Origin of the sequence: Myxococcus sp. XM-1-1-1 (assembly GCF_020037095.1) — a bacterium.
Classification (GTDB): Bacteria; Myxococcota; Myxococcia; order Myxococcales; family Myxococcaceae; genus Myxococcus; species Myxococcus fulvus.
Map to the genome: position 1 here is coordinate 513,001 of NZ_JAIQDH010000003.1, position 114,210 is coordinate 627,210.

The 114,210-nt window shown below is 70.6% G+C and carries 97 protein-coding genes (2 of these 97 cut by a window edge); 52 read left to right on the plus strand and 45 right to left on the minus strand.

Annotation, left to right across the window (positions count from 1 at the left end; all coding sequences use genetic code 11):
• The 8 genes from K8640_RS09835 to K8640_RS09870 all read left to right on the plus strand — a co-directional run.
• On the plus strand, positions 1 to 145 hold the 3' portion of the coding sequence (locus K8640_RS09835; protein ID WP_223746809.1) for a folylpolyglutamate synthase/dihydrofolate synthase family protein. 1,139 nt of this gene lie to the left of the window's left edge; only the last 145 of its 1,284 coding nucleotides appear in the window; its start codon lies off the left edge, out of view; its stop codon occupies positions 143 to 145.
• A gap of 174 nt (positions 146 to 319) precedes the next feature.
• Positions 320 to 1,594, plus strand: a complete 1,275-nt coding sequence (locus K8640_RS09840; protein ID WP_141329830.1) for an alpha/beta hydrolase — start codon at positions 320 to 322, stop codon at positions 1,592 to 1,594.
• Between the two features lie 90 nt (positions 1,595 to 1,684).
• Positions 1,685 to 3,046: an AMIN domain-containing protein gene (locus tag K8640_RS09845; protein WP_223746810.1), complete on the plus strand. Its 1,362-nt coding sequence runs from the start codon at positions 1,685 to 1,687 to the stop codon at positions 3,044 to 3,046.
• 46 nt (positions 3,047 to 3,092) lie between these two features.
• Positions 3,093 to 5,750 (plus strand): LPS-assembly protein LptD, encoded by a 2,658-nt coding sequence (locus K8640_RS09850; protein ID WP_223746811.1) that lies wholly within the window; start codon positions 3,093 to 3,095, stop codon positions 5,748 to 5,750.
• 58 nt (positions 5,751 to 5,808) lie between these two features.
• The gene (locus K8640_RS09855) at positions 5,809 to 6,159 is read left to right on the plus strand and encodes a helix-turn-helix domain-containing protein (RefSeq protein ID WP_141329836.1); all 351 of its coding nucleotides are present in this window, start codon (positions 5,809 to 5,811) and stop codon (positions 6,157 to 6,159) included.
• A gap of 245 nt (positions 6,160 to 6,404) precedes the next feature.
• Positions 6,405 to 7,856, plus strand: coding sequence for a hypothetical protein (locus K8640_RS09860; RefSeq protein ID WP_223746812.1), 1,452 nt, complete (start codon positions 6,405 to 6,407; stop codon positions 7,854 to 7,856).
• Positions 7,857 to 7,964: 108 nt separating this feature from the next.
• Positions 7,965 to 8,678: a TetR/AcrR family transcriptional regulator gene (locus tag K8640_RS09865; protein WP_223746813.1), complete on the plus strand. Its 714-nt coding sequence runs from the start codon at positions 7,965 to 7,967 to the stop codon at positions 8,676 to 8,678.
• Positions 8,615 to 9,409 carry an enoyl-CoA hydratase/isomerase family protein gene (locus K8640_RS09870; RefSeq protein ID WP_141329842.1) on the plus strand — a complete coding sequence of 265 codons (795 nt, stop codon included), beginning with the start codon at positions 8,615 to 8,617 and terminating at the stop codon, positions 9,407 to 9,409. Before K8640_RS09865 ends, K8640_RS09870 begins: the two co-directional genes overlap by 64 nt.
• A 10-nt stretch (positions 9,410 to 9,419) precedes the next feature.
• On the opposite strand, the gene K8640_RS09875 is transcribed toward K8640_RS09870, so the two are convergent.
• Positions 9,420 to 10,409: a M23 family metallopeptidase gene (locus tag K8640_RS09875; protein WP_223746814.1), complete on the minus strand. Its 990-nt coding sequence runs from the start codon at positions 10,407 to 10,409 to the stop codon at positions 9,420 to 9,422.
• Between the two features lie 306 nt (positions 10,410 to 10,715).
• Here K8640_RS09875 and K8640_RS09880 point away from each other — a divergent pair, with 306 nt between their 5' ends.
• From K8640_RS09880 to K8640_RS09915, 8 genes are all read left to right on the plus strand, one after another.
• The gene (locus tag K8640_RS09880) at positions 10,716 to 11,261 is read left to right on the plus strand and encodes a hypothetical protein (RefSeq protein ID WP_141326261.1); all 546 of its coding nucleotides are present in this window, start codon (positions 10,716 to 10,718) and stop codon (positions 11,259 to 11,261) included.
• A gap of 10 nt (positions 11,262 to 11,271) precedes the next feature.
• The gene (locus K8640_RS09885; RefSeq protein ID WP_223746815.1) at positions 11,272 to 12,039 is read left to right on the plus strand and encodes an endonuclease/exonuclease/phosphatase family protein; all 768 of its coding nucleotides are present in this window, start codon (positions 11,272 to 11,274) and stop codon (positions 12,037 to 12,039) included.
• Between the two features lie 140 nt (positions 12,040 to 12,179).
• Positions 12,180 to 12,641 carry a phage holin family protein gene (locus K8640_RS09890; RefSeq protein WP_223746816.1) on the plus strand — a complete coding sequence of 154 codons (462 nt, stop codon included), beginning with the start codon at positions 12,180 to 12,182 and terminating at the stop codon, positions 12,639 to 12,641.
• Positions 12,631 to 12,852: a DUF3618 domain-containing protein gene (locus K8640_RS09895; RefSeq protein ID WP_046712963.1), complete on the plus strand. Its 222-nt coding sequence runs from the start codon at positions 12,631 to 12,633 to the stop codon at positions 12,850 to 12,852. Before K8640_RS09890 ends, K8640_RS09895 begins: the two co-directional genes overlap by 11 nt.
• A gap of 62 nt (positions 12,853 to 12,914) precedes the next feature.
• Complete coding sequence (locus K8640_RS09900) at positions 12,915 to 13,115, plus strand: hypothetical protein (protein WP_223746817.1); 201 nt, start codon at positions 12,915 to 12,917, stop codon at positions 13,113 to 13,115.
• A 35-nt stretch (positions 13,116 to 13,150) separates the two neighbouring features.
• A complete protein-coding gene (locus K8640_RS09905; protein ID WP_223746818.1) occupies positions 13,151 to 13,603 on the plus strand; it encodes a hypothetical protein in 453 nt (150 codons plus the stop codon).
• A 45-nt stretch (positions 13,604 to 13,648) separates the two neighbouring features.
• Positions 13,649 to 13,942, plus strand: a complete 294-nt coding sequence (locus tag K8640_RS09910; RefSeq protein WP_223746819.1) for a YtxH domain-containing protein — start codon at positions 13,649 to 13,651, stop codon at positions 13,940 to 13,942.
• Positions 13,943 to 14,089: 147 nt separating this feature from the next.
• Positions 14,090 to 14,983 carry a hypothetical protein gene (locus K8640_RS09915; protein WP_141326256.1) on the plus strand — a complete coding sequence of 298 codons (894 nt, stop codon included), beginning with the start codon at positions 14,090 to 14,092 and terminating at the stop codon, positions 14,981 to 14,983.
• A 7-nt stretch (positions 14,984 to 14,990) separates the two neighbouring features.
• Here K8640_RS09915 and K8640_RS09920 read toward each other — a convergent pair whose 3' ends face one another.
• Positions 14,991 to 15,860: a hypothetical protein gene (locus K8640_RS09920; protein ID WP_223746820.1), complete on the minus strand. Its 870-nt coding sequence runs from the start codon at positions 15,858 to 15,860 to the stop codon at positions 14,991 to 14,993.
• A 167-nt stretch (positions 15,861 to 16,027) separates the two neighbouring features.
• Here K8640_RS09920 and K8640_RS09925 point away from each other — a divergent pair, with 167 nt between their 5' ends.
• Positions 16,028 to 18,565, plus strand: a complete 2,538-nt coding sequence (locus tag K8640_RS09925; protein WP_223746919.1) for an adenylate/guanylate cyclase domain-containing protein — start codon at positions 16,028 to 16,030, stop codon at positions 18,563 to 18,565.
• Between the two features lie 15 nt (positions 18,566 to 18,580).
• Here K8640_RS09925 and K8640_RS09930 read toward each other — a convergent pair whose 3' ends face one another.
• The 7 genes from K8640_RS09930 to K8640_RS09960 all read right to left on the minus strand — a co-directional run bounded on the left by K8640_RS09930 (position 18,581) and on the right by K8640_RS09960 (position 26,516).
• Positions 18,581 to 18,949 (minus strand): ferredoxin, encoded by a 369-nt coding sequence (locus K8640_RS09930; RefSeq protein WP_223746821.1) that lies wholly within the window; start codon positions 18,947 to 18,949, stop codon positions 18,581 to 18,583.
• A gap of 249 nt (positions 18,950 to 19,198) precedes the next feature.
• Positions 19,199 to 19,975, minus strand: a complete 777-nt coding sequence (locus K8640_RS09935; RefSeq protein ID WP_223746822.1) for an NADH-quinone oxidoreductase subunit I — start codon at positions 19,973 to 19,975, stop codon at positions 19,199 to 19,201.
• Positions 19,976 to 20,004: 29 nt separating this feature from the next.
• Positions 20,005 to 21,429, minus strand: a complete 1,425-nt coding sequence (locus K8640_RS09940; protein WP_223746823.1) for a complex I subunit 1 family protein — start codon at positions 21,427 to 21,429, stop codon at positions 20,005 to 20,007.
• 2 nt (positions 21,430 to 21,431) lie between these two features.
• Positions 21,432 to 23,318, minus strand: coding sequence for a 2Fe-2S iron-sulfur cluster-binding protein (locus tag K8640_RS09945; protein ID WP_223746824.1), 1,887 nt, complete (start codon positions 23,316 to 23,318; stop codon positions 21,432 to 21,434).
• On the minus strand, positions 23,315 to 24,574 hold the full coding sequence (gene nuoD, locus K8640_RS09950; RefSeq protein WP_223746825.1) for an NADH dehydrogenase (quinone) subunit D: 1,260 nt from the start codon (positions 24,572 to 24,574) through the stop codon (positions 23,315 to 23,317). Before nuoD ends, K8640_RS09945 begins: the two co-directional genes overlap by 4 nt.
• 10 nt (positions 24,575 to 24,584) lie before the next feature.
• Positions 24,585 to 25,103 carry an NADH-quinone oxidoreductase subunit C gene (locus tag K8640_RS09955; RefSeq protein WP_223746920.1) on the minus strand — a complete coding sequence of 173 codons (519 nt, stop codon included), beginning with the start codon at positions 25,101 to 25,103 and terminating at the stop codon, positions 24,585 to 24,587.
• Positions 25,104 to 25,283: 180 nt separating this feature from the next.
• Positions 25,284 to 26,516 carry an adenylate/guanylate cyclase domain-containing protein gene (locus K8640_RS09960; RefSeq protein WP_370640332.1) on the minus strand — a complete coding sequence of 411 codons (1,233 nt, stop codon included), beginning with the start codon at positions 26,514 to 26,516 and terminating at the stop codon, positions 25,284 to 25,286.
• A gap of 124 nt (positions 26,517 to 26,640) precedes the next feature.
• Between K8640_RS09960 and K8640_RS09965 the strand changes: the two genes are divergently transcribed.
• Both K8640_RS09965 and K8640_RS09970 read left to right on the plus strand, forming a co-directional pair.
• Positions 26,641 to 28,779 (plus strand): sulfatase-like hydrolase/transferase, encoded by a 2,139-nt coding sequence (locus tag K8640_RS09965; RefSeq protein WP_223746827.1) that lies wholly within the window; start codon positions 26,641 to 26,643, stop codon positions 28,777 to 28,779.
• The gene (locus tag K8640_RS09970) at positions 28,661 to 29,137 is read left to right on the plus strand and encodes a PaaI family thioesterase (RefSeq protein ID WP_141326249.1); all 477 of its coding nucleotides are present in this window, start codon (positions 28,661 to 28,663) and stop codon (positions 29,135 to 29,137) included. Before K8640_RS09965 ends, K8640_RS09970 begins: the two co-directional genes overlap by 119 nt.
• A gap of 83 nt (positions 29,138 to 29,220) precedes the next feature.
• On the opposite strand, the gene K8640_RS09975 is transcribed toward K8640_RS09970, so the two are convergent.
• Positions 29,221 to 29,784, minus strand: coding sequence for an NADH-quinone oxidoreductase subunit B (locus K8640_RS09975; RefSeq protein WP_046712975.1), 564 nt, complete (start codon positions 29,782 to 29,784; stop codon positions 29,221 to 29,223).
• 6 nt (positions 29,785 to 29,790) lie between these two features.
• Positions 29,791 to 30,162: an NADH-quinone oxidoreductase subunit A gene (locus K8640_RS09980; RefSeq protein ID WP_046712976.1), complete on the minus strand. Its 372-nt coding sequence runs from the start codon at positions 30,160 to 30,162 to the stop codon at positions 29,791 to 29,793.
• A gap of 248 nt (positions 30,163 to 30,410) precedes the next feature.
• Between K8640_RS09980 and K8640_RS09985 the strand changes: the two genes are divergently transcribed.
• Positions 30,411 to 31,976 carry a methyl-accepting chemotaxis protein gene (locus tag K8640_RS09985; protein ID WP_223746828.1) on the plus strand — a complete coding sequence of 522 codons (1,566 nt, stop codon included), beginning with the start codon at positions 30,411 to 30,413 and terminating at the stop codon, positions 31,974 to 31,976.
• A 3-nt stretch (positions 31,977 to 31,979) separates the two neighbouring features.
• Here the strand turns inward: K8640_RS09985 and K8640_RS09990 are convergent, their stop codons facing one another.
• The 3 genes from K8640_RS09990 to K8640_RS10000 all read right to left on the minus strand — a co-directional run bounded on the left by K8640_RS09990 (position 31,980) and on the right by K8640_RS10000 (position 34,952).
• The gene (locus K8640_RS09990; protein ID WP_046712978.1) at positions 31,980 to 32,204 is read right to left on the minus strand and encodes an amphi-Trp domain-containing protein; all 225 of its coding nucleotides are present in this window, start codon (positions 32,202 to 32,204) and stop codon (positions 31,980 to 31,982) included.
• A 122-nt stretch (positions 32,205 to 32,326) separates the two neighbouring features.
• Positions 32,327 to 34,000: an arylsulfatase gene (locus K8640_RS09995; protein WP_141326247.1), complete on the minus strand. Its 1,674-nt coding sequence runs from the start codon at positions 33,998 to 34,000 to the stop codon at positions 32,327 to 32,329.
• Between the two features lie 133 nt (positions 34,001 to 34,133).
• The gene (locus K8640_RS10000) at positions 34,134 to 34,952 is read right to left on the minus strand and encodes a PHP domain-containing protein (RefSeq protein ID WP_046712980.1); all 819 of its coding nucleotides are present in this window, start codon (positions 34,950 to 34,952) and stop codon (positions 34,134 to 34,136) included.
• Between the two features lie 82 nt (positions 34,953 to 35,034).
• Between K8640_RS10000 and K8640_RS10005 the strand changes: the two genes are divergently transcribed.
• The 4 genes from K8640_RS10005 to K8640_RS10020 all read left to right on the plus strand — a co-directional run bounded on the left by K8640_RS10005 (position 35,035) and on the right by K8640_RS10020 (position 36,946).
• Entirely contained in the window at positions 35,035 to 35,505 is a 471-nt protein-coding gene (locus tag K8640_RS10005; protein ID WP_223746829.1) for an Rrf2 family transcriptional regulator, read from the plus strand.
• A 12-nt stretch (positions 35,506 to 35,517) separates the two neighbouring features.
• A complete protein-coding gene (locus K8640_RS10010; protein ID WP_223746830.1) occupies positions 35,518 to 35,787 on the plus strand; it encodes a hypothetical protein in 270 nt (89 codons plus the stop codon).
• A 91-nt stretch (positions 35,788 to 35,878) separates the two neighbouring features.
• Complete coding sequence (locus K8640_RS10015; RefSeq protein ID WP_223746831.1) at positions 35,879 to 36,313, plus strand: OsmC family protein; 435 nt, start codon at positions 35,879 to 35,881, stop codon at positions 36,311 to 36,313.
• A 105-nt stretch (positions 36,314 to 36,418) separates the two neighbouring features.
• Positions 36,419 to 36,946: a hypothetical protein gene (locus tag K8640_RS10020; protein WP_223746832.1), complete on the plus strand. Its 528-nt coding sequence runs from the start codon at positions 36,419 to 36,421 to the stop codon at positions 36,944 to 36,946.
• 78 nt (positions 36,947 to 37,024) lie between these two features.
• Here K8640_RS10020 and speA read toward each other — a convergent pair whose 3' ends face one another.
• On the minus strand, positions 37,025 to 39,031 hold the full coding sequence (gene speA / locus K8640_RS10025) for a biosynthetic arginine decarboxylase (RefSeq protein WP_046712985.1): 2,007 nt from the start codon (positions 39,029 to 39,031) through the stop codon (positions 37,025 to 37,027).
• A 227-nt stretch (positions 39,032 to 39,258) separates the two neighbouring features.
• Here speA and clpX point away from each other — a divergent pair, with 227 nt between their 5' ends.
• A complete protein-coding gene (clpX, locus tag K8640_RS10030; RefSeq protein WP_046712986.1) occupies positions 39,259 to 40,335 on the plus strand; it encodes an ATP-dependent Clp protease ATP-binding subunit ClpX in 1,077 nt (358 codons plus the stop codon).
• Here the strand turns inward: clpX and K8640_RS10035 are convergent.
• The 3 genes from K8640_RS10035 to dnaK form a co-directional block, all read right to left on the minus strand.
• The gene (locus K8640_RS10035) at positions 40,325 to 41,092 is read right to left on the minus strand and encodes a CvpA family protein (RefSeq protein ID WP_223746833.1); all 768 of its coding nucleotides are present in this window, start codon (positions 41,090 to 41,092) and stop codon (positions 40,325 to 40,327) included. The genes clpX and K8640_RS10035 overlap by 11 nt on opposite strands.
• A gap of 21 nt (positions 41,093 to 41,113) precedes the next feature.
• Positions 41,114 to 41,875 (minus strand): J domain-containing protein, encoded by a 762-nt coding sequence (locus tag K8640_RS10040; RefSeq protein ID WP_223746834.1) that lies wholly within the window; start codon positions 41,873 to 41,875, stop codon positions 41,114 to 41,116.
• Positions 41,876 to 43,399: 1,524 nt separating this feature from the next.
• Complete coding sequence (gene dnaK / locus K8640_RS10045) at positions 43,400 to 45,007, minus strand: molecular chaperone DnaK (protein WP_046712988.1); 1,608 nt, start codon at positions 45,005 to 45,007, stop codon at positions 43,400 to 43,402.
• 200 nt (positions 45,008 to 45,207) lie between these two features.
• On the opposite strand from dnaK, the gene K8640_RS10050 reads away from it, so the two are divergent.
• The 8 genes from K8640_RS10050 (at position 45,208) to K8640_RS10085 (ending at position 50,450) form a co-directional block, all read left to right on the plus strand.
• Complete coding sequence (locus K8640_RS10050) at positions 45,208 to 46,044, plus strand: class II glutamine amidotransferase (protein ID WP_223746835.1); 837 nt, start codon at positions 45,208 to 45,210, stop codon at positions 46,042 to 46,044.
• A 320-nt stretch (positions 46,045 to 46,364) separates the two neighbouring features.
• A complete protein-coding gene (locus K8640_RS10055; RefSeq protein ID WP_223746836.1) occupies positions 46,365 to 46,775 on the plus strand; it encodes an ATP-binding protein in 411 nt (136 codons plus the stop codon).
• Complete coding sequence (locus K8640_RS10060; protein WP_223746921.1) at positions 46,772 to 47,461, plus strand: ATP-binding protein; 690 nt, start codon at positions 46,772 to 46,774, stop codon at positions 47,459 to 47,461. Before K8640_RS10055 ends, K8640_RS10060 begins: the two co-directional genes overlap by 4 nt.
• The gene (locus K8640_RS10065) at positions 47,452 to 48,027 is read left to right on the plus strand and encodes a SpoIIE family protein phosphatase (RefSeq protein WP_223746837.1); all 576 of its coding nucleotides are present in this window, start codon (positions 47,452 to 47,454) and stop codon (positions 48,025 to 48,027) included. Before K8640_RS10060 ends, K8640_RS10065 begins: the two co-directional genes overlap by 10 nt.
• Positions 48,024 to 48,512 (plus strand): STAS domain-containing protein, encoded by a 489-nt coding sequence (locus K8640_RS10070; protein ID WP_223746838.1) that lies wholly within the window; start codon positions 48,024 to 48,026, stop codon positions 48,510 to 48,512. The genes K8640_RS10065 and K8640_RS10070 overlap by 4 nt, the downstream gene beginning before the upstream one ends.
• 21 nt (positions 48,513 to 48,533) lie before the next feature.
• Entirely contained in the window at positions 48,534 to 49,205 is a 672-nt protein-coding gene (locus K8640_RS10075) for an STAS domain-containing protein (protein WP_223746839.1), read from the plus strand.
• 30 nt (positions 49,206 to 49,235) lie between these two features.
• Complete coding sequence (locus K8640_RS10080; RefSeq protein ID WP_223746840.1) at positions 49,236 to 49,658, plus strand: hypothetical protein; 423 nt, start codon at positions 49,236 to 49,238, stop codon at positions 49,656 to 49,658.
• Positions 49,659 to 49,814: 156 nt separating this feature from the next.
• The gene (locus K8640_RS10085; RefSeq protein WP_223746841.1) at positions 49,815 to 50,450 is read left to right on the plus strand and encodes a hypothetical protein; all 636 of its coding nucleotides are present in this window, start codon (positions 49,815 to 49,817) and stop codon (positions 50,448 to 50,450) included.
• Between the two features lie 56 nt (positions 50,451 to 50,506).
• Here K8640_RS10085 and K8640_RS10090 read toward each other — a convergent pair whose 3' ends face one another.
• Both K8640_RS10090 and K8640_RS10095 read right to left on the minus strand, forming a co-directional pair.
• Positions 50,507 to 58,426 carry an Ig-like domain-containing protein gene (locus K8640_RS10090; protein WP_223746842.1) on the minus strand — a complete coding sequence of 2,640 codons (7,920 nt, stop codon included), beginning with the start codon at positions 58,424 to 58,426 and terminating at the stop codon, positions 50,507 to 50,509.
• Positions 58,423 to 59,811 carry an OmpA family protein gene (locus tag K8640_RS10095; protein ID WP_223746843.1) on the minus strand — a complete coding sequence of 463 codons (1,389 nt, stop codon included), beginning with the start codon at positions 59,809 to 59,811 and terminating at the stop codon, positions 58,423 to 58,425. Before K8640_RS10095 ends, K8640_RS10090 begins: the two co-directional genes overlap by 4 nt.
• A gap of 286 nt (positions 59,812 to 60,097) precedes the next feature.
• On the opposite strand from K8640_RS10095, the gene K8640_RS10100 reads away from it, so the two are divergent.
• Together K8640_RS10100 and K8640_RS10105 are read left to right on the plus strand one after the other, a co-directional pair.
• Positions 60,098 to 62,032 (plus strand): hypothetical protein, encoded by a 1,935-nt coding sequence (locus tag K8640_RS10100; protein WP_223746844.1) that lies wholly within the window; start codon positions 60,098 to 60,100, stop codon positions 62,030 to 62,032.
• A 46-nt stretch (positions 62,033 to 62,078) separates the two neighbouring features.
• Positions 62,079 to 63,686: a hypothetical protein gene (locus tag K8640_RS10105; protein ID WP_223746845.1), complete on the plus strand. Its 1,608-nt coding sequence runs from the start codon at positions 62,079 to 62,081 to the stop codon at positions 63,684 to 63,686.
• Positions 63,687 to 63,733: 47 nt separating this feature from the next.
• Here the strand turns inward: K8640_RS10105 and K8640_RS10110 are convergent, their stop codons facing one another.
• From K8640_RS10110 to K8640_RS42835, 17 genes are all read right to left on the minus strand, one after another.
• Complete coding sequence (locus K8640_RS10110; RefSeq protein WP_223746846.1) at positions 63,734 to 64,987, minus strand: hypothetical protein; 1,254 nt, start codon at positions 64,985 to 64,987, stop codon at positions 63,734 to 63,736.
• A 102-nt stretch (positions 64,988 to 65,089) separates the two neighbouring features.
• Entirely contained in the window at positions 65,090 to 65,611 is a 522-nt protein-coding gene (locus K8640_RS10115; RefSeq protein WP_046712999.1) for a hypothetical protein, read from the minus strand.
• Positions 65,608 to 69,483 carry a type VI secretion IcmF C-terminal domain-containing protein gene (locus K8640_RS10120; protein WP_223746847.1) on the minus strand — a complete coding sequence of 1,292 codons (3,876 nt, stop codon included), beginning with the start codon at positions 69,481 to 69,483 and terminating at the stop codon, positions 65,608 to 65,610. Before K8640_RS10120 ends, K8640_RS10115 begins: the two co-directional genes overlap by 4 nt.
• Positions 69,484 to 69,487: 4 nt before the next feature.
• Entirely contained in the window at positions 69,488 to 69,796 is a 309-nt protein-coding gene (locus tag K8640_RS10125) for a hypothetical protein (protein WP_223746848.1), read from the minus strand.
• Between the two features lie 7 nt (positions 69,797 to 69,803).
• Positions 69,804 to 70,436: a DotU family type IV/VI secretion system protein gene (locus K8640_RS10130; RefSeq protein ID WP_223746849.1), complete on the minus strand. Its 633-nt coding sequence runs from the start codon at positions 70,434 to 70,436 to the stop codon at positions 69,804 to 69,806.
• 5 nt (positions 70,437 to 70,441) lie between these two features.
• The gene (locus K8640_RS10135; protein ID WP_223746850.1) at positions 70,442 to 72,088 is read right to left on the minus strand and encodes a type VI secretion system baseplate subunit TssF; all 1,647 of its coding nucleotides are present in this window, start codon (positions 72,086 to 72,088) and stop codon (positions 70,442 to 70,444) included.
• A gap of 13 nt (positions 72,089 to 72,101) precedes the next feature.
• A complete protein-coding gene (locus K8640_RS10140; RefSeq protein WP_223746851.1) occupies positions 72,102 to 72,704 on the minus strand; it encodes a hypothetical protein in 603 nt (200 codons plus the stop codon).
• A gap of 24 nt (positions 72,705 to 72,728) precedes the next feature.
• Complete coding sequence (locus tag K8640_RS10145; RefSeq protein ID WP_223746852.1) at positions 72,729 to 74,378, minus strand: hypothetical protein; 1,650 nt, start codon at positions 74,376 to 74,378, stop codon at positions 72,729 to 72,731.
• Entirely contained in the window at positions 74,375 to 74,776 is a 402-nt protein-coding gene (gene tssE, locus K8640_RS10150; RefSeq protein ID WP_141325439.1) for a type VI secretion system baseplate subunit TssE, read from the minus strand. The genes K8640_RS10145 and tssE overlap by 4 nt, the downstream gene beginning before the upstream one ends.
• A 1-nt stretch (position 74,777) precedes the next feature.
• Positions 74,778 to 76,028, minus strand: coding sequence for a type VI secretion system baseplate subunit TssK (gene tssK / locus K8640_RS10155; protein ID WP_223746853.1), 1,251 nt, complete (start codon positions 76,026 to 76,028; stop codon positions 74,778 to 74,780).
• Between the two features lie 23 nt (positions 76,029 to 76,051).
• Positions 76,052 to 76,630 carry a hypothetical protein gene (locus tag K8640_RS10160; RefSeq protein ID WP_223746854.1) on the minus strand — a complete coding sequence of 193 codons (579 nt, stop codon included), beginning with the start codon at positions 76,628 to 76,630 and terminating at the stop codon, positions 76,052 to 76,054.
• Positions 76,631 to 76,682: 52 nt separating this feature from the next.
• Complete coding sequence (tssC, locus tag K8640_RS10165) at positions 76,683 to 78,173, minus strand: type VI secretion system contractile sheath large subunit (RefSeq protein WP_223746855.1); 1,491 nt, start codon at positions 78,171 to 78,173, stop codon at positions 76,683 to 76,685.
• A 46-nt stretch (positions 78,174 to 78,219) separates the two neighbouring features.
• Positions 78,220 to 78,810, minus strand: a complete 591-nt coding sequence (gene tssB, locus K8640_RS10170; protein ID WP_141325432.1) for a type VI secretion system contractile sheath small subunit — start codon at positions 78,808 to 78,810, stop codon at positions 78,220 to 78,222.
• A gap of 63 nt (positions 78,811 to 78,873) precedes the next feature.
• Positions 78,874 to 79,767: a hypothetical protein gene (locus tag K8640_RS10175; RefSeq protein WP_223746856.1), complete on the minus strand. Its 894-nt coding sequence runs from the start codon at positions 79,765 to 79,767 to the stop codon at positions 78,874 to 78,876.
• Between the two features lie 4 nt (positions 79,768 to 79,771).
• Positions 79,772 to 80,821 (minus strand): type VI secretion system protein IglI family protein, encoded by a 1,050-nt coding sequence (locus K8640_RS10180; protein WP_223746857.1) that lies wholly within the window; start codon positions 80,819 to 80,821, stop codon positions 79,772 to 79,774.
• A complete protein-coding gene (locus K8640_RS10185) occupies positions 80,814 to 81,200 on the minus strand; it encodes a DUF4280 domain-containing protein (protein WP_223746858.1) in 387 nt (128 codons plus the stop codon). Before K8640_RS10185 ends, K8640_RS10180 begins: the two co-directional genes overlap by 8 nt.
• A gap of 183 nt (positions 81,201 to 81,383) precedes the next feature.
• A complete protein-coding gene (locus tag K8640_RS42835) occupies positions 81,384 to 83,105 on the minus strand; it encodes an AMP-binding protein (protein ID WP_305070645.1) in 1,722 nt (573 codons plus the stop codon).
• 265 nt (positions 83,106 to 83,370) lie between these two features.
• Between K8640_RS42835 and K8640_RS10195 the strand changes: the two genes are divergently transcribed.
• The 7 genes from K8640_RS10195 to K8640_RS10225 all read left to right on the plus strand — a co-directional run bounded on the left by K8640_RS10195 (position 83,371) and on the right by K8640_RS10225 (position 90,324).
• A complete protein-coding gene (locus tag K8640_RS10195; RefSeq protein WP_223746922.1) occupies positions 83,371 to 84,510 on the plus strand; it encodes a Re/Si-specific NAD(P)(+) transhydrogenase subunit alpha in 1,140 nt (379 codons plus the stop codon).
• Between the two features lies 1 nt (position 84,511).
• A complete protein-coding gene (locus K8640_RS10200) occupies positions 84,512 to 84,805 on the plus strand; it encodes an NAD(P) transhydrogenase subunit alpha (protein WP_046713014.1) in 294 nt (97 codons plus the stop codon).
• Positions 84,802 to 86,223, plus strand: a complete 1,422-nt coding sequence (locus K8640_RS10205; RefSeq protein ID WP_223746859.1) for an NAD(P)(+) transhydrogenase (Re/Si-specific) subunit beta — start codon at positions 84,802 to 84,804, stop codon at positions 86,221 to 86,223. The genes K8640_RS10200 and K8640_RS10205 overlap by 4 nt, the downstream gene beginning before the upstream one ends.
• Positions 86,224 to 86,236: 13 nt before the next feature.
• On the plus strand, positions 86,237 to 86,497 hold the full coding sequence (locus K8640_RS10210) for a hypothetical protein (RefSeq protein WP_223746860.1): 261 nt from the start codon (positions 86,237 to 86,239) through the stop codon (positions 86,495 to 86,497).
• Between the two features lie 212 nt (positions 86,498 to 86,709).
• Entirely contained in the window at positions 86,710 to 88,458 is a 1,749-nt protein-coding gene (locus tag K8640_RS10215; RefSeq protein ID WP_223746861.1) for a GYF domain-containing protein, read from the plus strand.
• 24 nt (positions 88,459 to 88,482) lie between these two features.
• Positions 88,483 to 88,821 (plus strand): DUF1330 domain-containing protein, encoded by a 339-nt coding sequence (locus K8640_RS10220; RefSeq protein ID WP_223746862.1) that lies wholly within the window; start codon positions 88,483 to 88,485, stop codon positions 88,819 to 88,821.
• Between the two features lie 93 nt (positions 88,822 to 88,914).
• Positions 88,915 to 90,324 carry a S28 family serine protease gene (locus tag K8640_RS10225; RefSeq protein WP_223746863.1) on the plus strand — a complete coding sequence of 470 codons (1,410 nt, stop codon included), beginning with the start codon at positions 88,915 to 88,917 and terminating at the stop codon, positions 90,322 to 90,324.
• Here K8640_RS10225 and K8640_RS10230 read toward each other — a convergent pair.
• The 4 genes from K8640_RS10230 to polX form a co-directional block, all read right to left on the minus strand.
• The gene (locus tag K8640_RS10230) at positions 90,321 to 92,417 is read right to left on the minus strand and encodes a M4 family metallopeptidase (protein ID WP_223746864.1); all 2,097 of its coding nucleotides are present in this window, start codon (positions 92,415 to 92,417) and stop codon (positions 90,321 to 90,323) included. The two genes, K8640_RS10225 and K8640_RS10230, sit on opposite strands and share 4 nt — an antisense overlap.
• Before the next feature lie 288 nt (positions 92,418 to 92,705).
• Positions 92,706 to 93,434 carry a myxosortase MrtX gene (mrtX, locus tag K8640_RS10235; protein WP_223746865.1) on the minus strand — a complete coding sequence of 243 codons (729 nt, stop codon included), beginning with the start codon at positions 93,432 to 93,434 and terminating at the stop codon, positions 92,706 to 92,708.
• On the minus strand, positions 93,431 to 94,054 hold the full coding sequence (locus tag K8640_RS10240) for a serine protease (protein WP_223746866.1): 624 nt from the start codon (positions 94,052 to 94,054) through the stop codon (positions 93,431 to 93,433). The genes mrtX and K8640_RS10240 overlap by 4 nt, the downstream gene beginning before the upstream one ends.
• A gap of 19 nt (positions 94,055 to 94,073) precedes the next feature.
• Complete coding sequence (polX, locus tag K8640_RS10245; protein WP_223746867.1) at positions 94,074 to 95,816, minus strand: DNA polymerase/3'-5' exonuclease PolX; 1,743 nt, start codon at positions 95,814 to 95,816, stop codon at positions 94,074 to 94,076.
• Positions 95,817 to 95,894: 78 nt separating this feature from the next.
• Here polX and K8640_RS10250 point away from each other — a divergent pair, with 78 nt between their 5' ends.
• The 7 genes from K8640_RS10250 to K8640_RS10275 all read left to right on the plus strand — a co-directional run bounded on the left by K8640_RS10250 (position 95,895) and on the right by K8640_RS10275 (position 103,685).
• Entirely contained in the window at positions 95,895 to 96,212 is a 318-nt protein-coding gene (locus K8640_RS10250) for a Rieske 2Fe-2S domain-containing protein (protein WP_141329915.1), read from the plus strand.
• A 144-nt stretch (positions 96,213 to 96,356) separates the two neighbouring features.
• Complete coding sequence (locus tag K8640_RS42840; RefSeq protein WP_305070646.1) at positions 96,357 to 96,785, plus strand: hypothetical protein; 429 nt, start codon at positions 96,357 to 96,359, stop codon at positions 96,783 to 96,785.
• Complete coding sequence (locus K8640_RS10255; protein WP_223746923.1) at positions 96,761 to 97,228, plus strand: molybdenum cofactor biosynthesis protein B; 468 nt, start codon at positions 96,761 to 96,763, stop codon at positions 97,226 to 97,228. The genes K8640_RS42840 and K8640_RS10255 overlap by 25 nt, the downstream gene beginning before the upstream one ends.
• A gap of 177 nt (positions 97,229 to 97,405) precedes the next feature.
• A complete protein-coding gene (locus tag K8640_RS10260) occupies positions 97,406 to 99,436 on the plus strand; it encodes a M20/M25/M40 family metallo-hydrolase (protein WP_223746868.1) in 2,031 nt (676 codons plus the stop codon).
• A gap of 130 nt (positions 99,437 to 99,566) precedes the next feature.
• Complete coding sequence (locus tag K8640_RS10265; protein ID WP_223746869.1) at positions 99,567 to 100,547, plus strand: TIGR02757 family protein; 981 nt, start codon at positions 99,567 to 99,569, stop codon at positions 100,545 to 100,547.
• 94 nt (positions 100,548 to 100,641) lie between these two features.
• The gene (locus K8640_RS10270; RefSeq protein WP_223746870.1) at positions 100,642 to 102,534 is read left to right on the plus strand and encodes a hybrid sensor histidine kinase/response regulator; all 1,893 of its coding nucleotides are present in this window, start codon (positions 100,642 to 100,644) and stop codon (positions 102,532 to 102,534) included.
• Complete coding sequence (locus K8640_RS10275; RefSeq protein WP_223746871.1) at positions 102,531 to 103,685, plus strand: hypothetical protein; 1,155 nt, start codon at positions 102,531 to 102,533, stop codon at positions 103,683 to 103,685. The genes K8640_RS10270 and K8640_RS10275 overlap by 4 nt, the downstream gene beginning before the upstream one ends.
• A gap of 9 nt (positions 103,686 to 103,694) precedes the next feature.
• Here K8640_RS10275 and K8640_RS10280 read toward each other — a convergent pair whose 3' ends face one another.
• Entirely contained in the window at positions 103,695 to 105,182 is a 1,488-nt protein-coding gene (locus tag K8640_RS10280) for an NAD(P)/FAD-dependent oxidoreductase (RefSeq protein ID WP_223746872.1), read from the minus strand.
• A gap of 220 nt (positions 105,183 to 105,402) precedes the next feature.
• Between K8640_RS10280 and K8640_RS10285 the strand changes: the two genes are divergently transcribed.
• The gene (locus K8640_RS10285; RefSeq protein ID WP_223746873.1) at positions 105,403 to 106,521 is read left to right on the plus strand and encodes a tetratricopeptide repeat protein; all 1,119 of its coding nucleotides are present in this window, start codon (positions 105,403 to 105,405) and stop codon (positions 106,519 to 106,521) included.
• A gap of 15 nt (positions 106,522 to 106,536) precedes the next feature.
• Here K8640_RS10285 and K8640_RS10290 read toward each other — a convergent pair whose 3' ends face one another.
• The 3 genes from K8640_RS10290 to K8640_RS10300 all read right to left on the minus strand — a co-directional run bounded on the left by K8640_RS10290 (position 106,537) and on the right by K8640_RS10300 (position 110,001).
• A complete protein-coding gene (locus K8640_RS10290) occupies positions 106,537 to 107,292 on the minus strand; it encodes an energy transducer TonB (protein WP_223746874.1) in 756 nt (251 codons plus the stop codon).
• 166 nt (positions 107,293 to 107,458) lie between these two features.
• Positions 107,459 to 108,175 carry a response regulator transcription factor gene (locus tag K8640_RS10295; protein WP_223746875.1) on the minus strand — a complete coding sequence of 239 codons (717 nt, stop codon included), beginning with the start codon at positions 108,173 to 108,175 and terminating at the stop codon, positions 107,459 to 107,461.
• On the minus strand, positions 108,172 to 110,001 hold the full coding sequence (locus tag K8640_RS10300) for a HAMP domain-containing sensor histidine kinase (protein ID WP_223746876.1): 1,830 nt from the start codon (positions 109,999 to 110,001) through the stop codon (positions 108,172 to 108,174). The genes K8640_RS10295 and K8640_RS10300 overlap by 4 nt, the downstream gene beginning before the upstream one ends.
• A gap of 230 nt (positions 110,002 to 110,231) precedes the next feature.
• On the opposite strand from K8640_RS10300, the gene K8640_RS10305 reads away from it, so the two are divergent.
• Both K8640_RS10305 and K8640_RS10310 read left to right on the plus strand, forming a co-directional pair.
• A complete protein-coding gene (locus K8640_RS10305) occupies positions 110,232 to 110,972 on the plus strand; it encodes a pyridoxal-phosphate dependent enzyme (RefSeq protein WP_223746877.1) in 741 nt (246 codons plus the stop codon).
• Between the two features lie 228 nt (positions 110,973 to 111,200).
• Positions 111,201 to 114,210, plus strand: partial view of a myxosortase-dependent M36 family metallopeptidase gene (locus K8640_RS10310; RefSeq protein ID WP_223746878.1) — the 5' portion only. 1,913 nt of this gene lie beyond the right edge of the window; only the first 3,010 of its 4,923 coding nucleotides appear in the window; it begins with the start codon at positions 111,201 to 111,203; the stop codon falls past the right edge of the window.

The following is a 114,210-nucleotide window of genomic DNA, read 5'->3' on the forward strand; positions in this document are numbered from 1 at the left end:
CCTGGTGCCGGACGTCACCGCCTGGCCGGACGTGGACGCGGCGCTCGCGGAGGCCCGGCGGCGCGCGGGCCCGGAGGGACTGGTGCTGTGCACCGGCTCGCTGTTCCTGGTGGGCATGGTGCGGGCGCGACTGGGGACTCCCTGAGGGGTCGGCTCGCGCCACCTTCCCGACAGGGACCTGGGGCAGCGGGGCAGGGCGCGCCGAGGCCCGCCTGCAGCGGGTGACCTTCCAGGATGGGCCTTGCGTCCAGGACGGGCAAGACACACGGGCCGAGGGGGAATCCTTGGCGCGTTGCATCAGCCGCCGTAGATTCAAGGCATGCGCCTGCCGGACTGGAGAGCCGCGACCACCACGGGACCCGCCATCCCGTCCATCGACGAAGTCGACTTCCGGGCGCTTTACACGAAGACGAAGTACGTGGTGGAGACGGCGGACGGCTGGTCGCTGGTCATCACGCGCTACCGTCCGGTGAAGCAACCGTTCGCCCAGCCGCTGTTCGGCGAGCCGCTGCTGCTGGTGCATGGCTTCTCGCAGAACCGTCACACGTGGACGAGCGGCCAGTTCGTCAAGAACCTGCTCTTCTTCGGCGTGGACATCCACATCCTGGAGCTGCGCGGCCACGGCAAGAGCTCCATCGCCTTCCAGAAGGAGCGCGCCGAGCGCTTCAAGCGCCCGCTGCCGCCGGACCTGGACTACGGCTGGGACCTGGACAGCTATTTCCTCTACGACCTGCCGGCCGCCGTGTCGGGCGTCAAGCGCATCACCCGCCGCGAGCGCATCTTCTACTGCGGCCACTCCATGGGCGGGATGCTGGGCTACGGCTACACGGGCATCCACGACGACTTCGAGGGCCTCATCACCATCGGCTCGCCCGCGGACCTGGGGCGGGGCTTCATGGCGCTGCGCATGCTCGCGCACGGCGCGCCCATGCTCGCGGGGATGATCGACATGACGCTCGCGGGGGTGAACCTGGGCGGGGACGTCAACGGCCTGGGCAAGAAGCTCCTGTCGCGCGGCGTGGGCGCGTTCAACGCGAAGCTGGGCCGCAAGCTGGTGCCGGAGGAGCGCCGCAAGCTGCGCTTCGACGCGGTGCCCGTGGACCTCATCCTCAAGTTCGTCGAGCGGCAGATTGGCAAGGCGGAGGACTCGCCGCTGTATCAACAGCTCACCACGCGGCTCAACCGGCTCATCAACCCGGAGCGCGTGGGCGCCGACGACATCCGGTGGCTCCTGCGCGAGGGTGGCGAGCGCGAGCCTCGCAAGGTCATCGAGCAGTTCGCCCGCTGGATCCGCCGCGGGGAGATGGTCTGCTACCGCACCGGCTACGACTTCAAGCGCGGCTTCGAGAAGATCCACATCCCCATGGCCATCATCTTCGGGGACATGGATCCGCTCGCCTCGGTGGAGTCCACCCGGAGCGTGTATCGCGCGGCCAAGAGCGAGTACCTGCTCTGGCGGCCGGTCAAGGGCAACAGCCACATCGAGCTGACGATGGGGCACGACATCCGGCAGATCTGCTACGACATCAAGAACCTCATCGAGTACGCGCGCACGCACCGCAACCGCGCGCCGTCCCTGCCTCGCCTGCGCTAGCCCTTCGCGCGGCGGTGTGGCTGGAAAGTTGGAGGGTGATGGGCGCGTGCTAGCATCCGAGCCCACTGTCAACGTGAAGGGGAGTGGTCGATGAAGGCCTCAGCGGTGTGGCTGCTCGGTGTGGTGCTCGTGCCTTGCATGGCGCTCGCGCAGGCTCCGGCGGCGAACCTGAACACCATCACCAGCGTGCAGGTGAATGGCGGGACGGTGACCATCTCCGGCTCGAAGAAGGCGAACTTCACCACCTTCACGATGACCGACCCGCCCCGGCTCGTCATCGACATCGCGGAGGCCGTCTTCAACGGCGTCCCCGAGGAGACGCAGGTGGGCAATGGCACGGTGACGGGCATCCGCACCGCCAGCTACGGCTCGGATGACTCCGCCATCGCCCGCGTGCTCATCGGCTTCGAGCGCGAGGTGGAGACCGACATCCAGGCCACCGACAGCCAGCTCGTCATCAAGGTCGTCGGAGGCGCGGGTCAGGCCGTGGCCCAGGCCGCGCCCACCCAGCCCGCCACGGATGGCTCCGCCGCCGAGGCCGCCGCTCGCGCCGAGGCCGAGCGCCAGGCCCAGGAGAAGGCCGCCGCCGAGGCCTCCGCTCGCGCCGAGGCCGAGCGCCAGGCCCAGGAGAAGGCCGCCGCCGAGGCCACGGCCCGCGCCCAGCAGGACGCCGACGCCGAGCGCCAGCGCCAGCAGGAGGCCGAGGCCCGCGCCGCGGCCCAGCGCGAGGAGGAGCAGCGCGCCGCCCAGGCCGCCGCCGACGACAGGAAGCGCCAGGAGGCCGAGGCCCAGGCCTCCGCGAAGGCCGCCGCCGACGACAGGAAGCGCCAGGAGGAGGAGGCCCGTGCCGCCGCCGAGGCCGCCGCCGATGAGCGCCGCGCCACCGCCCAGGCCGCCGCCGACGAGAAGAAGCGTCAACAAGAGGACGCTCGCGCCGCAGCGAAGACGGCCGCCGAGGAGAAGCGCGCCGCCGCCCAGGCCGCCAAGGAGGAGGCCGCCGAGGCCCGCCGTCAGCGCGAGGAGGAGGCCCGCGCCGAGCGTGAGCGCCGCCAGCAGGAGCGCGTCGCCATGGCCCAGCCCCGGGAGCGCCGCGAGGTGTCGAGCGGCGGTTCGGCCGAGGTGTCCTCGCGTCGCAAGACGATGACGCTGGTGGGCTTCCAGCAGCAGGGTGGGGTGTCGCGCGTCTTCATCCGGACCAACGAGCCGGTGCGCTACAGCGTGAGCGAGACGGGCAACGCGGTGGTGCTGGAGCTGGAGAACAGCCGCATCGACCTGAGCAACAACACCCGGCCGCTGGACACGTCCTACTTCAACTCGCCCGTCACCCGGGTGGACGCGGACGCGGAAGGCCGCAACGTGCGCGTCACCGTGCAGCTGCGGCAGCAGGCCCCGGTGCAGGCTCAGCAGGACGGGAACGTCATTTCGTTGGATTTTCAGCGCACCGCTCGGTGATAAGGGCCCCCGCGCGGCCGTGGCGCGGCATACCTTGCACCCCTGAATGAGCCTCCTCGTTCCGCTCGCCGCCGCGCTGCTGGTCTCCTCGGCGCAGATTCCGCTCGCCACCCAGGTCCAGCTCCCCTCCGGCGAGACGGTGGAGCTGGCCGCCGACTTCCTCACCTACGAGGCCGACAAGCAGGTCCTCACCGCGCGCGGCCACTGCGAGCTGCGCACCGGCGAGATGCTGCTGCGCTCGGACGAGGTGACCTACGACGAGGCGAACCAGGTGGCCACCGCCACCGGCAACGTCATGTTCGTGGGCCCCGGCGGCATGGCGGCCGTCGCGGATGACGTCAGGGTGGACATCCGCTCCTTCGAGGCCACGCTCCAGGGCGGCCTCTTCATGCAGAAGAAGGGCGTCACCCAGGAGGCGATGCTCGCGGCGAAGACGCCCGAGGAGCTGCGCTCCATGGGCGAGACGCCCATCATCCTCAGCGGCACCCGCATCCGCCGTACCGGGCCCAACGCCTTCACCGTGGACGACCTGGCCTTCACCCCGTGCGAGTGCGGCCCGGGGGAGCCCACCTGGCGCATGGAGGCCCGGTCCGCCAACGTCATCCTCGGCGAGCGCGCCACCCTGTCGTGGCCCGTGGTGTACGTGGAGTCCGTCCCCATCTTCGCGCTGCCCTGGGTGTACCTGCCCCTGGCCGAGCGCCGCACGGGCTTCCTCATCCCCAACCCGAACTTCTCGGGGCAGAGCGGCTTCAGCCTCGAGCAGCCGTTCTTCCTCACGTTGGGGCGCAGCTACGACATGACCTTCACCCCGGGCTACTTCTTCGGCTCGTCGGACCAGACGGTGCTGCGGGGGCCGGAGGGCGCCAGGTTCGAAACCAAGGAGCCTCGGCTGTTTGGCGTGAAGGGCCCGCGGTTGCGCACGGAGTTCCGTTATGTGCCCAGCGAGACGGCCCGAGGCCGGGTGTCGCTCGGCGTGCTGCACGACTCCCGCCCTCTGCGAGACCCTCGGACTGGTGACTTCTACCTGTACCCAGAAGGAGCGCCCGACGCCTATACCTACGTCGACGTGCCCCGGGGCTGGCGCGGCGAGGCGTCCTGGCAGCACTTCCAGGACCTGGGCTCCGGTTGGTACGACCGGGTGGACGCGTCGTTCGTGTCGGACGGCAACTACACGCGCGACCTCACCGCCGACGTCATCCTCCAGGGCCTCGACTACCTGCGCAGCACCGCCACCGTGTTCCGCCGCCAGGAGGACTCGTACGCGGGTCTGGATGTGTCCCTGCGCCAGGACATCCGCTGGCCCTATCGCTTCTTCCAGGACAACCGCGTGCCGTCCCAGGTGGACCCGCTGCGGCCGGACCTGCCCTCGCCGGTGACCTTCCAGCGCCTGCCCGGCGTCGTCTACGCGCTGCCGGAGCGCCCCCTGTTCGGCGGCATCGTCGGAGGGCTGCGCGCCGAGTTCACCCGCCTGGCCCCCATGACGGGCGGGTTCGGGGACGAGGGCGTCGACGGCATCTTCCGCCGCGATGGCATCTACCTCCCGCTGGGCTACCACTACACGGACCCGACGTACCCGGTGGACCCGGGGCAGGGCAACGGCCTCTTCGACACACGAGACCGCGAGGCGAGAGATCGCATCGACCTCACCTCCCGGCTCGCCACGTCCATCCCCCTGGGCGACGTGGCGCGGGTGACGCCGTCGCTGGGCGTGCGCCAGGACGTCTGGGCCGGCGAGTACTCGGGCAGGACGTGGCAGCGCGGCTACCCCATCGCGGGCCTGCTCGTGGACACCCAGCTCACGCGCACGTGGGACGGGGAGAAGAACCGCTACCGGCACTCCTTCGCGCCCTCGCTGGAGCTGCGCTACGTGCCGGGCGGCTGGGGCCACGTGCCGTCCGCGGGCGCGCAGCGGGGGCCTGGGTTCGCCCAGCCCTACGACGAGGTCGACGCCGCCGTGCCCCTGGACCTGGATGGCCGCACGCGGGGCTTCCTCCAGGGCGTCTTCGCCGTGGACCAGACGCTGCGCGTCAAGGTGGGCAACGCTTACCGCGAGCCGCTGCGGCTGCGCATCGGCCAGGGGTTCGACCTGACGCGTTACGCACCCGCCGCGAACAAGCTCGGAGATCCCGAGCCGGTCCTCCGTGACACCTTCGCGCGCCTGACGACGAGCCTGGGAATGCTCACCGCCGGTGGGATGGTTCGCTTCGACCCCAACTCGGGGCGCGTCACCCAGATCACCGGCGACTTCAACATCGACAACGGCAAGGGCCAGGCGCTCTACGCGCGCTACGACGACATCCTCACCACCGCCCAGGCGGCCATCGACCGGGGTGAAATCCCCAACGCCCTGGGCCCGGATTCCATCCGCCGCCCCCTGGATGCCCTGGTAGGCAGCGTATCCCGAGAAACGCCCGGCCTCCCCACGGCCGAGCGGGCCCAGGCTCTCATCGCGGGTACGCGTTTGACGCTCGGATTTGGCCTCGGGGTGCGGTACGAAGCCCTGGTGCAGCCCCTCTACCAGGATCCAACAAACCAAGAGGCGTTGAAGCCCTTCGCCCAGCAGACACTGGGCGTGTCATATGGGCCAGCGTGTAATTGCTGGCGCATTGAAGGGGTGGTGACCCTCAGACGTGATATCGGACTGGAATTTTCCGGTGTGAATTTCAGCGTCACTGGGTTGGGATCGTTCGGTTCGGGCGGCTAGGAATCACCGAAGGTGAATGGTGGTTCCACAACCCCCAAGCAGCCAGGAGAAGTATTTCGTGTCGGACCTCGGAAAACGAATCGGCCAGCGCATCCGCGAGCTTCGTACGCAGAGGCCGGAGCGGTGGACGCAGGAAGAGCTCGCGGAGCGGGCTCAGATCAGCGTCTCCTTCCTTTCCATGATCGAACGCGGCGAGCGTGTCCCTCATGTGGAGACCCTCGCCGCCCTGGCCAACGCCCTTGGCGTCAGCCTGGGAGAGTTGTTCACGGGAACGGAGCAGACCCTTGCCCAGACGGAGGACCTGCTGCGTCCCCTGTCTGACTTCGCGCGCGCCCGGGGCCTCACCGCACGGGACGTGGACCGCCTGCTCGGGGTCGCCCGGGTGATGTTCAGCGGCACCATCGCCTGAATCCCACCCCTCGGGGTCCCTGGCCGGACGCAAGGGGCCCCTCGGTCCTCCTGTCCTGTCCTTGACTGGACGGTAGGTAGACCGGGAAGATGGCGGAAATGCGCTGTGCGCCGCGTGCGCACAGCGTGCTTCCTTCTTCGTCCAAGGAGTCTTCGCTGATGCGTCCGGGTCTTGCCTCGTGGATGGCCCTCACGAGCATGGTGTTGTTGGCGTGTTCCTCGCCAGCTCCCGCCACGCTTGAATTCGTGGATCAGAATCCGGCCAGGCCGCGTCTGGGTGAGATCACCACCCTGCGTTTCCGGGCGGTGGACTCGCGTGGCATGCCGCAGGCCGGCACGCAGGTGCGGTTCTCACTGCAGTCCGAGGTGCCGGGGGTCCAACTGTCGCCGGCCGAGGGGACGACCAACCCCGGGGACGGCATCGTGTCCATGCAGGTGACGGCCACGGGAGGCCGTGTCACCTCCGTGGTGGTGGTCGCCTCGGCGGGTGAGGGAGCGGAGGCCAAGTCGGTCATCTCTCCGGTCATCAGCTTCGCCGGCACCAACTCGAGCTCCCGCCAGCTCACCTTCCAGTGTGGTTCGTGGTCCGGTGAGGCCTCCGGTCTGCACCACGCCATCGGCGCGTGGGACGAGGCCCGCTCGCTCATCGCCGGCGTGAAGGTGAACTGCATCGCCCACGTGGGTGATCGCAACGGCGACGGCATCGAGGGCGCCCAGGTGTCCTTCCTGACGGAGGCCGGCACCATCGGCCCCACCGCCACCTCCCTGACGGACGTCGTGGGCAACGCGCAGGTGCTCTACAAGACCTCGCTGCCCCTGCCGCAGGACGTGGACCCGGGTGAGTTCACCTGGAACCCCACCAACGACGCCACCCACACGGGTGAGTACCTGGCGCCGCTGTGGATGCAGCCCTTCCTGTGGGAGCAGAACCCGCTGGCCGCGCACGGCACCCCGGCGCAGCCGCAGTCGAACCGGCCGGAGCCCCAGCGCGCCGACCCCATCCGCCCCAACAAGATCAACAACCCGCGCGACAACCTGGTCTCGCTCATCGCGGTCACCTCCGGTGAGGAGGCCTTCAGCGACGACAACAACAACGGCCAGTGGGACACGGGCGAGGCCTTCGTGGACCTGACCGAGCCCTTCGTCGACAACAACGACAACGGCACCTGGGACGCGGGCGAGCGCTTCGTCGACACCAACGGCAACGGCCGCTGGGATGGCAAGAACGGCGTCCACGACACCAGCACGCTCATCTGGGTGCAGGAGCGCATCCTCTGGACGGGCGTGCCGCACACGCTGGACCGCCCGGACACGGTGCGTCAGATCTCCCCGCCGCCTCCGGCCACCAACGTCGCCATCGACCACTTCGGCTCGGCCAGCGCCACGTTCCTGGTCGCGGACCCGTGGTTCAACATGATCGCCCAGAACTCGCAGGGCGACGGCTGCAACTCCGGCGCGGAGGGCCCGATTGAAATCGAGCCGGCCATCACCGGCGCCATCCCGCTGACGTACCCGTCGTACGCCGTCGTGCGCTACCTCATCAAGGACAAGCACGACGTCTCCCAGGAGCCGCCGCCGCCGCCCTTCAGCCAGCCCATCCCCTGGAAGTCGGACGCGGTCTGCACGTACACGGCCGCCCAGTTGGACGGCCACAAGGTCCAGGTCGTCGCCCCCACGGTGACGGGCACGGTGCTCTAGGACGCGGTTGACGCGGGCTCCCGGTGAAGTACCCATTGACCCCGGGAGCCCACGTCCGTAGGGTCCACCTCGGCTGATTGAAGAATCAACCGGCCGGTGGAGGACGTCGTGGGCCAGAGCAAGTCGGCGGCGGACAACGGCAACCGCGAGAGCGAACGCCGCCGGACCATCCTGCGGGCGGCCATCGATGTGTTCGCCCGCAAGGGCTATCACGGGTGCCGCATCGCGGACGTGGCCAAGGAGGCCGGCGTCGCCTACGGCCTCGTGTACCACTACTTCAAGAACAAGGATGAGCTGCTGGAGACCGTGTTCGACACGGGCTGGAGCGGCTTCGTCACGCGCGTGCGCGCGGTGGTGGAGGGCGAGGGGGCGCTGGCGCAGAAGGTGCGCGGCGTGGTGGACGTGGCCTTCGAGGCGTACCGGGTGGACCCGCGCGCGGTGAAGGTCCTCATCCTGGAGATTGCCCGCAGCCCCGCGGGCTCCCGCATCAACCGGCAGACGGCCTTCGTGGACGCCATCCGCCTGTCCTCGGAGCTGTTCACCCGGGCGAAGGAGGCGGGGGAGCTGCGCTCGGACACGGACCCGCTGCTGTCGTCCGCGCTGCTCTTCGGCGCCATCGAGATGGGGCTGACGGCCTTCGTCACGGGGCTGGCCGACGCGCGCGACACCCAGGCTTTGGAGCGCGCGAAGGCGCAGATCGCCGAAACCTTCCTTCACGGCGTCCTGGCCGACGCGTCGCCAGGCGCGGAGTCCCCTGCATGGAAGCCGGAGAAGTCGTCGGAGAAGTCCGCTACGAAGTCCAAGGTCCCCAAGCGCACCTGACCATCGACCGGCCCCGGGCGCGCAATGCCCTGTCGCCCACGGTGGTGAAGGCGCTGATGGACGGACTGGACCGCGCGGACGCGGATCCCGCCGTGCGCGTGGTGGTGCTCACCGGCGCGGGCGAGAAGGTCTTCTGCGCGGGCGGGGATCTGGGGCAGATGGCCGGCGACGGCGGCTTCCTTGCCACGCACGATGGCCGCCGCTCCTACGGGAAGCTGCTGGCCCGGTTCCAGGAGGCGCGCAAGCCCACCGTGGCGCGCGTCAACGGGCACGCGCTGGCGGGCGGCCTGGGGCTGGTGCTCGCGTGTGACCTCGCCGTGGCGGTGGAGGGCGCGGACTTCGGCACGCCCGAGATCGACGTGGGCCTGTTCCCGATGATGATGATGGCGCTCCTGCAGCGTCACGTGGGCCGCAAGCGCGCGCTGGAGCTGGTGCTGACGGGGGACAAGCTGCCCGCGCGCGAGGCGCTCGCGCTGGGGCTGGTCAACCGCGTGGTGCCCGCCGCGGAGCTGGACGGCGCGGTGGCGGCGCTGGCGGGGAAGCTCGCCGGTAAGAGCCAGGCGGTGCTCGCGCTGGGGCGCCGGGCCTTCTTCACCGCGGAGGACCTGCCGCTGCCGGCCGCGCTGGAGTTCCTCGCGTCCCAGCTGTCGCTCAACGTGCTCGCGGACGACGCGGGCGAGGGCGTCTCCGCCTTCCTGGAGAAGCGCCCGCCGAAGTGGAACGACCGCTAGCCGCGCGCCGTCAGGGCGTGCCCAGACGCGTCTCCCCGCTGGCGACGGCGGGGAGGGCGGGCGGGAAGAAGTCCAGGCGCAGCAGCGACTCGCCGTCCACCCAGATGCCGTCCACCTTCACGCCCCAGTGGAGGTGGGGGCCGGTGACGCGGCCGGTGCTGCCCACCAGGCCCAGCTGCTGACCCTGCTGGAGCTTGTCGCCCTGCTTCACCTGGATGCGCGACAGGTGGAAGTACGCGGTGAAGAGGTCTCCGCCGTGGTGCACCAGCACCGTCTTGCCGGCGGAGTAGTTGTCGCGCGCCATCACCACGGTGCCCTCGTTGCTGGCCAGCACGGGCGCGCCCGGGTCTCCGTCGATGTCCACGCCGAAGTGCTGGCTGGACAGCTTGCCGTTGAACGTGCGCCGGTCGCCGAAGGGCGCGGTGATGCGGTCCTGCCGGGGCCACGCGAAGTTCTGGGCGAAGTGGGGCGCGCTGAACGGCTGCGCGAAGGCGGCGGCGAAGGCGCGTCGGTCCGCGGCCATGCGCGCCTTCACGGAGGCAGGCGGCGCCACGTACTTGCCCGACACCTTCAGCTCGCGCGAGGGGTAGCCCGGCTCGACGATGTCCAGCGTGCCCGTGAGCTCCAGCGGCGCGCCCTCGGCCGAGCCGGGGCCCACCACGAGCACGGGAGCGGTGCCCGGCGTCAGCTCCACCGGCAGGCCCGTCACCGCGAGGAAGCCGTCTCCCCACGCGAAGAAGCGCAGCGGACGTCCCGCGAGCGTGCCCGTGGGCATCCCCGCCATGCCCCGCACCGTCACGATGACGGGGTCTCCCGGACGCGCCGAGCCGGGCTGGAGCGACAGCAGCGGCTGGACCTGGGCCGTCGTCGACGCGGAGGAGGAGAGGGCCGCGGACGTGGGCGTCGGCTCGGAGGCCTGGGCCTTCGCACCGAGGGCGAGCAGCACGAGCAGCAGGTGGGATGGCGCGGAATGAAACCAGCGGGCGGGGTGCGGAGCCATGGGCGTTCTTTACACCACGGATGGCCGGACTCTTCCCAGGGTGAGAAATCCGCGCGTCGGATGCCTGCTTCTCTGCCCGGGAGCGCCCGGCGGGTCGCCTGCTGAACACTGCCTCGTCGGCTGCTCACCGGGCCAGCGGGACGCGCCTGGATTTGTCGGCACTTGAGCGACGCAGGGGCGCGGAATCGCGGCCCGACGGGCTGGAGGGCAGGCAGCCGGCTGCACGTCGTGGCGTCAAGCCGTACCGGCGCGCCTCCAGGCTTCCTAGCTTCTGCTCGGACCCAATTACTTTTCGGAGATTCGCGGATGCCTCGTCCCTATAGCTTCGACCATTTCCAGGTTCCGAAGACGCTGCCGAAGCAGAGCCGCAGCCTGCGTCGACGGGACAAGGCGCACCTGGCGCAGTCCCGTGCGCAGCCAGAGGAACTGGCGGCGCGCGAGGGAGTGCACTACGGCAAGTCCTTCGCGGAGACGGAGGACCTCTACAACGCCCGACAGATGGAGGCGCAGCTCCAGGAGCTGGCCCGCCTGGAGCCGGACGGGAAGTTCTCCCACGGCACCTCGGCGCCCGCGCAGCGCGCGACGAAGCGCGCCTCGCGTGAGAAGGCGCAGCAGCGCAAGGCGGCGGAGGAGCCCGTCATCCGGAGCACCACGCCCATCGGCGCGCTGCCGCCCACGCGCGAGCAGCCTCCTCGTGGCCGGCTCCCGGACCTGCTCGACGAGGCGGGCCGGCAGCTCCAGACGCTCAAGGGCGGACTGGGGGACGCGGCGAAGGCCGTGGCCCGGCTGGCGGCGCTGCCGCTGGAGGTGGTGCGGCTGGCGGCGCGGCGCCTCAATCCCCTCCACGGCTGAGCCCGCGCGCGTGGAGCTGACGCTCGTCTCGTACAACATCCACAGCGGCATCGGGACGGACGGCCGGTTCGACCTGGGCCGCGTGGGTGAGGTGCTGCGCGAGGTGGGCGCGGACATCGTCGCCCTGCAGGAGGTGGGCGACTTCCGCGGCCGCACCTCGCGCGATGACCAGCCCGAGCACCTGGCGGACATGCTCGGCATGCACATGGCCTTCGGCCCCAACGTCGTGCGCAACGGCCGCCGCTACGGCAACGCCATCCTCACCCGGCTGCCCATCCTCCACTCGAAGAACTACGACTTGAGCGTGAGGCGGCGCGAGCCCCGGGGCGCGCTGCGGTGCGACCTGGACATCGGCGCGGGTCAGCAGCTCCACGTGTTCTCGCTCCATCTGGGCCTGCGGGTGTCGGAGCGGCGACGGCAGGAGGCGCTGCTGCTCGGCTCGGACATCCTGAGGGACGCCGTGCGCAAGGACCCGGCCGTGGTGTGCGGGGACTTCAACTACTGGGGCAACGGCGCGGTGCCCTCGCTGGTGCGCAAGGCCATCCACGACGCCGCGCTGGAGCTGGGCACGCCCGCGCGCACCTATCCCACGCGGTGGCCCATGCTGAGGCTGGACCGCATCTACGTGGACGCGGGCGTCCGGCCGCTTCGGATCTTTCCGCACCGCACCGAACTCAGCCGGGTGGCCTCGGACCACCTTCCCCTCGTCTTGCGCTTCCAGGCGCCCATTCTCTCGACGCGCACGTCCGACTCTCATCCGGTGCAGCTCATCGGTTAGCGTGCGGGAGCCGGCGTCACGTTGAGTGGCTGACGCTTGTGAACGCCGGACAGAAACGCCTCGGGGAGGTTGTCCCAAAGGGCAGGGGTGCCTAGGTTGGCGCCACTTCTGTGAGGACGCGAGCGCCGGCCGGAGAGTGAATGCACGTGGGGAGCGAACAGACGGAGCGTGGGCTCACCGCGCTCGTCGGCCGCATGGCGGACAGCTTCAGTCGGCTGGTGACCCAGCACCTGCAGCTGGCGCGCCTGGAGCTCGAGGAGGACCTGAAGTCCGCGAGCATGAACGTGGCGATGATCGCCGCCTTCGTGCCCTTCATCCTGGTGGGCTATGCCTTCGCGTGCGCGGCGCTCGCGGCGGTGCTGGTCCCCTGGCTGGGGTGGGCGGGAGCGTTCGGCGTGGTGGCGCTGCTCAACCTGGTGGCGGGTGGTGGCGGCGTGGCCTGGGCGCTGCACAAGCTGAAGACACGACGGATGATGGACGACACCACGGACGAGCTGTCGCGCAGCATGGCGGCGCTCACCGCGCCGGCCCCCGTGGCCCTGGGCAACGCGCTCCAGGGCGGGGACGGTCAACTCTTCAAGGAGCCCCCGCATGGGCGCTAGCAATGGACATCCCAAGCCGATGGGGCCTCGCACGAGCGCGATGCTCCGTCAGGACATCGAGCGGACGCGCGCGGAGCTGGCCACGTCGGTGAGCGCGCTGCGCGAGGAGGTGGCGGTCGCCGCCGACTGGCGCGAGTGGGTGCGCCGTCATCCCTACGCGTGCGTGGGGGCGGCGTTCGCGGTGGGGATGCTGCTGGGCTCGCGTCGCTGAAGGCGCGCGTGGGCCCCCCGGACTTTCGCAGTTCCACTTTTCGAATCGAGGAGAGCACGTTCATGGACATGAATCCGAAGCAGGTGGCCGACCGGGCCCGGCAGCTCCAGGACCAGGTGTTGCCGCAGCTCGACGAGGCCCGGCAGAACCTGGTGGACATGAACCACCGCGTGGTGAGCTTCATCCGCGCCAACCCCGGCACGTGTCTGTTGGGCGCGGTGGCCGTGGGCTTCCTGGTCGGCCGCATCGCTTCCCGCCGCTGAAGCCGTCCTGGGACGGCAGACGAGAGAGGACACTCATGACGAACTATCCAGGGGCTTCAGGCAATGGCAACCCTTCGTCGCGGCCCTCGGGCACGGACGCGGGGTTCGGCCAGCGGGTGGACCAGATTGGCTCGGAGGCGCAGCAGCTCTGGAGTGATGCCAGGGGCGCTGTCGATGACCTGGGCCAGTCGCTGGACCTGCGCGGGCGCGTGGAGCGCAACCCGTACGGGATGATCGCCGCCGCGCTGGGCGTGGGCTACGTGCTGGGCGGGGGTCTGTTCACGCCGCTGACGGCGCGCATGCTCCGGTTGGGCGTGCGGCTGGCGGCGCTGCCCTTCGTGAAGGACGAGCTCTTGGGCATGGCCGAGACGGCGTTCCAGGGCTACCAGGCGGGTCGCGGCGCGGTGAACTCCGCCGTGTCGCGGGAGCCCGGCGCTGCGTCCGCGGATGCGTCGGTTGCGGGCACGCCCCGTCCTCCGTCCTACTAGGGTTGTCTTCGTTCCCCGCCGTTTCACCTTCCATTGGAGTCGCGCATGAACCTGAACGCCCTGAAGAAGATGGACAAGGACGACCTGCTCAACCTCATCGGCCTGGAGAGCCGTCGCAGCGCGGCGGAGGACGTGCTGCCGGTGATCGGCGCCTTCGCGGCCGGCCTGCTGGTGGGCGCGGGCCTGGGGCTGCTGCTGGCCCCCAAGCCGGGCACCCAGCTGCGGGACGACCTGCGCCAGAAGCTGCAGACCGGCCAGGAGTACCTGACCAACCAGCTGAACCGCGGCGAGAGCGCTCCGGCGCAGGGCACCCAGTCGTCCGTGTCTCGCACGGCGTGAGCCCGTGTCCCGTGGCTTCGCGCCACGTGGACGGTGTGCTCGACGAGAGGGCCCTCATCCGCGAAGGCGGATGGGGGCCTTCGTCGTTGCAGGGCGGCGGCCGAGCGACGGCGGGGCGGGCGTGAAGCGGGTGTAGACTCCGCCCTCGTGAGTGACCTGGCAAAGGGTGACGGGGCGGTGGGACCGGAGGCGGCGCTGGCGCGGCTGCGCGCGTTGGAGACGCTCGAGTCCGGATACGAAGCGTGGTTGGAGCTGAAGCTGGAGCACGCCGCGTCCATCGCGCGGTTCCGCGAGGAGCGCGAGCGGCTGACGCAACAAGGCTCGTTCCTCCTGGGTGCGGTGCGCGCCGCGGGGCTCGAACCCTCGGCCTCGTCGGAGCCGGGACTCGCGCCCGCGTCCGCGGGGGACTTCCTGCGCGACGCGGAGGAGAAGCTCGCGAGGACGCGCGAGGCCCTGTCCGCACGCGAGGCAGAGACGGAGGCGGGCTATGCGTCCGCCTTCGCGGAGATCCGCGCGACGCTGAAGGACCGGGCCTTGCGTCACCTGTCGGTCCATCGCCCGCGGCTGACGTTGCTCCTGCGTCGCGTGGGCGCGGAGCGCTCCATCCTCCACCTGGAGCGCGTGTCCGGCGACACACCCGTGCTGCTGTGCATGCTCTTCACCGGCCGGATTCCGTCGCGGTACGGCTTCCTGCTCGACGACTCGACGGAGGACGTGGCGCTGCCGCCCGCGCCGCTCTATCCCGAGGAGGGCGTGGCCCCGGGCGACGTGCGGCCCGACGCGGCGGCCCTGGTGTCACGGGTCCGCGCGGGCGAGGAGGTCCTCCCGCTCAAGGGGATGCTGCCGCTGTCCATCCCCCGACCCGGTGGCGACGAGGACTTCTTCCGGCTCCTCCAGCGGGGCGCGGTGCTGGAGGTCGAGGTGGCGGACGGCGCGAGCTTCCGCAACGTGCTCTCGCGAGAGGAGTCGGAGCGCTTCGCCGGCCACCTGCTGCGCCTCAAGCTGTCGGGGCGCATCGAGCTGGACATCGAAGCGGGCTGAAGCGCGTTCAGTTCGTCCGGACTACGCCCACGTCGGCGGTGCCCGCGAGCAGGGCGCTGCCGATGAACAGGTTGTCGGACTCGGCGCCGCCCAGGCGCACGGCCTGGAAGATGACCAGGTACGTCTTGTTGGACTGCGGGAAGGCCGAGCCCGGAATCGTCACCTGGGCCTCGCGGTACGAGCCCGGCACCGCGACCAACTGGAGGAACTCCACTGGCGTGGTGGGCACGTTGGAGTACGTGGGCTCGCCCTTGGAGCCGTCCGAGCCCAGGGGCACCACGGTGACGAAGCCCAGCGTGCGCTCCTTGCCGCCCGAGACGGCGGCGCGCTCGAAGCTGAGCGCCGTGCCGGACGTGTGGCGCACGAAGCCCTCGGGCGGATGGAACCGGGTGATGGCCTCCTGCACGGGCGCGTCGTCCACCTGGCCCACGTAGCGCGTGCCGTTGCGCGCGGCGATGAACTGGTAGGTGGCGCCGGAGGCGTACGTCAGCCCCGAGTCACTCCCGCCCACGTTGGTGCGGCTGTAGCTGCCCGAGCCGTCCTCGTTCAGCACCGTCGCCTGCCCACCCTGGGGCTGGAGCGTCGCGGTGGCGCCCGTCACGCCCGAGGGCTGCGAGTTCTCTCCGGAGCGCGTGCCGAAGAACACGAGCGCGGCCGTCTGGGCCGGAATCACGATGTTGTCGCCCCCATCCGGGACGAAGACCCCACCGTCGACGCCGGCGAGCGCCAGGGCCGAGACCTCCACCTCGGGCGTGGCCAGCAGGGTGCCCACCATGACGTGCTCGGCGGTGAGCTGGGCCCCCGTCTTCTCCAGGTCGCACGCCAGGGGAGCGAGGAAGAGGGCGGTGACGGCGGCGGACATGAGGATGCGTTTCATCAGGAGTCTTCCTGGGGTGTGTGACGGGGGCGGCGAGCATAGCAGGGGCTCGTGACAGACCCCGCGCGCTGGGGAATCTCGGGGTATCCTCCCGCGCACCCGTGCAAGCACACCGCGTACACTTCGCGAGCTGGCGTTTCTTCAAGCGGCTCGGCTTCTCACTGGCGATGGCCGTCTTCTTCGGCTGCGTGCTGGGCATCCTCGTGTACCTGCGGGCGCCCCAGCCGGCGGCGCCGCGCGAGGACTCGCCCACGTGGGTTCCCTCGGGCGCGGTGGAGGCGGCGCAGGGCTGGCTGGAGGGGCTGGAGCGCCGCACCTACGACTGGCGCGTGCTGGAGCTCGGCGCGCGCTCGGAGCGGCCGGACGAGGCCGTGGTGGTGGCCATCGACGACGAGACGCTCGCCGAGGCCCGTCAGGACGACCGTCCCGGTGTCGCCACGCAGCCCTGGCCCCGGCAGCTCGTCGGCGCCATGGCCCACCGGCTGGTGGAGGAGGGGGCCCTGCTGGTGCTGTTGGACCTGCCCTTCCCGGAGCTGAGTCCCAACGCCTGCGTCAACCCGAAGCTGTCGCTCGGCGCCACGTCGAGCGATGACGCGTCCTTCCGCGAGTTCCTCGAGCGCGACCCGGGCAAGGCGCTGCTGTCGTTCTCCTGGGAGAGCCAGGGCGCGCGCGTGCTGCCGCCGGCCAGCCGCCTGTGGCCGTACCGGGTGAAGGTGGGCACGTTCCCCGGCATCAGTGAGGCCCGCGAGCGGACGCAGACGGTGCTCGCGGTGCAGCGGCCCGCCTTCGTCATCCCCGCGGGCAACCAGGTGGAGGTCTGGGGCGGCGCCACGGACGAGGCGGACGCGAAGTCGCTGGGCTCGCGGCTGGGCGCTCCCGGGGCCGTCATCGCCGAGCGGCGCGCGTCGGACGACACGTTCCGCGTGGGCCCCACGGACCTGTTCGTCTCGTTGGCGGAGGTCCAGGTCGACGGGCTGGACACGTCGAAGCTCCTGGAGGTGCGCCAGCTCCAGCACCCGGTGGCGCCACTGTTGGGTGGAGGTGCGGGGTACGGCGCCGTCACGCTGACGGCGGACCCGGATGGAGTGGTGCGCGGCATCCCGCACCTGGTGGTCTACACGGCGAGGGATGGTCGCCACGTGCTGCCATCGCTGCCGCTCGCCGCCGCGATGCGCCTGGCCAACACGCGCACGCTCCGCTACGCGAACGGGCGGCTGCACGTGGGGGACGAGTACTCGGTGCCCATGGATGACTCGGGTTTCAGCCTGATGCGCTGGGATGCGCCGACGGCGGGGCGGGGCTCACGCGGCTCGTTGTCCCGCTCCATCCGCGCGTGGAACGTGCTGCTCAACGTGTTCGACGTCGCGGACGAGCGCCCCGCGCGGTTCGACAACGATTTGGAGGGGCGCACCGTCGTCCTCACGCGGACGGCGGGCGAGTCCGGGCACATGCGGGCCACGCCCATCGGTCCGGAGACGCCGGGCGGCGCCATCCTGGGACAGGCGCTGGCGAACATCCTGCGCTCCGAGGGCATCTCCCGCGCCCCGGCGGACCACGACCTGGCGCTCACCATGGGGCTGGCCTTCCTGGGGGCCTTCCTCGCGCTGTCGCTGAGCTTCCTGCTGCGCTCGCTGCGGGGCGCGTTGCTCTACGTGAGCGGACTGGGGCTCGCGGGGGCGGGCTACACGGCGGCGGCCTGCTACGTGTTCATCGAGCAGCGGCTGTGGGTGGCCATGGCGGGGCCGCTGCTGGCCATGGTGGGCGCGTTCGCCGTCACCACCGTCTACGCCTTCCGCAACGAGCAGCAGATCCGCGACTTCGTGCAGGCGGCGCTCGGCCGGTACGTGAGCCCGGAGGTGGCGCGGCTGGTGACGCGTGACCTGAGCCTGATGCGCCCGGAGCGCCGGCGGATGTCGGTGTACATCTGCGACATCGAGGGCTTCACGCGGCTGTCGGAGGGCATGACGCCCGAGCAGCTGGTGGGGCTCTTCAACGAGTACCTGCTGGAGATGGCGGCGGTGGTGCGCTCCACGGCGGGGCAGATGGACAAGTACATCGGCGACTCGGTGATGGCGTTCTGGGGCGCGCCGGTGCGCACCGAGCGCCATGCGCACCTGGCCTGTGAGGCCGCGCTCAAGATGCGCGAGGTGCTCGCGGCGCGGCAGGACGCCTGGGAGAAGAAGTACGGGCGCCGCCTGAGCTTCCGCGCCGGCGTGGACACGGGCGAAGTCGTGGTGGGCGACATGGGCAGCGAGCTGAAGTCCAACTACACCGTGCTGGGTGACGCGGTGGGCCTGGCCGCGCGGCTGGAGTCGCTCAACAAGGTGTACGGCACCTACGTGCTCGTGGGCGACGGCACGGTGACCCTCGCGGGGGACAACTACGTGTTCCGAGTGGTGGACCGGGTGCGCCTCAAGGGCCGCGCGGAGCCGCTGCGTGTGCACGAGCTGGTGGGGCGCAAGGGTGAAATCACCACGCCCCAGCAGGAGCAGCTCGCCGTCTACGAGCGCGCGCTGACGGCGTACCACCAGCGCCGCTTCCCGGAGGCGCATGCGCTGTTCGAGCGCTCCGCCACCGACTTCAAGGACTCCGTCTCCGCCGTGTACGCGGCCCGCTGCGCGCGCTTCCTCGTCACGCCGCCGCCCGCGGAGTGGGACGGCGTGCACGGCCTGGAGGAAGGGGACGCGCCGGCCATCGCCGCCTGAGCCCGCGCGGGCCGCTCAGCCGTCGTCTGGCGCCGGCGTGTCCGGTTGGCCGAACAGCTCCACGACGGGCGCGTCCTTCGCGATGTGCTCGCTCACCACGCGGCGCATCTTCTCGGGCGTCATCTCGGAGTAGTACACCTCTCCGTCCCACCCCATGAGCTGGTAGTCCTCGGGAGACAGCGGGTCCCTGCGTCGGCCGGTGTCCTCGCGGACCACCACGTTGGGCCCCATGTGGCAGAAGCCGTAGCAGCCGCCCCGGTACAGCTCGCAGCGTGGCACCAGTCCCTGGGCGCCCAGCTCCGCGCGGGCCGTCGCGTACACGTCATCCGCGCCGCCGGCCTTGCAGGTCGACCCCTTGCACACCGACAAGCGGTAGCGCTTCATCGCCAAGACAGCACCCACCCTACGCAGGCCCCACGTCGGGCGATAGCCACCAGCCCCCGCCTCTGTGCGCCTGAACGCACTCCACGCCGCCCCACGGGACGGCCGCCCGGACGCCAGACGCCAGGTCCACTGAAGAGCTGCAACGTCATCACCCGCGCCCCGAAATGACACCGGCCCGCCTGCCGCTCGAGGAGCGGGAGGCGGGCCGTGCTTGCTACCAGTCCCTACGCGCGGGACGTCTGGATGGATCTACTTCAGGAACTTCGTCACCTGGATGGGACCCTGCTGCGTCACCACCGTCTGCCCGTGCGCCACCGCGCCCTTGCCGTGCGGCGCGTGGTGGTCATGCGCGCCCAGGTGGTGCGGCGTCTTGAGCTGCACCAGGCCCTCGCCGATGCGCGTGTGGGCCTCCTTGTGCACGTGGTGCGGCTCCTCGGAGCCGTCGCGCTTGTTCCACGGGTCCGAGGGGTGCGACACCGCCGGGCCCTTCAAGAGCTTCGGGATGTCGTAGACGAAGTTCTGCCGCGTGTACTCGGAGGGCGTGTGCATGTACGTGTCCATGCGGATGGCGTCCTTCGGGCACGCGTCCACGCACAGGCCACACACGATGCAGCGCAGCTCGTCGATGACGAACTGGGTCGGGTACTTCTCGATGACGCGCGACTCGCCGTCCGCGTCCGACTCCTCGTACTCGCCCGCCTCGATGTAGATGCACTGCGCCGGGCAGATGGTCGCGCACATGTAGCAGGCCACGCAGCGCGGCTTGCCGTCCTCGCGCGGAACCAGCCGGTGCAGACCGCGGTAGCCCTCCGGGTAGATGGGCTTCTCCTCGGGGTACTCGACCGTCGTCATCAGGCTGGTGCCCGTGCGGTCCTGCACCTGCGTGTTCGTGTCACGCGTGCCGAAGAGGTTGCGGAAGAAGTGCTTCGTGGTGATGGCCAACCCGTGCAGCAGCCCCGGGATGTACATCCGCTCGCGGATGTCCGTCCGGGGGTCCTGGGTGACCTTCGTAACCTTGATGGCCATGATGGTGTCTACCTTGGTCGGGCCGGGAGCTAGTGCGAGGACGCCGCGCTGGCGTGGGACGGCAGCCCATGCGCGTCGTGCCCGTGGTCATGGCCGTGGGCGCCGTGCGCTCCGTGCGCACCACCCTCCGCCGCGTCTGCCTTCTTCGTCATCGTCAGCACCACGAACACGCCAATCTCCAGCATGCCGAAGATGGCCAGCGCCCGCAGGGACGGATCCCACAGCACCAGCGCGCCCGTGATGAACACGTTGGCCAGCGCCAGCGGCAGGAGGATCTTCCAGCCCAGCGTCTGGATCTGGTCGTAGCGGAAGCGGGGGAACGTCCAGCGGATGACCAGCTGGATCCAGATGAGGAAGACCACCTTCACCCAGAACACCGTGCCCAGGATGGTGCCGTACAGCCACCCGTGCTCCTGCATCAGCGGCTGGCTCGCCAGCCACTCGTTGCCGAAGGGCAGGTGGTGGCCGCCGAAGAACAGCGCCGTCGTCACGCCGGCCAGCACCACGACCTCCACGAACTCGGAGATCATGAACAGGCCGAACTTCATGCCGGAGTACTCCACGAAGTAGCCGATGATCTCCGACTCGCCTTCCGGCACGTCGAACGGGGCGCGCTTGGTCTCCGCGAAGGACGCGGCGAAGAAGCCGATGAACCCGATGGGCTGCAAGAGGAAGCCCCACGCCGGGATGCCCAGGTCGAACCCGCCCTCGGTGCGCCACAGGTACTGCGCCTGGCCCGTGGCCTGCGCGCCGTCCAGCCCCAGCGTGCCGACCAGCGTCGGCAGCTGCAGCGAGGAGAACGCCATGAACAGGCCGACCAGCGACAGGCCCAGCGCGACCTCGTAGGAGATCATCTGGGAGGAGGCGCGGACGCCGCCCAAGAGCGCGAACTTGTTGTTGGAGGCCCAGCCGGCGAGCGCCGTGCCGTAGACGGCCAGCGACGCGATGGCCAGCAGGTACAGCACGCCGAAGTCCGGCGTCGCCACCACCATGTCCACGTTGTGGCCGAACACATTGACGGAGGGGCCGGCGGGCACCACCGCGAACAGCGCGAACACCGGCGCGAACGCGAGGATGGGGCCCAGCTTGAACATGAACGTGTTCGCCGTGCCCGGGATGAAGTCCTCCTTGGTCAGCATCTTCAGCACGTCCGTGAGGATGTGCGGGAGACCGGCCAGGGAGCGGTTGCGGATGCCGGGCAGGTTGATGCGCGCGCGGTTGGGGCCCACGCGGTCCTGCATGAGCGCGCTCCACTTGCGCTCGGCGATGGTGAGCAGCGTCGCGATGATCATCACGAAGACGAGCATCAGGAACAGGATGTTCGACAGGCGGCTGGCGCCCGCGAACCAATACTTCTCGGCCAGGCCTCCGACCGCATAGGCCGCCGCCGAGACTCCCGCGAGCGTCGCGACGATGAAGCCCATCGCGAAGAGGACAGTCAGAACGCGCTTCATCGCTAGATACCCCTCACCCGGGGAGCACCGAACTCACGGTAGCCCGGAGGACGCCCGTCGGCGCCCGTCGGCAGCGGATTGATACCCGGCTTCTCCCGGTCCGGCGGAGACGCCTTGTCCCAGTTGAACTCCGCGAACTCGGCCACCTTGCCGGACAGCTCGCGCCACACGTCCCGCGCGCTGCTCCAGGTCGGCGCCTCGCCGCCCAGCTCGCGCGTCAGCTCCGCGGCCCACTTCCAGCCGGGGATGACGTCGCCCTTGGGCGGGTACGCCTTGCGGAAGCGCTGGGTCATCCCGTCCATCTGCGTGAACGAGCCCTCGTCCTCCACGTGGATGGACGCGGGCAGGAGCACCGTGGCCTGCGCCGTGATGGGCGACTCGTTCTTCTCCTGGACCACGAAGACGTCCAGTGAGGCCACCGCGCTGGCGAAGGCCTCCACGTCACCCGGCACCTCGGTGCCGATGGCGTACAGCCCCTTCACCTGGCCCTTGGAGAGCGCCTGGGTGAGCGACTCGTAGGTCTCCACCTTCAGGCCCAGGCCCTTGGCGATCCACTCCAGGCCCTTGCGGTTGGGGTTCTTGTCCGCCGTCTTCAGGAAGTGGTCCGCCTTGCCCGCCGGACGACCCCCCACGTAGACGGTGGTGAGGCCCAAGGTCGCCTTGGCGAACGTGAGGCCCGCCAGGAGCTCCTCGTTGGAGGACACCGGCGAGGCGAGCACCGCGAGCTTGCCCGAGCCCACCAGCGGCTTGAGCGCCTTGGCGGCGGCCTGAGCGGCCTCCTTGCGCGTCACCACCGGCACGGCCTCGGAGCCGGACTGGCCCGTCGCGCGGCCCACCCTCGCCTGGAGCACGCGGCCCAGGTTGAAGGACTTGTACATGAGCCGGCCCTGGTCACACATCCAGCTCTTGTTGATCTCCTCGTTCTCGCGAGGACGGATGCGGTAGGTGTCCTGCGACATCCAGTCCACGTACGTGTTGCAGCCCTTCGCGCAGCCGGTGCAGATGGACGGCGTGGCGGACAGGAACCACGCGCGCGCCTTGAAGCGGAAGTCGCGGCTGAGCAGCGCGCCCACCGGGCAGACGTCCACGGTGTTCATGGAGTAGTCGCTGTCCAGCTCGTTGCCCGGGAACACGTCGATGCGCTCGTGGCTGCCGCGGCCGAACACGCCCAGCTGCGGCTCCTTGGCGATCTCGTTCATCACGCGCACGCAGCGGGTGCACATGATGCAGCGCTCCTGGTCCAGCACCACGCGGGGCCCCAGGACCTTGCGCTTGTTCTTCAGCGTCTTGCCGCCCTCGAGCCGCGAGGGGCGGTAGTCGTACTTCATGTAGTAGTCCTGCAGCTTGCACTCACCGGCCTGGTCGCAGATGGAGCAGTCGACCGGGTGGTTGAGCAGCAGGAACTCCATCACCGCGCGCTGCTGCTCCTTCACCTTGGGCGTCGTCGTCTTGACGGCCACGCCCTCGGCCAGCGGCGTCTGGCACGCGGGCACCAGCTTCGGCGCGTTGGACGCCTCGATGAGGCAGATGCGGCAGTTGGCCGCGATGGAGAGGCGCGGGTGGTAGCAGTAGTAGGGGATGTCCGAGCCGACCGTCTTGGCCGCCTCGATCATGTTCGTCCCCGGCTTCACCACGACTTCCTTGCCGTCGATGGTGCAGGTGACGAAGCCCGGGTTCTTCGGCGCGGGCTTGGGCGGCGGGCCCGCGGGCGCCGCGGCCTTGGGGGGCGGCGTGACGCTGCTGGCCGCCGCGGGGGGCGTGTCCATCTTCGGACCGGCCGGAGGGTTGGAGGGCTCGGGACCGATCTTCGCCGCGGGGGTGTCCGTGGGCGCGCCCTTGGGGGGCGGCTGCGCGTCACCGGTCGGCTTCTTCGTGTCGTTGTCGCTCACTGCTCGACCTCGCCGCCAATCATGTTGATGGTGTCAAACGTGGGGATGAGGTCCGCCAGCATCTTCCCCTCGATGATGTGGGGCACCGCCGCGAGCACCGGGAAGCCCGGCGCGCGCACGTGCACCTTGTACGGGCGACCGCGCCCGTCGCTCACCAGGTACCAGCCCAGCTCGCCGTTCGAGGCCTCCGTCGCGTCATAGGCCTCGCCGGGGGGCACCTGGATGCCCTCCATGACGAGCTTGAAGTGCGCCATCACGCCCTCGATGGTTCCGTACACCTCGGGCTTGGGCGGCAGCGCGATGCGCCAGTCATCCACGATGATGGGACCCGCCGGGATGGTGTCGAGCGCCTGGCGCAGGATGCGGATGGACTGACGCATCTCCTCCATGCGGACGAGGTAGCGGTCGTAGTTGTCGCCGTGCTCGCCCACCGGGATGTCGAAGTCGAAGCGGTCGTAGACCCAGTACGGCTTCGCCTTGCGCAGGTCGTGGTCCACGCCGCAGGCGCGCAGGGCGGGGCCCGTCCAGCCGTAGTCGATGGCGTCGTCGGCGCTGATGATGCCGGTGCCCTTGGTGCGGTCGACGAAGATGCGGTTGCGCGTGAGCAACCCGTCCATCTCCACCAGCAGCTCCTCCGTGCGGGTGAGCGTCTTGCGGACCTTGTCCGCCCAGCCGTCCGGCAGGTCGCGGTTGATGCCACCCACGCGGCCGAAGCTGGTGGTGAGGCGCGCGCCGGTCAGCTCCGTGACGCGGTCCTGGATGAGCTCGCGGGCCTCCATGCCGTAGAGGAACGGCGCGAAGCCGCCCATCTCCAGGCCGGTGGCGCCCACGCACGTCAGGTGGTCCGTCAGCCGGTGCAGCTCGCTGCCGATGACGCGGATGTACTGGGCGCGCTCCGGAATCTCCAGGCCGATGAGCTTCTCGACGGCGTTGAGGAACCCGAAGTTGTTCATCATCGCGGACAGGTAGTTGAGCCGGTCCGTGTACGGCAGGCACTGCGTCCAGGTGACGTTCTCGCAGCTCTTCTGGAAGCCGCGGTGGAGGAAGCCGATCTCCGGGTCGATCTTGACGATGGTCTCGCCGTCCAGCTCCACCTTCAGCCGCACGGTGCCGTGCGTGGCGGGGTGGGACGGGCCCATGTTGATGACCATGTGCTTGGCCTGGAGGTGCGCCTCCAGCTCCGAGCCCTCGGGCGGCAGCGAGCCGTCCGTGTCCGGATTGTGGCCCTTCACTTCAACGTTGTGGCTGTCGGCCATGGTGTCGTCCTCAGGAGTGCCCGCTGGTGCCGGGACCGCGGAAGATGTCCTTGATGGGGCGCTCCGGGATGAGCGGCTGGCGGTCCCTCAGCGCGTAGTCCTTGCGCAGCGGGTGGCCCTGGAACTCCTCGTACAGGAGGATGCGGCGCAGGTCCGGGTGCCCGTCGAAGCGGATGCCGTAGAAGTCCCAGACCAGGCGCTCCCACCAGTTGGCGCCGCGGTAGAGCGGGACCAGCGAGGGCAGCACGGCCTGGTGCTCGCTCACGCGCACCTTGAGCCGCACGTGCTCGTGACGCTTGAGGGAGTAGAGGAAGTAGACGACCTCGAAGCGCGGGTCGTTCTCCGCCAGGTGCAACCGGTCCACGGCGTCGACGGAGCCGAACAGCTTGAACTGCAGCTCCTCGTCGTTCTTCAGGAACGCGGCGACCTTCGGCAGTGAGTCGGCATGGATCACGGCCCAGGCGCCACCGGCCCGGTCCACGTAGCGCTCCACCACCGCCTCGGGGAAGTGGGCGGAGACCCTGTCCAACGCGAAAGTGCTCAAGGGGGACCCAATGACTGAGGGAGAAGAATCCGCGGCTTTATAAGGAGCCCAGAAGGGGGGCGTCAACGTAAACCCTCAACCATGTAGGCCACTTAGGAAGCCCAGAAGCCAGCGTTGCGCACGCGGCGTCCGGGGAGGCTCACGGATCGTCCGCCGGGGCGGAAATCAGGCCGCCGAGCCCGGTCCCCGGGCCAGCGAGGGGCCCGCCGCCAGGGGGACGAAGGTGGCCACCGGCTGGCTCTTGCCGGCCACCAGGGCCTGTCCCACCGGCTCCCAGCCGAACCGGGCTCCCGCCTGCTCCCGGGTCGCCTGGGACACGAGGACGGGCACCCCGGCCTTCTTGGTGAGCCCCTCGATGCGGCTGGCCAGGTTCACCGTGTCGCCGATGGCGGTGTAGTCCAGGCGCCGGGCCGTGGAGCCGATGTTCCCCAGCACCACGGGGCCCGTGTGGATGCCCACCCCCATGCGCAGGGCCGGGACGCCCTGGAGGGCCCGCTCCGCGTTGAACCCCTCCAGCTCGCTCACCATGTCCAGCGCGCACCGCACCGCCCGGGAGGCGTGCTCCGCGTCGGCCAGGGGCGCGCCGAAGTACACCATGAGTGCGTCCCCGATGAACTTGTCCAGCGTTCCGCCGTGGCGGAACACCACCTCCACCATGCGGCCGTAGTAGGCGTTGAGGAGCTTCACCACTTCGCCCGGGGGCAGGTGCTCGCTCATGGCGGTGAAGTCGCGGATGTCGGCGAAGAGGACGGTGACCTCGCGCAGCTCGGGCTCGGGGGAGGCGAGGCGCTGGAGGCGCTCGGCGACGGCGGGGGCGAAGTAGCGGCCCAGGCGGGCGCGCTTGAGCTCCTCCTCGGAGACTGCGGCGGACAGGGCGCGGATGCGGTTGAGCAGGTGGCGGGCGCCGGCGGCGGCCACGGAGAGCATGACGACGGCGGCCAGCTGCGCGCCCACGCCGATGCCGGCCTGGTGCTGGAGGGCCGCCTCGGCGACGGCGGCGAAGGCGGTGACGACGAGCGTCACCGTATTGCGCAGGGACAGGGCGGCCAGCAGCACCAGCACCGCGTAGATGCCGAGCGTGAAGCCGGCGACGCCCCCGGGGGAGGGGGACACGGGGATGGCGTGGCTCTGGAGCCAGTACACCGCGGGCACGTCGATGAAGGCCACGGACAGGCCCGCCCAGCGCACGGCCCGGGGCGAGCGGGCCACCGCGACGAGCACGCCCGCGGTGCACAGCCAGTACACGCTCAGGGGGGCCAGGTACTCGGCCCAGTCGGCCTTGCCCACGAAGAGGCCCAGGGTGGCGGAGATGCCGAACATCACCGTGATGGCGACGAAGCGGATCCACGCGAGCTGGCGCGCGTTGCGGTGGCGCTCGCCGTCGAGGGCGCGGTTCACCGAGTCCTCGATGCCTTCTGGCGCGTTGGGCCGCAGGGCTCCCCCCATCCGCGAGCGCTGCGCCTACCGGGCCGGAAAGGGCCATGGCTCGCGGGCCTCTCTCATTGCGGTATACACGCCCTGCATGGTCGAGTCCTCTTCCTCGCACCCCCTCCGCCCGCTCGTCTGGCGCCTCGCCCTGGGCCTGGGGCTGGGACTCGCGCTGTTCGCCGGGGAGACCTGGTGGCTTCTGCGCTCCGGCCTCGTGGGCGTGGACATCCCGGTGGACGGTCCCTATGCGGCGCTGTCGGCGGCGGTGCGACCCGTGCTCCCGGGGCTCTTGGCGCGAGTGGCGGCCGTCTACGTCGTGGCGGGCATGGGCCTCGCTGCCGTGTCCTGGGGGCTCGCGCGCGTCTGGGGCCGGGGTGGCGTCCTGGCCACGCTGGCGGGGTGGCTCGGGCTCGCGCTGCTGCTGGTGTGGGACCGCGCCATCGCCCGGCCCGCGTTGTTCGATGACCTGCCGGCGGTGAGGCCGGTGCTGGCGTGGCTGGTGGACCACGGCGAGCCCTGGCACCCGAGGCTCGCGGCGGGGCTGCTCGCGCTGCTGCACGTCGGGGTGTGGCTCCACCGGCAGGACACGTGGAGGCGGAGGGCGCGGCTGGGCGGCGCGGTGCTGGCGGGTGGGCTGGCGCTGTTCGTCGCGACGCGCGCGAGCGGCTGGGTGGGCGGTGGCAGGCATCCGTTGGTGGTGCTCATCGGCATCGACGCGTTCCGGCCGGACCGGCTCGCGAGCCTCGGCGGGACGCGGGCGGTGGCGCCGCATGTGGACCGCTTCGTGGCGGAGTCCACGTTGTTCACGAAGGCGTACACGCCGGTGGCGCAGACGGAGCCCGCGTGGCGCTCGCTGCTCACCGCGCGCTGGCCGCACGAGACGGGGGTCCGCTACGCGCTGACGGCGGAATCCCGGATGCAACTGCAGCCCACCTTCGCGGAGACCTTCGCGCGCGCGGGCTGGCGCACGGTGTTCGCCACCGACTGCTCGCGCTTCCACGCCGAGGGGCCGTCGTCCGGTTTCGCCACCCGGTTGCAGCCGCCACGCGGGGCGGTGAACTTCCTCCTTGAGAAGCTGCGCTACCGGGCGCTGGGCGTGTTCGCGGACCACGCGCTGGGCGCCGCGTGGGTGCCGGAGTTCATCGACAACCGCGCGCTGGCGGGCATCCACGACCCCATGGGCTACGCGGAGCGGCTGACGTCGCGGCTGCTCGAGGAGGCGGGGCAGGGGCCCACGCTGTTCGCCTTCCACGCCACCGCGGCGCACTTCCCCGGGGACCCGGTGCACCCGTTCTATCGGCGCTTCGTGTCCGCGTCCGAGCCGCTGGAGCGGCGGCTGCGCATGCACTTCGCGCCGGTGTCGCCCGGGGCCAAGGGCGGCTGGAGCCGGGAGGGCGCGGAGGCGCTCTACGACGAGCTGATCGCCCAGGCGGACGCGCAGGTGGGGCTGATGCTGGAGGCGCTGCGCCGCTCGGGCCGCTACGACGACGCGCTCATCGTCCTGGTGTCGGACCATGGCGAGAGCTTCCACGAGGACCGGCCGGACCTCGCCGGCGCCACGCCCGTGCACGGGGCCCGGCTGTCGGAGCTGGAGAACCGCATCCTGCTCGCGGTGAAGCCCGCGGGAGGTCGAGGCGCGACGCCGGCCACGCTCGATTCGCTGGTGCGTCTGGTCGACGTGGGGCCGACGCTGCTGGAGCTGTCGGGCCTGCCCGCGCTGCGCGGCGCGGATGGCGTGTCGCTCGGGCCGTTGCTCCGTGGCGAGACGGCGGCGCCGCTCGCGCTGTACGCGGAGACGGGCTTCACGCACGTATCGCCGGAGGTCTTCGACGAGGGGCACTGGCCCGGGGCGCCGCGCGCGTTCGACGCGTACCGCATCCGTCCGGATGGCGTGGTGGAGCTGAGCGACACGGCGCACACGGCGGTGGTGCTGGAGAAGGACCGGGGCGCGTACGACGGGCAGCGCTGGTGGGTGGACCGTCCTCGGGCGGATGGCTCCGTGCTGCGCGTGTGCACGGGGGACTGTGAGAGCCTGGACGCGCTGGCGTTGGAGGCATGGCTGGACGCGGTGCAGGGACGGACGGGGGCGGGGGACTCGCGTAAGGTGGCGGGCCATGTCGACGACCCCAGACACCCCGTCCCTTCAGGAACAGTACGCCCCTCACAACAGCTGCTTCGGCTGCGGCCCGGCCAACACCCAGGGCCTGCGCATCCGCAGCCGCGCGGAGGGTGAGCTCGTCGTCGCCGAGTGGACGCCCTCCGAGCATCACCAGGCCTTCCCCGGCGTGCTCAACGGCGGAATCATCGGCGCGCTGCTGGACTGTCACTGCAACTGGACGGCGGCGTACCACCTGATGAAGGCGCAGGGCGCGGCGTCTCCGCCGTGCACCGTCACCGCCGACTACACCATCACCCTCAAGCGCCCCACGCCCATGTCGGGGCCGGTGCGGCTGGAGGCGAAGCCCGTCGAGATCAAGGGCGACCGCGCGGTCATCGAAGGCACCCTCACCGCGGGGGGCAAGGTGACGGCGCTGTGCCGGGGCACCTTCGTCGCGGTGAAGGAGGGCCACCCCGCGTACCACCGCTGGTGAGCGCAAAAACCAGGGGCCCCGACGCCGCCCTTCGAGAGGGTGGCACGCGGGGCCCCAGGGGGACTTCGTGGGCTTCGGGTGGACTACTTGCCCATGGAGATGAGCAGGTCGTGCCGGGCCGCGGTGGGGTTGGGCTGCTCGCGGTCGGCGATGCGGTGGACCTGGTTGGCGATCTTGTCCTGGAGCAGCATGAGACCGTCCAGCACCTGCTCCGGGCGGGGCGGGCAGCCGGGGATGTAGACGTCCACCGGGAGGATGCGGTCGATGCCCTGGAGCACCGCGTAGTTGTCGTAGAAGCCGCCCGAGGACGCGCACACGCCGAACGACACGACCCACTTGGGCTCGGTCATCTGCTCGTAGACGCGCTTGAGGATGGGCGCCTGCTTCAGGTTGATGGTGCCCACCACCATCAGGAGGTCCGCCTGCCGGGGCGAGAAGCGCGGGAACTCCGCGCCGAACCGCGCGATGTCGTGACGGCTGGCCGCCACGGACATGTACTCCATGCCGCAGCAGGCGGTGGCGTACGGGTAGGTGAACAGCGAGTACTTGCGGGCCCAACCCAGGCCCTTGGAGACCATCCGCTGGAAGAAGCCCATGGCCTCGTCGCGGCGGGTCGTCAGCACTGGAGCGATGTCTGCATCAGCCATGATGGTTCAGCTCTCCCAATCCAGGGCGCCCTTCTTCCACACGTAGATGAGCCCCACCACGAGGGTCACCGCGAAGACGAGCATCTCCATGTACCCGAACCAACCGAGCGCCTGGAAGTTCACCGCCCAGGGGTACATGAACACCGCTTCGACGTCGAACACGATGAACAACAGCGCGACGACGTAGAACTTCACCGCGAACCGCTGACGTGCCGGGCCGCTCGACTCGGAGCCGGCCTCGAAGGCGGTCGACTTGATGGCGCTCGGGCGCTTGGGGCCCAGCAGCGAGGTGATGAAAGGAATCGCGACGCCCATGATGCCGGCCAGCAGCAGCACCACCGCCAGGGGCAGATAGGGCGAGAGGGGAGAGGGAGTCATCGCGCGCGGAACCTAATGACACCCGCTCACGCATGTCAAAGGGAAAGTCCCCTGCTGGGCGCCGCAACCCCTTGAGATGACGACGAAAAGCGCGGCTTGTCCCCGCCGGGGCGGGCAGGGGGCTGGCGGATGTCCCCTCGGGTGGCCCTGGCGGGAGGCGCGTTTGACGCTCCCGGGGACGGACGCCTACCGTCGTGCGGCCCGCGCAGGCGGGCGATCAGCGCTGCACTTGGGGAGAGGAAGAGGGCATGTGGGGCCGGCTCGGCTTGCGGATGCAGGTGGCCATCGCGGTGCTGGTGCCTTGCCTCACGGTGATGGGCCTGTGCATCTGGAACTTCTCCGCCCGACAGCGCGAGGTGTCGCTGGAGTTGCTCCAGAAGCGCGCCCGGGTGCTGGGCTCCCTGGTGGCGCAGCATCCGGCGGTGCTCCAGTGGGACGGCTCGCGGGAGGCGCAGGCGCGGCTGGAGACGGTGCTCGCGCGGGTGGAGGCGCGTGACGCGGACGGCGACGCGGGCTTCACGGTGAGCTACCAGGGACTGCTCGGTCCGGACGGTCGCCCCGTGTACGCGTCGCTGGTGCGGCTGCCGGAGCACGCGCGGGGGCCGACGCTCCGGGTGCTCGAGGGCTGCGTCACGTCGCTCATCGGCCTGCGCGAGGTGTCGCTGCGGTGCGCGAGCGGCGAGCGGACCTATGTCGTGGGCCTGGGGCTGGACGAGGCGGCGGCGTCCGTCACGGAGCTCAAGGGCTCCGTGGTGGTGGGGCTGGTGGGCGCGCTGGGCCTGGGGCTCCTGTTGGCCGTGCTCATCGGCAGGACCATCGTCGACCCCGTGTCGCAGGTGACGGAGGTGGTGCGGGACGTGGCACGGGGCGATGTGTCGCGCATGGAGCTGGACGTGCCCGCGACGGGCGAGGTCCGGCTGATGGCGGAGTCCTTCAACAAGATGCTAGGCACGCTGCGAATCACGGTGCTGGAGCTGGTGTCGCGCACCGAGCAGCTCTCCGGTGCGTCGCGGGGACTGTTGGGCGCATCCGCGGACCAGGAGCACGTCATCAGCCAGCAGGCGGCCTACGCGCAGCAGATCGCCGCGACGTTCGAGGAGCTGAGCCGCACGGCCGAGCAGATCTCCTCCTCCACGGAGGTGGTGGAGTCGAGCGCCCGGCGCACGCACGAGGCGGTGGCCGAGGCGATGGCCGTGGTCGCGCAGGTGGTGGCGGGCATCAACGACATCCGCACCGAGTCCAAGGGCGTGGCGGACGCCATCGTCGGCCTCAACCAGGACCTGCAGCAGGTGTCGAAGATCGCCCACGTCATCAACCAGGTGGCGGAGCGCTCGGACCTGCTCGCGCTCAACGCGGCGCTGGAGGGCACCAAGGCGGGCGAGGTGGGGCGGGGCTTCTCGCTGGTGGCCGCGGAGATGCGCAAGCTGGCGGAGAACGTGTCCGCGTCCGCGCGCGACATCGGCCGCATCGTCGAGAAGGTGCAGGACTCCGGCGAGGAGGCCGCGTCGAAGGCCCGCGTGGGCATGGCGACGAGTGATCGCGGCGTCGAGGTGGCGGAGCAGGCGTCCTCGGTGTTCCAGCGCATCGTCGAGCTGGCGCGTGGCACCAGCGAGGCCGCGCGCCAGATCACCATCGCGACGCGGCAGCAGCGTCAGTCCAGCGAGCAGGCCGTGCAGGGCGCGCGCAACGTGGCGGAGCTGGTGAAGCAGGGCGTGGACGCGACCGGGCGCACCACCCGCATCGCCCAGGACCTGCAGGCGGTGGCGGAGGGGCTCACCACCGTCACCACCCGCTTCAAGACGACGCGCGGCTGAGGGCTACTCGCGCTTCCAGCGGACCTGGAGCTCCAGCTCGTCCACGGCGCCCTCGCGCTCGTGCTCGACGCTGAAGTACGCGTCGGCGGGCACGTGCAGCCGCTCACCGGCCACCTGGATGCTGAACGCCTTGCCCTTCTCCAGCGCATCCGCCAGCCGGCGCAGCTTCGCGACGAATTGCGCGCGCGGGTACGTCTTCTCGATGTCTCGCTCGGGTCGTTTGGCCATCGCCGCATCCTGCCAGCGAGGTCCCGCACCGTCGAACTCCGGGCCTGTCAGCACGCAGGCTCGCGACGCGGGAAGGCCCGTGAAGCACGGCGGCTTCACGGGCCCTCATGGCGAGCGTCCGCTCAGGCGTGGCTCTGCTGGAAGCGGTGCAGGGCCTGCTCGACCTCGTTGGCGAGCGACATCACCTGGTCGCCGACCTCGGTGCGGTCGTCGCGCTGGGCCTCCTTGATCTTCTCCTTCACCCGGTCCTTCAAGTTGCCGACGCTGAGGCTGCCCGGGGCCTGGCTCGGGATGTAGTCGATGAGGCTCTCCGCGAACCGCTTCACCAGCACCTGTGCCGGGACGAAGAGGAACATGCGCTCGCCGTACCAGCTCGTGTACAGGCCGGAGAAGAGCCCCTCCTCGAACGGGTCCGAGCGCAGGTTGATGAGGTACGGCCACGCCGGATTGAAGCGCTTGCCGCTGAACCACATGTCCGGGCCCCGGCCGTCCTGGTAGCTGAAGATGACCTTCCAGTCGTCGTAGCGCACCGCCGCGAGGTTGCCGCTGTCGAGCACGTAGATGAACTCGTGCCGCCGCCCCGGCTCCTTGCCCGCGAGCAGGCCGCGCTGGTCATACCCGTCCAGGTGGACGCGGAACTTCTTCTTGCCCACCGTGTGACCCGCCTTGCACTTCTCCACCAGGTCCTCGGGGCCGCCCGCCGCCGCGACGAAGGTGGGCATCCAGTCCTCGTGGGCGAAGATGTCGTTGATGACGGTGCCCGGCTCGATGACGCCCGGCCAGCGCACCACGCAGGGCACGCGCACGCCGCCCTCCCACGTGGAGCCCTTCTCGCCTCGGAAGGGCGCGTTGCCGCCGTCGGGCCAGCTCATCTTCTCCACGCCGTTGTCGGTGGAGAACACGACGATGGTGTTGTCCGCGATGCCCAGCTCCTCCAGCTTCGCGAGCAGCATGCCCACGTGGTCGTCCAGCTCCGTCATCGCGTCCGCGTACAGGCCCTTGCCCGTCTTGTTGCGGTACTTCTCCTGGAGGAACGTCCACACGTGGGTGCGCGTGGTGTTGTGCCAGATGAAGAACGGCTTGTCGTCCTTCACCGCGCGCTCCATGAAGGCCAGGGACGACTTCATGAACTCCTCGTCCACTGTCTCCATGCGCTTCTTGGTGAGCGGGCCCGTGTCCTCGATCTTCTGGCGGCCCACGCGGCCCCAGCGAGGGTCCTCCGTCGGGTCATCGCGGTCCGTGGCCCAGCAGTGCAGCACGCCACGCGGACCGAAGCGCTCCTTGAACGCCGGATCCTTCGGGTAGTCGGGGCACTCGGGCTCGTTCTCCGCGTTGAGGTGGTAGAGGTTGCCGTGGAACTCGTCGAAGCCGTGCACCGTGGGCAGGTAGCGGTTCGAGTCCCCCAGGTGGTTCTTGCCGAACTGGCCACACACGTAGCCTTGCGGCTTGAGCATCTCCGCGATGGTCGGGTCGGAGTCCTGGAGGCCGTAGTCCGCGCCCGGCATGCCGATGGTGGTCAGGCCCGTGCGCAGCGGGTTCATGCCGGTGATGAAGGCGGCCCGGCCCGCGGTGCAGCTCTGCTGCCCGTAGCAGTCCGTCATCAGCGCGCCCTCACGGGCGATGCGGTCGATGTTGGGCGTGCGGTAGCCCATCATCCCCTGGTTGTAGGCGCTGATGTTCCACAGGCCGATGTCATCGCCCCAGATGACCAGGATGTTGGGCTTGCGCGCCGGCTGCTTGCCGTGCCCGTTGCCGTTGCCATTGCCGTTGCTCTTGGATTTCCCGCTGGATGCCATGTGCCTGCTCCCCATCGCCCGCCGTCGGTGGACTCCGTCCGGCCCGTGGCAAAGGTGAGGAGGAGGGTGGAGGCCGACGTCGTCCGCGGGGCTGGCCCAGGCGCGCGAGCGAGCGGCGCTTCAGCCCGAGGGCTCAGGCCGTGGCGCGCGAGCGCAGCTTCGCGAACAGCTCCGGCGGCATGGCGGCGCTGCCCAGCTTGTGGTCGGCCGACACCGCCTCGCCGTGGAAGTCGCTGCCCGACGTCGGCACCAGGTCGTGCTCCTTCGCCAGCGCCAGGTACTTCTGCTTCAGCGCGGGGTTGTGGTCCGCGTGCAGCACCTCCAGCCCCGCGAGGCCCGCCTTCACCAGCTCGCGCAGCTCCATGCGCTCCACCTTCGACGAGCCCGGATGCGCCAGCGTCGCCGTCCCGCCCGCCTTGCGGATGAGGCGGATGGCGTCCGCGCCGTCCAGCTTGAAGCGCTCCACCCACGCCATGCCCCGCGTCCCCAGGAACCGGTCGAACGCGGCCTTCATGTCCACCGCCCAACCCTGGTCCACCAACACGCGCGCCAGGTGCGGCCGCCCCAGCTGCGCGTCACCGGCGATGGCGCGCACGTGCTCCATGCGGACGGGGAAGCCCAGCTGCTGCATCCTCGCGACCATCGCCTCCATCCGCTGCTCGCGCTCACCACGCAGCCGCTGCGCGAAGCGCGCGAGGTCCTCGTCCTCCGGCCTCACGAAGTGCCCGAGGATGTGCACCTCGCGGCCCAGCACGAAGGCGGAGATCTCGATGCCGGGCACCAGCTCCACGCCGTTCGCGAGCGCGGCGGCCTTCGCCTCGGCGAGCCCCGCGACCGTGTCGTGGTCCGTCACCGACAACACCGTCACGCCCGCGGCCCGGGCGCGCTCGAGCAACTGCGTGGGCGTGTACTGCCCGTCGCTGGCGGTGGTGTGGGAGTGCAGGTCGATCACATCGGTCTCCAGAGGCGAGCGGTTGAAAGCCGCACTGTCGCGACCTAGGCTCTTCTTCAAACCACGAGCCACGTCAAGGGCGATGCCGCAGCACCCACTCCAGATCTCCCGGAAGATTGAATACGGACTGAGGGCCATGACCTTCCTGGCCTCTCAGCCGCTGGAGCGCATGGTCCCCTTCCGGGAGATTGCCCGGCGCATGGACGTGCCCGAGGACTTCCTCGCCAAGATCCTCAAGGTCCTCCTCTCGCGCAAGCTCGTGCGCTCCACCCGCGGCGCCCACGGTGGCTACGCCCTGGCGCGCCCCGCACGGGAGGTGACCTTCCTGGACGTCATCGAGGCGGTGGAAGGCCCCGTCAACGTCAACGTCTGCCAGGACACACAGCATGACGGCTGCCGGGCCACCGGGAGCTGCACCATGTACGGCGTGTGGAAGCTGGGCCAGCAGCGGATGTTGGAGGTGTACCGCTCCACCACGCTGGACCGTCTGGCGATGACAGAGCTGAAGGGCTCGCCGCCCGCCGACTCGCTGTCCCTGGCCGCGCGGGCCTAGACTGCCCGGCCCATGGCCAAGAAATCCGAGTCGAGCATCGAGAACCGGGTGTACCTCTTCGAGTCGCTCGCCAGCAGCTACGTGGCCGCGGCCTCGGACGCGCTGGGCTCCAAGGACTCCGCCGAGCGCGAGCGCGCCCGCCGGGCCCTCGCGGAGCTGGCGTACGTCTCCTGTGTGGTGGCGGACACCGGGGACCTGTCCCCGGAGGCCGTGCGGGAGCGGCTGCTGAGCGCGCCCGCCCCCGAGCGGAAGTCCGCGCGCCGCGGCAAGCGGAACAAGTAGGCGCGCCTCCTCGCGCCGTGGATGATGAAGCTGCTGGAGCGCCCCGTGAGTGGAGCGCCCCCGAAGTCACCCGGCCCGAGGAGAGACCGACATGAGCCAGCAACAGCCCCCCGCCACCGGCGTGGTGATGACCCTGGTCAGCCACCCCCAGTTCAAGACGAAGCTCACCCACGGCCCGTCCACCACGGAGCTGCAGACGGAGGCCCCCCGGGACAACGGCGGCACCGGCGGCAGCTTCTCCCCCACGGACCTGGTGGGCGCCGCGCTGCTGGCCTGCGCGGTGACGACGATGCACCTGTTCGCCTCGCGAGAGGGCATCTCCCTGGGCGAGATTCGCGGCCGCGTGGAGAAGCGCATGACGCCGCCGCCGCGTCGCATCGGTGAGCTCGTCGTGGACCTGCAGATGCCCGCGGGCCTGTCCGCCGAGCACCGCGCCCGGCTGGAGCAGGTGGGCCGCGAGTGTCCGGTGGCGCGCAGCCTCCACCCCGAGCTGAAGCTGCCGATGACGTTCAGCTACCCGGACTGAAGAGCGCCCGCCCGCTCGGTGTACACGGGAGCCTCCTGGCCTTCGCTGCCAGGGGGCTTCGTCGTGAAGAGTCTTCACGACGGCACTCCCAACCCGGAGAGGGGCATGGACGCGAAGCGCCTGGGCATCTACCTCAACGACCACCACGCGGGCTCCGTGGCCGGCATCGAGCTGGCCCGGCGCACCGAGTCGGAGAACCACAGCAACCTCGTGGGCCACTTCCTGGCCACCCTCGTCCCGGAGCTGCGCGAGGACCAGCGCATGCTCGAGGCGGTGATGGGCGCGCTGGAGCTGCGAAGAGATCCACTCAAGTCCCGCGTCGCGTGGGTGGTGGAGAAGGCCGCCCGGCTGAAGCTCAACGGCTCCTGGGTGCGCTACTCGCCGTTGAGTCGGCTGGTGGAGCTGGAGGGGCTGTGCACCGCCACCGAGGGGCGGCTGTCCCTGTGGACCACGCTGGCGCGACTCCAGCGGAAGGACACGCGGCTCGCGCCGTTCGACTTCGAGTCGCTCATCGCCCGGGGCGAGCTGCAGAAGGCCGCGCTCCAGCGCCTGAGGGCCCGCGCCTCGGACGTGGCCTTCGCCGACGAGCCCATGGCGTTCGGCTCGGGCGAGACGCCCATCGCCAGCTACTGAGGGCCGCGGACACCACGCCCCCCGGCGCTTTCGCGGCGGAGGGCGTGGGGGCTTCAGTCACCTGTCACGGCAGGGGCGTCAGGTGCCCGAGGGCGACACCGGAGGCCGGGTGGCGTCCGGCTGCGGCACCAGGCGCAGCTGGCTGGCGCTGCCCGCGAAGCTCGCGTCCACGCCGCGCTCCAGGTACGTGTAACCGGACAGGCCGTCCTCGTACATGCGCAGCAGGGTGCGCGACTCGTCCAGGGAGATGCGGCCCTGGCGCAGGGCCATCTCCGTGAACTTGCGCAGCCGGGCAACCAGGTCGTCCTTGTTGTAGCTGACGTAGTTGAGCACCTCCGTCACCGTGTCGCCCGCGACGACGTGGTCGATGAGGTAGCCCCCGTTGGGCGCCAGCGACACCTGCACGGTGTGCGTGTCACCGAAGAGGTTGTGCAAGTCGCCGAGGATCTCCTGGTACGCGCCCACCAGGAAGATGCCCAGGTAGTAGTCGTCGTCGTTGAGCGCGTGCAGCTCCAGCGCGTCCTTCACCTCGCGCTTGTCGATGAAGTGCTCGATCTTCCCATCGGAGTCGCAGGTGATGTCCGCCAGCGTCGCGCGGCGCGTCGGCTTCTCCGCCAGACGGTGGATGGGCATCATCGGGAACAGCTGGTCGATGGCCCACGAGTCCGGCAGCGACTGGAACACGGAGAAGTTGCAGAAGTACGTGTCGCTCAGCGCCTTCTCCAGCGACTCGAGCTCCTCCGGGATCTCGCCCGCCTCCTTCGCGATGCGCATGATCTTGTGGCAGGTGGCCCAGTAGATGTTCTCGGCCGCCACGCGCTGCTCGAGCGACAGGTGCCCCAGCGAGAAGAGGGTGAGGCTCTCCTCCTTGGCGTCCTGCGCGTCGTGCCACGCCTCCAGCAGGTTCTTGTTCGTCACCTCGCGGAAGGTGGACAGGAGGTTGCGCACGACGGAGGGCGCCTTGTCGTCTACCTTGTCCGGCAGCTGCGCCGGGTCGAACTCGCTGGTGCCCAGCACGTCCACCACCAGCACCGCGTGGTGCGCGACGACGGCGCGGCCCGACTCGGAGACGAGCGTCGGGTGCGGCACGCCGGCCCGGTCACACGCCTCCATCACGCCGAACACCACGTCGTTGGCGTACTCCTCCGTCGTGTAGTTCATGGAGGAGGCGAAGTTCGTCTGGGAGCCGTCGTAGTCCACGCCCAGGCCGCCGCCCACGTCCAGGTACTTCAGCGGCGCGCCCTGCCGCGCCACCTCCACGTAGAAGCAGCCCACCTCGCGCAGCGCGTTCTTCACGTTGCGGATGTTGGAGATCTGGCTCCCCAGGTGGAAGTGCAACAGCTCGAACGCGGGCAACAGGCCCGTGTCCTTCATGAAGGCGATGCAGCTCATCAGCTCGGAGGAGGACAGGCCGAACTTGGAGCGGTCTCCGCCGCTGGCCTCCCACTTGCCGGCGCCGCGCGTGGACAGCTTCACGCGCATGCCCAGCCGCGGGGTGATGCCCGTGCGACGCGCCACCTCGGCGATGAGGGGCAGCTCGCTGGGCTTCTCCACCACGAGGATGACGTTGCGGCCCAGGCGCGAATAGAACAGCGCCGTCTCGATGTACTCCTCGTCCTTGTAGCCGTTGCAGATGACGAGCGCGTCCTCGTTCTCCAACAGCGCCATCACCGCCATCAGCTCGGGCTTGCTGCCGGCCTCCAGGCCGTAGTTGTAGCCCTTGCCCGCCTCGATGATGGTCTCCACCACGTAGCGGTGCTGGTTCACCTTGATGGGGTAGACACCCCGGTAGCCGCCCTTGAAGCCCTGGTCGGCCATGGCCTTGCGGAAGGCCTCGTTGAGGTGGACGACGCGGTGGCGCAGCACGTCCGTGAAGCGCAGCAGCAGCGGCAGACCGATGCCGCGGCGGCGCACTTCGTCCACCAGGTCCTTCAGGTCCATGCTGGGGGCCTGGGGCCCGTCCGGGTGGACGCAGACGTGACCCTTGTCGTTGATGCCGAAGTAGGGCGAGCCCCAGTTCCGGATTCCATAGAGCTCGTGCGCGTCAGCGAGGGTCCAGCGGTGCGGAGGGGCGTTTGCGGGCATCGGCGGTTCGAGGCTCCCTGGGAAGAGAGAGGGTGGACTCCAGTCAACAGTGGAGGGGCGCGGGAACTATAGGAAAGCCCCCCGGCATTCAACAGCCGCCTGAAAGTGGAGCGAGCGGCCAGGCAGACGTCCCGCTGGGGCCCCTGTCCTGGCGGGCGGACCTTCCATCCGATTCCTACCCTTTGTCCGGAGTGTCGGGAGGACGCGTGGATAGAAGGGAAGGGTACATGGAGTCGTCCGCACGTAGGGAAGAAGCGCCGCTGACCCCTCGGGAGATCTACGAGCGACTGGACCGGTACGTCATCGGCCAGGACGCCGCCAAGCGCGCGGTGGCCATCGCCGCCCACAACCACCTCAAGCGGGTGCAGGCCCGACGCCTGCGCCGTCAGTCCCTCATCAAGAAATCCAACATCCTGCTCATCGGCCCCACGGGGAGCGGGAAGACCCACATCGCCCGCAACCTGGCGGAAATCCTCCACGTCCCCTTCACCACGGTGGACGCCACCGAGTACACGGAGGCCGGCTACTACGGGAAGGACGTGGAGGTGATGATCTCCGACCTGCTGCTCAAGGCGAACCACTCCGTCGAGGACACGCAGCGGGGCATCATCTTCGTGGACGAGGTGGACAAGATCGCCCGGCGCTCGCAGGGGGCTCGCAACGGCGCGGGCAGCCGCGACATCGGCGGCGAGGGCGTCCAGCAGGGCCTGCTCAAGCTCCTGGAGGGGCGCGAGGTCTATGTCCCCCTGAATGTCACGCAGGCGTGGAACAAGAGTGACTTCGTCCAGGTGGACACCCGGGACATCCTCTTCATCTGCGCGGGCACGTTCAGTGACTTGCATGACTACGGGGACGAGCCCGGCGGGGGACGGCCCCTGGGCTTCGGCGCGGACGAGAGCTTCCGGCGCGCGAAGAAGCGCATCGGCACCAAGCAGCTGGTGGAGTTCGGCATGCTGGCGGAGTTCCTCGGGCGCCTGCCGGTGGTGGTGCAGCTGGATTTGTTGGGCGAGGCGGACCTCATCCGCGTGCTCACCGAGCCGCCGGACTCCATCATCCGCGAGTTCCGCGAGCTGCTCGCCATGGACGAGCTGGAGCTGGACTTCGACGACGGGGCGCTGCGCGAGGTGGTGCACTACTCGGTGGCGCGCGGGCTGGGGGCGCGCGGGTTGCGCTCCATCCTGGAGCACGTGATGGCGGACATCATGTTCGAGGCCCCCGAGCGTCGGCGTCGGCAGGTGAAGGTGGACGCGGACTACGTGCGCCCGAGGCTGGCGACGCTGGACGCCGTGGAGCTCAACGTGTGACGTCCGCGTCACGCTCCGAGGCCTGGGCGGCGGCGCCCAGCCTCGCGGCGATGTCCGGGTCCTGGATGAGCTGGAGGACCAGGTCGTTGCGCAGCAGCGCGGCGGTGTCACCCCGGGCGAGCGCCTGCTTCACCTGGTCATCCTGGAGCAGGCGCTGGAAGCGCGGGTCCTTGCGCAGGGCCTTGTAGGCCGGGTCGTTCTTGAGCTTCTGGGCGCGCTCGGGGTCGGTGCTGGCGCGGGCCACCGCCACCATGTCCTCCATGGGGGCGAACTGGCTCATCTCGAAGAGGTTGTAGCGGCGCGCGGCGGACACGGCGAGCGAGTCCTTGGGGGACACGCCCACGCGCTTGCCGGCGATGACCACGTGCTGCTCGAAGAAGGACATGGCGCTGAGGACGAACCACGCGAAGGCGGCCGTCTTGGCCGCGCCCAGGATGAAGCCCAGGAGGCGGTCGATGCTCCGGTCCTCGTTGTCCTTTCCGGTGGCGAGGAAGCGCGCGAGCAGCGCGCCCAGGGCGTAGCGCACCGTGAGCCAGACGCAGACGAACAGGAGCGCGGTGCCCAGCACGAGGCCCACGACGAGCGGGCCGTCCACGGCCTCGGCGAACCGGGGGGCGAGCAGGGGCCCCAGCTTGCGCGACGCGAAGTAGCCCAGCGCCAGCCCCACCCAGTTGGCGACCTGGCGGGAGGCGCCGGTGAAGGCGCCGATCATGCCGAAGAACAGCACCAGGCCCAGGATGACGAGGTCGATGACCATGGCGAGTCGGGGCGCGGGGCGTCAGCGGATCTTGAACGAGTCGCCCTTGCCCTTGGCTTCTTCCTGGAGGCGCTTCTGGGCCTCCGCGAGGTTCTCCTTGTAGCGCGCGTTGGAGGGCTCGTAGGTGAGGGCCATCTTGAGGTTGCGCTCGGCGGCGGACCAGTTGCCCGCGTCGATGTCCTTCTGCGCCTGCTGGTAGAACTGGCGGCCCTTGGGGTGGGTGCCGATCTGTTCTTCCTGCTCCTTCTTGGCGGCGGCCTTGGTCTCCGCCTCGGAGGCCTCGGTGAAGCGCAGCTTCTGGGCGCGCTCGGGGCCCGTCACGTCGGTGACGTACTTCTTGCGCTTCGTGTCGTCGCGCAGGACGTAGTAGGCCTCGGTGACGCGCTTGTAGAGCTCGTGGACCTGCTCCTTGAGCTGCTTGTCCGTGATGTGGAAGAAGCGGTCCGGGTGGTAGGTGCGGCTCTCCCGGTAGAACGCCTTCTTGATGTCCGCGGGCGTGGCCGTGCGCTCCAGCAGGAGCACCTCGAAGTAGTCGAGCTGCTCCAGCTTCGCGCAGCGCGACGCGAGGTCCGCGAGCTGGTGCTCGTCGAGCCCCGGGCCCTTGGCGGCGCTCGGCGGAGGAGGCGGTGACAGCGCGCCCGGTGGCGGGGGCGGCGGCGTCATCGGCGCCACGGACGGGACCAGAGGGCTGACGGCGGGCACGCGGGGCGCGGTGACCGGCGGGATGCCCGGGACGGGAGGCCGCGGCGAGAGGTCCGACGGCGCGATGGCCGGCAGCGACATGGTGGGCCGGGCGCCGGGGCGATGCGCGGGGACCGAGGGTGGAGGCGGCGGTGGGGCGACCTGCCCGACGGCGAGCGTCGGAGGCGGGCGCGGCGTCAGGGCCGGACCGCGCGGCGCGGCCGGGGCGCCCGTGGCCGGAGCGATAAAGGGCACCGCTGGGGCGCCCGTGGCCGGAGCGATGGAGGGCACCGCTGGGACGCCCGTGGCCGGGGCGATGGAGGGCACCGCTGGGGCGCCCGTGGCCGGGGCGATGGAGGGCACCGCCGGCGCGATGGGCGGAACGACCGGGGAGATGGCGGGAACGGCTCCCGAGGGAGGACGGTTCGCGGGCGCCGCGCGAGGTGCGCCCGCGACGGGAGCTGGCGCTGGCGTCGGCGGCGTCAGTCCGACCGGAGTTCCCCTCGGAGCGGGGCCCGAGCCGGGGGGCATCGGAGGCGTCAGTCCGACGGGAGTCCCTCGCGGCGCGGAGCCAGAATCGGGAGGCGTCAGCCCGACAGGGGTTCCCCTCGGCGCGGGGCCCGAGCCTGGAGGAGGAGGCGGCGTCAGTCCGACCGGAGTGGCCCTCGGCGCGGGGCCTGAGCCCGGCGGCGGCGGAGGCATTCCGGCTGCGACGGGCGGAGGCGGCGGAACGATGGCTCCGGGAGACGAGGCAACAGCCTGGACGGGCGGAGGAGGAGGGATCAATGCCGCGACGGGCGCGGGCGTCGGTGGAGTGCCGACCGGAGCACGAGGCACTCCCGCGGGCGCCACCGTCGGCACGGCACCGGCCGTGATGCCAGGCGCGCGAGGAGGAACGATGGGCGCGGGCGTCGGCGGTGTGCCGACCGCGGCACGGGGCACTCCCGCGGGCGCCACCGTCGGCACGGCACCCGTCCCGACGCCGGGCGCGCGAGGAGGAGCCACGGGCGCGGGGGGCTGCGGAGTGCCTGTCGGAGCACGGGGCACGCCAGCGGGCGCCACCGTCGGCACGGCAGACGTGCCAAGGCCGGGCACGCCAGCGGGCGCCACCGTCGGCACGGCACCCGAGGCAGGGCCGGCTCCCGGCGCGCGAGGTGGCGCCACGGGCGCCGGTGTCATGGGCGCGACACCCGGGACGCGGGGCGCCGGTGGAGGGACGCCGGGGGCAGGGGGCGTGGCCGGGCGCGCGGGCTGCGCACCGATGGCGGGGATCGCGGCCACGGTGGGCCGGGCACCCGCGGGCGTCGTGGACGCGGGCGCGCCCACCGCGGGAATCCCCGTGGCGCTCATCCGCTGGGGCACCGGCGCGGTGACGGCGGGGATGGACACGGTGGGCCGCTGGGCCTGGGGCACGGCCGGCGCCGCGACGCCCGGAGGCTTCGCACCCGGGGGCACCGGCGCGCCAGTCGCCGCCGGAGGCTTCGCCACGGGGGCGGGCGTGGGCGGTACCGGCGACGCCGCCGTCATCCGTGGAATGGCCGGTCGCGAGGGAGCCGCCGGTGTCCCGGGCGGGCTTCCCGGCGGCTTGCCGGAGCTGGGATCGGTAGGCTCGGACATCGCGCTCGTCTACTGGGCCACGGCGGGCAGGTCGGAGTTGTTGTGCCCAGCCAGCCGCGTGCTCCGGTTCGCCTGGATGGACTTCTGGATGTCCGCCTCGGACATGCCCGAGGACAGCGTGATCGTCGTCGACGTCTTCTGACCCGTCTCCGTGTCGCACGCGGACACGTTCACCAGGCCGTCGGTGTTGATCTCGAAGGTGACCTCGATCTTCACCTCACCGCGATACCCGATGCGGAAGCCCGCGAACTCGAACTCGCCGAGCATCTCGCACTCGTCGGCCCGGTTGGACTCGCCCTGGTACACGCGGATCTTCACCTTCTCCTGCCCGTCACGGCTGGTGGTGAACGCCTTCGAGCGGTCGATGGGGACCGGCGTGTTCTTGTCGATGATCTTCTCGGTGTACCCACCCACCGTGCCGATGCGCAGCGTCAGCGGCGTGACGTCCACCAGGAACGTCTCCGTCTTGCTGTCGAGCAGCGCGTGCGACTGGAGCGCGGCCCCCATCGCCACGACCTGGTCCGGGTTGATTCCCTCCAGCGGCGCCTTCTGGAAGTAGTGCTTCACCGAGTTGCGGATGATGGGCAGCCGCGTGGGCCCGCCCACCAGGATGACCGCGTCGATGTCCGCCGCGGTCAGCCGCGCGCTCTGCAGCGCCTCGTCGCAGACCTTGAACGTGCGCTGCACCAGGTCCATCACCATCTTGTTGAACTGGTCCTGGTTGAGCGTGTTGCGCAGGTCCATCACGTTGCCCTGCGCGTCCTGGCAGATGCCCTGGCAGAGGATGTCCGCCGAGCCCGTCTGCCCCACGTCGATCTTCGCCTTCTCCGCGGCCTCCTTGAGCATCTGCAGGCAGAACTTGTTCTGCCTCAGGTCCAGCCGCGTCTTGTTCAGGAAGTCGTCCGCCAGGTACGTCATGATGCGGTCGTCGAAGTCGTCGCCGCCCAGGTACGTGTCACCCGCCGTCGCCAGCACCTCGAAGACGTCCTTGCCGATCTCCAGGATGGACACGTCGAACGTGCCGCCGCCCAGGTCGTAGACGACGACGCGCTGGTTGACGTCCCGGCCGAAGCCGTACGCGAGCGCCGCCGCGGTGGGCTCGTTGAGGATGCGCAGCACCTCCAGCCCCGCGATGCGCCCCGCGTCCTTGGTCGCCTGGCGCTGGTTGTCGTTGAAGTACGCGGGGACCGTGACGACGGCCTTCGTCACCTCGCGGCCCAGGTACGTCTCCGCGACGGCCTTCATCTCCTTGAGCACCAGCGCGGAGATCTCCGGCAGCGAGTACGCGCGCTCGCGCACCCCGATGCGCACCGAGTTGTTCTCGCCCTCGACGATCCGGTACGGCATCACCGCCTGGGCCTTCTTCACCTCATCGGAGAAGTAGTACCGGCCGATGAGCCGCTTCGCCGAGTACACCGTCGTCTCGGGGCTGGTGATGATGTTCTTCTTGGCGGCGTTGCCCACCAGCACCGAGCCGTCCTCGAGGAAGGACACGCAGGAGGCATGCGTCGTCTCACCCCACTCGTTGGGGATGACGATGGGCTGCCCGTCCTGGACCACCGACACGCACGAGTACGACGTGCCGAGGTCGATGCCGATTGCGATGTCGTCCGACATTCCATCTCCGGTGAAGGTCTCGAAGCCCGAGGCCGTCGGTGAAGCGCCCGGAGGTTAGGAGCCTCCCAACGACGTGTCAATGTTCGTTCAATGTAAACCCCAGCCATTTCAGGCACTTAGCGAGCTGTTAAGGGGACGGGCTCGCTGGCTTGAGGGGGGGAGGGGACGTCATTATCTATGAAGCAAAGGAGTTCTCCCTCATGTCCGTCGTCCTCGCCGCCCTCACGTCCGACCCGAACCTGCTGAGGTGCGAGCTCTCCCGGCTCGCCGGGCAGGTGCTCGTCCAGACGGAGCCTCGAGCGAACGCGATGGGGGTGGGCGCGTATGCCCAGGACGAGGTCCTGCTGCGGCGGCTCGCCGACGTGGAGGAGGTTCCCTCGCTGGAGTCGCTCGCCCCACCCACCGAGTCCGAAGCGCTCCTGTTCCACGCGGGCCGGCTGCCCCTGGGCGCGTCGCTCGAGGAGAACACCCAACCCTTCCGCTCGCGCCGGTGGCTGTTCGCCCATCAGGGCGCCATCAGCGGGTTCGAGCAGCTCCGGGGGCCGTTGATGGCCTCGCTCCCCGAGCACCTCCAGCGTCAGGTGCGCGGCGGCACCGACAGCGAGGTCCTCTTCGCGCTCTTCCTGCGTCAGCTGCGCGACGTCGGCCGCACGGATGATCCGCGCCTGGAGCCCCAGGTCGCCGGACGCCTCCTGGCGGACACCGCGCGCGAGGTCGTCAAGCGCTCCATGGAGCTGGGCATCCCCCGCGCCTCCACGCTCAACCTGGTGGCCACCAACGGGCTCCTGCTCGTGGCGAGCCGCTGCGGCGAGGAGCCGCTCTACTACTCGCGGCTGGAGGGCGGAGCGGAGTGCGAGCCCTGCGGCGTGACGGCGAGCACCCCGGAGAGCCAGCCCGCTGTCGGCGCGCACCGCCGTCGTCGCACCGTCGTCGTGGCGAGCCACCTCCAGCGCCCCGGCAGCTGGGTGGAGCTGCCTCGCGGCACCACGCTCGCCGTGGGCCTGGACCTGCAGGTCCACCTGCTCCAGGGCCACTGAGCCCGGAGTCGCCCTCTCGCTCGCAGTCCCGCTCGGGGCGCGTGGGTCCTCCGCGCCCCGTCGCGATGGGGCCGAGCGGGGAAATCCCAGCGCTTCCTGGCCGAAGCCGGTGAAGCCCGGAAGCGAAAAAGCAAAAACCCTGGATTCTAGACACCTCTTCCAGAGAACGGAAGCCCAATCCATGGGTGGATTGTGAACCGCTTTACAAGGCTTCGGGATTCGTTGCCTCATACCCGCGTAATCCCAAGGGATTTACTCCGGGAACGAGCCCTTTGCCGTCGCCTCTGCCTGCCTCTGCCTCGCTGGACCCGCACCTGTCGGTGACCGTCCGACATCCCGTGGACGCGGTGGTGGCGGCCTCGCTGAGCCGGCGCTTCGCGCGCGAGTCGGGGCTGTCGGCGGCGTCCAGCGCGGAGGTGGCGGTGGTGGTGAGCGAGCTGGCCACCAACCTGGTGCGCCACACGCGGGTGGGCGGCACGGTGGAGCTGTGGCGCGAGGACTGCTGGCTGTGCATCCGCGCGCGCGACCGGGGCCCGGGCATGGCGGAGCCGGAGCGGCTCTTCCTGGGCCGCGAGGGCCGGCCCGGGCCGCTGCCCGGAGAGAGCCTGGGCGAGGGCGGCGCGGCGGTGCGGCGACTGACGGACGAGGTCCGTGTGTCCAACCGCGAGGGCGGGGGCCTGGAAGTGTTCGCACGCAAGCGCATGAAGCTGGAGGCAAGCAAGCCGTGGTGAGTCGTGGTGGGACCAGTTCGCAGCTGCTCGGTGTCCTCCAGCACTTCATGTCGGAGACCGCCGCGAGGCTCGTGCTCAGGGGGACGCTGGAGCCGCTGCGGTTGAGCGCGGACACGCTGGGCACGGCGGAGCTGCCCCGGGTCATCGAGGCGCTGGAGCCGGCCACGCGGCACTTCGTGGACCCGTCGAGGCGGCCGGACCTGTCCGCGCGGCTCAAGGCGCTGCTGGCGACGGCCGCCGTGCCCAGCGGCCTGGGGCTGCGCCAGCCCTCGGCGACGTCCAGCGCTCCGGTGGAGGCGCGGCCCACGACGTATCAGGTGCGCACGGAGGCGGACGCCAGCCAGGCGCGGCTCGCGGCGCGCGCCCTGTGCGAGGCCATGGGCGGCCGCGGCTACGAGTGCCAGAAGGTCGCGACGGCGGTGAGCGAGCTGGCGCGCAACCAGGTGTCCTATGCCGGCGGCGGCACCATCCAGCTCATCCCGGTGCAGGCGCCGCGCAAGCTGCTGCGCGTGCGCGCCGAGGACCAGGGCAAGGGCATCCCCGAGCTGGAGCGCGTGCTGTCCGGCACCTACCGGAGCAAGACGGGCATGGGCCTGGGCATCCTGGGCGTCAAGCGGCTGGCGGACAAGTTCGAGGTGAAGACCGGCCCCGTTGGCACCCAGGTGGAGTTCGAGGTGTGGCTGTGAGGCTCGCCGTCGCCCACCTGACGCGGCCCAAGCCGGGCGAAGTGGAGAACGGCGACGGCGTGGTGGTGCGCTCCGGGCCGGGCGTCACGCTGCTCGCGGTGGTGGACTCGCTGGGCCACGGGCCCGCCGCGGCCCTGGCGACGGCGGCCGCCACGCAGTGCCTGACGCGGATGCCGCTGACGTCCTCGGTGGAGGAGCTGGTGGCCGCGCTGCACGTGGCGCTCAAGCACGGCCGGGGCTCCGCGGTGATGCTGGCCCTGTTCGACGGGAGCGTCCTGCACGCGGGCGGCGTGGGCAACGTGGAGCTGCGCACGCTGGGCACGCGGGTGCCGGTGCTCCCCACGCCGGGCATCCTGGGCCAGTCGTTCCGGACGCTGCGCACCGTGTCCACGCCGCTGTTGCCCAAGGACCGGCTGGTCCTCTTCTCAGACGGGCTGAGCTTCCGCCTGGACCTGGAGCAGGTCCGCGGCCAGCCCCCCGACGCGGCCTGCGCGGTGCTCCTGGAGCGCTTCGGCCGCGCCACCGATGACGCCACCGTGCTGGTGGCGGACGTGGAGCCTTCATGAGCCACCCCGAATCCCCCCTGTCCTCGCGTGACCTGTCGCGCATCCCCATCATCCCCCTGTGGGGACAGCTCATCGTCCCCCTGCAGGGCGACATCACCGACGCGCAGGCCGCGCAGCTCTGCTCGGACGTGCTGCGCGACATCCAGCGCACCGGCGCCAGGGGGATGGTGGTGGACGTCTCCGGCCTGTGGCTGGTGGACAGCCACCTGTGCGCGGTGCTGGCGCGGCTGGCGGGCTCGGCCCGGCTGATGGGCACGCGCACCGTGCTGTGCGGCATGGGCGCGGACGTGGCGCTCACGCTGCAGAGCATGGGCATCCAGCTGGACGGCGTGGAGACGGCGCTGGGGCTGGAGGAGGGCCTGGCGCTGCTCGGCGTCCGGGCGGTGGGCGCGCGCACGGAGGAGTCCGAGCGGGAGCAGGCGCAGCGGCTGGCCGACGAGATGCTCGGCCTTGTCGCCCCGGCGTCCCCGCGCACCGTCGTCTGACCGTCGTCCGAAGGAGGCGCCATGAGCCACACCCCGTCCGCTCCGCTGTCCATCGCCCCCGAGCGCATCGGCCGCATCATCGACGTGCTGTCGCTCATCTCGGTGGGGGAGTTCTCCTCCGCGCGCACCACCATCGACATCCGCGAGCAGGACGAGCTGGCGGCGCTGGAGGAGACGCTCAACATCTTCGTGCGCGAGCTGGCCTCCACCCGCCGCGAGCACGAGGAGGCGCTCACGCGCCTGGCGGCGAGCCACCGCGAGCTGGAGGAGAAGCTGTCCACCATCGACCGGCAGCGCGACGCCATCCGGGACTTGTCCACGCCCATCATCGAGCTGTGGGACGACATCCTCACGCTGCCCATCGTCGGCGTGGTGGACACCCAGCGCGCCATGGAGATGACCGAGCGGCTCCTGCACCGCGTGGTCCAGGGCAAGGCCCGCTGCGTCATCATCGACATCACCGGCGTGGAGGTGGTGGACACGATGACGGCCAACCACTTCATCAAGATGGTGGGCTCGGCGCGGCTGCTCGGCGCCTACTGCGTGGTGACGGGCATCCGCCCGGCGATCGCGCAGACGCTCGTCCAGATTGGCGTGGACCTGCGGGAGGTGAAGACGCTCGGCAGCCTCAAGGAAGGCCTGCGCGACTGTTTCCTGCACCTGAATGGCCGCGGCGCGGGCCCCCACCGCTGAAGCCCTCGCGGCCGCTGGAGGAGACACGACATGGTTCGCATGTGGACGTTCGGTGACAGCAAGGTGTGGCTCGAGTCGCCGGACATCGTGCGGCTCGTCAACGTGGGCCCGTTCGACGTCAAGCTCATCCATGACCTGGCCGGCGTGGCCGAGGAGCTGCGCGGGACGCACCCCACGCTCTATCTCATCAATGACTCGCGGCGGACCTCGAGCATCACCTCAGAGGCGCGCCGCATCTTGAGCGAGACGCCGGAGGTGATGCCCTTCGCCGGCACCGTCATCTTCGGCGCGAGCTTCTCGCTGCGCACCATGGCGAACATGATGGGCCGCGCCTCCCTGCTGCTGGGGCGGACGCGGAGCGCGCCGTTCGGCATGGTGGACACGGAGGACCAGGCCCGCGCCTGGGTGGCGGACCTCCGCGCGCGGGCGCAGGCGGTCTCCCGCGCCTCCTGAGCGGGGCAGGGGGGAAGAAATCGTCACGCCCCGATGCAAAGAAAATCCCCGGGTGCCGACCTCCAGGTGAACGAGGGGGGAGCGGCGCGAAGGCGCCGAGCCTGTCCCGCGTCCTGGCGCGACAGGCGCGCCAGCGTCAGCCCGGAGATGAACCCCATGAAGCTGTTGCGTACGGCCCTTGCCTCGCTGTGCCTCGCCTCCCTGCTCACCGCGTGCGGAGAGCCCCCGCCGGAGGATGCGCCCGGTTCGCTCGACACGAGCGTGCAGGAGCTCCCGCCCCTCCCGGACCCCGGAGAGGAGGAGCCGGGGGGAGGTGGCTGCGGTGGCTGCGGCGGAGGCTCCACGCCCGTCACCATCAGCACGGTGCAGAACACCACGCCGCCCGTCTACATCAACGCCAACATCCCCCTGTACCCGCTGGCCTACGGGCGCCCCAGGGACTGGTGCCGGCAGTCGAGCTACGTGTCGATGAGCTACACCAGCCCGCTGAGCCCGGGTGGCTCGCTCACCTTCAGCGGCGTCGTCGCGCCGAGCACCAAGGTGAACTTCTACATCTACGACACGCTGGGCAACCTGGTGAAGACGCACCAGACGCACCACTCGCACGACAACTGCGTCATCGCGCACGAGCAGGAGGTCACCCACACGTACGGCCTGTCGGCGGGCACCTACCTGGTCTACGCGTCGTACTGGTTCATCGGCATCTACCTGAACGACGGCTGGTACATGAACGGCGGCCAGGGCCCGCTGGGGTACACGAACGACTACGTGGGCTCGTTCGTCATCCAGTGACGTGAAGCGCTCGCCCCTGTGCGTTGGGGCGAGCGCCTCGTGCCTCGCGCGTCCGTTCAGCGCCGGCGGCGGAACATCGCCACCAGGCCCGGCGCCGCGACGCACAACAGCCACCCGAACACCTCCAGGGGACTGCCGCCCGTCGACGCGCAGCCCACGCCGCCGCCCTCCACCAGACTGGGGCGGATGGTGTGCCAGGCGCGATGGGCGGGCGCCACCTCCACGTTGCCCGCGAAGTCCGTCGCCCAGACGTCCAGCGTGTGGTCTCCCTCCGCCAGGTTGCGCAGCGTGAGCTCCTTCGCGCAGGGCTCCGGGTCCTTGCCATCCACCGAGCACCGGAAGCTGGCGACCTCCTCGGACGTGTCCAGGATGAAGGTGACGTTGGCGAGCGTGCTGGTGCCCGTGGGGCCGCCGGTCAACGTCGTCACGGGGGGGATGAAGTCCAACCGGAACAGGCGCGGGTCGGAGCGGGTGCCCGTGTTGCCCGCGGCATCCACCGAGTACACGCGCAGGGCCTGGTCTCCGTGCACCGTGGCCTTGTCCACGACGAGCGTCCACTCGCCTCTATCATTGGCCATGGCGGTGCCCACCACCAGGCCGTTGAGCTCCGCGGTGAGCGTCGTGCCCGCCTCGGCCGTGCCGGTGACGGTATCGAAGCTCCGGCCGAGGATGCTGCCCTCCGTCGGCGTGATGATGAGCGGCGCTCCCGGCGCGGTGGCGTCCACCGTGAAGGTGCGCGCCTCGGCCTTCTCTCCGCGCCGGTCGAACGCATCCAGGCAGTCCGCCGTGACGGTGTACGCGCCCTCGGTCAGGTCGGCGGTGGGCGTGAACGACCACTCACCCGCGCCGTTGACGGTGATGGTGGGCGTCTGGGGTTGGTCGTTCAGGTGGACGGTGAGCCGGCACTGGGGCTGGGCGGTGCCGCGAATCGAGGGCCGGCGGGAGCGCAGCAGCGCGCCCGGCGCCGGCGACAGCAGCACGGGGGGCGTGGGGTCCTCCAGGTCCAGGGTGAACCTGCGCACGGCCATCCGCGCCGTGTTGCCCGCGGCGTCCCGTGCCTCCACGGAGAACTCGTGGACGCCGTTGGCCAGGGGCTCCAGGGGCTCGTAGCTCCAGTTGTTCGCGGCGTCCGCGGTGACGCTCGGCAGCGGCTTGCCGTCCAGGGTGATGGTGATGATGCTGTTCGGCTCCGAGGTCCCCATGAAGCGCGGCCTGGCCAGGGTGAGGACATCCCCCTCCTTGGGCGACGCGACGACCAGCGGAGGGTTGAAGCCGGAGTCCACCGTGAAGCGGACCGGGAGGGACGGCTCGCTCAGGTTCGCCGCCGTGTCCCGCGCCCTTGCGGTGAGGTCGTGGGGGCCCTGCGACAGCGAGGGCGAGGTGAAGGACCAGGTCCCGCCCTCTCCCACCGTCGTGGTCAGCGTGCTGCCGCGCTCGTCACCGTCGATGGCGAGGATGATGGTGGTTCCCACGTCCCCCGTGCCGGTGATGGTGGGGCGCGCGGAGGTGATGGCCGTCCCGTCCACGGGATAGGTGATGGTGGGGCGGTTGGGGGGCGTGACGTCGACCTCCAGGTCGATGCCATTGGACGCGGCGCTGATGTTGCCCGCGGCATCCGTCGACTTGGCCGTCACCGTGTGCTCGCCCCCGGGGATGGTGGTGACCCTGGTCATGATCCACGTCCCATTGGAGCCCGCCACCACCCGCGCGTTGACGCGGAGGTTGCCCTCGATGAAGAGCTCCACGGTGCTTCCCGCCTCGGCCGTCCCCGAGAAGTCCACGCCCGCGCTGCCCACCAGGATGCCGGAGTTCGGCAGCAGGATGACGGGCGGGTTCGGCGGGGTGACGTCCACCCGGAACGTGTCGATGGTGGCGTCGCTCTTGTTCCCCGTGGCGTCGGTGGCGGTGACGCTCAGGTTGTAGATGCCGCTGGTGGTGAAGACCTGCGTGGGCAGGGTCCAGATGCGGCTGGCGCCGGCCTGGACGGCGGGGGACGCGACACCGTTGATGGTGACGACCACCGTGCTTCCGGCCTCCGCCTCTCCCTCGATGGTCGTGCCCGCGGTCCCCACGACGGTGTCGGCCCTGGGGGTGGTGATGATGGGCTTCGCCGGAGGCGTGGTGTCGACGGAGAAGATGCGCGTCGCCGGGTCGCTCTTGTTGTTGAGCGCGTCGGTGGCGGTGACCACCGCGGTGTGCTCGCCGTCCGGGATGTTCGTCTTCGTCGGGACCGTCCACTGCCCGTCGGCGGCGGTCGTGGCCGTCCACGACAGCGTGCCCACGACGACGTCCACCCGGCTCGCCGGCTCGGCGGTGCCGCTGAAGGCCGTGCCGGCGACGCCCACCCGGGCCGCGTTGGCGGGCGTCACGATGACGGGCACGTCGGGCTTCGTCGTGTCCACGTTGAACGTGACCTGGGCGGCGCTGCTGACGTTGCCGGTGGCGTCGGTGGCGGTGACGGACGCGGTGCGGCTGCCATCCGGGATGTTCGTCTGCACGGAGACGGTCCACCGGGTGTCAGGGCCCGCGGTGGTGCTCCAGTTGAGCGCGCCCACGACGACCTTCACCGTGCTGCCGGCCTCGGCCGTGCCGGAGAAGCCCGTGCCCGCGACGCCAATCTGGGCGCCTCCGATGGGCGTCTCGATGACGGGGATGGCGGGCGGCGTGGTGTCGACGGTGAAGGAGCGCGTCACGGCGGCGCTGACGTTGCCCGCGGCGTCGGTGGCGGTGACGGACGCGGTGCGGTTTCCATCCGCGAGGGTCGTCACCGGCGCGATGGTCCATTCGCCATCCGAGCTGGTCGTGGTGCTCCAGTTGAGAGCGCCCACGACGACCTTCACCGTGCTGCCGGCCTCGGCGGTGCCGGAGAAGCCCGTGCCAGCCGTGCCCACCCGGGCGCCCGCGGCGGGCGTCACGATGACCGGCTCGCCCGGCGCCGTCTTGTCGATGGTGAAGTGGACCTCACGCGCGTCGCTGACGTTGCCGGTGGCATCGGTGGCGGTGACGGACGCGGTGCGAGCGCCCTCGGGGATGTCCGTCCTCGTCGGGATGGACCAGCGGCCGTTGGCGGCCGCGGTGGTCGTCCACTCGAGCGCGCCCACGACGACCTTCACCGTGCTGTTCGCCTCGGCGGTGCCGGAGAAGCCCGTCCCCGCGGGGCCCACGTGGGCCCCCTCGGCGGGGACCTCCACCAGGGGCAGCGCCGGCCTCTGGGTGTCGACGTTGAAGAGGACCTCCGTCGCTCCGCTGACGTTGCCGGTCTCGTCGGTGGCGGTGACGGAGGCCGTCTGCGCGCCATCCGGGATGGCCGTCGTCGTCGCGACGCTCCAGCGGCCATCCGCGCCCGTCGTGGCCGTCCAGGCGAGCGCGCCGACGTTGACCGTCACCAAGGTGCCCAGCTCGGCGGTGCCGGAGAAGCCCGTGCCCGCCGGACCCACCCGGGCGCCCGCGGCGGGCGTCTCGATGGTCGGCGCGGCCGGAGGCACCGTGTCGACGATGAACGTCACCGTCGTGGCCGCGCTGGTGTTGCCCGCGGGGTCCGTGGCGGTGACGGAGGCGGTGCGGCTGCCATCGGGGAGGCTCGTCTGCGCGGCGATGGACCAGCGGCCGTTGGCGGCCGTGGTGGTCGTCCACGAGGCGCTGCCGACGGAGACCCTCACGAGGGTGCCCGCGACCGCGGTGCCGGAGAAGCCCGTGCCGGCCGTGCCCACCCGGGCGCCCGTGGCGGGCGTCTCGATGACTGGCGCGGGCGGAGGCGTCAGGTCGACGGTGAAGTTCGACGTGGTGGTGGAGCTGCTGTTGCCCAGCTCGTTGGTGGCGACGGCGGTGACCTTGTGCGTTCCCTCCGTGAGGGTTCCGCTGAAGCTCACCGTCCACTGCCCGTTGGCCGCCGCGGTGACGGTGCCGAGCAGCACATCATCCAGGTGGACCGTCACCTGGTTGCCCAGCGTGGCCATTCCCGTGAACGCGGTGCCGGCCGGGCCCACCACGGCGTTGTTGGCGGGGGCGGTGATGGTGGGCGCGACGGCGGGCGTCTTGTTGACGGTGAAGGTGACCGTCCTCGCGGCGCTGACGTTGCCCAGGCTGTCGGAGGCGGTGACGGAGGCGCTCTGCGCGCCCTCGGGGATGTTCGTCTTCACCGGGACGGACCAGGTGCCACCGGCGCTGGTCGTGGCCGTCCACGTCTGGGCGCCCACCGTGACGCTCACGGTGCTGTTGGCGTCCGCGGTGCCGGAGAAGCCCGTGCCGGCGGTGCCCACCACGGCGCCCTCCGCGGGCGTCGTGACGACGGGCACTCCGGGAGGCGTGGTGTCGATGATGAAGTTGACCGTCGTCGCCTCGCTGACGTTGCCGGCGGTGTCCGTGGCGGTGATGGAGGCGGTGTGGCTGCCATCCGCGATGGTCGTCTGCGCGGGGACGGACCAGGCGCCGTTGGCGGCGGCCGTGGCCGTCCACGACGCGCTGCCGACGGTGACCCGCACCTGGCTGCCCACCTCCGCGGTGCCGGAGAAGCTGATTCCGCTCCGGCCCACGCGGGTGCCCGGCGCGGGCGTCGTGACGACGGGCACGGCGGGAGCCGTCGCGTCGACGGTGAAGGTGCGCGAGGTGGTGGAGCTGGTGTTGCCAATCCCATCGGTGGAGAGGGCGGTGACGGTGTGCTGGCCCTCGCTGAGGGTGCTGCTGACCGTCACGCTCCACAGCCCGTTGGCCGCGGCGGTGACGGTGTCGACCAGGTTGCCGTCCAGGTTCACCGTCACGCGGTTGGTGGCGGTGGCCGTCCCCGAGATGGTCAGCCCCACCGGACCCACGGGCGTCGCGGTGGTGGGCGTGGTGATGGTGGGCGCGCTGGCGGGCGTCTTGTTGACGGTGAAGTTGACCGTCCTCGCGGCGCTGACGTTGCCCGCGGCGTCGGTGGCGGTGACGGACGCGACGCGGGACCCCGCGGGGATGTCCGTCTGGACGGGGACGGACCAGGCGCCCCCCACGGCGGCCGTGGCCGTCCACGTCTGGGCGCCCACCGTGACCGTCACCGTGCTGCCCGCCTCGGCGGTGCCGGAGAAGCCCGTGCCGGCCATGCCCACGGTGGAGCCCTCCACGGGCGTCGTGACGACGGGCCTCGCCGGCGCCGTGAGGTCGACGGTGAAGGCGACCGTCGTCGCCACGCTGACGTTGCCGAACGTGTCCGTGGCCGTGACGGAGGCGGTGCGGCTGCCCTCCGCGATGGTCGTCTTCGTCGGAACGGACCAGGCGCCGTTGGCCGCGGCCGTGGCCGTCCACGAGGTGCCGTTGACCGTGACGGTCACCGTGCTGCCTGCCTCGGCGGTGCCGGAGAAGCCCGTGCCGGCCGTGCCCACCACCTGACCCGCGGTGGGCGTGGTGACGACGGGCGCCGCCGGAGGCGTCGCATCGACGGTGAAGTTGCGCGTGGTGGTGGCGCTGGTGTTGCCGATGTTGTTGGTGGCGGTGGCGGTGACGACGTGGCTTCCGTTGGCGGGCGTGCTGTTGGCCGGCACGCTCCAGCGCCCGTTGGCGAGCACGGTGACGGTGTCGACCGCGTTTCCATCCAGGCTCACCCGCACCTGATGGGTGGCGGTGGCCGTTCCCGAGAAGGTCAGCCCCGTCGGACCGACCACGGCGTCCTCGGCGGGCGCGCTGATGACCGGCGCGGCGGGGGGCGTCTTGTCGACGGTGAAGGTGACCGTCCTCGCGGTGCTGTCGTTGCCCGCGGCGTCGGTGGCGGTGACGGAGGCGGTCTGGCTGCCCGCCGGAAGGGTCGTCTGCGTGGGGATGGACCAGGCGCCACCGGCCGTGGTGGTGGCCGTCCACGACTCTCCGCTGACGGTGACCGTCACGGTGCTGCCCGCCTCGGCGGTGCCGGAGAAGCCCGTGCCGGCCGTGCCCACGGTGGAGCCCGCGGCGGGCGTCGTGACGACGGGCCTGTCCGGAGCCGTGGTGTCGACGGTGAAGCTGACGGACGCCGCGGTGCTGGTGTTGCCCGCCGCGTCCCTGGCGGTGACGGAGGCGGTGCGGCTGCCCTCCGCGATGGTCGTCTTCGTCGGAACGGACCAGGTGCCGCCCGCGGTCGTCGTGGCGGTCCACGAGGTGCCATTGACCGTGACCGTCACGGTGCTGTTCGGCTCGGCGGTGCCGGAGAAGCCCGTGCCCGCGGTGCCCACCTGGGTGTTCGCGAGCGGCGTGGAGATGACGGGCGCGCCTGGCGGCGTCCGGTCGACGGTGAAGGTGACCGTCGCCGCCGGACTGATGTTGCCGGTGGCGTCGGTGGCGGTGACGGAGGCGGTGCGGCTGCCCTCCGCGATGGTCGTCTGGGCGGCGATGGACCAGGTCCCACCCACGGCCGTCGTGGTGGTCCACGTGATGCCATTGACCGTGACCTTCACCGTGCTGCCCGCCTCGGCGGTGCCGGAGAAGCCCGTGCCGGCGGTGCCCACCTGGGCGCTCGCGGCCGGGGTGGAGATGACGGGCACGCCCGGCGGCGTCGTGTCGACGGTGAAGGTGACGGTCGCGGTCGGCCCCGTCTCGTTGTCCTCGTTCGTGGCGGTGACGGAGGCGGTGTGCGTGCCGTCATCGAGGTCCGTCTTCGTCGGCACCGACCACCGGCCATCCGCGCCCGTGAGGGCCTGCCACTCGAGCGTGCCGATCGTGACGGTCACCGTGCTGTCCGTCTCCGCGGTGCCGGAGAAGCCCGTGCCGGCCACGCCCACCTTCGCGTTCGCCAGGGGCACCTCGATGACGGGCGCCGCGGGGGCGAGCAGCGCCTCCACGGAGAAGTAGACCGGGTCGCTCGTGGGGCTCGCGAGCCCCTCCAGCTCCGTGTGCGCCGTGACGGCGTACAGGCCATCCTCCAGGCGGCCGGGCACCTCGATGGAGAACGCGCCGGACTCGCTGACCACCGAGGCGGGCAGCTCGCGCTCGGGCGTGGTGGGCTGGTCGGTGTTGCCCAGCTTCACGTGCACGGTGGCGCCCGGGTCCGCGATGCCCGTGACGCGCGGGGACTGGGCCTTCACGTTGGCGCCGTCTCCCGGCGCGGTGATGACCGGACGCGCGGGGATGACGAGCCCGTGCTCCAGAAGCGTCGCGCCACCTTCCTCCCCGGCGCGCGCCGCCGAGGCCTTGGCGCCCGAGACCTCCGACGCCACGAACACCGGGCAGCCCCGGAGGTTCGCGGCCTGCAGCAGCACGCTGCCCGCGCTCCTCGCCAGCAGCGCCTCACAGTCCGCGCTCTCCACCAGCCGCGCGGAGATGCTGCCGCCCGCGCCGCCCTGGGTGAGCCCCTCCAGCTCCCACGGCCAGGCCCGCGCGTCGGCCTCGATGCGCCCCGCGCCCGTGAGCTTGCGCGCGCGGAAGAAGACCACGCCGCCGCCGCTCGTCGAGCCGCTCTGCGGGCCCGCGCCGCTCGCGGTGATGACGCCGTTGTTGTGCAGCGTGTCCGCGACGAGGAAGGCCACCACGCCGCCGGACGAACCATTCCAGGCGCGCGCCCTCACTTCGCCCGTGGGGTGGATGGTGACGGCCTGGAACTCCGGCACGCGGATGACCTGCGTGCCCGGGAAGGCGAAGTCATTGAGCACCGGACGCGCGAGCAGCAGCACGCCGTCCTTCGCGCGCGACACCCGCGCCAGCTCCCACTGGCCCAGCGGGCTCTCCTCGCGCGGACCGTACGTGAAGGTGGAGAGCGACAGGGCGGCCACGGGACCCGCGTCCGCGCTCTGCAACACCATCACCAGGTCGCCCGCGGCGAAGCCCTCGAGCGTCTCCACGCGCAGCTGGCGGTCGCCCTTGCGCACCGGGCCCGTCACCGCCGCGTAGTGATTGACGACCTGACTCGAGTTGGCGGGGACCGTGAGGGACTCGTCCCGCGCCTCGCCCAGGCCGAAGACATCCGCTTCGGCGAACGCGGAGTGCGCGCCCAACGCCACGACGCAGGTCAGAAGGTGCAACCATCTCAGTGATTTCATGGCGTGGCTTCCAGGTTCGTCGGCAGCATGAGGAGGAGCTCGACCCGGCGGTTCTTCTCGCGCCCCTCGACGGTTCCGTTGCTCTGTGCGGGATGCTCCGGGCCATAGCTCCGCAATCGCAGCTTCTGGGGAGAGACACCACGCTCCACCAGGTAGCGCCACACGGCCTCCGCGCGGGCGCGACCCAGCCGTGGGTTGAAGGTCTCCGTGGCCGAGTCGTCCGTGTGTCCATCCACCGTCATCAGCTTCACCGACGGGTTGGTCAGCATCAGCTCCACGGCGCGCTCCAGGTCCGGCGAGGACTCGGGCAGCTCCGCGCTCCCGACGCGGAAGTACACGCGGCCGTCGAGCACGAACTTGTCCCGGGACACGTTCGCGACGGGCGAGGCCTCGCCGGGGTTGGGAATCATCGAGCCCTGCATGTCCGACACGCGCCGGTTCGGCGCGGGCGTGGGCAGCGGCACGGACTCGTGCACGATGCTCGTGTCACTGTCGGGCCGCGTGTCCTCGCCCAGCAGCGAGTTGAACGCCACGCCGGCGACCAGGCGGAACAGCGGGATGCCCGGCTCCGAGCCGAAGCCCAGGCCCCCCAGCGCGAACAGCTCCACGCCCTCGCGCGGCGCATAGCGCGCGCCGCCCAGCACCTCCACCGCGCCCCGCGCCTGCTTCCAGGAGAGCGCCGCGTTGATCGCCACCTCCGCGCGCAGCGGCGCCCCCGTGGTCATCAGGCCCGCGCCCAGGCGCAGCTCGCTGCCCAGCTCGCGCGCCTCCAGCGTGGGGACCTCGATGGTGACTCCGCGCCGGACCAGCACGCCCAGCTCGAACGACGGCGCCAGGATGGAGCCCAGCATGCCGCCCACCATGACGCGCGCCAGGATGCTCGTGTCGGCGCCCCGCGCGAACGCGCCCTGCGTCCCGAACGGCAGATAGACGCTCACCTCCGAGGCGAGGTCCACCGCGTCGTCCTCCTCCGTGCGCAACAGGCCCACCCGCGCGCCCACGCGCGGAGAGCCCACGCCGTGCCGCGTGGGCCCCAGCAGCCCCTGCGAGGCCAGGTCGTCTCCCTCGCGCTGGGTCAGCACCGGGATTCGCGCGTCGATCTGCAGCCGCGAGCTCAAGCCGAGCGCCACCGCGAGCACGCCCGTCGTGCGGCTCGTCAGGATGGGCATCGTCTCGCCCTTCGCGTTGAGGGTCATGGGCTCGTGCTGGTAGTGCCCCAGGATGAGCACCCGGAGCTCGGCCGCGCGCAGCACGGTGCCACCGCCCGTCGCGAGGGGGCCAGGACCTGGGTTGATCTCCAGCCGCTCCATCAAGAAGGCGGGCAGGGCCGCCGGCTCCTGGGCGAACGCGCCGGGCGCCAGCAGCAGCAGCGCCAGCGTCCCCATCCGTTGCCACGTGAGGCACCACCCACTCATCCGCGTCCCATGGCGCATGACCGACATTGGTGCTCATGCGGGAGACAGCCCGCGGCCACACGCCGGCTCGGCCTGAGAGCAAGGCACGTACCAAGGAGGCACGCGGGAGGGGGCGTGTCGCGAGCACCCCGGGGGAGGGTCCGGGCTGCGTACCGGCGGAACGCGGCTGCGTCCGGGAGGACCGCAGGAGCGTCGGCCAGGCGGGGTCCTCCCCAGGGGAAGCGCTGGCACGGAAAGGGCAAGTGCAGGCCGGCGCATGGCCTTCCAGGAACGACTCGCGCTGTCCCTCACCCTGACCCTGGGCGGGCAGTCCTTCGTCATCCCGGGGGGGCAGGTGGAGGCCTTCTCCGTGGACCTCCAGCCCCATGGGTTCACCGCGGAGGTGAGCTTCTGGACCGGTCTGGAGAAGGACGACGGGCCGCTCTTCACGGCCTTCGCCACCCCGGACCTCCTGGACGTGAAGCTGTCCATCTCCGGCGGCTACCCCGTCCCCCAGCCCCCACCCAAGCCGCTCATCCTCCATGGCCTGGCCCGGGAGCGCTCGCTGGAGGCCCGGACCCATGGCCCGGTGGGCGGCGCGCCGGTGCGCTTCCGGCGCTACACCGTGGTGTTCGAGGACGCCGCGCGCGTGCTCTGGCGCCAGCACCGCCCCACGGAGCTGCGCACGGACTTCGCGCTGAAGACGCTGTTGACGGAGCACACCGCGGGGGCGTTCACCTTCGACTTCGACTGGGACGTGCTCGACGAGAAGCGGCCCCTGGTGTGCCTGGCGCTGGGCGAGGACGCGCCGGGCGTGGGCCTGTACGACTTCGTCGCGTGGCTCGCGGACACGCGGGGTGGTGTGTGGGCCTATGACTGCGTGAAGGACCAGTACGGGCTGTGGGGACGCAAGCCTCCGGTGAGCGGCGCGAAGCCGCTGTCGCGCACGAAGGTGGAGCGGCTGGACGTGGTCCTCCCCGCCATCCCTCGCAACGCGGCGCGGGTGCTCAACGCCTCCACGCTCAAGTCCTCCACGCTGGAGGTCCCCGCGAGCAAGGGCGCGGGCGTCGCGGGCATCCATCAGGACCACCTGGTGCGCACGCCCATCGTGTCCGTGGTGGAGCAGCGCCAGGCGCTCGAGGTCAACCGGCTGCGCGTCCCGCAGCGCAGGTACCGGATGACGTTCGGCCACTTTCCCACCGTGCCGGTGAGCCCGTGGGCCGGGCTGCGGTTGGAGGGGCCGCTGTGGGGCGCCTCGGTGGTGGGGAGCGGCGAGGACCTCCGCGTGGTGGAGCTCTCCTTGTCGGCGCGGACGCTCGATGAGGGGCCTCACGCGGGGCTGCAGCTGAAGGACACGGGGTTCGAGGTGGAGATGTCGCTGTTGGCGGAGCGCGCTTCGGACACGACGGTGTCGCTGCCCGCGCACCACGCGCCTCGCTATCCCATCCACGTCGAGGGCAAGGTGCTCAGCCCCGGAGGCGGGGAGAAGGACCGCATCTACCTGCTGTCCGAGGACAAGAAGACGTCGGTGCTCACGTGGCGCGTGACGGTGCCGCTGTGGAACAAGGACGTGAGCGTGCCGGCGGAGCCGGGCTTCTTCCCGGGCCACTTCTACTTCCCGCCGTACAAGAACGCGCGCGTGCTGGTGGCGCTGCACTTCGACCGGGCGGAGCTCCACCGTCACCTGGACTGGGCGGACGCGGCGCGACTGCCGCAGGACGGGCAGGGGGACGGCATCCTCCTGGGGAAGAACGACACCAGCCAGACGTCCATCGTCCACGACTTCCAGGACATGAAGCCCGTGTGGCACCTGGAGCGCACCTCGGGGCCGGACACCGAGACGGTGCGCATGGCCGAGGGCACGATGATGTTCCGGACGAAGGAGCTGCCCGGCGCCGCGTCCGTCACGCCCACGTTCGATGTCTCGCCGCAGGTGGAGACCGCGCGCGCGGACCTCTCGGCGGGGGTCGGCGGCGCGATGGGGGAGACGACCGCCGCGTACCGGGTGGCCTCGGGCAGCTCGCAGGCGAAGCTGGACGGGGCGTCGTCCGAGACGCAGGCGGCGCTCGAGTCCGCGCAGGCCGAGGTCTCCGCGAAGGTCTCCGAGGCGAAGGCCGAGCTCAAGGGCGCGCTCTCCGGGCTGGAGGGACGCACGTCCTCGCTCACCCGCGCGGCCTCCGAGGCCCGCGCGGCGCTGGAGCAGCTCAAGTGACGACACTCGCGCGATGGGGTGATTCTCCGGGAATGGGGGTCGAGTCGTGAAGGCACTGCTGGGCACGCTGGCGGAGCTGCGGGGAGACCTGGAGACGACGGGCTCGGGGGGCGTGGCCCGCATCGGTGACGCACGCTCGGCCATCGAGTCCATGGCGGAGGGCGTCACCGCGCTCATCGCCTCGATTCGTCCGGAGCTGGAGCCTCCGCTGACGGGGCTGCTCGCGCGCATCGACGCGCTCGACGCGAAGCTCGCGGCGACGAAGCAGCCGGAGGCGGAGCGGATGCGCGAGCAGCTGGCGCCGCTGCGCTCCCGGGTGGATGGCACGTCCCAGTCGATGGCGTCGAGCCTCGCGAGCCTGGAGGGTGGGGCGGGGGGCTCGCTGACGTCCGCGAAGGACGGCGCGGCGACGTCACTGGGAGCGCTCGAGGCGACGTTGTCCACGCAGGTGCAGTCGCTGACGGGGCAGGTGGAGGCGGTGGAGAAGGCCATCGTCCCCGCGCAGGCGCAGGTGGACTCGCTCATCAAGCAGGCCAACGAGGCGCTGGAGACGCTGGTCGCGGGCGCGCTGGCCTCGGTCGCCGCCATCCGCGAGCCGCTGAAGATGGCGGTGGACACGGCGATGGCGACGCTGGACGCCGTCGTGGAGAAGCTCGCCGCGCTCAAGGAGCAGGTGCTGGCCCTCTTCACGCCGCTGCCCGCGGTGCTGGAGCAACTCCAGACGCTGTACCAGACGCTCGTTGGTTCGCTGGAGGCGCTGCTCACCAAGGTGAACACGCTCCTGGATGCCATTCCCGCGGCGAACCTGCCCAAGCCCCTGGTGACGCCCGCGGTGCAGGCCATCCAGCAGGTGGTGACGCAGATCACCACGCAGCTGGGCACGTTCTCCACGCAGATGACGACGCAGATGGGCACGCTCCAGGACCAGGTGCTCACCCAGGTGGACCAGGTGCGCACGCAGGCGCTCGCGCAGGTGGAGACGGTGCAGAAGCAGCTGGTCCAGCAGGTGGACACGCTCAAGCAGACCGTCCTCCAGCAGGTCGAGCCCGTCAGCGCGCAGATGGACCAGGCCGTCGCGGCCGCCGTCACCCAGGTGGGCACGGCGAAGGACCAGGCCATCGCCCAGGTGACGACGGTGCAGGACCAGATGGCCGCGCGCGTGGACGCGGTGAAGACGCAGGTGAAGTCCCAACTGCCCACGCTGCAGGAGCAGGTGGACGCGGGCGCGCAGGCCGCGCAGGCGCAGGTGGAGACCGCGCGAGCCTCGGCCGAGGACCAGGTCATCTCGACGCGCGCGACGTTGAAGTCCCAGGTCGACGCGACGACGAGCAGCGTGAACGCGGAGCTGGATGCGCTGGAGGCGCGGCCGATTCCGACGGCGTCCTCGGTGGAGCAGAAGCTGGCCGCGGGCGAGGCGGCCGCGCGGGCCCAGGTCGAGTCCGCGAAGGCGCAGGCGGAGTCCGCCCAGGCGAAGGCGGAGGCGGAGGCCAAGGCCCAGGTCGAGTCCACCCAGGCGAAGGCCGAAGCGGAGGCCCAGGCCCGGGCTCCTACGTCCGAGGCCGCGCTGAAGTCCGAGGCCGAGGGCCGCGCGGAGGCGGAGCTCGGCGCGAGGACGGCCACCGCGCCGGGCCTCAAGCGCCCGTCGAAGGCCTGAGCCTCCGAGCCCCGCTGGCGCGGCACACCGGGGGGCTCGGGCGGACCTCAGGGGCCGAACAGGGCGGCGAGCGGGCTCTCGACGGTGACCTGGGGCGGCATGGGGCGGGCGCGGTAGATCTTCAGATTGCCCGCCGACGCGAAGTAGGTGAGGGGGTTGAGCGGCACTCCACCCACCACGGGGTTGGGGACGCTGTGGACAGCGAAGCTCCCCAGGCCCTCCAGCGCCGCCGTGGTGCTCGTGCCCGCGTCCCATCGCTTCAGCTCGATGGCGGGGGGCGTGCTCCCGGGAGTCCTCAGCCCGTCGACGTTGAAGACATAGCCCGTGTCCGTCACGGCGACGGCGTTGTCCTTGATGTCCATGCCCGCGGAGGGGATGAGCTGGATCATCGGCTCTATCTCTCCGATGGTCTCGGCCTCGTCCGTGTTCTTCATCCGGGCCGACAGGTGGTCCAGGCACACCTCCACGCCGAAGCTCACCTCGTTGATGGCCTCTCCACGGGCGCCCAGACGGAAGTTGCATCCGCCCTGCAACGGGTTGGTGGACCACTCGCTGCGGTTCACGCTCCGGGTGGCCACCTGGGACATGGGATCATGCGAGCCCCGCGTCGGAATCGTGGGGCGGTACCTGTTCTTGTTGCCCAGGAGGATACGGCCCCGGTTGTCGCCGCGGCCCAGCACGTTCCCCGGTCCGTCGACCTGCATCCAGCTGTCGTTGATGTAGTCGATGCCGGAGACCTGCTCCTTGTAGACGAGCCGATCATGCTTGCCGTCGGAGTTCAGGTATCCGCCTTGCTGGATGAGGGCGATGTTGAAGACCTCCACGCCGGTCTTCCGATTCGTGACGACGGCGTCGTACTCGTCCAGGTACCCGATGATGGTCCCCAGCACGAACACCCAGCCGCGGAAGCGATCATTGCGCGCGTTGAAGGTCCACCGACGGAAGTCCGAGAGCACCTGGCTGATGAGGTCGAACTGGTAGCCGCCCTTCGCGCCCCGGAAGAAGAACTCCGGCATCAAGAACACCTTGAGCGTGGAGTCCCTGTCGTCGAGATGCGGGCTGTTGGAGGCCCTCATGATGGCCGACTTGACGAAGGAGCAGCGGTGCGTCAGGTCCGTGCGGTCATTGGGGTGTCCCTTGTAGGACTGCGTCCCCTTGCCCTGCCAGAGGGTGAAGACGGGGCCCCCTCCGGGGAGCAGGTGATACGCGCCTCCCCAGATGCGGTGGGGGCCGCCTCCGTTCTTCACGTCATAGCCAAGCTGGTGGTGGTAGCCGATGAACTGCACGTCAGTGTAGGGCATGGACTCCGCTCCTGGAGGGGACTGCGTGCGACACACGTCTCCCAGCAGCGAGAGCCATGGCTCTCGCCGGAGGGAAGCGGGTGGTTCGTGGGCGCGGCCCGGCTACTTCCCGGCGGAGGGGGCCTCGACCTTCGGACCCTCGACCTTGGGGGGCTCGACCTTGGGCGGCTCGAACTTGGGTGGCTCCTCCTTCTTGGGCTCACCCTTGGGCTTCTTGCGCTTCGACGGCGCATCCGTGCGGATGCGGCTCTCCTCCAGCTCGATGTCCACGCGCCCCGGGATGGGCGAGTCGAGCAACACCTGCCACGCGCCGTCCGGCGTGGTGAACAGGAAGGAGATGGCCAGGGGAGACTCCTCCGGAATCTTCACCCGCGTCTGGGTCTTCTCGCCCGGGTAGATGACGAGCGTCTGCACCACCGAGTCATCGGGGTGCACCACGCGCTCGGCTACGTCGGCGTAGAACTCCGTCATGTACCGCTGCGAGTCCACCGCGCGCACCACCATGTGCAGCGGCCGCCCCTGGTTCGTCCCCTGGGGCGAGTTCACGTGGATGGACAGGTGCGTGGGCGCGCACGCCACCGTCCCCAGGGCCAGCGCCAGCATCAACAGCCAGGGGAACCTCATCGCGTCACCTCCTGGAACAGCGTCCAGGGGCCGCCACGCATGCCGAAGCGCAATCGAATCTCCGAGTGTTGTGAGCCATCCGGGCCCGGCAGCGGCCAGATGGCGTTCTGCTCGGCGTCGAACGTGGCGGCATCCAGGATGCGGAAGCAGTTCCACGACGAGCGCGACAGCTCCGTGGAGCGGTAGCGCTTGGCCTCGCGGCCCGGCACGCGCAGCTCGACGCCGACGGAGGCCGAGCGCGGCTCCCACCACGCCAGCGCGAAGTCCTGCCACGCGGGCGTCTGGTTGAAGCCGAACGCCGCCGCCTCGCCGCACTTCAGGAAGGACATGGTGACGAAGCCGTTCTCACCCGACGGCGGCAGCGGCAGCGGGCGCACCTGGAGCTGCAGCGGCTGCGGCTTGCCCTCCTCGGTCCACAAGAGCTTCGCCAGCTTCGACAGCCGGCCGAGCATCACCAGCATGCGCGGCGGCACGGCGAGCTGCTGACGCAGAGGCCGGCGCAGCATCCACTCCGTGCCGCGCTCCTCCACCACCGGCGAGAGCACCTGCGCCACGAACTGCCAGAAGGCGCCGTCCTTGCGCTTGAGCACCTCCAGCTCCGTCGGGTCCAGCTCCTGGCTCGCCTCCACCGCGAACGGGTAGCGACGCAAGAGCGGCGTCAGCAGCGTGCGGAAGCGCCACTCCCACTGCTCCTCCAGCACGCGCTCCAGCTCGGCCCGGCCCAGCTCCCGCGTCATCAAGAAGGGCTCGCGGAACGGCCGGCGCAGCTCGCCGAGGATGCCCTGCTTGTCCAGCCACTCGTCCACGCGGCGCAGGTAGGAGCCCTCCTCGTCGAGCAGCATGGACAGGCCCACGCGGCCCAGCGGGGAGAGCAGGTCTGTCAGCTGGCGTCCGCCGTCCTCGTTCGATGCGGGCGTCTCCTCCGCGCCCGAGCGCAGGGACGCGGGGACGATGGTGCGCGCGGCCCCGGCCGCCGGCGGCGCGCTGAACCCCGACACCTCCGTGTGCAGCTGCGACACCAGCAGCAGGTACGCCGCCAGCTGCGCCGTCTGTCCGTCCTTGTCCGGCGTCATGAGCTGCACGATGGGCCGGAACAGCGACAGCTCCTGGCGCAGCGGCTCGTAGTAGGGACCCTCCATGGGGCCGATTCCCGCCCCCGTGGCCACCTCGCGCAGCATCGCCACCAGCTCGGAGGTCGGCTGCGTCACCGAGGACAGCTCCGAGGCCAGCGTCGTCGTCAGCGCCGTGAAGCGGTAGTCGCGGTACTTCACCAGCAGGTCCTGCCGGTAGCGCTGCCCGAAGTTGGCCACCTTCTTGAGCACGTAGCCCTGGCGCTGCGCGGCCTCCGCGCGCGACAGCTTCGAGTCCGCCATGCGCAGGGTGAACTCGTCCACCAGCGGCTTGATGTCCGTCTCGAACGTCAGCCACTCCACGCCGCGGCGCGAGGGCAGGGCGTCCACCGCGCCCACGTCCAGCGCGTCCTCCATCGACAGTCCCAGCCCGGCCTCGGCCGCGGACGCCACCGCGCCCGGCGGCAGCCCCATCGAGGTCCGGCTGAAGGGCCGCTGGCCCTGCTCGATCTGCCGCAGCAGCTTGTCCAGCAGCGAGCGCGACAGCTCCTTCGGACGGAACTCGAAGGACTGCTGCATCACCCGGACCTCCAGGCGCGCGTCGCCGTTGGCGGGCACGAAGAGGCCACCGGTGCGCGTGAGCAGCTCCGCGGTGGACATCTCCGCCGCGGCCTTCAGGCCCGCGTCGATTTCATCCTCCATGCGCAGCACCGCGGACAGCATCGGCTCGTGCTCGCGCAGCCAGTCGAGCGCGACGAGCGTGTTGTCCACGCCCTTGAGGGTCGCCTGGCTCTCCGGCGCGCCGGACGCGTCCAGCAGCGCCAGCACCTTGTGCGCGGACGTGTACGCCATGCTCTGCGCCAAGGTCAGCTTCAGCCGCTGCCGCTCGCTCGCCAGCGAGCGCCACCGCTCCAGGTCCATCTCCCGCGCGCTCAGCACCAGCTGCAGCTTGATGAGATGGTCTCTCCACGGGCCCAGGTAGCTCTCCTCGGACAGCCACTCGTAGGGCCAGCGCATCCACGGCACCTGGCCTTGCGTCTGCAGGCCCGTGCGCCACGCCTGGTCGCTGGAGATGATGTAGTCGCCCACCACCTCCTCGCGCAGCCCCGTGGCCTCCATCCAGTCGCCGCCCTTCTCCGTGGCACGGGTCCCCAGCAGGCTCAGCGCGTCCGCCGCCCAGTTCCAGCGCTTGCGGTACTGGCCATCCAGGTACGACAGGATGAAGCGCCCCATGTCGTCGGTGCGCGAGGCGCGCGCCACCGCCATCAGGTGCAGCATCTGCTCGGGACGGCAGAGCGTCTCGCGCTCGCAGCGCTCCTCCGCGTGCGACGCCGCCCACAGCGAGCGGCTGCCCACCAGCTCCGTCGAGGCGCAGCCCGGGATGAGCGGGCCACAGCGCTGGCACTGCTCCTGGCAGGACTCGAGCAGCGGCTTGAGATAGGACAGGCGCACCGTGTTGGACAGCTGCGCGCGCAGCACCTCCTGCTCGTCCTGGAAGCTGTTGCTCAAGAGCGGGAAGTAGCGCGCCGCGGAGAGCAGGGCGTCCATGGCCTGCATCGCGCCCTGGCCCTTGTCCACCACCACCTCGCCGGACGCCGTCAGGTGCTGCTGCCCCAGCCGCTGCACCGTGGACTCGAAGTCCTCCATGTGCCGCTGGGCCTCGGCCAGGCGGTTGTAGAAGTTCCCGTACGCCGCCACCACCGGGAGCACGCCCAGCGCGAGCAGCGCCGCGCACCTGCGCAGGTGCTTGCCGCGGTAGCGCGCGCGCAGCTCCACGTTGCGCTTCTCCGCCGCGATGGCGAACACCCCCGCGGAGCGCGCGTCCGCCGCCGGCGACGACACGTACACCCGCGTCAGCTCCGGGCGGTAGGACAGCGTGCCGCCCTCCACCAGCCCCGTCACGAACCTGGCGAGCGCCGCGAAGGACTCACCGCCGCGCGCGTAGAACTCCTCCAACCGTCCGAAGGCGTCCACCGACAACGAGACCAGGCCCAGCGCGAAGTACTGCTCCAGGGGCTGCAGCCCCGCGGCCAGCCGGCCCTCCTCACCCGAGGGCGGCACGTCCCAGTGCAGGGGGATGCCATGGCTGCGCAAGAGCTGGGCGAAGTCCGAGAAGCCCACCAGCGAGTCCATGTGCGTCAGGCACAGGCGCGTCTCCACCGAGCCCCGGCTCGCCTCGGACAGCAGGTTGATCTTCCCGCGCACCAGCTGGATGACCCGGCGCACCTCGTCCGGCGGCGTCTCCGCGAGCCACCGCGCGTCCAGCGCCACCACGACGCGCCCCTTCTGCCGACGGAAGCTCGACTTCCACAGCCGGCTGAGCGCGCGGCGCGCCTCCTGCGAGTCGTCCTCCAGCAGCGACGCCGACACCTCGTGGACCACCTTGTCCGGCCCCAGGAACATCTGGAGCAGCGGGTCCGAGGTGTGGCTGGGCATGAACTGCCGCTCCTGCCGCCGCCAGTCCACCTCCAGGTCGATGAGCGTCGTCTTGCCCGCGCCCGCCGGCCCGAGCACCACCACCGTGGGGAAGTCCAGCACCGCCACGCGGTAGCGCAGCGGCAGCGCGTTCAGGAACTGCTTGCGGATGCGCACCAGCGCGCCGGTGTCCAGCCGCTTGCGCGTCTCCACCTTCGGCGCCACCCGCCGGCGCTTCCTCCACCACCACACCAGCCCGACGACGAGCGCCAAGGCGAGCAGCACCCCGAGCCCTATCAATATCCACGTCAGATAGGGTCGCGCCGCGTCCGCTGTCGTCGTCGCCGCGCTCGCGGCCGCGGCAACGGGGTTCTTCTCGCCCGCCATGGCTCTAGTCCCTCTTCCCGCCCGCTTGCGCGCGGACCGCGAGCTGGAGGCCTTCCATCACGTCCTCCAGTCGCTCCAGTGTGGCCTCCAGTTGCACACCCCATGCCTCCCGCTCCTTGGGTGACAACCGCTTGCCTCCGGGGCCGGGTTCCAGGGCCTTCGCCCCCTCGCGGAGCACGTCCACGAGGGGCACCGTCCCCTCGGCCAGGCTCCCCAGCGACGAGGTCAGGGCCTTCTGGAGCCGCTCCACCAGCTCGGCCACGTTCTGACGGGACGCACTCGCGTCCTTCCGGACGCCGGGGGGAGTCGTCACGCGGGCCTCAGTTGGACAGGTGCCAGAGCACCACCGGCACCGCGATGATGATGGACACCGTCACGGCGTAGTAGCGCCAGGGGAAGTCGTACAGGGTGGGAGGCGGGGGCGCGGCCTCCGTGTGCGCCTCGCCCACCTGCGTCTCCGGCCGGGGGATGCGGGCCGCCAGCTGCTCGCGGTAGTCGCGCAGCCGCGCCGGGTGGCCCACGTGCCGGCCGATGAAGCCCGCGGTGAGGCAGAAGTGCAGCATCTCGAAGAGCAGCGGCGCCGTGTCCGGGCGCCTCAGCGCGGTGTCCGCCAGCTCGAAGAACAGGTCGCCGCCCGCGTCCACGCCGAACGCACGCAGCTGCAAGAGCGGCCAGTGCTGCGCGTCCTCGTTCGACAGGCGGGCGAGCACCTTCTCGTCCACCAGGAAGGCGAAGGGCTGGAGCACCTTCTCCACGTCGTCGTGGCGCAGGTCGGTCTCCAGCGCCGCGCGCAGGGCGTCCACCTCGGCCATCAGCGTGCGGGACATCGCGTCCAGGGCGCCCTCGGACAGGTGCTCGCGCAGGGCGGGGTCCAGATTCACCGTGCCCAGCTCCCGCTCGAGCAGCTCCTCCACGTGGCGGTAGGCCAGGAGGATGGCTTTCCAGTGCGTCATCTTCATCAGGAGGCTCCAGGGATGGCGAGGGGACCTTGGCCGGCGATGGTCGCCTTCAGCTCCACCGTCGCCTCGTGGTTCCACGCATCCAGCAAATCTCGGACCCGCGTCAGGAACGTCACCACCAGCGGCTCGAAGCCCTCCTCGAAGGGCTCCAGCACCACCTCGTACACGTTCCTCAGCCCGGAGCCCTTCATGGCGCTGTCGGGCACCCGCGACACGCTCATCTCCCGCAACAGCGGCAGACACCGGCGGAAGGGGCCCTCGGAGGGGGTGCCCAGGTGCTGGAGCACCGAGCGCAGCTCGTCCAGCCCCAGCGTGGCCTGGGCCTTCCAGGCGAGCAGCTGGGTGAGCGCCGTCAGGTCATCCCTCAGGGGGCTCTCCCGGTCCGGCTGGAGCTGGCCGACCAGCCGCCACTCCAGGCCCTCGATGTGGCGCGCCGGCACGCTCACCGTCATCCGCCCCGACGCTTCGGAGGCGAAGCGCGGCTGGTGCCACAGCGCCTCCACCACCAGCTTGCGCGGCGTGGTGAAGGCCTCCGGCATGCGCAGCACCAGGTGCGGGGAGGGGCCGTTCTCCGACGGCACCTCCTCCACCTCGTAGCCGGGGCCGCTGCCGGGCAGGTGCGCGGGCCTGAGCGGGGCGAGCCCCGTCTTGGTCATCTCGAACACGCCCGTCACCGAGTGCAGCGCCAGCTCCCGCCCCGCGCTCATGTTGCGGATGGGGTGCTCGGAGCGGGTGCCGTCCGTGGTGATGACCTGTGCGGGCTCCGCGCGCAGGTTCTCCACCGGCACCGCGAAGGGCACCAGGAAGTCGGGCCGGTGGGAGCGCCCCACCGTCCACGCCTGCGCCAGGTCGAAGCACAGGCTGAAGCGCCGCCACCCGCCGCGCGACGGCGGCACCGCGACGTGGAGGAAGAGCTCCGTCTCCGGGAAGAGGAAGAACGAGCGCAGCCGCTGCAGCGGGTGGGTGAAGGTCTCCGAGTCGTCCGGCGCCGGCGGCTCCCGGTCGAACGACACCTCGCACCGCTCGCCCGTGACGTGCTCGTCCGCGGGCGGCCCGTACACCACGCTGACCTCGCGCAGGTGCTGGCGCAGCGCGTGGAACACCGCCAGGGACGGCAGGTACTCGTCCAGGTGGCGCACGTGCAGGCTCATCGTGCCGATGGCGTCCGCGCGCTCGTGCCGCGACTCGAAGTGGAGCATCAGCCGGTGGCCACCCCGCACCAGCGGGCGCACCTCGGTGGACTCCAGGGTGATGGGCAGCACGCGCAGGTCGCGCTGGAGGCGGAAGGTGCCCGGCTCACCCTCGGCCGGCGACAGCCGCAGCTCGGTGCCGCGCGGCAGGAGCACCGCCTCGCCCATCTTCCCCATGGGCTGCGCCTGCACCACCGCGCGCGTGGGCAGGGGCTCCAGGAGGAAGTCGAAGAAGCCGGCGAACAGCCGGCGCCACGTGGAGCGCAGGTTGTGCAGCGTCGCGTGGCGCGTCTGCACGGAGAAGAACGCCATCGCCTCGATGAGGCGGCGCACGTCCGGGTCCTCCCGCTCCAGGGGGGCGGCGGGGTAGCGCTCGTGGAAGCGTTGGCGGAAGCGCTCGAGGGAGGCCATCTCCTCGAGGAAGTCCTGGTGCAGCCGGTCCTTCGGGCGGGTCATCTTGAATGACTCCTTACCCCAACTTCACGAGCGCGCCCGAGACGCTGGTGATACCGGATGCCTTGAGGTTGGCCATTCCCTGGGCTTCCAGGTCCAGCGCGGCTTGCCCCGCCACCTTGACATTGAGCCCCGTCACCTGCGTGTCCGTCTTGCCCGCGGCCTTCAGCGTCAGGCCTTCAATCTTGGCCTCGCCGCCGGTGGCCTCCATGGAAGCCGTCAGGCCCTTGAGCGCCAGCGCCTGGGTGGCCTCCACGTTGACCTTCGCCGAGGAGCTGATGCTCGCGTCCTGGGTGGCCGTCTGGGTGAGCTTCGCCTGGGTGGTGAGGCTCATGTCCTTCGTGCTCGTCACCTTCAGCGTGTCCTGGCTCGTCCACTCCGAGGTGCCCTTGGACAGGAGCGTTATCGTCTGGGCGTCGACCTTGAAGTCCTTGACGGTGACGACGATGCTGTCGGCCTTCTGCACGACGGTGCTGGTGTCGCTCTGCCCGGCGACCTTCAGGGTGATGGCGGTGCCGTCCATCGTCACGGTCTGGACGATGTTCGCGTCGGCATTGTCCACCGTGACGGTGATGCCCTTCACTTTGTCCAGCTCGATGGTGCAGACCAGCGTTCCCATGGCTCCTTCACGCCTCCAGCCGCCTTAAGCGGGCTCTTCCTTCACGCGGATGACCAGCGTCCCCTCCTTGATTTCGATGCGGGCCGTGTCCTTGGCGTTCGTCCTCTGCAAGAGGAAGACCGGCTTGCCGTCCACGTAGGAGTGCTTCATGGACGTGCCGTTCTCCGGCGTCTTGCCCACCAAGAGATGCGTCCCCTGGCCGTCGGCCGGCATGCGCGCCGTGTCACGCCAGTCCAGGAAGCGCTTGAGCCAGGCCTTCTGGAAGTCCAGCCCCACCAGCACGCGCTCCCCCTTGTAGGCCGGGAAGTAGAAGTGGCCGGGCAGCAGGTTCGGGTTGAAGGGCAGGGTGACGATTTGATTCGCCCAGAGGGGAATCTTCACCTTGTACCCGTCCTGCGACGTCTTGGAGTCGGTGTAGGCCTGCCACGTCTCGTGGGGCTCGTCCCCCATCTCGCTGACGATGAGGCCCTCCACGTACCGGGGCCAGGTGGGCGGCAGGTAGGGCGGCAGGTCCACCCACTTCTCCGCCTGGGGCTCCAGGAGCGTGGCCATCTGGAACTCGAAGCCCCCGTTCTTCGACAGGTGCTCCGCGTCCGGGGTGGACGCGAGCGCGTCCCCTCGCAACGCCAGGGTGCGCACCCGGAACGTCTCGCCGCCGGCCAGCCCCGCCGCGGCCCACGCCTCCGTGGTGGGCAGCTTGACGAGCGAGCCGGGCACCAGGGCGGTGGCGGGGAAGCGCTTCCAGCCGAGCTCCACCTCCTTGCCCCGGACCTTGAGGCGGGCGGTCTCCAGCGTCACCCGCGCGTCCACCTCGTTGGTGATGGGCGTGCGCAGCAGCACGTCGTGCCGGATGCCGGTGACGGCGCTCTGCTGGTTGATGGGCCGGGTGGCGGGGCCCTCGGCCACCGCGTTGAGCACCGTCACCTCGTGGCGGGGGACCTCCGGGAAGCGCACGGTGACCTGGTCCACGTCCGGGCCCCACAGCTTCACGGGCGTGCCCTCCGCGGCCTTCGCGGCGGACAGCTTGTACTTCGCCGCCGTGTAGTCGTACGCGAGCACGCCGTCGCGCGTGTCCACGTACCAGAGGAGGAAGTCGTAGAAGCTGGCGCCGTGCTCGGGCGTCAGGCCCAGGAACAGCTGCGGGCAGGTGGCGTCCAGCCCCGCGCTCCAGTCGTAGACGAGCGGGATGTGCGTGCCCTTGTGCGCGTCCAGCACGTCCTTCATCGTCTTCTGCGTGTAGAGCACGCAGGGGAAGTGCTGGCTCCACAGCAGCGCCGCCGCGTCCTGGAACGTCACCTCGTAGCGCCGGTGCAGCAGCGGGGCGCCGGGACGGGGCGCGGCGGGCACCTCCACCAGCGAGCGCTCCGACACCAGGCCCTTCACCTTCAGCGACGTGAGCGCGGGCTGGGGCGCGGCGTCCGTGTGCACCGCCGTCAGCTCCAACTGGACCTCCATCAGGTCCTGCTCCAGGAACGCCGCCTTCAGCTGGTCCTTCTCCAGGCCGCCCGCGGACGTGTTGTCCGCGAGGTCGAAGGCCACGCGGCCCTCGAAGCCGAACGAGCGCAAGGTCAGCGCGAAGGACTTCACGTCCCCCGGAGTGATGACGTGCGGGGTGCCGCCCGCGGTGAGCGTGACGGCGACCTGGAGGCGGTCCGCGAAGCTGTCGGCCTTCATGGCTCCTCCTCCACGCGGACGTTGCCGCTGAGGGTGTCGAAGCGCAGGCGCAGCTTGCGGCGCTCCTGGCCCACCGTGCCGACGAGGCCGAAGTGCAGCCACAGCCCCGCGTCGCGCCCGCGCATCGTCAACTCCACGTCCGACAGGCGCGGCTCGTGGCGCGAAATCTCCTCGGTCAGCTCGCGGGTGAGCGTCTCCACCAGCTCCCGCGTGCCGTACTTCTCCGTGTACTCACCCAGGCCGAAGTCGCGGCGGAAGAAGCCGTAGCCCTCCTTGGTGTTGAGCACGGCCTCCAGGTTGCGCACCACGTGCTCCAGCTCGCTGTGGCCCTTCTTGCCGGACGCGCGAGCGGAGTCGGCGCGGGTGGCGAACTTGTCGAGGAAGGAGGCTCGGCCCATGTCACGCCCTGCGCCAGAAGAGGGACACCTGGGCTCCCTGCAACGCCGGGGTGGCGTAGAAGGCCAGGCCATTCTCGCGCAGCGCGAACTGCCACTCCTCGCCCTGCACGAGCTGGTACCAGTCTATCTCGGGTCCCAGCGCATGCGGGAACGAGGGGTGCGGGACGTGGTGGAACGGGATGCCCTTGAGGGCCATGCGCCGCACCGTGGCCAGGCGCGAGGGCCCCGCCAGCTTCACGCCGTCCACGACCAGGGGCTCTCCGGCCCGCTTGCGCTGCACCAGCATGTACAGCTCGCCGCTCTCCAGCACCTCGGGCGGCAGCGGCGAGAAGACGAACTGCCCGTCGCGCGCGGTGAACGAGCGATGGGTGGCGCGCGTGGACTCCGGCTGGAGCGCGCGCGTGAGCAGCTCCACCCAGCGGATGAGGCCCTTGCCCGGGCTGTCGTGCTGATACGTGGGCAGGTCCGCGTCCGGCATCATCTCCAGGTAGCAGCAGGACTCGAAGTACAGGTCCCTGAGCGCGTCGAAGAAGACGTACGGGTGGGGTGAGATGTGGCGGGTCATGTCGCCGCGCAGCGCCTGCAGCCGCTGCACCTCGCACAGCGCGCGGCGGGCGTTGGTGAGCCGGTCCGAGCGCAGGTAGCTGTCGGACAGGCGCGCGATGAGCTGCAGCCGCGCCTGCTCCAGCAGGTCATCGAGTCTGACGAGCAGGGCCGAGAGGAACGGGTGGGGACCGACGAGCAGCAGCGGAGGCACCAGGTCCTCCGTCAGTCCCCACACACCCTCGGTGTCCCGCCGGAACACGGCCAGCGGCAGCGTGTCGATGGCCCCATCCAGCACGGGCTCCGCGGACAGGCGCAGCCGACGCATGACCCGCTCCAACACCGGCGAGTCCTCCGCGTACAGCCGCACCCCCGCCGCGCCCTGGCTGCCCCCCAGCACGTGCAGGTAGACGGTGGCCTCGGCGCGGCCGGTCCCCTCAAGCGAGAAGGGCGGCAGCACCGCGTTGCCCGGCACATCCACCACGAAGCCGGCGGGGGTCACCGCCGTCAACGTGGCAATGGACAGGCTTCCACCCGCCAGCAGTGGCTCGCTCCAGGCCATGGCCGCCACGCCGTGACTCGGCGTACCGGATAGCGAGGCCTGGAGGCGGACCTGGGCCTCCAGTGATTCTTCCTGGGCCTCGAAGTGCTCCGGCAGCAGCGTCTGACCGACGTGCCACCGGACCCGGGCGAGCTTGAAGGGGGGCATGGTGCTCTCTTACCGCAGGACGACTAGGCCGTCTCCGTGACGCCCCACTTCTTCACGATGTTCTTCGAGGACGCCGCCGCGACGTTGATGGACTGCTCCACCGTCTTGGGCTTCACGCCGATCTGGAACGTGAAGTTCTTGGGCGACTGCACCTCACGCGACGCGTTCTCCGCCACCGCGATGTTCAGCGCGTCGCCGTTCTTCTCCAGCAGGCCGTTGAGGTCCGCGTCCACGAAGTTGGACTTGAAGTACTTCTTCGCGAGCGGGTCGTACTCGTAGATGACGTACTTCACGACCACTTCGATGTTGGAGAAGCTGCCCAGCAGCATCTCGGAGATCTTCTGCTTGTTGGCGGTGGAGATCTGCCCGGAGAAGTACAGCGCGTCGGTGACGCCCGTCTCCCACAGGTAGTTGTTGAGCACCGCGACGGCCTTGGAGGCCAGGTCCTTGTCCGGCTGCTCCGGGTCCTTGATGGTCTCCTGGTCCGCCACCAGCGCTTCTCCGCCGATGCTGATGGACAGGATGTAGCCGACGGGAGACTGCTTGTCCTTCTTGAAGTTGTAGCCCTGGTAGATGTCCAGGTCTCTGGCGAATTGAGGCATGACTCACTCCTGCATTGGGTGGGACTGCTTGGTGGGGTTGCAGCGGGGGACTTCAGCCGAGCCGGGACTCCAGCATGAGCTCCACGTTGAGGCCCTCGAACTGGATGTGCGGCAGCACGGCGACCTTGCAGTCGTACCAGCCGATCTCTCCCGTGCGCTGCTCCACCTTCACGTTGGTGGCCTTGAACGGGAAGCGGCGCACCGTCATGTCGTCGGGGCTGGCCACCGTGGTGACGTAGCCGGCGAGCCACGCGTCGATCTGCCGCTGGATGTAGGGCGCATCCGCCGTGGAGCCGATGTTGTCGCGCATGATGCACTTCACGTAGTGCGCCAGGCGGGTGATGGAGAACGTGTACGCCATGTTCGTGACGAGCTGCGAGTTCTCCGAGTCCTTCGGGTCCTTGAACCGCTTGGAGACCTTGGCGGACTGGGTGCTGAAGAACGTCGCCTCGCTGGTGCCCTTGCGGTACACCAGCGGCATGAAGCCGCACCGCGCGAACTCGAACTCGCGGTAGTCCGGGATGGCGATCTCCACCGGGGCCTTGAGCTCCTCCTGGCCGCGCAGGAAGAACGTGTCCACGGGCAGGCCGGTGATGAGGCCGCCGCCCTTGGGGCCGCGGATGGACTGGCACCAGCCGGAGTTCTCGAACGCCTTCACCATGTTTCGGGCGAAGAGCACGGACGAGTTGCCCCACAGGTACTTGCTGGAGTCACCCTGCGCGTTCTCCGTGAAGTGCAGGTCGTCGCAGGGGTTCTTGTCCGGGTGCCAGGGCAGGCGCAGCACGTAGCGCGGGAAGGTCAGGCCCAGGTACGCGGCCTCCTCGCTGTCGCGCAGCTCGTTCCACTTGCCGTAGCGCGGGTGGGCGAGCGCGCCCTCCAGGTCCTTGATGGCCTCCATCTCCTCGACCTTCTCGCAGCCGAAGAACTTGGGGCTCACGGCGGCGACGAAGGGGCAGTGCGCGGCGTTGGCCACCTTGCCCATCGCGCGCAGCCACTTGATGTCGCCGGGCGAGGAGGAGAACTCGTACAGGCCAATCATCGCGCCGAAGGGACGGCCGCCGTACTGGTCGTACTCCTGGATGTAGACCTTGTCGAACAGCGCCCCGGCGAACACGTCCGCGGAGTTGTTCTCGAAGTCCTGACCCAGCTCGTCGCGCGCGGCGTCCAGGAGGTCGATGGCGATGTTCGCCTTGAAGTTGGTGTTGGCGACCAGGTCGTCCAGACCGCGCCACGCCGACTCCATCTGCTGGAAGCGCTCGTGGTGGAGGATCTCGTTCATCTGGTCGTCGATCATCGAGTCGATGCGGCTGACGACGTCGAGCACCTTGCCCTTGTCGAAGCGCAGCGCGTCGCCCGAGTCGGTCTCCGCGGGCGTGACGTTCTGCACCAGGGCGGCGAGCGCGGACATGAAGCGCGCCTCGATGGTGACTTCCTTCTCGTCCAGCGTGGGGACGAACTTCTCGGAGATCATCGGCTTGGCGTCCGTGGGACGCTCCAGCCGCACGCTCTTGAACAACCCAGGCAGATATGAGGTTTCAGCCATGACGGTTACCTTGAGATGGAAAAGGGTGGGTTGAGGAAGCGGGCCCTTACGCCTTCACGGTGGCGGGCTCGGAGACGGTGGCCGGCTGGGTGGCGGCGGCGGGCGTCGCGTCGGAGGAGAGCGCGGGCTTGCCCGGCAGACGCAGCGACTCGTAGTCCTTGAGCTCGGCGAGCACGGCCTTGAGCGCGTCCTTGTTGGAGAACAGCTCGTAGACCATGCTGCGCAGCGCCTTCTGGTTGTCGATGCTCGACTGCATCTCCAGCAAGAGCTTCTTGAGCAGCCGCAGCGCCTTGAGCTTCGGCACGTGGTTGACGATCTCGTCCGGGTGGAAGGACTTCATCCGGTCGATGGGCAGCTCGACGTTCAGGTCCGCCTCCACATCCGGGTTGATGCGGTTGGGCACCTGGAAGCTGACGGACATCTTCATGTCCTTCATCAGCTCGTCGAGGTTCTTGCCATTGACGGAGCGCAGCTTGCGCGCCTCGAGGTCCACCTTGCGGTCCTCGGAGGAGCCGAGCGAGAAGTCACCCAGCATCAGCAGACGCAGGGGCAGGTTCACCGTCTCCTGCTCGCCGTTGATGGTGGTGCGGTACGTGAGCGTGATTCGTGACTTGGGCAACTGATCCTGGATTGACATGGCTACGTTACTCCCTCGGTTTGAAGGCCTTTCTTGCCCGGCGACGTGCCGGGGTGCTGCACGTCACTGCGGGGGTGAAGCTCTGGGGGCGGTGTCGCCGGAGAACAGGACGACCTGCCGGTCCTCCTCGGGGCCGCCGATGATGGGCTCGTAGCCGAGGTGACTGGTGTCCTCGACGCGCGCGTGGCCGTGCTGATCCCTGATGACCAGCGCGACGGTGAGGAACACGGGCGTGTCCACCAGGTGCGGCAGCACGCGCGAGCGCAGGCGGCGGCGCGCCTCCACGGCCCAGGCGGCGCCGGTGCCGCAGAAGGACTCGTTGACGTGGAGCCACGCCTCCAGGCCGCCGGTGGGCACGGTGGCGAAGCCGCCCATCGCGGTGCCGTCGCCCAGGGCCGCGCCGCCCAGGCGGATGCCGCGCGTGTCGATGCGCTGGCGGCGGGTGGCGCGGCGCACGCGGACCTCCGCCTCCGGATATGCCTGGGAGAACAGCCAGTGCAGCGTGGAGGGACAGCCGGGGCGCAAGAGGCGCAGGCGGTGCGCGGCGGCGGACTCCCAGCCGGGGAGCAGCGCCCCGTCGCGCTCGGGGAACAGGCCGGCGAAGCGCGCCTTGAGCAGCAGGTGGTCGAAGTAGCCCAGGAAGCTCTCCATGGCGTCGTGCTCCAGCGACTCCATGGCCTTCAGGAAGAAGGAGGGCAGGGGCGACTGGACGCTGAGCAGTCCCAGGTGGACGGTGATGATGGCGCGGCGCGGGTTGCGCGCGAAGTCGACGGACTGGATGAGCCGGGGCGCGTGCACGGTGCCGCGGTGGCTCTTGAGCTCCACGTCGTCCGGGCCGTAGCCCTCTTTCGAGAGCAGCTCCAGCAGGGCCGGCATGTCGAACGCGCCGGCGTGCTCGCGGATGCGCTCCTCGACGGGGGCGAGGCGGACGGCGGGCTGGGGTGGGTGCTGCTGCATGACGTCAGTCCTCCTCTCCGCCGCCGGGCGGCTGCTGCGCGATGAACGCGTCCAGGTCGACGCGGTAGAGCTGCTCGAGCGCTCGCATCGACAGCGAGTCGGCCTCTTGCAGGAAGGGTTCCAGCTGGTGCGCGTGGCTGCTGAGGCCCGCGAAGAAGCGGGTGAAGAGCGACGGCAGGAACACGCGCGGGTCGAACCGCTCCACCGTGGCCATGACGTCCGAGGCCACCACGCCCGCCTTGGGCAGCTCGCCCTTCTCGAGCAGGAGGGTGAAGGCCTCCAGCTTGCGGATGAGCAGCGCGAGCTGCGGAGAGATGGGCACGCCTGGCGGCGGCGCGACGACGGGCTGCGCGGCGACGGCGACGGGCGCGGGCTGCGTGGGGGCCACCGGCGGCGCGACGGCCACGGGCTGCGCGGCGACGGCCACGGGCTCCGGAGCGGGCGGGGGCACGAGCGTGACGGGCGCGGGCGGGGGCAGGGCCTCCATGTGGCGGCGCAGCCAGTGCGTCAGGTTGCGGAAGGGCTCCTCGCAGCCGTTCTTGGGCAGCGTGGCGGGGATGGCGGTGAGGATGGCGTCGCCCAGCGCGAGCGCCTCCTCGAGCGGCGCGCGGATGTCGGCCTCGCACCAGCGCCGCCACGTGGCGTCCTGCTTCTTCTCGTGGTGGGCCAGGTGCTTGTTGATGGAGCGCAACAGCCAGCGCAGGCCGCTCTCCAGGAAGATGTCGCGCTTGGACTCCGGGCCGAACGCGGGGAGGCTGTCGGTGAGCAGGTGGTGGATGGAGTGGAACATCCCCGGCATCGCCAGGAGGCCGCGCTCCTGGAACCCGCCGAAGAGGTAGATGCCGACGAGCCGCGTGTCGCGCTGGCCCTCGCGCAGCAGCGCCTCCGCGCCGCGGGCGGCCTGGGCGTATTCGCCGCTGGCGACCGCCTCCGTGACGGCCTCGACGCGGGCGTCGGGCTCGCCGTCCGGCGCGGGCGCGGGAGGAGCGCCCTCGAGGAGCTTCTCGAGGAGGGTGCCGTCGAAGGGCGCCAGGGTGAGGGCCGCGTCAGCCATCGATGACCTTCACCTGGCCGGGGGAGACGATCTGGATGACGCCGCCGTACGAGCACATCAGCTTCGAGTTGCTCTCCAGCGCCGGGGCGCTGCCGAGCAGCAGCTTGGGGCAGCCGGGCACCCACGGCGCCGCGGTGGCGGGGATGCAGGGCATGGGGGTGAGCACGCCCAGGGCCGCCGCCGTCGCCGCCGCCACCGTGGGGTTGGCCAGCGACTGGCACATCCCGAAGGGCAGGATGTTCACCAGGGGCTTGCTGTCGAGGATGTTGGCCGCGGGCGTCGGGCCCACCACCTTGTTGGCGGGCAGCACCACCAGCGACGAGGGGGCGACGCCGAAGCTGCATTGCAGCATCGCTCCCATGACGACCTGGGCACCCATGGTCCACCTCGCGCGCGTCCCGGGCTCCGGGATGGAGCGCCTGACGCGGAGCCACCCCATTGCGCGAGTCGTGCCAGCCAGTGGACAGCCGCGCTTCCCTCTGGGGCCCCCCGTCGGGGGCTGCGGCGCGTTGGCGGTGCGCGTTGTCGACGAACGCGGGCGCGTCCGGCGCGTACGCGTGGATTACCGCGAGCCTGTACGCTCGTCCTCGCCCGGGGCCCGGACGCTCTCCCGCAGGCGGCCGCGCAGCGCGGTGAGGGCCTGGAACATCGGATCCGTGGACTTCTGATGGAGGGCGCCGATCAGGTACTGGGCGCGGCACCAGGCCTCGTCGATGCGCCCCTCCTTCGTCCGGTGGGGGAGCAGGGGGAAGAACTCGACGCGGTCTGGCAGGTGCTCGGCGCCCAGGCGCAGCTCCAGCCTGCGTCTGACCTCGACGCGGCGCGCGTCCTGCTCCTTGGCGAAGCCCTCCGCGTCCTCCGCTCCGGTGAAGAGGATCAAGACGTGGGGCGCGTGACGGGAGGTGCCCGCGGAGGCGGCGGGGGTGACGGACGCGCCGTGGCAGAAGGGCAGGTCGGCGAGCGCCTCGATGACCTCGGCGGAGGGGTAGACGCGGCCCTCGCGGCGCGTGTCGCGGGTGCCGGAGAACAGGTACTGCTCGCGCTGGCGGGTGAGCAGGACGAAGGGCGGGGGGCGGCCCTTGTCGGGCAGCGGCGTGAAGAGGCCCACGTCCCCGGCGGCCTCCTGGCCGCTCAGGTTGAGGTCCTTGAAGGCCCAGGCGCGGCCCGGCGAGGGGGCCAGGGCGGTGTGGAGCTCGCCGGTGTGCCGGCGGGACGCGAGCACCGCGCCGCCCTCGGCCGCGTCGATGAGCACGTGGGTGTGGGGCACGTTGGCCACGTCGCACTGGCGCATCCAGTCGCGCCACGACTCCCAGTCGAGCGCGTCATCGGCGGAGCGGAACCAGTGGGCCACGCCGCGCAAGGCCCCCTTGTTGGCGCGGACCAGCGCCTCGCGCAGCGCGGGGGAGACGCCGAGCGAGCGCAGGGGCAGCTCCGTGAGCCGCGCGGGCGCGCGCTCCACCTCCGCGGGCTCCAGGTGGACATAGGTGGCGCCGCGCAAGAGCGTGGCGAAGAGGAGCGCGGGCTGGTGCTGGAGGAAGTGGAAGCCGGGCGCGGCGAAGGCGTCCCCGGCGCCCAGGCCGAAGGTGAGCAGCCCGTCGACCAGGGCGCCGTTCCACGCCCGCTCGGCCGTGAGGGGGACGGGCGTGTCCGGCGGGTCGACGAGCGGGGAGAACAGCAGGGCCACGGTGTCGCCGGGCTTGTACGTGTGGGACGTGAAGCCGGGCGCGACGTCGCCCTTGGAGCGCAGGAGGAGCGCCTCATGGCCCTTGATGAGCGGGGCCTGGTGGGCCTCCGCGGAGATGTGGGCGGGCTCCAGGCGCGCGAGCCTGCGGGCCAGGAAGTGGGTGCCGGTGGGGGGCAGCACGCTGACGCACGCGCCCAGCTTCAGTGAGGCCAGCAGGGACACGAGCAGCTCCGGCCCCAGTGGATGCACCAGCGCGACCCTGGCGCCCGCCTTGACGCCCTGGGCGGCCCACTCGGCGGCGCGGCGCGAGGCCCGGTCCGCCAGCTCGCGGTAGCCGAGCAGCTGCCACCGGGCGCCGTCCCAGGTGCGCAGCGCGGGCGCGGTGGAGTCCGCGTGACGGACGACCAGGTCGTGGAAGAAGTCGTGGTGCTGGCCCGGACGGCTCTTGGGCGCGGGCCCACCCCGGCTGGCGTGGTGGGCGGCGAGCGTGGCGATGAAGCCGGGCGCGTCGCTCCAGCTGTCGCGCAGCCAGGCCGGAAGTGCTCCGTCGCTGGTCGTGGCTTCCGTCTGGCGGAGGATTTCCCGGAGGTCGAAGGGCATGGTGGCGTTCTCGGAGGGAGTCTACGCGACGCGGCGGACGCGTGGGGCCACCCGCAGGCAAGACTCGGGCCGTCGGTGAAACGCGCGGCCGCTCCGACGGAGCGGGTGGACGCGGGGTGGGGTGGGGCTCGGGGGTATCCACTAGGGTGGGGGCAATGGCTTGCATTGCCAACAGTCGTGACGCGGCCGAGCTTGACTGGGATTGCCAACAAGCTTGCGTGGCTGGGATTGAATCGGGTGGAGCGGATGGGCTTTGCTGACCCGCATGATCATCGCCATCCCCCGTGAAACGGCGCCGGGCGAAAGGCGGGTCGCGCTCGTGGCGGAGAGCGTGAAACGCCTCGTCGGCAGGAAGCACGAAGTGGTGGTCGAGAGCGGTGCGGGCCTGGGCGCGGAGTGCTCCGACGAGGAGCTCCACGCGGCGGGCGCTCGCATCGAGCCGAGCACCGACGCGCTGTATGCGAAAGCGGAGGTGCTGCTGAAGATCCAGCCTCCGGATGACGCGGAGGTGGAGCGGCTGCGGCCGGACTCGGTGCTGGTGAGCCTGGCCTATCCGCTGGCGAACCCGGCCTTGGCCAGGGCGGTGGCGAAGCGGCGGGTGACGCTGCTGGCGGCGGACATGGTGCCGCGCACGACGCTGGCGCAGATGATGGATGTGCTCAGCTCGCAGGCGACCATCGCGGGGTACCGCGCGGTGGTGCTCGCGGCGGAGGCGCTGCCCCGGCTGTTCCCCATGTTGATGACCGCCGCGGGCACCATTCCCCCCGCGAAGGTGCTGGTGCTGGGGGCGGGCGTCGCCGGCTTGCAGGCCATCGCCACGGCGCGCCGGCTGGGCGCGGTGGTGGAGGCGTACGACGTGCGCAAGGTGGTGAAGGAGCAGGTGGAGAGCCTGGGCGCGCGCTTCGTGAACATCGACATCGAGGACGCGGCGGGCTCGGGCGGCTACGCGAAGGAGCTGGGCGAGGAGGCCCGGCGCAAGCAGGCGGAGGTGCTCGCCCAGCACGTGGCGAAGTCGGACGCGGTCATCACCACGGCGCAGATTCCCGGACGGCGCGCGCCGGTGCTGCTGCCCGCGGACATGGTGCGGCGGATGAAGAGCGGCTCGGTGGTGGTGGACATCGCCGCGGAGCAGGGCGGCAACTGCGAGCTGACGCGGGTGGGGGAGCGCTACCGCACGGACTTCGGCGTCACCATCGTCGGTGAGCGGAACCTGCCCAGCCAGCTCTCCGTGCATGCCAGCGCCATGTACTCGCGCAACATGGAGAAGCTGCTCGCGCACGTCACCGACAAGGACAACGTGCTGAAGCTGGATGTCTCGGATGAAATCGTGAAGGGCATGCTCATCACCCGCGGCGGCGAGGTGGTCCACCCCGCCGTGGCGGATGTGGCGATGAGGGAGGGCTGACATGTCATTGACGTTGATCTTCGGCCTGTATGTCTTCTTCCTGGCGGCCTTCACGGGCTACCAGGTCATCTCCAAGGTCCCGCACCTGCTGCACACGCCGCTGATGGCCTTCACCAACGCCATCTCCGGCATCTCCCTGGTGGGCTCGCTGCTGGCGGCCGGCGGGCACTACGGCACGGTGTCCACGGTGCTCGGCGCGGTGGCGGTGCTGGCGGCCACCATCAACGTGGTGGGCGGCTTCCTCATCACCGACCGCATGCTGCGCATGTTCAAGAAGAAGGGCGGCGCGCGATGACGGCGGCCCTCTCGCTCACGGAGACGTTCGTCCAGCTGCTGTACCTGCTCGCCTCCATCCTCTTCGTGCTCGGCCTGAAGGACCTGGGCGACGCGCAGACGGCCCGGCGGGGCGTGCTGCTCGCGGAGCTGGGCATGGTGGCCGCGGTGGCCGGCACGCTGCTGTATGGCGTGGGCGTGACGCACGTCATCGTGCGCTGGGAATGGATTGTCGTGGCGCTGCTCATCGGCTCGGCGGTGGGCACGGGCATGGGCTTGTGGATTCCCATGACGAAGATGCCGGAGCGCATCGCGCTCTCGCATGCCTTCGGCGGGCTCGCGGTGGGGCTGGTCGGCGTCGTCGAGTATCTCCAGCACGGCGGCCCCCAGATGACCACCCTCCAGATCTCCGCCACGGGGCTGGAGGTGGCGCTCGGCGCGCTGACCTTCACCGGGAGCTTGATGGCGTTCGGCAAGCTCCAGGGCTTCATCACCGGCCGGCCCGTCACCTATCCGGGGCAGAACCTCTCCAACCTGCTGATGATCGTCGGCACGCTGGGGTTGATTGGCCTGCTCGTGTATTCGCCGGGCTCGGCGTGGGCCTTCTACCTGGTGGCCGCGCTGGGCGTGCTGCTGGGGGTGTTGCTGGTGCTGCCCATCGGCGGCGCGGACATGCCGGTGGTCATCTGCTTGCTCAACTCGTACGCGGGCCTCGCGGCGGCGGCCACGGGCTTCGCGCTGGGCAACAACGTGCTCATCATCTGCGGCGCGCTGGACGGCTTCTCCGGCTTCCTCTTGGGCATGATGATGTCCAAGGCGATGAACCGCTCGTTCTCCAACGTGCTCTTCGGCGCGTTCGGCGCGGTGCCGGAGGCCAAGGCCGTCACGGAGGGCGCCCAGCCCTCGGGACCCGCGCCCAACGTGGGCAGCGTGGAGGAGGCCGCCGAGGTGCTGCGCGCCGCGCGCTCCGTCATCGTCGTGCCGGGCTACGGCATGGCCGTGTCGCAGGCGCAGCACGCGGTGCGTGAGCTGGCCAACGTCCTCCAGGCCAACGGCTGTGACGTGCGCTACGCCATCCACCCGGTGGCGGGCCGCATGCCGGGCCACATGAACGTGCTGCTGGCGGAAGCCAACGTGCCGTACGACCACCTGTTCGACCTGGACGTCATCAACGACGACTTCACCGCCACGGACGTCGCGCTGGTGGTGGGCGCCAACGACGTCGTCAACCCGGCCGCGCGCAGCAACCAGAGCAGCCCCATCTACGGCATGCCCATCCTCTCCGCGGACCTGGCCAAGACGTGTGTCGTGCTCAAGCGCTCGCTCAACGCGGGCTTCGCCGGCATCGAGAACGAGCTCTTCGTCCGCTCCAACACGATGATGGTGCTGGGGGACGCGAAGAAGACGCTGATGCAGTTCACCTCCGCGCTCAAGGAGTAGCTAGAAAGGGCGCATGCCCCTTCCGCGCGAAGCGACCTCGGACGACGCCGCGCTCCTCGCCCGCCTGCTGCGCGAGTCGTTCGAGGAGTACCGTGGGCGGCTGGAGCCTCCCTCCAGCGCCCACGGCAAGACGGAGGCCGCGGTCCGCCGAGAGCTGGAGGACCACCACGTCTGGTATGGCCGGCTGGGCTACCAGCTCCTCTCCCAAGGCACCCACCCGGGCTTCCCCGCGCCTACCTTCCTCGTCCTGGAGAAGCACCTCTGTGTCGAGTGAGACTGGAGGTCTTCTGCCGCATGCGTGGGGAGATGTGCGGTGGTGTGTCTCGTGATTCGGCGTGAGAATGGAGATTTCCGCCCCCTCTCCTTCTTGAGTGTGGACCCTGGCCACCTTCGCGCAGAGACTCCCCGTTGACGAAATCGCGCGTCGGCATTCCATTGTTGGGGTTCTGATGGCGTCGGGGCGTGGTGGAAGCAAGGAGCTGGCGAATGGTCGGCGATTCACGGGACGGTAAGTCCCAGCCGGATGAAACAACCGCGGGCCCCCACGAGCCGGACGGCGGAGGCTCCCCTGTGTTCGGCGGGGTGTCCGAGGCGGAGCTCGACGTCTTCGTCAGCAAGCTGCGCACGGACAAGAACCCCCGCGTGGCGGCGGCCAACGCGCGCGCCCGCAACGACGTGAACGAGGAGCGGCTGCACAAGGGTGTGCGTCGCTCGCTCGTGTCCTCCGTGCTGGTGGAGGAGGACGCCACGCCCACGCCGCCCATCGCGGCGAACCACGCCTGGTTCCTCGCCCTGGGCGCCCAGCCCTCGGGCCCCTTCGACGCGGAGGCCCTCAAGGAGCCCTGGGCGCGCGGTGAGCTGCGGCCGGAGACGCTGTGCTGGCGCGCGGGCTTCCAGGCCTGGGTGCCGGTGAGCCAGGTGCCGGAGCTGGTCGAGGCGCTGATGCCGGCGACGCAGGAGCTCAGCGCGGCCCTGGACGCCGCCCTGACGGAGCTGCCGGGCGCGCCTGGGTTCGCGGCCGTGAGCGAGGCGGATGTCTCGGGCATTCCCGCGTGGGCCGTGGTGGCGTCACCCGCCGCGCCGGGTGCTCCCGCTCCCGCCGCTTCGGTGCCGGTGGACCCGGTGGGCGCCCACGCGGTGCTGGCCGAGGTGACGGCCGCCACCGAGCAGGTCGAGGCGAAGTGGAGGCTGGGTGGCTGGTGGTTCACGCTGGCCGGCGGCGTCGCCGGAGGCGTCACCGTGGCCATCGTCATGGGCCTGTTCGGCTCGGGTGTCGGGGCCTCGCAGCTGCTGTCGCGCTTCAACCTGCCCGCGTTCATGAAGTCCGAGCCGCCCGCGGCGCCCGCTCCGGCCCCGGTGGCTCCGGCCGTGCCCGCCGTGGCGCCGGCTCCGATGGCACAGGTGCCGGCCGAGCTGTCCGTGGCGCCCGTGCTCGTCGAGACGCCTCGCGAAGTGGCGGCGAAGCCTCCCGCGCCCGCCGTGGCGGACGCGCTCGCGCGCTCGGCCGTGGGGGCGCCCGGCGGTGGCGCCGTGATTCCAGCCGGAGGCGCCGTCGCGACGTCGAGCGCGCCCTCGCGTCCCTCGCTCACGGGGGTCGTCACCGTGGAGCGGGGTGGCTCGGTGCCGGTGGTGCCCGCGTCGGGTGGTGGGCTCGCGGCCGAGGTGAGCGGCATCTCTCGTACGTCGCGCCAGGAGCGGGACGTGGAGGCCGCGCCGCCCGTGTCGCCGAGCTCCCGCGCCGCCGACGTGAAGCTGTCCTCCCGGTCCACCGCGCCCGCGCCCACGCCCGCCGAGGCGCCCGCGGCGGCGGAGGATGACTTCGGGGACCTGGAGAGCGACCTGGGACCGGACGCGGCCTATGCGCGCGAGCTGTCGGGCCCGGCGTCGGGGCCGCGCAAGCGTGAGCCGCCTCCGTCCGTCTACATCCCGCCGGTGGCGCCCATCCAGAACCCGCGCCTGTCGCTCACCCAGTCGGACGTCTTCGAGGTCGTGCTCGCCAAGAAGGGCGAGGTCACCGCGTGCGCGAACGTGAAGCCGCGCCCGGTGGACGAGGGCACGCGCGTCGTCGTGCGCTGGTCCATCCTCCCCAGTGGCGAGGTGTCGGAGGTCGTCACCGAGACGGCGTCACTGCGGGGCACGTCGTTCGCTCGCTGCATCGAGGCCAAGGTCCGTGCGTGGGACTTCCCCAAGCACCAGGAGCAGGGGGGGCCCGTGCGGTTCCCGTTCGTGTTCTGAAAGCCCACCGACAGGAGAGCGCCCATGCCTGCCTACGTCGTCGTCGAAATCGCGGTGCATGACGTGCAGACGTATGAGCGCTACCGGCAGCTGGCGCCGCCCTCCATCGCGCGGTACGGCGGGCACTACCTGGTCCGGGGTGGGGCGACGGAGGCGCTCGAGGGGACGTGGCAGCCGCCGCGCTTCGTCATCCTCGAGTTCCCCAACGTCGAGCAGGCCCGCTCCTGGTGGTCCTCGCCCGAGTACGCCGCCGCGAAGGCGCTGCGCCACGCGAGCGCCCACACGATGATGTTGTTGATGGACGGCCTGCCGCGCGACGAGGGCCTCCCGGTGGTCGCCGGCGTCTCCACGCTGGCGCCCTGAGCGGGCCCTTGCGCCGAATCGGAGTAGCCTCCACGCCCGAGCCCGTCCCGCGCGTCGTCCCGGCGCGAGCGGAGCGGTGCGAACTGGAGCGTCATGTCCGCCGAGCCTGTCCTGCGTCGTGGGCTTCTTGCCCTCGCTCTCGCCGCCTGTCTGTCTTGGGCTTGTGATGACGGAGACCCCGTCGTCGAGGAGGACATCCTCGCGCGCCTGTCCGCCATCCCCGGCCTGACGGTGCGCGAGGAGGCCCTGGACGCGCAGTTCCCCGCGTCGGCCCGCTTCTTCGTCATGGAGTTCGAGCAGCCCGCGGACCACACCCGCCCGGACGGCCCGCGCTTCCGCCAGCGCATGACGCTGCTGCATGTCTCCAGCGACCGCCCCATGGTGCTCTACGCCGGCGGCTACTTCGTCTCGCTCCAGGCCTCGCGGCGCGAGCCCACGCAGCTGCTCGACGCCAACCAGCTCTCGCTGGAGCACCGCTTCTTCGGCCCCAGCCGCCCGTCGCCCGCGGACTGGAGCCTGCTCACCATCAAGCAGTCCGCGGACGACTTCCACCGCGTCGTCCAGGCCTTCAAGCCGCTGTATCCCCGGAAGTGGATCTCCACCGGCGCCAGCAAGGGCGGCGAGACGATGGTGTTCTTCCGGCGCTTCTACCCGGACGACGTGGACGGGACGGTGGCGTACGTGGCGCCGCTCGCCCGCTACGACGACGCGCGCTTCGTCGCCTTCCAGGAGTCCGTCGGCACCGCGGAGTGCCGTGAGCGATTGAAGGCCTTCCAGCGCGCGGCCCTCGGCCGGCGCGAGGCGATGCTGGCACTGATGGAGACGCGCGCCCGTGAGCAGGCGCTCTCCTTCACGCACCTGGGCCTGGAGCGCGCCTTCGAGCACGCCCTCATCGAGCACTTCTTCTATTTCTGGCAGTACGACAGCCTCTCGCGCTGCGACACCGTGCCCCCCGCCACGGCGAGCGACGCCGCGCTCATGGACGAGCTGGACGGGCGCGTGGGGCTCGCCTTCTTCGCGGACGCGGACGTGGACGCCTACGGGCCCTACTACTACCAGGCCGCCGCGGAGCTGGGCTTCCCCCGGCCGTTCGAGTCCCACCTGGCGGACCTGCTGCGCTTCCCGGGCACCGACGTGCCGGCGACGTACCTGCCCCAGGGCGTGACGGCCACCTTCGTCGAGCACGCCATGCCGGACATCCAGGACTGGGTCTCGCGCGAGGGCGAGCGCTTGATGTTCGTCTACGGCGGGCAGGACCCGTGGACGGCGGCGGCCGTGGAGCTGGGCGGCGCGCGTGAGTCCGCGCTGTACACCGTGCCCGCGGGCAACCACGGCGCGCGCATCTCCCAGCTGCCCGTCGCCGAACGCAACGAGGCCCAGGCACTCCTTCGCCAGTGGGCTGGCGCGGAGTCCCGGGCCTCGGGACTGCAATCACAATCCTGGCGACTGGAGCCGGAGGGCGAGGAGTTCGGCCCCCGTCCTCCCGGCTCACGTCAGCGCTAGTTCACGCCGACGGCGGTCCAGCTCTCCTTGACCTTCGCCACCTCGGTCGAGTCCGCGCCGTAGAGGTCCGTGGCCGCCTGGACGGTGGCGGCGCGGGCCTGCGCGAACGTGGTGTTCGGCGTCATGTAGTGGGCCAGGGCGCGGTAGTAGATCTTCAGGCCCTTGTCCATGCCGATGCCGTCCTTGACCTCGATCTGCGACGTGCGGTTCGTGCCGCCGTTGGCCAGCAGGTAGAACGCGTTGTTCGCGATGCCGCTGGAGCCGTGGACCTCCGTCTGCTTCGGGTAGTCCTTGTAGTTGTCGATGGAGTAGTTGTCCCGCTTCGGGTCGTCCATGTAGCGCAGGCCGTCCTCGGAGTCGCCGTTCGTCGGCGTCCAGGCCGTCTCGCCCACCGTCCAGTTGAACTTCACGGCCGGGTTCTTCGTGGACGCGTACCACTCCACGCCCGCGCCCATGATGTCGCTGAACGCCTCGTTCAGACCACCGGACTCGTTGCGGTAGATGAGGCCGGCGGTGCGCTCCGTCAGGCCGTGGGCGATCTCGTGGCCGGCGATGTCCAGCGCGGTGAGCGGGCCGGACGTCTTGCCGTCGCCGTCGCCGTAGCTCATCTTCGTGCCGTCCCAGAACGCGTTCACGTAGTTGGTGCGCACGTGGACGAAGGAGTTGAGCGCCTCGCCCGCGCCGTCGATGGAGTCACGGCCGAGGACCTCCTTGAGGAAGTCGTACGTCATCGCCGCGCCGTAGTGCGCGTCCACGCCCGCCTTGGTGCGCTGGCCGTCGGTGGCCTCGCCCCAGACGTCGTTGTCGTCCGTCAGCTGCGTCTTGCCCGACGCCGTCGACTTGTTCATCGCGTCGTAGGTGTTCACGCCCTTGCCGCGCGTGCTGTCCTCGAGCGTGTACGTGCCGTCCGGCTGCTGCTTGGTGTCCAGCGCCACCTTGCCGCTGTACAGCGACGTGTCGTCCGCCTTGCTGCCGGGCTCGGGGGGCACTTCCTTCGGGGTGATGCTGATGCCCCAGCCGTTGAGCGTGCCCGTGTCGCGCTTGGCCTTGTCCTCGACCGTCAGCGTCCACTCGCCCTTGGCCGACTCACCGGCGAAGTCGCTCAGGTCGAACGTGCCCTTCACGTCGTCCGCGCTGCCACCGGCGCGGTTGTGCACCACCGCGCTCTTGCCCGAGGGGCTGGTCAGCGTGACCTTCAGGTCGCCCTTGAACGTGTGGGCGATGTCCAGGTCCAGCTTCAGGCTCTCGATGGTGCCGTCCTGGTCCACCTTGACCTTGGACGTCACGGTGCTGTTGTCGGCGATCTCCGCCTTGGTGGTGTTCGTCGCGGAGATCTGCCCGGCCGACACGCCCGCCTTCGGCAGGCCCTTGTTGGAGCCGTAGAAGCCGCCGATCTCGTTGTACGACTCGAAGATCTTCCCGGTGTTCGCATCCACCAGGTAGTTCATCTTGCGGGGGCGGTCCTGGCCCTCGATCTGCGACATCTGCACGCGGTAGGCGGAGTGATACTCACCGGCCTTGTCCTGGTAGATGACGCGCTCGGCGTGCGGCTGCTTGTCCGGCTTGCCGCCGAACTCCTTGCGCGCGATGTCGATGGCGGACTGGGTGTTCAGCTTGGGCAGCTCCTTGCCCAGGCCCTCGGGGACCACGGACTGCTCGCCGGTGACGCTCGTCACCTTGCCGTCCTTGTCCAGGTGCGTGATGACCTGCTCGCCGAAGACCTTCACGCCCTCGTGAACGCGGTCCAGACGCACGTGCGTCATGCCCAGCGCGTCCTTCTCCACGTTGGCGGCCGCGAACGCGGGCTGCTGCGCCATCAGCGTCTGCGCGCCCTTGAGCGGGTTGAGGTGGCTGAGCGAGGTCTGCACGGCCTTCTGCGCCTCGGGGCTCTGCAGCGCCAGACGGCCCGGGCCGGCGGGGACCTGCGTCAGCGTCTTCTCCGCGCGCGCCAGGTCCGTCGTGCGCGCCGCGGGGCCGAAGCCGTCCTTGGTCTGCAGCGGGGTGCTGGCCGCCTTCGCGGTGTTCTTGGGCTGGGTCTCGGTGGTCGCGGGGCGAACGCTGACGGGCTTGGTGTCGACTCGGCGGATGGTCATTTCAAAGCTCATTCACAGCGGGGGATGCGAGAATTGTCGCACCCACGTCACATGGAGTTGCCGCCCCCCCTGCTGCGACGCGCCATTTCGGGTTTGTCGGCTTGTTTCAGCCCGTGTTTCAGTGTTTTCAAGCGGTTTTGAGGACACGGAGTGCTGGCCGTCACTCTGGGGGTATGAGCCCACCCGGGCGGGTTTCCGGACCGCGAAGCCGAATTAACCGTGAATTATCCCAGGATTTTTCCAGCCTCACCGGCATGGAAAGGCGCTCTTCCGGGGCTTCGGGGTGGATCAGGGCCCGCCGAAGAAGGACGCCTCGAGCACGCGCACGAAGAGGTTGCAGGCGGCGTGGAAGAGGGCGGCGCCGACGACGGTGCCGGTGCGCTCGCGCATCCAGCCGAACAGCAGGGCGGGGAAGAAGACCGACAGCCGCCAGGTCTGGAAGATGGCCAAGTGGCCCAGGGCGAAGAGCAGGGCGGTCACCCAGAAGGCGGGCCCCAGCCGGGCGCCGAGGAACTTGCGGCCCTGGGGCCAGGCGTCGCGCAGGCGCGCCTGCAGATACCCCCGGTAGAAGAACTCCTCGGGCAGGGCCACGACGAAGAGCTGATCCACCACCCACTCGCCGAAGCGCGGCGGCAGCCGGAGGCGGAAGTGGACCTCGCCGCCCAGGGGCGTGAGGTGTCGCGCGAGTGACTCGGGCAGGTGGGGCAGCAGCTCCACGAAGCCGGCGAACGCGAGGAAGAACAGCGGGCCCACCAGCGCGGAGACCTTGAGGAACAACACCAGGTCTTCGCGCCACGCGCGGGCGGACAGGCCGTAGTCGCGGTAGTCCTCGTCCCGCCAGCGCATGGGGATGAGGGGCAGGTAGAGGAAGCCCACCGTGGCCACCAGCTTGGGGATGCTGGTGCCGCCGAAGGCGAGGAACGAGGCGATGATGCCCGCGAAGCCCAGGGCCCACAGGCCCACGGCTTCCTGCACGGCGCTGGGGCGCCAGGGAGTCGCCACCGACTGCTGGGTCATGGTCCGTCCGCGGAGGCGAGCGTCACCTTCACCTCGCCCATGGGCAGCACCCTGCAGCCGCGCCGGGTGCGCTGCACCACCACCGCCACCAGCCTGCCGTCCCCATCGAACACGGGGCTGCCGGGAGGAAGGGCGAGGGGCACGTCATAGAAGGGCGCCGTCGCGCGGGAGACCTGGGCCGCCGTCGGCTTCGCGGGACGGCCCCGGGTGCCGGGCACCACGCCCACCACCCAGCGTCCCTCCAGGCTGTCGCCGTCCTTGAGAAGCCGCACCGCCACCGCGGGGTACGCGCCATCCGGCGCCGCGACGACGGCGACCTTCAGCGCGCCGTTGGCGAGCAGGACGCGCGCCGGCAGGGCCTGGCCCGCGTGCTCCACGGTGGCGACCTGGAGGCCGACATACTCCTCGCCCACGGGCTCCACGGAGGTGAGCACCTGTCCGGCGGCACCCACGATGACGCCGTGGCCGGTGCGCTGGGGGCCGGTGACCTTCACCACGGAGCGGGTGTGCTGCTCCAGCACGCGCTGGAGGTCCGCGCGCGAGGGGCGCGCCTTGTCCGCCGCGACGGCGGGCAGGGCGAGGAGACACAGTGAGAGGACGAGCGGGGACAGGCGGGACATCGGCGCGCCAGGCAGCCTATCACCGCCCGGCGCGCAGCGCGGTGAGGAAGCGCTCGGCGCTCTGGGTGTTGAGCACGTCCTGCTTGCGGGCCCAGCCCCGCCGGGCGGTGGCGACCCCGAAGGCCAGGTTGGCCAGGTCCTCGCGGCGGTGTGCGTCGCAGCTCACCACCAGCTTCACGCCCAACTGCACCGCCTTGCGGACATACTCGGCCTTGATGTCCAGCCGCGCGGGCTTGCCGTTGATCTCCACCGCGACGCCGCGCCGGGCGGCGTGCTCGAGCACCTCGTCCATGCGCAGGGGATAGGGCTCGCGGCTCTGGAGCAGCCGGCCGGTGGGGTGCCCGAGGATGTGCAGGTGCGGGTTGTCCAGCGCGGTGAGGACCCGCTTCGTCATCTGGTCCTCGTCCATGGAGTGGCGCACGTGGATGGAGGCGATGACCACCTCCAGCTTCTCGAGTACCTTGTCGTCGTAGTCGAGCGCGCCGGACTCGAGGATGTCCACCTCGATGCCCTTGAGCAGGCGCATGCCGGGGACGGCGGCGTTGACGCGGTCGATCTCCTCCCACTGGCGCTCGAGCGCCTCCACCTTGAGGCCGCCCGCGTAGATGGCCGCCTCGCTGTGCTCGGTGATCGTGAGGTACTTCAGCCCCAGGGCCTTGGCGGCGAGCGCCATCTCCTCGAGCGTGTTGCGGCCGTCGGACCAGGTGGAGTGGGCGTGCACGGCGCCCTGCAGGTCCTCCATCGTCACCAGGTCGGTGGGCAGCTTGCCCGCGCGCGCGGCCTCCACCTCGCCGTTGTCCTCGCGCAGCTCCGGCGGGACGAACTGCATGTCGAGCAGCGCGTAGAGCGCGGCCTCGTCCGCGACGGGCAGCTTGGTGCCGTCGTCGCGGTGCACGCCCCACTCGGAGATCTTCATGCCGCGCTCGTGGCCCAGGTTGCGCAGGCGGATGTGGTGGGCCTTGGAGCCGGTGAAGTGGTGCAGGGCGGTGGCGAAGTCCTCGTCGGGGAGCACGCGCAGGTCCACCTGGAGGTCGCCGGCCTCCATGCGAACGGAGCACTTGCTGTCGCCCTTGCCAATCACGGTGGCCACGCCGGGGGAGGTGGCGAGCGCGTCCAGCACGGGGCCGGGGTCCGCGGCGGAGGCGATGATGTCCACGTCCGCCACCGTCTCGGCGCGGCGGCGCACGCTGCCGCCCAGGCTGGCGCGGATGACCCCGGGGGAGGCGCGTACGCGCTCCAGCAGGCCCTCGGCGATGGGGAGCACGTCGCCCAGCAGCTTCCGCTCGCCGCGGGCGCGGCGATACAGGGTGATGCCCTCGAGGATCTTCGCCTGGCTCTTCTCTCCGAAGCCCTTGAGCTGCTTCACGCGCCCCTCGCGGCAGGCCTGCTCCAGCGCCTCGACGCCGCCGATGCCCAGCTCCTTCCAGAGGGTGGCGACCTTGCGCGGGCCGATGTCCGGCAGCTTCATCAGCTCCAGGAGTCCCGGAGGGAACTTCGCCCGCAGCTCCTCGAAGTAGGTCATCCGTCCGGTGGTCACCAGCTCGGTGATCTTCTCGGCGAGCGCGGGGCCGATGCCCGGCAGGCTCTCCAGGCGGCCCTCGGCGACGAGGGTGCCCAGCTCCTGGGTGAGGCCGAGGATGCGGTCGGCCCCCATGTCGTAGGCACGGGAGCGGAAGCCGTTCTCGCCCTGGAGCTGGAGCAGCAGGGAGATGTCCCGGAGGACCTGGGCAACGGTGGCTTTGTCGACGATGGGCGGGGTCACGTCAGAGGTCACCTGGAAGAAGGTAATGCCCGGGGAACGGGGGTGCAGCTTGCTTCTCGTTGTGGGAAAAGGGCGGCGATGACGAAGATCAAGCTCGGACCGGCGGACTTCGCCGAGAGGGAAATGCGCGGCTACGAAGTCGGCAAGCGCAATGTCTGCATCGCGAAGATTCACGGCCGTTACAAGGGCCTTGATGACTGGTGCAACCACGCGGGCTGTCTGCTGTCGGGCGGACGCATCGAGGACAACATGGTCGTCTGCCCGTGCCATGAGGTCGGCTTCGACATGGACACGGGGAGGAACGAGACCTCGCCCGGGGTCTGTGACGACCAGCCGACAGTGAGCGTCGAGGTCCAGGACGGCGCCCTCGTCGTCGAGCTTCCCGACAACACCTGACGTGCCTCCGGCACCGGAGTCTCCTCCTCATGGCACACGACGACCATGACCACGGCGGCGCGCCGCCCTCGCATCGGCACGAGCACCACCACGAACATCCCCACACCCATGAGGATGGCGTGGTGCATTCCCACGAACACGCGCATGAGCACGAGCACGCGCATGACCACCGACACGGTCATGACGCCGCGCACGCGCATGACCACGGGCACTCGCATGAGCACGGCCACGGTCATGACCACGAACACCGCCACGGCCACGAGCATGAGCACGCTCATGACCACGGCCACGAGCATGGGCACGCTCATGCCCACGGCCACGGCCACGGCCACGGCCACGGTCATGACCACGAACACCGCCACGGCCACGAGCATGAGCACGCTCATGACCACGGCCACGGCCACGAGCATGGGCACGCTCATGCCCACGGCCACGGCCACGAGCACGGCCACGGCCACGGCCACGAGGATGGGCACGCTCATGCCCACGGCCACGGACACGAGCACGGTGCGGCAAGCGTCTCGCACGAGCACAAGTCGCGTGCGCCGGTGCACGTCAGCACCTTCGTGGTGACGTGCTCCGACAGCCGCGATGCCTCACGTGACGCGAGCGGCAGGGTGCTGCGCGAGGGCCTCGAGTCCGCGGGCCACGGCGTCGCCGGCTACGTCGTCGTGAAGGACGACCCGGAGGCCATCCGGCAGGCGGTGGCGGAGGCCCAGTCGGTGGGCGCCCGGGCCATCCTCTTCACCGGGGGCACCGGCATCGGTCGGCGCGACACCACGGTGGAGACGCTGCGAGGTCTGTTCGAGAAGGAGCTCCCCGGCTTCGGTGAGCTGTTCCGCATGCTCTCGTACAAGCAGATTGGCAGCCCGGCCATGATGTCGCGCGCGACCGCCGGCACGTATCAGGGAATGATGATCTTCGCCCTGCCGGGCTCGCCGCAGGCCGTACGGCTCGCGCTGGAGGCGCTCATCCTCCCCGAACTGGGCCACGCCGTTCGGGAGCTGACCCGGTAACGAACGCGCGGTTTTTTCATCGCGCGAGAGTTATTGCGGCTTTCCCTTATTGCCAGGGGCTTGAGGATTGACCCACGGGAAATGTTTACGCAGAGTATACGGAATTCGCTGCTCTGTCGCGAATAGGTCCCGTTGGTCGTCCCTTCAAAGTTGACCCTCCCGGAGAGGAGGAGCCCCATGCATATGAAACGACTGGGTTCGTTGGCGTTGATGCTTGGCTGTGTCTCGGCGTACGCGAAGGCGCCGGAGCGCGAGGTGTGGATCACCCTCGGCGCGGATGCCGTCACGGAGGTGAACGCCGCGTTCATCGTGGCCGGAGAGCGGGTTCCGGCGCTCGCGGGGCGCCAGGGCGACGTCGTCGCGATGAAGCTGCCCGAGTCGCGCATCGACCTCGTCTCCGAGGTGATGCACGAGAAGCTCAAGCGCTGTGGCGGCTTCCTCTACCACGAGACGGAGGCGGACGCGCTCGCGGAGCTGGCCATCGAAGGTGCGCCCGCGCTGGCCCCCTCGCTGGCGGTGACGTACTCGCTGGACAAGGCCCCGGTGGTCAACACGCTCATCGGCGGCATGGCCGCGACGAACATCCACGCCAACATCGAGCACCTCTCGACGCAGTTCCCCACGCGTTACTACACGTCCACCCATGGCGTGGCCGCCGCCACGTGGGTGCGGGACCTGTGGGCGGGCTATGCCGGAGCGCGCGCGCAGACCGGCGGCGACGTCACCGTGGAGCTCTTCACCCACGCGTTGTGGGCTCAGCCGTCCGTCATCCTGACCATCCAGGGCACGCAGCAGGTGCCGGCGGGAGACGAGGAGATCGTCGTCCTGGGTGGCCACCTGGACTCCACCAACCTGTCGGGCTCCGCGGCTCCCGGCGCGGATGACAACGCGTCCGGCATCTCGACGTTGTCCGAGGTCATCCGCGTGGCCATGGCCTCCAACTACCAGCCGCTGCGCACGGTGAAGTTCATGGCCTACGCCGCCGAGGAGGTGGGCCTGCGCGGCTCCAAGGAGATCGCCGACAAGGCCAAGAACGAGGGCGACAAGGTCGTCGGCGTCCTCCAGCTCGACATGACGAACTACAAGGGCTCCGTGGCCGACGTCGTGCTGATGACGGACTTCACCAACGCGGCGCAGAACGCGTTCATCGGCAACCTCATCTCCACCTACGTCGGCGTGCCGCAGGCCACCTCTTCCTGTGGCTACGGCTGCTCGGACCACGCGTCCTGGAACGCGGCGGGCTTCGCGGCCTCCATCCCGTTCGAGGCGATGATGGGGCAGCACAACAGCACCATCCACACCGCGAACGACACCCTCGCGGTGAGCGGCAACAACGCGAACCACGCGCTCAAGTTCGCCAAGGTCGCGGGCGCGTACATGGTCGAGCTCGCCAAGGGCACCGCCACGCTGTCCGACCCCGTGGCGCCCACCGTGTCGCTCACCGCCCCGTCGGCGGGCACCACCGTGTCCGGCACCGTCACCGCCAGCGCCAACGCGCAGGACAACCAGGGCATCAGCCGCGTGGAGTTCCTGGTGGACGGCGCCGTCGTCGGCACCGCGACCACGTCCCCGTACTCCATCGCGTGGAACACCGCCGTCATCGCCAATGGCAGCCACGCCGTCGTCGCCCGGGCCTATGACCTCATCGGCAACACCACCGACAGCGCCCCCGTCACGGTGACCACCAGCAACTCCTCCGGCAACGCCATCTACGACCCGGTGCTGCGCGTCCCGCGCTGCGCCAACGTGTCCAACGTGTGTGACTCCACGACGCTGCTCGTCGGCCGCGCGAGCCTGGGGCCCGAGGCGAACGGCCCCAACACCGTCAACAACTCGTGCGCCGACGGCATCAACGGCACCTTCCACTTCGATGAGTCGAACGACCGCATCAAGGTGTCCACCGTGAGCGGCAACCCCTTCGCCGCCGGTGAGACGGTGCTCATCGAGGCCACCGTGTGGGCCCTGGCCGCGCGCCCGGACAAGCTGGACCTGTACCACGCGCCCGACGCCAGCAATCCGGTGTGGACGAAGATCACCACGCTGGCGCCTCCGGCGGGCGGTCAGCACACGCTGTCGGCCACCTTCACGCTGCCGGCCGGCGCCAACCAGGTCGTGCGCGCGCGCTTCCGCAAGCAGGGCAGCGCCACGCCGTGCTACGCGGGCGCCTACGACGACCACGACGACATCGTGTTCGCCGTCAGCCCGTAGCCGTGTCGTAGGATGCCCTCCCGTGCCTCCTCCTGATTCGCTGGAGGAGGCGCGGGACTCCCGGGCCCCATGTGGGCCCGGGAAGCGTGGGCGGCGGGCCGCCGTTCCAGGAACATTTGGGAGCCCCGACGTGACACGCCGCTCGAAGACGCACCCTGGCCTGAGCCCTCGGGCAGTGCAGCACCTGCGCCCCCGGCTCGACGCCGTGCTGGCCTCCACGGATGCCCGCGCCCGCATCGGGTTCGACCCGGTGGAGTTCCCCCACCGCTACCAGGACGCCCGCGACATCGAGGTCTCCGCGCTGCTCGCCGCCTGTCTGGCCTACGGGCGCGCGGACCTGTTCCGTCCCAAGGTGGACTCGCTCCTGAAGCGGATGGGCCCGTCGCCCGCGGACTTCGTGCGGAAGCTGGACGTCGCGGGCGCCAAGGCCCTGCTGACGGGCTTCGTGTACCGCTTCAACGTGGGCACTGATTTGGCGGTGCTGCTGCTCGGCATGGGCCAGGCGCTGCGGGAGCACGGCAGCCTGGAGTCGCTGTTCGTGAGGGGACTTGCGGCCGAGGGCTCGCTGCACGGCGGCTTGAGCGCCTTCACCACCGCGCTGCGCCGCCTCCCCATGGAGCCCCTGCGCGAGGCGATGGGACCCGAGCGGGGGCTTCACCACCTGTTGCCCTCGCCGCTGGGGCCGGGCGCGGCCAAGCGGTTGAACCTTTTCCTGCGGTGGATGGTGCGCGGACCGGACACGGTGGACTTCGGCATCTGGAAGCGTGTGCCCGCGTCGGCGCTGCTGATTCCGTTGGACACGCACATCGGCCGCATCGCCGGACACCTGGGCCTGACGCGTCGCACGGACCTGACGTGGCGGACGGCGGAGGAGGTGACGGCGTCGCTGCGGGCGTTGGATGCGGCCGACCCCGTCCGCTACGACTTCGCGCTCTGCCACTATGGAATGAGTGGCGCGTGTCCGGCCCGGCCGCTCCCGGAGAACTGCGAGCGGTGCCCGCTGCTGCCTGCCTGCCATGTCGGGCCGGACGTGGTGGCGGGGGCGACCCGACGGGTCCCCAGTGCCTCGCGGCTCAAGGGCCGCGCAATGTCCGGAAGGGAACGTCGTTGATTCCTGCATGAGGGAACGCTGCAATCCGGCCGGGTGTCTGCGTGTGAATTCCACGGGGACATCAGGGCCTGCCCGGGCCGAGGAGCGTGATGCGGTGCTCGCGACACTGGTGTCGGTGCCTGCGGCGGTGGTGGAAGCGGTGGAGCGCGGCCTGCGCGCGTCGGGGGCGAGCCCGTCCTGCCATGTGTTGAGCGTGACGGGGGCCGATGTCATCGCCGCTCCGGTGGAGGAGGGGCTGCTGGTGGCGTGGGATGCGGGAGGGCCGCTGGACGCCCTGCTCGAGGACGTGCGCCGCCTGCATGCGCTGCGCGTGGTGGCCCGCACGCACCTGGTGGTGCTCACCTCGCGGGACGATGCGCAGACCGAGGCGCTGGCGGAGGCGGGCGCCGACGAGTGCGTGGCCTCGGTGGGCCCGGGCTGGGGCGCGCGGGTGGTGGCGCTGCGTCGACGGCTGGCCTCGGACACGGAGGCGCATGATGTCCGGGCCCTGCGCCGCGCCAACACGTTCCTGCGCAGCGCGCTGGACGCGGTGCCGGAGCCGCTCTTCGTCAAGGACCGGCAGCACCGCTGGGTGGCGGTCAACCAGGCCTTCTGCCGCGTCATGGGACATCCGGCGGAGGCGCTGCTGGGGCGCTCCGACCACGAGTTCGTCGCCGCGCACGAGGCGGACAGCTTCTGGCGCAACGACGAGCGGGTCTTCCTCACGGGGGGCCCCGACGAGAGCGAGGAGACGCTCACCGACAGGACGGGGCTGGCCCGCGTCCTGATGACGAAGAAGGCCGGGTTCGACGGCGCCGGGGAGGCCTTCCTCGTCTGCATCATCCGGGACATCACCGACCAGAAGCGCCTGGAGTCGCAGCTGCTGCTCGCCGAGCGGATGGCGTCGGTGGGCACGCTGGCCGCAGGCGTGGCGCACGAAATCAACAACCCGCTGGCCTATGTCAGCTCCAATCTCGCGTACGTGAGGGATCTGCTCGCGCTGCCGGAGCTGTCCGCCGAGCAACTGCCGGAGCTGCGAGAGGTGGTGGCGGAGGCGCTCGACGGCGCGGGCCGCGTCTGCGCCATCGTCCGGGACCTGCGCACCTTCGCCCGAGGCGACGAGGAGCGACACGGACCGGTGGACGTTGTGCGGGCGGTGGAGGGCGCGCTGCGGCTGGTGCGCAACGAGCTGACGCACCGCGCGCGCATGGTGTGCACCCTGGAGCGCGTGCCGCCCGTGCACGGCAACGAGGTGCGGTTGGGGCAGGTGGTGCTCAACCTGCTGGTCAACGCGCTCCAGTCGTTGCCCGAGCGGCCGGCCGAGGAGAACCGCGTGCGCGTCAGCCTGCGCACCGGGCGCGCGGGCCAGGTGGAGCTGGAGGTCAGCGACAACGGGCATGGCATGGCGCCGGAGGTGCAACGCCGCATCTTCGACCCGTTCTTCACCACGCGGCCGGTGGGGGAGGGCACGGGGCTGGGGTTGTCCATCTGCCTCACGCTGGTGCAGGCGATGGGCGGGCGCATCGAGGTGAGCAGCGCGCAGGGGTGGGGGAGCACCTTCCGCGTGGTGCTGCCCGCGCTCGCGGTGGGCACCGTCGCCGCGCCGGAGTCCCCGGTGCTGGGCAACGTGGTGCCGCTGGCCATGCGCAAGAGGCTGCTGCTCATCGACGACGAGCCGTCCGTGGGCAACTCGGTGAGCCGGCTGGTGCGGGATGTGTACGAGGTGCACGCGGTGCAGGACGCGCGCGAGGCGCTGAGACGGTTGTCCACCGGCGAGCGATTCGATGCCATCCTGTGTGACCTGATGATGCCGGGCATGAGCGGAATGGACTTCGTGGTGGAGCTGGAGCGGCTGGCGCCGGAGCTGGTGCTGCGCACCGGGCTGATGACGGGTGGGGCCTTCACCGCGCAGGCGCGGGAGTTCGTGGGGCGCCACTCGCGAGGGCTCTTGGAGAAGCCCTTCGAGCGCGAGCGCCTGTGCACCTTCGTGGAGCACCTGTTCCCATGAAGCGCAAGACCTGGCGGTGGGTGGGCATCGGCCTGGTGGCGATGCTCGGGGCCCTGGTGTTCGTGGGCGCCGACTGGCTTCGTGGGTTGTCCTTCGTGGTGCGCGCCGCCGGGATGCAGGGTCCGGTGCCGGAGGCCGTGGCGGGGTTTCGCAACGCTTCGTTCGAGAAGAGCGAGCTGCGGGTCCCCACCCGGCATGGCGAGGTCCGCGCGCGGCTGTATCGCCCGCGCGAGGTGCGAGGGCGCACGGTGGTGCTGACCTCGGGCGTGCACGCGGATGGCATCGACGAGCCGCGCCTGGTGAAGCTGGCGGAGGACCTGGCCCGGGGCGGGCAGATGGTGCTCTCGCCCGAGCCGCCGGACCTGCTGCGCTACGAAATCACCCCGCGTCTCCCGGACATCATCGAGGACGCGGCCCTGTGGGTGAGCGGCCGCGAGGACCTGGCGCCGGGCGGGAAGGTGGACCTGTTCGGCATCAGCTTCTCGGGCGGGCTCTCCGTGGTCGCAGCGGGACGGCCCGTGCTCCGGGACAAGGTGGCCTCCACGCTCTCGTTCGGAGGTCATGGTGACCTACCCCGGGTGCTGACCTTCCTGTGCAGCGGTCAGCTCCCCGATGGCTCGCACCTGACGCCGCATGACTATGGCGTGGTCATCATCCTCCTCAACGTGGCGGACCGGTTGGTGCCTCCCGAGCAGGTGGAGCCGCTGCGCGAGGGCATCCGCACGTTCCTGCGGGCCTCGCACCAGACGCAGACGGACCGCAAGCTGGCGGAGGAGACGTTCGCGCACGCACGGGTGCTGGAGACACGGATGCCCGAGCCCGCGTCGAAGTTGATGGGCTATGTGAATCTTCGGAACGTGGCGGCGCTGGGGCCGTTGTTGCTGCCGCTGGTGCGCGAGTTCGCCGCGGACCCGTCGATGTCTCCGGCCCGCTCACCCGCGCCGGCCTCGCCCGTCTATCTGCTGCATGGCGCGGGCGACACGGTGATTCCGTCCATGGAGTCGGTGCTGCTGGCCCAGGCGCTGCGGCCGTACACGGAGGTCCATCAGCTCTCCACGCCGCTCATCAGCCACGCGGAGGTGGACAAGAAGGCGGGCGCGGCGGACATGGTGCGGATGGTCGGCTTCTGGGCGAGCCTGCTGGACGAGTGAGGGGGCGGCTCAGCTCTCGCGCGCGACGCTCGCCGCCGTGCGCACGCCGCCCACCGCTGTGGCCAGGGTGCTCTGTCCGGGGAACGCCGAGTCGCCCACCAGCCAGAGGCCCTTCATGACACGCAGCGGGCCCAGCTGTCGGTAGTGGCTCAGGCCCGCGCGACGGGGGACGCCGCCCACCGCACCGGACTCCCGCTGGGTGAAGCGTTGGAAGGTGCGCGGGGAGGCCGGGAGGACCTTGGTGACGTGGGGCATCCACTCGGGCGTGAGCTGCTCCAGCGACTCGCGCATGCGTGCCTGGATGTCCGCGATGTAGCGCCCCTGCTCCTCGGTGGACATCGCCCCCAGCTTGCGCAGGGGCACATGCGTGGACGTCGTCACCGTGCGATGTCCCTCGGGTGCACGGCCCGTGTCCTCCTCGCCGCTGATGGACATGAAGACGTGGTTGCCCTCGATGAACGGAGCCTGCTCGTCACGCACGAGCTCCAGGTGGCTCGCCTCGCGTGACACCGCGTCGGGCGCCTTGATGACGAGATAGAGCATCGCCGCGCCCCAGCCCTCGGCGACACGCTCCGACAACACACGCATCGAGCCGACGCGCTCGGGTGACAGGCCCGCGAGGCGCATCAGTCCTCCCGGCAGCAGATTGGCCACCACGTGTCGGGCCCGGAGCACGCCTCGACGGGTATCGACCTGCCAGTGTCCTGGCTGACGGGACAGGCCTTTCACGCGGTTCGCCAGCATCAGCGTTCCACCGCGGGCCTCCATCGCTCGGGCCAGGGCCCACGCGAGCTGTCCGATGCCGCCCCGGACGTGGCCCGTGCCTCGCCAGTAGTAGTCCATCGCCGCGAGCGCGAACGGTGTCTCCGCTTCCGCGGCCGAGCACTGCACGGTGATCTGACAGAGGGCATCCAGGTAGGTCCGCAGCGGAGTGAAGCGCGAGAGGCCGAGGTGCTCCAGCACCGCTCCGAGCGGACGCCCGAGCCACCGCGCCAGCGGGGCATAACGATGGAGCCGCGCGGCGTGACGGAAGAGCGCGCGAAGGTCGAAGGGTGGCAGCAGGTCCGGGTCATCGAACAGGGCCCAGAGCGTGCCGGCCACCTGGGACTGGAGGTCGAACAGGCGACGAATCGCGGGTGCGGGCGCTTCCGGCAGGGCGCACAGGGACTCGATGAAGCGGGCCCGGTCTCGTGTCACCGGCAACCGCAGCCCGGGCGTGCGCAGCTCCACCACGGGGTCCAGCCAGTCCACCGTCACGTCAAGCGCGTGCTCGCGAATCCAGCGACCGAAGAGCTGATGGGGTTCGAAGCCGGAGAACAACGTCGCGCCCGACTCGAACGCGAAGCCGCCGCGACGAAACGTGCTGGCGCAGCCCCCGGGATAGCTGAGCGACTCGCACAGCGCCACGCGCGCACCTCGCCGGCTCAGCTCCAGCGCCGTGGCGAGCCCTCCGAACCCCGCGCCCACCACCACCACGTCGTAATCCAAGTCCGACATCTCCAGGTCGAGTCCAGGGGCGGACCTCCTAACGGGTCCACGCCAGGGGGGCGACTCTTTCGTCACAAGGGTGGGGCTCCTGACACTGGTGTGCGCCTCGACTCGCCCGGGCCGAGCCGTGGAATCCGTGCGGAGAAATCGTTTCGATTCGAGGCCGGAGCCAGGAGGCTGGCGCGGGGAGGGCGTAGACTGTTGTCGACTGCTCACTGAAAGGGCTCCCGTGCACCCCCTCCTCGCCGTCCTCTGCCTCGTGCTCGTGGCCGGTTGCGCCTCCGCCCCCAGGAGCAACCCGGAGCCCCAGGCCGCCGCCGCACCGGAGCCCTCGAAGCGGCCTCCGTTCCTCAATCCCGCCGAAATCATCAAGCGCATCGAGGACTCGCCGGTGACGTATCGCATCGACGGGAAGGACTCACCGCCGGGTGGCTGGGCGGACCAGCTCTGGCCGCAGCGCGTGCAGGCGCTCGAGGCGCCCCGGGTGGTGGAACAGCAGGGCGAGCGCGTCATCGTCGAGTGGCCCGAGAGCCCCGAGGCGCGAGCGCTGCTCGACGAGGCGGAGCCGCACTTCCAGGCCAAGCGCTATGAGGAGGCGGGGAAGCTGTACGAGAAGGCCACGAGCGTGTGCCCGCAGTGCTATTTCGCGTGGAACTTCCGCGGTGACGCGGCGTACTTCGCGGGCGACTCGGCCACGGCGCTGGGGCACTACCAGCAGGCCACGCGCCTCAACCCGAATGACCACCGCTCGTGGTTCTTCCTGGGCAACGCGCTCGCGCGGCTCGGACGCTTCGAGGAGGCCCTGGAGTCGTGGGCGTGGTGCCTGGTGCTCAACCCTCGCTACCCTGTCATCCGCCAGTTCTTCCGCGCCAACGCGGGCCTGGGGCTGGTGGTGCGCGAGGACGTCATCGTCCCTCGTGGCTACGCGGAGCGGGACGGCGAGGAGATCTCCATCCAGTTCGACCCCGACCACGACCCGGCGTGGTTCGCCTTCGCCAACTGCAAGGCGCTGTGGCTGGGAGAGCCGTCACACCGCCAGGAGATGACAGGCACCACAAAGGAGCACTTCACGTCGCTGGAGGAGATGGAGTGCCTGGGCTCGGCGCTGCTCGTCCACGAGAACCAGAAGAAGAAGGGCGAGACGGAGCGCTCGGACCCCACGCTGGAGCGGCTGTCCCGCATCACCGAGGAGGGCCTGTTGATGCAGGCCGTGCTCTTCGAGGTGGGGGCCCGGGTGCACCCCCAGGTCGTGCTCACCCTCGATGACGACATGCGCCAGCGCCTCAAGACCTACGTGCTCAAGCACGTGCTGGTGCCGGCGTCATCGGTGGGCAACTACGACCTGTGAGGCCCCGTCGCGTGACTAGCGCGGCAGCTTGAAGCGGAGCGTGAACACGTAGGAGACGCTCACGGCCTTGCCCTGGAACTTCACGGGGCTGTAGCGCCGGGTGTGCAGCGCCTCCGTGACGTGCTCATCCATGTGCGCCATGCCCTTGATGATGCGGCAGTCGCGCACGTCGCCCTCGCGGGTGATGACGCACTTGGCGATGACCGTGCCTTCCACGCGCGCCATGCGGGCCTGCTCCGTGTAGTCGAGCGGCTGGCCACCCATGAGCACCGGCGGCGTCATGCCTCCGCCGAACGGGATGACGTCCTCACCGGTGCCCTCGCCGACTCCGCCCGGAGGCAAGCCGGGGACGAAGGGCAACCCGATGACCGTGCTGTTCGGGTCTCCCTCCGGATGACCGCCCGGGACGCCCGTGGGCTCGGTGTCACCCGTGTCCGGCGCGTTCGCCACCGGCTCCGGCTCCACGTCGACGGGCTTGGGGTCCACCGGCATCGGGTTGATCTGCGTGGGGAAGGTGTCGCGCTTGGGCTTGCGCGTCTTGGGCGGCGGGGCCTGCGTCTTGGGCTGCGCCGGCGCCGCGTAGCCCTTGGCCACCTGCGGACGCGCCGTGAGCTTTATGACGGGTTCTTTCTCCGGCTCGGGCGGCACTTCGGTGGGCCGCGCGGAGATGACCAGGACCGCGCCGAAGAGCGCCGCGTGCACGGCGACGGACCACCACATCCCAGCACCCAGACGCCCAGCTCGCTGCCGCTCGATGACAGACTTGAACATGGAAGGCCTCCTCCCCGATGGGCGCTCCCGGAGGTCCACCACGCCATGCGGCGTCTCTCCGGCGTGGGCGTCTTGGCTTCGGAGCGCCCCGTCCACGCAGGATTCAAACTACGAAGTCCCGGGTGGGCGATGGCGAAGGGCCGTCCATCTGTTGGTCATGGTTGCGTCATGGTGACGAGACCTCCATCCGGTACCCCACACCGCGCAGCGTGTGGATGCTGAAACCGGAGGCGCTCGTCCACCCGAGCTTCTTCTTCAGACTGGAGACGAAGTTGTCCACCGTGCGCGGGTCCACCACCACGTCACGGCCCCACACCGCGTCCAGGATTTCTCCCCGGGGCAACGCGCGCTCGCGGTGGCGCAGGAGGTAGGCGAGCAGGTCGAACTCCGTGCGCGTCAGCTCCACGCCCGTGCCATCCGGCTTCGTCACCGTGCGGCGTCCCAGGTCCAGCGAGTACCCGCCGAACGTCGTCACCTGCGCCGGGGCCGTGCCCGCACGGCGCACCAGCGCGCCCACCCGCGCGAGCAGCTCCCTCAACCGGTAGGGCTTGGTGAGGTAGTCCTGTGCCCCCGCCTCGAACCCGCGGACGATGTCGTCCTCGAGCGAGCGCGCGGTGAGCATCATCACCAGGCTCTTCACCCCTTGCGCCCGCAGGCGCCGGCAGAAGCTGTAGCCGTCCTCGCCCGGGAGCATGACGTCCAGGATGAGCAGGTCGAACTCGCGCTCGCGCAGGAGCGGCTCCGCGTCTCGCGCGCTCGGCGCCTCGGAGACGACGTAGCCCTCGTCCAGCAGGTTGTCCCGCAGGCCCACGCGCAGGTGCGCGTCGTCCTCGACGATGAGGATGGTGGGACGGGTGGTGGAGGGTGTGGAGGTGGTGGTCATCGACGCGGCTCGTGAAAGGTCAGCGCGAACGTGGTGCCCTCGGGCGTGGACGAGGCCACCTGGATGTCGCCGTGGTGCAGCTTCATGATTTTGCGGCAGAGCGCCAGTCCCAGGCCGCTACCGTGGACATCCTGTCCGGGAGGCGTCAACCGATAGAAGTCCTGGAAGACGTTCTCCCATTCATAATCCGGGATGCCCACGCCGTTGTCGCGGAAGAGCACCGTGCAGCCGTGGCCTTCAATCACCCGGGCGCTCACCGACAGGCGCACCGGCGTGCGTTGGTTGTACGCACACGCGTTGCGGCCCAGGTTGGAGAAGAGCAGTCGCAGGAGCGTGGGGTCCGCCTCCAGCTCCGCGTCGTTCAGGTCCGTGGTCAGCTCCACCGGCGTGGAGGTGGCCGCGGCCAGGTCATCGCGCAGCGGGTTGACCAGCTCCTCCAGCCGCACCCGTGAGGGGCGCAGCGTCCAGCGCCCCTTGTCGATGCGGTTGAACGACAGGATGTTCTCCACCAGGAAGTGCAACCCGTCCGCGGCCTGGACGATGCGCGTCGGGTAGTCGCGCACCTCGGGCGCGTGCGCCAGCCTGCGCTCCAGCGTCTCACCCATCAGCCGGATGGAGGCCAGGGGCGTGCGCAACTCGTGCGACACGGTGGCGACGAAGTCGCTCTTGAGCTCGAGGAAGCGGTACTTGCGCTGCTGAGACACGACGGCGAGCGCGACGATGGCCGCGGCCAGCACGCCGCACACCGCCACCAGCAGCGTCTTCAGGCCGTAGCGGGCCTCGATGTCCACCTCCGCGCGGGACCACTCGGGCAGGTCCACGCGCACGGGCAGCTCGCGGACCGGAATCGCCGGGCGGTCGCCCACCAGCCGCACCTGACCGCCGTTGCCGAACAGGCCGCGCGCCCGCATGTCCTCGGCGATGGGGACCAACTGCGCGGCGATGTCCACCGCGATGCCGTAGACGACCTCGCCCCGGGGCTCCACGTACCACTGCTGGCCCAGCAGCGTGGGCTCCACCAACTGCTCGGGCATCACCAGCGCGCCCGCGCCCGTCTCTCTCGAGCGCTCCAGGAAGTCCCCCATGGGCTCGCCCAGGGCGCTGCTCAACAGGAGGATGCGCGCCTGTAGGAAGTCGAAGTCCGCCTGCGTGAAGCGCGAGCGCTCGCGCAGCAGGTCCCGCTGCAGCCCCGCGCCTCGGCCGATGCCGCCGAACTCCTCCGGCAGCCCCTCGCGAAGCAGCGAGCGCACCAGCGGCGTGGAGCGGGCCCCCTGCTGCAGGTGCTCCACCGCCAGCAGCAGGAAGGGCAGCTCCTGGTCCGCGGGCAGTGCGTGGTTGGCGTGGTAGCGCAAGAGCTCCTCCACCATCGCCGTGGCTCGCGCGGGGCTGCCCTCCCGGAGCGCGGACTCGGCCGCGCGCAGCCGGGCCAGGCGCGCCTCCCACGAGCCGGGCGTGGCGCCGTCCCGCAGCTGGTCCGCGAGCGTCTCGTACAGCGCGCGCGCGGGCATGTCGTGGCCGGGCAGGGGACGGGTGAGGCGGGGGAGGAACTGGTGGCCGCGGAACTGGAGGTAGAAGCCCTCGCCCGGCGCGAGCGGGTTGTCCACGGCGGCGTGGATGGCGGAGACCTGCTCCTCCAACTGCCGCGCGAGCACCTGGCGCAGCGACTCCGTGGCGGCGTGCGCCAGCGCGTCCCGGCGCGAGCGCACCTGCGCGTGCGCGTCCTCACGCTCGCGCGTGAAGATGCGCTGGAGGCTCACCAGCCCCCAACCGAGGGCGAGGAGCCCACAGCCCAGGGCCACGAGGGTGGGGAGGAGCCGGCGCAGCATGCGTTTTCGCTGCGGGCCACTATCGCACAGCCCCCGGCTTCGGGAGCGCTTTCACATCACCCCCGGGGACGGGGCCAGTGTCCCTGGCGGGCGGACGGCCGGGCTCGCGGTCCACGGGATGACAGCCGCCAGGGGAGGGGACTGGCCGACAATGCAAGAGGGTGCCGAGCTTGCGTCGTGGGCCCGAGGAGTCCACGCGGGGCCCTCACTGAATGGAGGGAGGTCCGCCCATGTACTTTCCCCTGTCACGGCTGTCCCCCGAAGGGCCGGTGGTGCTGTGGGGGGGAGAGCTTCCCTCCGGTGGTCTGAAGTACCTCACCTTCTCCCGCTACCTGGAGACGGTGCCGGAGGGTGCGTGTGGACTCGTGGAGCTGTCCGGCTCCTCGTCCTCGCTCGCGCTCGACGCGCTGGGCCGCGAGCGGGGGCTGCCCGTGCTCGCGCTCACCGACACGGCCGGCGCCGCGTACCTGAGGGACCAGGGCTTCGGCGGCGAGGTGCGCACCGTGCGCCGGCTGTCCGAGGCCTGGGAGGTGGCCCTGGGCTACGAGCGTCAGGGGTGGTGCTGGCCCCGCCAGCTCTCCAATGGCGCCCTCGTGGGGTGCGTGGAGGGCTGGGCGGGCGAGCTGCGCGACTTCGTCCGGGACGCCTTCCCCTCCGTGCGCCGCGTGGTGTGCGGCTTCGGCACCGGCGCCACGCTGGTGGGCCTGCACCGCGCCTTCACACCCCAGGGCTATGAGGTGGTGGGCCTCCAGCCCGCGAAGGGCTCGTCGCTGCCGGGCTGGCGCCGGTGGCAGGAGCAGAACCTGGGCAAGGAGGACCTGTTCCATCCCCACCGCGAGGAGGTGGTGCTGGAGACGGCCGCCCCCAAGCACTCCGACAGCCTCGCCGCGCTTCTGACGTATGCTCGCGCGGAGACGCACCCGGAGGAGATGCTCGTCATCGGCCACAACGCCCGGCCCCCCTTCGGGTGACGCCGCGCGCCCGGATTCGCGTCTGGGAATAATCCTAGACGTGAATTCCTGGCATTGGCCGTCAGGCTAAGCGTCTATCCTGGGTTTGCTGGCACCCTGAGGGAGTGAGTTCAGGGGGGCCTATTGTGTTCATAACAAAATAGTAAATAACCTCTGGACGCCCCAGCCGAGCAGGCGTCCGACGGCGAGGGGCCCTCCTCCTCAAACCCCCGAAAGAGGTTGTCGTTCATGAAGCGTCTCTGGATGGGCACAGTGAGCGCCGTGCTCGCCGTGCTGATGTGGTCCCCGCCGGTCTCCGCGCGAGGGGCCTCGGTCGATGCCTTCCTCCGCTCCCCGGCGGATCGCTCCCTGCCTTCGTCCGCGGCGAACGCACCCCAGCGCGGGCTGCGCATCAACAGCGTGGAAGGCCGCCTGGGCGTCCCGACGTTCGTCTTCAGCGAGCGCGCCCTGAACGCGACGTCGGCCCCGAAGGCCGCGCGTCCCCTGACCAAGGCGAGTGTCAATGCCTCGGCGCGCGAGCACCTGCGTGGCGTGGCGGACCTGTACCGCCTGAACTCGACGGATGTGGATGGCGCGGAGCTGCGCCAGGTGCACCTGCCCAAGGACAACGAGGGCGCGGTCATCGCGACCTACGGTCGTCGGGTCAACGGCATCGAGGTGTTCCGCAACGAGGTCAAGGTGGTGATGGACCCGAGCCAGCAGCTCGTGGCCATCTCCGGCTACCTCCAGCCGCGCAACAAGGATGACGAGAAGAACGCCCAGGCCTCGGCCTTCCGCGTCTCGGCGCCGCAGGCGATTGCGCGCGCGTTCCAGGACGTGACGGGGGCGTCGCTGGATGCCCGGGCGCTGGCGCCAGCGGGCTCGCAGGGCGACTACAGCCACTACCAGGTGGACCGCAACCTGCTCTCCACGCACGGCTTCGGCGATGCGCCGCGCGCGAAGAAGGTCCTCTTCCCACTGCCGGACGGCCTGGTCCCCGCGTACTACGTGGAGGTCAACGCGGGCCTGGCGAGCAACCCGGACGCGAACTACGTCGCCTTCGTGGTCAACGCGCAGGACGGCTCGGTCCTCTTCAAGCACGACCTGACGAAGTCGGAGGCCTTCACGTACCGCGTGTGGGCGGACCCGACGACCAAGCTGCCCTACGACGGTCCCCAGGGCAACGACGCCACGCCGCACCCCACGGGCACGCCCGACGGCCACCAGGAGCCCCTGGACAACCCGTCCAACCTGGTCACCCTGCAGAACTTCCCGTTCAGCAAGGACGACCCGTGGCTGCCGGCCAACGCGCAGGTGACGACGGGCAACAACGTCGACGCGTACGCGGACCTGGGCGGCACTGACGGCTACCAGGAGGGCATCGACCTGCGCGCGCCGCTGAGCAACGCGGGCTCGCGGACGTTCGACTACACGTTCGACGTGACGAAGTCCCCGGCGTCCAGCTCCGAGCAGCGACTGGCGGCGGTGGTGAACCTGTTCTACGTCACCAACTTCCTGCACGACTGGTTCTACGACGCGGGCTTCGACGAGGCCTCCGGCAACGCCCAGATGAGCAACTACGGGCGCGGCGGTCTGGAGGGCGACAGCCTCCGCGTCGAGGCGCAGGACTTCGGCGGTCGCAACAACGCCAACATGGCCACCCCGGCCGACGGCGCGCGTCCCCGCATGCAGCAGTACATCTTCGATGGCGTCGCCGAGCTCACCGTCTCCGAGCCGTCGCCCATCGCCCGCGGCTACCTGACGTACAACGCGTCGTTCGGCCAGCGGGTGTACGACGTCTCCGCGGACTTCGTCGTGCCTCCCACGCACGAGGACCCGGCGATTGCCTTGGGCTACCGCCTGGGCTGCGCGGACGCGAACGGCGCTGACCCGTACGGCGGTCAGAAGCTCTTCACGGGCAAGGTCGCCCTCATCGAGCGCGGAAACTGCAGCTTCGCGTACAAGGTCCTCAACGCCCAGAACGCGGGCGCCGTGGCCGTCATCATCACCAACAGCGCCGCGGGCGTGCTGGGCACGATGGGCGCCAGCGGCGTCGCGGCGATCGACAACGCGATCACCGTCCCCGCGCTGATGGTGTCCAAGCCGGACGGCGATGCCTGGCGTACGGCGCTGGAGTCGGCGTCCGTCAAGGGCCGCCTGCGCCGCAACGCGGACCTGGATCGCGACGGTACGCTCGACAACGAGATCATCGCGCACGAGTGGGGGCACTACATCTCCAACCGCCTCGTGGGTAACAGCTCTGGCTTGACGAACAACCAGGGCGGCTCCATGGGCGAGGGCTGGGGCGACTTCCACGCGATGCTGCTGTCCGTCCGCGAGGAGGACCGTAACCGCGCTGGCAACAACAACTGGCAGGGCACGTACGGCATGGCGGGCTACACCCAGGCCGGTGGCCGCAACAACGGCTACTACTGGGGCATCCGCCGCGTCCCGTTCAGCACGGACCTGACCAAGAACGGCCTGACGCTGCGCCACATGGCGGACGGCACGACGATTCCCGCCAACGTCCCGTCGAACCCCGACTACGCCGGCTCCAACAACGCCGAGGTGCACAACTCCGGCGAGGTCTGGGCCACGATGCTGTGGGAGTGCTACGCCAGCCTGCTCAATGCGCACCCGTTCAGCGAGGCGCAGGACCGCATGAAGCGCTACCTGGTGGCGTCGTACAAGGCCACCCCGTCGTCTCCGACCTTCCTCGAGGGTCGTGACGCGCTGCTGTCCGTCGTCGCCGCGGCCGACCCCGCCGACTACCAGCGCTTCGTGGCCGCGTTCGCCAAGCGCGGCGCCGGCTTCGGCGCCCGGGTGGCGGACCGCGACAGCGCCGACCACATCGGCGTGGTGGAGAGCTACCACACCGGCAACGCGCTCGAGGTCGTGAGCGTCACGCTGGATGACTCCTCCGTGGGCTGCGACAAGGACGGCATCCTGGATGCCGGCGAGACGGGCATCCTGCGTGTCACGCTGCGCAACGTGGGCGCCGAGAGCGTCAACGGTGTGACGGCCACGGCGGCCTTCAACGAGTCGAGCGCGGGGGTCGAGGCGACCTTCGGCGGCGGGAGCACGCTGACGTTCGGCAACATCGCGCGTGGCAGCACCGCGGTGGCGAGCATCCCCGTCTCCCTGACGGCGGCGCCGGCGCAGGCGAGCGGCGCGCTCGCCGTGCTGGGTGTGGACGTGACCTTCCCCATCACCCTGCTGCAGGGTGGGACGGTCCACGAGTTCCGCTCCAACGTGAACT

Bases quoted from the DNA above. Each gene is read 5' to 3' on its own strand.
- tssK (WP_223746853.1), bottom strand. From the start codon at position 76,028: ATGCCCCCCTTCAAGCTCGCCCGGGTCCGGTGGCACGTCGGTCAGACG.
- K8640_RS09930 (WP_223746821.1), bottom strand. From the start codon at position 18,949: ATGAAGCGCTACCGCTTGTCGGTGTGCAAGGGGTCGACCTGCAAGGCC.
- K8640_RS10260 (WP_223746868.1), top strand. From the start codon at position 97,406: ATGCATATGAAACGACTGGGTTCGTTGGCGTTGATGCTTGGCTGTGTC.
- K8640_RS09870 (WP_141329842.1), top strand. From the start codon at position 8,615: ATGGAAGCCGGAGAAGTCGTCGGAGAAGTCCGCTACGAAGTCCAAGGT.
- K8640_RS10070 (WP_223746838.1), top strand. From the start codon at position 48,024: ATGAGCCACCCCGAATCCCCCCTGTCCTCGCGTGACCTGTCGCGCATC.
- K8640_RS42835 (WP_305070645.1), bottom strand. From the start codon at position 83,105: ATGCCCTTCGACCTCCGGGAAATCCTCCGCCAGACGGAAGCCACGACC.
- K8640_RS10240 (WP_223746866.1), bottom strand. From the start codon at position 94,054: ATGTCCCGCCTGTCCCCGCTCGTCCTCTCACTGTGTCTCCTCGCCCTG.
- K8640_RS10120 (WP_223746847.1), bottom strand. From the start codon at position 69,483: ATGGCGGGCGAGAAGAACCCCGTTGCCGCGGCCGCGAGCGCGGCGACG.
- K8640_RS09940 (WP_223746823.1), bottom strand. From the start codon at position 21,429: ATGAAGCGCGTTCTGACTGTCCTCTTCGCGATGGGCTTCATCGTCGCG.
- K8640_RS42840 (WP_305070646.1), top strand. From the start codon at position 96,357: ATGAGCACGAGCACGCGCATGACCACCGACACGGTCATGACGCCGCGC.
- tssB (WP_141325432.1), bottom strand. From the start codon at position 78,810: ATGTCAATCCAGGATCAGTTGCCCAAGTCACGAATCACGCTCACGTAC.
- K8640_RS10110 (WP_223746846.1), bottom strand. From the start codon at position 64,987: ATGCCCTACACTGACGTGCAGTTCATCGGCTACCACCACCAGCTTGGC.
- K8640_RS09875 (WP_223746814.1), bottom strand. From the start codon at position 10,409: ATGGCTCCGCACCCCGCCCGCTGGTTTCATTCCGCGCCATCCCACCTG.
- K8640_RS10185 (WP_223746858.1), bottom strand. From the start codon at position 81,200: ATGGGTGCCCAGGTCGTCATGGGAGCGATGCTGCAATGCAGCTTCGGC.
- K8640_RS10195 (WP_223746922.1), top strand. From the start codon at position 83,371: ATGATCATCGCCATCCCCCGTGAAACGGCGCCGGGCGAAAGGCGGGTC.
- K8640_RS10220 (WP_223746862.1), top strand. From the start codon at position 88,483: ATGCCTGCCTACGTCGTCGTCGAAATCGCGGTGCATGACGTGCAGACG.
- K8640_RS10090 (WP_223746842.1), bottom strand. From the start codon at position 58,426: ATGAAATCACTGAGATGGTTGCACCTTCTGACCTGCGTCGTGGCGTTG.
- K8640_RS10015 (WP_223746831.1), top strand. From the start codon at position 35,879: ATGAGCCAGCAACAGCCCCCCGCCACCGGCGTGGTGATGACCCTGGTC.
- K8640_RS09975 (WP_046712975.1), bottom strand. From the start codon at position 29,784: ATGGCTGATGCAGACATCGCTCCAGTGCTGACGACCCGCCGCGACGAG.
- K8640_RS10130 (WP_223746849.1), bottom strand. From the start codon at position 70,436: ATGACGCACTGGAAAGCCATCCTCCTGGCCTACCGCCACGTGGAGGAG.
- K8640_RS10005 (WP_223746829.1), top strand. From the start codon at position 35,035: ATGCCGCAGCACCCACTCCAGATCTCCCGGAAGATTGAATACGGACTG.
- clpX (WP_046712986.1), top strand. From the start codon at position 39,259: ATGGAGTCGTCCGCACGTAGGGAAGAAGCGCCGCTGACCCCTCGGGAG.
- K8640_RS10095 (WP_223746843.1), bottom strand. From the start codon at position 59,811: ATGGGGACGCTGGCGCTGCTGCTGCTGGCGCCCGGCGCGTTCGCCCAG.
- K8640_RS10035 (WP_223746833.1), bottom strand. From the start codon at position 41,092: ATGGTCATCGACCTCGTCATCCTGGGCCTGGTGCTGTTCTTCGGCATG.
- K8640_RS09965 (WP_223746827.1), top strand. From the start codon at position 26,641: ATGGTCGAGTCCTCTTCCTCGCACCCCCTCCGCCCGCTCGTCTGGCGC.
- K8640_RS10300 (WP_223746876.1), bottom strand. From the start codon at position 110,001: ATGCTGCGCCGGCTCCTCCCCACCCTCGTGGCCCTGGGCTGTGGGCTC.
- K8640_RS10290 (WP_223746874.1), bottom strand. From the start codon at position 107,292: ATGTTCAAGTCTGTCATCGAGCGGCAGCGAGCTGGGCGTCTGGGTGCT.
- K8640_RS10225 (WP_223746863.1), top strand. From the start codon at position 88,915: ATGTCCGCCGAGCCTGTCCTGCGTCGTGGGCTTCTTGCCCTCGCTCTC.
- mrtX (WP_223746865.1), bottom strand. From the start codon at position 93,434: ATGACCCAGCAGTCGGTGGCGACTCCCTGGCGCCCCAGCGCCGTGCAG.
- K8640_RS09935 (WP_223746822.1), bottom strand. From the start codon at position 19,975: ATGGCCATCAAGGTTACGAAGGTCACCCAGGACCCCCGGACGGACATC.
- K8640_RS10200 (WP_046713014.1), top strand. From the start codon at position 84,512: ATGTCATTGACGTTGATCTTCGGCCTGTATGTCTTCTTCCTGGCGGCC.
- K8640_RS10135 (WP_223746850.1), bottom strand. From the start codon at position 72,088: ATGACCCGCCCGAAGGACCGGCTGCACCAGGACTTCCTCGAGGAGATG.
- K8640_RS10275 (WP_223746871.1), top strand. From the start codon at position 102,531: ATGAAGCGCAAGACCTGGCGGTGGGTGGGCATCGGCCTGGTGGCGATG.
- K8640_RS10210 (WP_223746860.1), top strand. From the start codon at position 86,237: ATGCCCCTTCCGCGCGAAGCGACCTCGGACGACGCCGCGCTCCTCGCC.
- K8640_RS10250 (WP_141329915.1), top strand. From the start codon at position 95,895: ATGACGAAGATCAAGCTCGGACCGGCGGACTTCGCCGAGAGGGAAATG.
- K8640_RS10115 (WP_046712999.1), bottom strand. From the start codon at position 65,611: ATGAGGTTCCCCTGGCTGTTGATGCTGGCGCTGGCCCTGGGGACGGTG.
- K8640_RS09845 (WP_223746810.1), top strand. From the start codon at position 1,685: ATGAAGGCCTCAGCGGTGTGGCTGCTCGGTGTGGTGCTCGTGCCTTGC.
- K8640_RS09990 (WP_046712978.1), bottom strand. From the start codon at position 32,204: ATGGCCAAACGACCCGAGCGAGACATCGAGAAGACGTACCCGCGCGCG.
- K8640_RS09995 (WP_141326247.1), bottom strand. From the start codon at position 34,000: ATGGCATCCAGCGGGAAATCCAAGAGCAACGGCAATGGCAACGGCAAC.
- K8640_RS09900 (WP_223746817.1), top strand. From the start codon at position 12,915: ATGGACATGAATCCGAAGCAGGTGGCCGACCGGGCCCGGCAGCTCCAG.
- K8640_RS09970 (WP_141326249.1), top strand. From the start codon at position 28,661: ATGTCGACGACCCCAGACACCCCGTCCCTTCAGGAACAGTACGCCCCT.
- K8640_RS10075 (WP_223746839.1), top strand. From the start codon at position 48,534: ATGAGCCACACCCCGTCCGCTCCGCTGTCCATCGCCCCCGAGCGCATC.
- K8640_RS10305 (WP_223746877.1), top strand. From the start codon at position 110,232: ATGTACTTTCCCCTGTCACGGCTGTCCCCCGAAGGGCCGGTGGTGCTG.
- K8640_RS09890 (WP_223746816.1), top strand. From the start codon at position 12,180: ATGCACGTGGGGAGCGAACAGACGGAGCGTGGGCTCACCGCGCTCGTC.
- K8640_RS10050 (WP_223746835.1), top strand. From the start codon at position 45,208: ATGTCCGTCGTCCTCGCCGCCCTCACGTCCGACCCGAACCTGCTGAGG.
- K8640_RS09880 (WP_141326261.1), top strand. From the start codon at position 10,716: ATGCCTCGTCCCTATAGCTTCGACCATTTCCAGGTTCCGAAGACGCTG.
- K8640_RS10205 (WP_223746859.1), top strand. From the start codon at position 84,802: ATGACGGCGGCCCTCTCGCTCACGGAGACGTTCGTCCAGCTGCTGTAC.
- K8640_RS09850 (WP_223746811.1), top strand. From the start codon at position 3,093: ATGAGCCTCCTCGTTCCGCTCGCCGCCGCGCTGCTGGTCTCCTCGGCG.
- K8640_RS09920 (WP_223746820.1), bottom strand. From the start codon at position 15,860: ATGAAACGCATCCTCATGTCCGCCGCCGTCACCGCCCTCTTCCTCGCT.
- K8640_RS10280 (WP_223746872.1), bottom strand. From the start codon at position 105,182: ATGTCGGACTTGGATTACGACGTGGTGGTGGTGGGCGCGGGGTTCGGA.
- K8640_RS10080 (WP_223746840.1), top strand. From the start codon at position 49,236: ATGGTTCGCATGTGGACGTTCGGTGACAGCAAGGTGTGGCTCGAGTCG.
- K8640_RS09925 (WP_223746919.1), top strand. From the start codon at position 16,028: ATGGCCGTCTTCTTCGGCTGCGTGCTGGGCATCCTCGTGTACCTGCGG.
- K8640_RS10160 (WP_223746854.1), bottom strand. From the start codon at position 76,630: ATGCCTCAATTCGCCAGAGACCTGGACATCTACCAGGGCTACAACTTC.
- K8640_RS10020 (WP_223746832.1), top strand. From the start codon at position 36,419: ATGGACGCGAAGCGCCTGGGCATCTACCTCAACGACCACCACGCGGGC.
- K8640_RS10145 (WP_223746852.1), bottom strand. From the start codon at position 74,378: ATGAAGGCCGACAGCTTCGCGGACCGCCTCCAGGTCGCCGTCACGCTC.
- K8640_RS10295 (WP_223746875.1), bottom strand. From the start codon at position 108,175: ATGACCACCACCTCCACACCCTCCACCACCCGTCCCACCATCCTCATC.
- nuoD (WP_223746825.1), bottom strand. From the start codon at position 24,574: ATGGCCGACAGCCACAACGTTGAAGTGAAGGGCCACAATCCGGACACG.
- K8640_RS10085 (WP_223746841.1), top strand. From the start codon at position 49,815: ATGAAGCTGTTGCGTACGGCCCTTGCCTCGCTGTGCCTCGCCTCCCTG.
- K8640_RS09905 (WP_223746818.1), top strand. From the start codon at position 13,151: ATGACGAACTATCCAGGGGCTTCAGGCAATGGCAACCCTTCGTCGCGG.
- dnaK (WP_046712988.1), bottom strand. From the start codon at position 45,007: ATGTCGGACGACATCGCAATCGGCATCGACCTCGGCACGTCGTACTCG.
- speA (WP_046712985.1), bottom strand. From the start codon at position 39,031: ATGCCCGCAAACGCCCCTCCGCACCGCTGGACCCTCGCTGACGCGCAC.
- K8640_RS09985 (WP_223746828.1), top strand. From the start codon at position 30,411: ATGTGGGGCCGGCTCGGCTTGCGGATGCAGGTGGCCATCGCGGTGCTG.
- K8640_RS10010 (WP_223746830.1), top strand. From the start codon at position 35,518: ATGGCCAAGAAATCCGAGTCGAGCATCGAGAACCGGGTGTACCTCTTC.
- K8640_RS10140 (WP_223746851.1), bottom strand. From the start codon at position 72,704: ATGGGAACGCTGGTCTGCACCATCGAGCTGGACAAAGTGAAGGGCATC.
- K8640_RS10215 (WP_223746861.1), top strand. From the start codon at position 86,710: ATGGTCGGCGATTCACGGGACGGTAAGTCCCAGCCGGATGAAACAACC.
- K8640_RS09980 (WP_046712976.1), bottom strand. From the start codon at position 30,162: ATGACTCCCTCTCCCCTCTCGCCCTATCTGCCCCTGGCGGTGGTGCTG.
- K8640_RS10040 (WP_223746834.1), bottom strand. From the start codon at position 41,875: ATGTCGCTGCCGGCCATCGCGCCGTCGGACCTCTCGCCGCGGCCTCCC.
- K8640_RS10230 (WP_223746864.1), bottom strand. From the start codon at position 92,417: ATGACCATCCGCCGAGTCGACACCAAGCCCGTCAGCGTTCGCCCCGCG.
- tssE (WP_141325439.1), bottom strand. From the start codon at position 74,776: ATGGGCCGAGCCTCCTTCCTCGACAAGTTCGCCACCCGCGCCGACTCC.
- K8640_RS09840 (WP_141329830.1), top strand. From the start codon at position 320: ATGCGCCTGCCGGACTGGAGAGCCGCGACCACCACGGGACCCGCCATC.
- K8640_RS10100 (WP_223746844.1), top strand. From the start codon at position 60,098: ATGGCCTTCCAGGAACGACTCGCGCTGTCCCTCACCCTGACCCTGGGC.
- K8640_RS10180 (WP_223746857.1), bottom strand. From the start codon at position 80,821: ATGGCTGACGCGGCCCTCACCCTGGCGCCCTTCGACGGCACCCTCCTC.
- tssC (WP_223746855.1), bottom strand. From the start codon at position 78,173: ATGGCTGAAACCTCATATCTGCCTGGGTTGTTCAAGAGCGTGCGGCTG.
- K8640_RS09910 (WP_223746819.1), top strand. From the start codon at position 13,649: ATGAACCTGAACGCCCTGAAGAAGATGGACAAGGACGACCTGCTCAAC.
- K8640_RS09895 (WP_046712963.1), top strand. From the start codon at position 12,631: ATGGGCGCTAGCAATGGACATCCCAAGCCGATGGGGCCTCGCACGAGC.
- K8640_RS10175 (WP_223746856.1), bottom strand. From the start codon at position 79,767: ATGCAGCAGCACCCACCCCAGCCCGCCGTCCGCCTCGCCCCCGTCGAG.